Genomic DNA, 113,167 nt, shown 5'->3' on the forward strand with positions numbered 1-113,167 from the left:
TGTTGGTCGGGGGTTCAACAAAATTGTCTTGAACAATTTTGAACGCACTTTAGTGCGGGTCCGAAGGACCGAGGGCAGGACTGCCCGAGTAATCCCTCTGTGGAAAGCTCAAGTAGTCAAAGTTTTGCGCCTATAGCTCACCGGAACGCCGGCCGGCTGGATAAAGTAGCAGAACCCGCCCCTGTTGGTCAGGGGTTCAATAAAGTTTAAGCGCCCGTAGCTCAGCTGGATAGAGTAGCAGGTTCCGATCCTGTTGGTCGGGGGTTCGAATCCCTCCGGGCGCGCCATATAAACCAAAAGGCCCCGCATTCTTTGCGGGGCCTTTTGGTTTTTGCCTGTTAGATGTGAACCAACGAAGGGGGTTCGAAAAAATCGTCTGGAACGATTTTTAACAGCCTTTAGGCTGGGCCTGAAAGGCCGAGGGCATGGATAGCCCGAGTAATTCCTTCTAGGCGAAGCTAAGCCTCACCTTCTCTTACCACGCCCACCCGCACTCTTTGCAGGTTTACCGCCCTGTCCTGCTGCAGCGCCGCGTCTGGCACCGCGATCTGGGTGTTTGGTGGTTGGCTTTCTGACGATAGGTTTACCTGCTGCGTTGAGTTTCGGGCCCTTAGCAGCTGGTTTCCTGCCATCTGCTGAAGAGGTTCGCTTGCGACTACTCTCACCTTTGTTCTGGCTACTATTTCTCGGCAAGCTTTTGTTTGTTTTTTTAGGTCCACTAGATCGGGTACCGGGTTTTGCTTCGGATGAGGAGTGCTCTACCGATTTTAGGAGAGTCGTCAGCTCTTTATCTGTTAAATCGCGCCAATCCCCTATCGCCAACCCTTTCAGATCCACATTCATAATACGGGTACGTTCTAATTTAACGACTTCGTAGCCGAAGTGTTCACACATACGACGGATTTGGCGATTCAATCCCTGCACGAGGGTAATATTAAAGACACGCGCATCAACCCTTTTAACCGGGCACTTTTTGGTCATGGTTCCCAAAATAGGCACGCCGCCACTCATGCCATCGATAAAGGTCTGGGTGATCGGCTTGTTAACAGTTACGAGGTACTCTTTCTCGTGATTGTTACCAGCGCGGAGGACCTTATTTACCAGGTCACCGTTATTGGTCATGAAGATCAGACCCTGAGAGTCTTTATCTAAACGACCAATTGGGAAAATACGAACGCCGTGGTTTACAAAATCTACGATGTTATTGGGACGTGAGCTTTCGGTTGTAGATTCGATACCCACCGGCTTGTTGACTGCTATAAAGACGAAATCATCTGGCTCAGGCGGATCGATTAACTGGCCATTCACTTTGACATTGTCACCTGGGTGAACCTGATCGCCTATTTGCGCGCGTTTACCATTGATGTAGACATTACCCTGCTCGATAAAACGGTCTGCTTCTCGTCGAGAACATATACCGCTCTCGCTGATGAATTTATTGAGTCGCTTTGCTGAACCGCTAAACATGGCTTAGAGTAATCCTAGTTAAGTAGGGCACCATTGTACCGATCGATCTGCCCAACCAACAACCTAATAGACAAAGATACGTTTTGAGGTAGCCACATGAGATTCACAACATCCCTGCGCTCTATACTCCCCATCCTGGCTACACTCTCTATATTCGTCACTCCATCCGCGAGCGCTGAGAAAACGAATTACACCTTTATCTCTGGCCAAGAGGTGTTTGATGCACTCTCGCAGGAGTCGTGGATAGTACAGGGCTATCTTCTGGGTGTGACTGATGCGCTCAAACATAACGAAGATCCAACCCTATGTTTTGAGATCCCTCTGCAGCCTGATGCCGATAGAGTTATGCAGAGTGCATTTCTCGATTATTGGGCCTCTGAAGAGATTCCTAATTCTGGTGTAGAGGCGATTACAACCATGATGCTATCGAAGTTCCCTTGTACGTCTAAAGTCGAAAATAACTAAATTAAATATTAATCAATGAGTTATAAAAAATTAATCTAGGTATATTCTGACTAAAATTTGCGAATTGATATTTATCAATCTATTGTTACTTTTTAGGAGGGACGAAAAATGACACTAAAACAGATTTCCGCTCTTCTCACAGTGTTGATGCTTGCTCTTGGAAGCGTGACAACATCGGTCTACGCTGCTGAAGAGGGCACTAAGTCGATGTACTGTGATGATGGTTCACTTTGTGTACCTGAAGGCGATCCAGAGCCTGAGTGTGATTAACCTTAAAGTTAACAGACTCAGAATAACAATAAACGAGGGAACAATATGATGCGTAAAGCAATCGTAGCCGGCCTAGTCGGCGCACTTGCAACTGGTGTAGCAACTTTCGCTGCAGCAGAAGACAAACCAGTAGGAATTACTGGCAGCCTAATGAGCATCGAAGTGATGCACAACGGCCAGAAAGTAGAAATTTCACGTAATGCTGATAACCAAAACCAGGTTAACCCAAGCTTTGCGTTAACATCTCGCCCATGTCCGCCATTCTGTATCCAGCCTATGTCTCTAGCACCAGGTGTTGAGACCATCGGTGAAGTTGAGATGCTTGGCTACTTGGATGCGATGTCGAAAGGTGACGATTCAATTCTGGTTATCGACTCGCGTACTCCTGACTGGGCTGCTCGCGGCATGATTCCAGGCGCTGTTAACCTACCATGGACCAAACTAAACACCGGTAAGGGCGCGGATCCAATCTCTATCAGTGAGATCTTCACAGAACAGTTCGGTGCAACTGAATTTGACGGACTTTGGAAGTTTGGTAACGCGAAAACACTGGTTATGTACTGTAACGGTATGTGGTGTGGCCAGTCGCCAACAAACATCAAATCACTGCTTGATTTCGGCTACCCAGCTGACAAGATCAAGTGGTACCGCGGTGGTATGCAGAATTGGGAAAACCTTGGTCTAACCACTGTTAAACCTTAAGACGACGGATTAAGCACCTGTTCGTTGAGCGGCGACCCCTAGGTCGCCGTTTCTTTTTCCAGCTGCCGTTTCTTTATCTATCTTTTAAACGCTCTTTAGCAACTAAAGTCATCAGCAGACGATATAGCTTAGCTCTCACCCCAACAATAATGGCCACGACGACGATCGTGCCAACCACATCGCCAATCAAAAAGTGCATCCAAGCATCTGGATGAGAAGCTGATCCGTGAACTAAGACTGAGAAGAAACTATTTAAAAGTGATGCAAGAACAGCAATAACAACCGTTTTTCTAAAGAGTGTCAGCGGTGCCCGCTTCGCCCACTCGTCAGCCAGTTCACCACTATCTTTGTCTAAAAAGTTCACAAGCAACACGGGAATGTAGAGGGCAATCGTTGATACAAACGCGAACTGCGCACTAAATCCTAGGGCTTCGGTGTGCAACCACATGCCAAATAGAGTCGCTAAGAAAACAGCCGGTAGAGATCGCAATCCAAGGATAGTACCAAAAAGCACCTTAAACCCTGCTGGAATAAAGATCACACTCGCAACTTTTACTAGCTCTGGGTTGAAGATGAGCTGTTCAAAGGGATAGACCAGATTAATTTGAAGCAACCAAGCTAGCGCCATCAGCACAAAAAGTAGCAGGTTAAGGGAGAGAAGTTTCTTCAAAATAGTGCACTTTTTAGTAAATATTTCGTAATTTGAAATATTACCCAGTCACAATTGTCATGTCAGCTTAAACCTAAGAATAATAAGATCCGTAATAAGCGTTATTTCGCATATCTTAAATAGTCGTTATAATGCGCGCAGTTTTTAGAAGCGTTGCGCAGTAGCCAAAAGCTCCAAATGCGCAATTTGACGAATCTTAATTGAATGAGGTCAGGCCCGTGAAAGCACTAATTTCAAAAGCGGCATCAGCACTTGTAACAGTGGGTTTCACTGTAGCAGTTTCTCTAACAGCTCAGGCAGCAACTTCTGACGAAGCGATTGCAGCGCGCATCGCACCAGTTGGCAAAGTATGTCTTCAGGGCGACGCTAGTTGTGGTACTGCATCAGCTGCAAGCAGCGGCGGTACTCGTTCAGGTGCAGACGTTGTCGCGGCTGCTTGTAACGCATGTCATGGCACTGGCGTACTTGGTGCACCTAAAAATGGCTCTGGTGACTGGGCCGCTCGCGCTGACAAGGGTATCGACACCCTACTCAAAAATGCGATCAACGGTATCAATGCAATGCCACCACGTGGTACCTGTGCTGACTGTTCTGATGATGAGATCAAAGCAGCAATCGAGCACATGATCTCACTATAAAGATCCAAACGAATAACAGCGCCTAAGGGCGCTGTTTTTGTTAGTGTCGAATTCAAACTAATTAAAAATCGTCGAGAAGATTCTTAAGACCTGCCAAGGTCTGTTTGCCACGCGCCTTATTACGCTCCGGATCCATCTCGCCCTGCCCTTCACGCTCGATATCCTCTTCAGGCAGCTCATCTAGGAAACGGCTTGGTTCACAGCTCTGCCACTCACCAAATTGACGCCGTTTCTTTGCCAAGGTCATCGCTAGGGTGCGCTGTGCTCGGGTAATACCCACATAGGCAAGACGACGCTCCTCTTCGATGGTGTCAGATTCGATGCTGTTTCTATGCGGCAGCAACTCCTCTTCCATTCCCATTAGGTAGACGTGTGGAAACTCCAACCCTTTCGAGGCGTGCAGGGTCATCAACTGCACACGATCGGAGTCATCCTCCTCCTCTTGACGCTCAAGAAGGTCGAGCAGAACCAAACGGCTTATCGCATCCTCGATGCCGGCATCGGGATCATCTTCCTGAATACGCTCAAGTGAAGCGCGCAGCGAATCAACAAGGAACCAGACGTTTTGTATGCGCTTCTCGGCAATCACATCACTAGAAGCGTTCGCTTTAATCCAATCTTCGTAGCCGATCTCGGTAATCAGGTCACGCACTGCAGAGATAGGATCGCTCCCTAAACACATAGCGTGCAGGTGCTCAATCATGGCGCTGAATTCACGCAAGCGATTCAGTGCGGCCGATTTGAGGTGATGCTCTACCCCCAACTCGTCAATCGCTGCAAAGAGGCTTATGTGGCGTTCTGTCGCATATTCCCCAAGTGCTTGCAGAGTTGCAGGACCAATCTCGCGACGTGGCACGTTGATGATACGCAGGAAAGCGTTGTCATCATCACGGTTGATAAGCACTTTGAAATAGCTCATCAAATCTTTGATCTCTGCGCGAGCAAAGAAGCTGGTCCCGCCACTCAATTTGTAGGGCACTTTGAAGTTCTGCATCTTGATCTCAAGCAGACGCGCTTGGAAGTTACCTCGATAGAGAACAGCGAAATCTTTAAACGGAGCTCGCTCTCGCAAATGTCGCTCGAGTATTTCTGTCGCAATGCGCTCACACTCTGCCTCTTCATTCGGCAGGTGTATTAAGCGTATTGGATCGCCCATACCCATCTCGCTCCAGAGCGTCTTTTCAAAAACGTGCGGATTATTGGCAATGAGAGTGTTGGCCGCTTTAAGAATACGACTCGTTGAGCGGTAGTTCTGCTCAAGTTTGACTAGTTTTAAACTCGGAAAATCTTTTGCAAGCTGGACCAGGTTTTCAGGCCGCGCGCCACGCCAAGCATAGATAGATTGATCATCATCACCCACGACCGTTAAACCGGTACGGTGTCCAACCAGCTGACGCACCAAACGGTACTGCGACAAGTTAGTATCTTGATACTCATCCACCAACAGATAACGAATGCGATTTTGCCAACGTTGTAATACTTCAGGATGCTGATCAAAGAGACGCACAGGCACTAAAATCAGGTCATCAAAATCGACTGCATTGTATGCCCGCAAGTGGCGCTCATAGGCTTCATAAGCGCGGGCACATAAGATATCTAAGGGCTCAGTCGATGCTGCAATCGCCTGCTGCGGCGTCATCATCTCGTTTTTCCAATTCGAGATCTGACTCTGTACCACATTGATCTTATCGCTATCCTCTTTCTGATCGAGCAGAAGATCGCGCAGCAGAATACGAGAATCCTGATCATCGAATAGCGAGAAGCCTGGCTTCATTCCAAGGGTTTTATGTTCACGGCGAAGTATGGTGAGACCGAGGTTGTGAAACGTGGAGACGATCAATCCACGCGCTGCTTTACCACTCACAAGCGTATTTACACGCTCCTTCATTTCGCGCGATGCTTTATTAGTAAAGGTGACCGCTGCGATGTGACGCGCTTCGATACCACAGGTCTCAATCAAGTAGGCGATTTTACGAGTAATTACACTCGTTTTGCCTGAACCTGCACCCGCAAGAACCAGCAGCGGACCGCTAATATACTCAACTGCTTCTTGTTGACGGGGATTAAGACGAGACATCGACCTTGGACTGTAAATTGGAATGGGCGCACAGTTTACACTGTGTTACCCAACAGCCCAAGATCACTTAGCGACGATAACTCAACGCCTCCATCAGATGCGACACCTCAACTTGCTCAGCACCGATTAAATCGGCCAATGTAATCGCAACTCGCAAGGCCCTATGACAGGCACGAGCCGAAAGCTGCAGGCGCTCTGCCATTGTCATGAAGGGTTGTGTCAGGTGTGAATTTTCTTTCAGAAATTGCTGAAGTTCACCTGCAGATAAAGCTGAGTTCAATTTCCCCTGCCTCTGCAGTTGTCGCTGCTGTGCTGCCGCTACACGCGCTCGAACTGTCGCGCTCGACTCTTCATTTGAATCGCCCAGCAAGAGATCCCCTGTGGGAACGGCTGAAAGACCCAGTCGCATATCAAATCGATCCAAAAGCGGCCCAGAGACACGTCCCTGATATCTATCAATAGCAGACTGCGAACAGTGACATCGCTCTGTGCCGTCCTCGTAATAGCCACAAGGACAGGGATTCATAGCTGCAATAAGGGCAAAACGAGCAGGATAGCGAACGGTACCTGCCACTCTTGAGATTAGTATCTCACCTGTCTCAAGTGGCTCACGCAGCACCTCAAGAACAGATCGCGGAAACTCAGGCAGCTCATCTAAAAAGAGCACACCTTGATGTGCTAGCGAGATCTCGCCGGGTCTGGGTGAAGAACCGCCCCCCACCATTGCTGTCGAAGATGCACTGTGATGAGGTGAACGAAAGGGACGCACCCCTGCAAAAATACGCTCGATCTCCAGCCCAGCAACAGAGTGGATACTGGCTGCCTCAACACAGGCGGTAAGCTCAAGCGGAGGTAAAATCGTTGGCAGACAGGATGCGAGAAGACTTTTCCGCTTCCAGGCGGCCCGGAAAATAGTAGATTGTGCATTCCCGCCGCTGCCACTTCCAAGGCTCTTCTTGCCAAGGGTTGGCCCCGCACATCACGCAAATCTACAGAGAAGCGCTGTCTACTTGTTTGTCGTTTTTGAGGTTCGGTCTCTAAAAGCTTTGGCTGACTCAACAACTCACACATCTCATAGAGGGTATTGGCTGCTACCACTCGAGTTGCACCCGCAAGCTCAGCTTCCTGAGCATTTAAAGGTGAAATAACTATCCGTCGGCCAAGTTTTTCGCAGGCAAAAGCAGCAGGAAATAGCCCTTTTACCGGGTGAAGCTTGCCATCCAACCCAAGCTCTGCAAACAGCTCTGCTTCATCCAAATGAGTGGTACTGAGTTGGTTTGATGCGATCAAGATGCCTAATGCGATCGCGAGATCGTAGCGCCCTCCCTCTTTAGGTAGGTCGGCGGGTGATAGATTGACGGTTATGCGTCGATGCGGGTAGTCAAAGCCTGCGTTTAAAAGTGCGCTGCGAACACGTTCGCGACTTTCACGAACAGCAGTTTCAGCCATACCGACGATGGCAAAAGAGGGGAGTCCTCCTGAGAGGTGCACCTCTACTCGAACGAGAGGTGCATCAATACCGAGCTGCGCCCGGCTATAAAGTGTAGCCAATGACATGACACCATCCTTGTGTCTATGCAGTTAGGCTTATGTTCGGTTATTTAGCCGATTCTAGCTCCGCCACCTTGGCTTCTAACTGCTCTAATTTTTCACGAGTTCGCTGCAGTACAGCTGACTGAGCATCAAACTCTTCACGTGTTACAAGATCCAGTTTAGCAAAACTTGTCTGAAGCATAGTTTTAATCTGCTGCTGCACCATATCCTGGCCCGGCAGTTCCGCCTTACCTTGCATCAACTGTGTCATTGTTTGGCTAATGGATTCGAATACTTTTGGATCAATCATCTCTCTACTCCAACAATTTTAGACACTATACCAGAGCCCCTTTCTGAAGCTGTAGAGATGCCCCAGAAAAAAGCACCAAGCGACCGCACCAAATTAGTGCGCGCACCATTTTGGTGCTTGGTTTACGCACCAAGTTATGGATTTCCCAATTCACCCTAAGCACAAATAATAACATAAGCTATTGATTTATATATAAATGTAAAAAGTTGGCACGTTAATCGCTAGTAGAGATTCAACGGGAACAAATTTTAGCTCCCCGAAAATATCAGGGTTATCAAGGAGAAATACTGATGAAACTAGTGTCAGCCGTAATTAAGCCTTTCAAGCTTGACGACGTGCGCGAAGCGCTATCTGAGATCGGTGTACAGGGCATCACAGTCACAGAAGTTAAAGGCTTCGGTCGCCAGAAAGGTCACACTGAACTCTACCGCGGTGCAGAGTACGTGGTCGATTTCCTACCTAAAGTTCGACTAGACGCAGCTGTCGCTGACGAGATCGTTGATCAAGTTATCGAGGCAATCACTAATGCAGCACAAACTGGCAAGATCGGCGACGGCAAAATTTTTGTCTCATCCCTTGAACAGGTTGTTCGAATTCGTACCGGCGAAACCGGTAACGACGCACTTTAATTTTTGATTACTGAGCCTGTTTGGAGGGCATAGTTATGGAAGAACTACTCAATACAACAGCTGGAGATGTTACTCAGCTGAAGTACGCACTAGATACTTTCTACTTCCTAGTATGTGGTGCATTGGTTATGTGGATGGCCGGCGGCTTTGCAATGCTGGAAGCGGGTCTTGTTCGTTCAAAGAACACCACTGAAATTCTAACTAAGAACATCGCGCTATACGCTATCGCTTGTATCATGTACTTCGTAAGTGGTTACGCGATCATGTACGGCGGTGAATACTTCCTAAGCGGTATCACTGGCGATGGTTTCACTGGCGCAGAAGAGCCTGCTACTTACGCACCATCTGCTGACTTCTTCTTCCAGGTAGTATTCGTTGCAACTGCAATGTCTATCGTATCTGGTGCTGTTGCAGAGCGCATGAAGCTTTGGTCTTTCCTAGTTTTTGCTGTGGTAATGACTGGTTTCATCTACCCAATGGAAGGTTCTTGGACTTGGGGCGGCAACGCAGTATTCGGCATGTACACACTGGGCGACCTAGGTTTCTCTGACTTTGCAGGTTCTGGCATCGTACACATGGCTGGTGCAGCTGCTGCGCTTGCTGGTGTTCTTCTGCTAGGTGCTCGTAAAGGCAAATACGGTAAGAACGGCGAAATCAACGCGATCCCTGGTGCTAACCTACCAATGGCAACTCTAGGTACATTCATCCTATGGTTGGGTTGGTTCGGCTTCAACGGCGGTTCAGTACTAGCAACTTCTGATGTATCAAACGCTAACTCTGTAGCCGTGGTGTTCATGAACACTAACGCAGCAGCAGCGGGTGGTGCAGTTGCAGCACTAGTCCTAGCTCGGATCCTGTTCGGTAAAGCAGACCTTACAATGGCACTTAACGGTGCGCTTGCAGGTCTTGTAGCAATCACTGCTGAACCTTCAACTCCAACTGCGCTTGAAGCACACATCTTCGGTGCACTAGGTGGTCTTCTGGTTGTCTTCTCTATCCTAACGCTGGATAAGATGAAAATTGACGATCCTGTCGGTGCTATCTCTGTACACGGTGTTGTTGGCTTCCTAGGTCTAATGCTTGTACCAGTAACTAACGACGGTGCTAGCTTCTCTGGTCAGCTTATCGGCGCGGCAACTATCTTTGGTTGGGTGTTTGTATGTAGCTTGATCGTATGGGGCATCATCAAAGCAGTGATGGGTGTACGCGTAAGCGAAGAGGAAGAGTACGAAGGTGTCGATATCTCTGAATGTGGTATGGAAGCGTACCCAGAGTTCGTAACCTCACGTAAGTAAATGCTCATTCTCAATATTTAGGTTGTTGAAACCACGGGCTCAGGGATGGGCCCATTCTCCACCCCTACCTCCAAGGTAGGGGCTTTTTTCGTTTTACGACCTAGGACTCCTTGAGCCTTTTGAGAACAGAGTACATAATGCATAGCAGACAAAGTATTGAGACAAACTACCCGCAAGGCTAGTCTCACCCAACTATAGGAGAAACAGATGAAACTGGTCTCAGCTGTAATTAAGCCGTTTAAACTGGATGACGTGCGTGAAGCACTTTCAGACATCGGCATTCAGGGCGTAACCGTTACCGAAGTTAAAGGTTTTGGTCGTCAGAAAGGTCACACCGAGTTGTACCGTGGTGCTGAGTACGTAGTGGACTTCCTTCCTAAGGTAAAAATTGAAGTCGCTATCGACGACGAGATGCTTGAAAAAGTAATTGAAGCGATCAGCTCTACTGCTAACACCGGCAAGATCGGTGACGGTAAGATCTTCGTTACTCCGCTTGAGCAGGTTGTACGTATTCGTACAGGCGAAACAGGCTCAGACGCACTGTAAACCGAACAGACTAAACTGCCGTTCCCTACTTAGTAGCGAGCGGCAGTTTTATTTCTACCCTAAGGCCAGTGCCTTCTGGCGAAGTAAATATCACCGATCCGCCGACACGCTCCGCAGCACGCGCTACGATACTTAGCCCTAAACCATACCCTTTAGAACTTTTACCCCGTCGGAATGGTTCGGCCAAAGATGCCAATAGTTCAGGTGCGACACCATCACCTGTATCAGATACAACCAGCTTGAGCGTGTGTGCAGAGGATGAAGCCGACACTGTGACAGCCGTCCCCTCGGATGTGTGATTGATCGCATTATTAAGAAGATTGGAGAGGATTCTCTGCAGCGGCTCTCTCGAGATATTCGCATCAGCTCGCAACTCTGAAGTAACCAGTGAGAACGAATGATTCGGACCCAATATCTGGGCCTCTTCTATACTCTGTTCCAGCAGTTCAGTGACCGACTCTTGAGGAGAATCAGCCATCTCCTGCGCCTCTCTAGCGAGAGAGAGAATTTCAGAAATGAGCGCATCCAGGTTGCCACACTCACGCAGGATTCGCTGAAGTGACTTATCATCGACACCCCAGCGCTGTTCTGCGAGCCCAGCTGCCGCTTGCAGGCGCGCTAACGGTGCTCGCAGTTCATGTGAAACGTCTTGTAGTAGACGCTGCTGCGTATCTAGCGTCTGCTCTACATAGTCCGCCATGGAGTTAAACTCACGCGCCAGCTCACCCAGCTCATCACGACGCTCAACCACCTTACCTTCGGCTCGGGTAGAGAGATTTCGTTTAAGGTAGAGGTGTCGAACAAAGCTTCGCAAAATGTTGATTGGCCGCACCACGATCCAGGTAACCAACATACTGCTCAGGAAGGAGACCGCTAGCACCCACAGAACTTGGAAGGAGAGGACAAAGCCGACTAAGCGATCGACCAGTCGGGCCGTACGGGTTTTTGGATAGAATACTTTGTAGCGGTCACCATCGTAGGCGGTAACATCAAACTCAGCCAATTCACGATCTTGGGTGCGCTTCTCGCCATAGATAAAGTCATTATCTTTAACGCTATAGATCCAGATAGGCAGACGGTGCCCGCCCAAACGCTCTCTTGGTGTACCGTGTTCATAGTCGTTAATTAGCTCACGAGCTGTGGACTGGGCGCGCTCTTGGGTAATCGCATTCTCTTGATAGAGATCGGAAAAGGCTAGAAACAGTACCAAACTAACCAGGATGCCGAACATACTGACCAGCCAAACCGCACCGAAGATGCGCCAAAATAGGTGCTGATACCAACGCATCGATTACTGCCCCTGCGGCAGGATTAACTGGTAACCCTCACCACGCACTGTCTTAATCAAATCCGCCAATCCCGCTTCAACTTGATCCAATTTAGCTCTGACACGACTAACATGGACATCGATCGAGCGGTCGTAAGCCGTCAATTTGCGATGGAGTACCTGCTCGGTCAACCACTCCTTAGTCACGACCGTACCTGCCTTCTCCATCAACAGGTGGAGTACATTGAACTCTGCACTGGTCAGCGCTAGGGGCTGATCTTTAGCCATTACAATGCGCGTTTGTGTGTTAAGTAGAATTCCCGCTATCGAGAACTCTTCCGCCTGCTTAGGCGCTACCATCGCTGCAGAGCGACGTAAAACCGCTTTAATGCGTGCTAGAAGCTCTCGCGGGTTTGCAGGCTTAGGCATATAGTCATCCGCTCCCATCTCCAATCCCAATATGCGGTCTATATCATCGCCACGACCAGTCAGCATAATTACTGGGGTAGAGATCTTAGGGCGTATCTGCTGCAGCAACTCTAAACCCGAAATGCCTGGCATCATGATGTCGAATACACAGAGATCATATGCTTCCCCCGCATCAAATCGCGCAAGGGCCGCTTCACCTGAGTCTGCATAGGATATTGAATAGCCCTCATTCTCTAGGTACTCACCGAGCATCTCAGTCAGTTCAACATCATCATCAACAAGTAACAGATTAGCAGCCATTGGAGCTCCTTAAGCATTCGATACGAACAGTGTAACGGCTAATGGTTTGAACTCGAAAAACTTTACGCAACTTTACGCTCTCTTAACCCAACTTAGCATTTACATCGCTAATAATGATCTCAACGAAACGAGGAGAGATTCCCATGAAAAAGACACTACTTGCTACATTGACTGCTGTAACTATCGCAACTGCTTCTATCGCTGGTATCGCATACGCTGATGGCGGCAAAGGACCAGAAGGCGCAGTAGAACGACTCACAGAAAAGCTTGGCCTAACGACTGAGCAGCAGGCTGAACTGAAAGTCCTATTCGACCAGCGCATAGCTGACCGCAAAGCGATGCAGGAGAACCTAACTCAGGAGCAACGCGAGAACATGCGTGAAAATGCCCGCGACGGCATGCGCGATCAGATGCACGCTCAGATCAAGTCAGTACTGACAGAAGAGCAGCTAGCGAAGTTTGACCAGATGCACGCTAATGAAGGCAAAGGCAAAGGCAAAGGTGATCGTCATGAGCGCGGCGAAGGTGGCCACGGCGGCAAAGGTGGAAAACACTAAGCAACAATTCTCATCTGAATGAAGTTTTGAAACCACTTCCAAGGGAGCCTGAGGCTCCCTTTTTATGTTCAGGACGAACGGTATTCCGTGCTGCCATAGATGGCATAAAACAGTTATGTTCAGACCCAAAGCGCCAGTAGGGCCGATACTAACCCTATAAACAGAGTTTCGAGGGCAATGAGTATGAGTAACGGTTTACTTATCCCACGCAATTTAGACGGTTGAGTACGCAAACCAATTGCTGCTATTGCAGCTATCAAAAACGAACTTGAGAGAAGCTGAATATTTGACTGCAGCATTGGCGGAATATGACCAAGTGAGTTAACAGTCATTAACACAATGAATATCCAAAGAAAGCCCGGAACAGCAAACCCAGGCTTACCTTTCGTCACCCCTTTACGACTGTAAAATGTACCTAGCGCAAAAACAATTGGGGCTAACATTGCTACACGTATTAACTTGATTAATGTTGCATCATCACCGGTCTCAGGTGACACGCTGTAGCCTGCTCCGACGACTTGGGCAACATCGTGAATAGAAGACCCAAGAAAGAATCCCAGTTGACGATCATCCATTCCGAGCCAGTGACCTAAAAGCGGATAAGCAACCATAGCTATAGCGCTCATTACGGTTATACCAATAATCGTTACAGCAGCGGCACGCTCAGAATTTTCATTTTTCGGGGAAACAGCGGCAATCGCAACTGTCGCCGACGCTCCGCAGATACCTACACCGCACCCCGTTAGAGTTCCTAAATCACGTTCTAGACCTAAAAACCTTGCGATAAAAGTGCCAAACATGATTGTGGCAACAACCATGAGAGCGAGAAGGAAAAGAGTAAATGGACCGAAGTGGAGTAGAGCATCAAAAGATATTCTAGCCCCAAGTAGCGCGACACCTGCACGTAAAAGCGTTGTGGCACTGAAGTCCACACCTAAGGAAACACCTGGTGCTTCATACAAAAAATTGGTCGCCAATCCTAACAGAAGGGACAACAACAAAACGGGAGTACCATAATGTTCTCCTAAAAAGGCAGCGGCTAACGCCACAATACCGACGACCAAAAAACCTGGCAGCCTTCGTTTAAATGCACTCATCGCTTCTGTAATTTATCTATTAATTCTGGTTCATCAAGCAACTTGAGAAACTCAATGATTTGCTCGATCTCGCTCTCGTTCAATCCAAGGGGCTTCAAATCCACTGAACGTTTAATTCGCTCTAACTCCCGTTTATCGTTAAAGCCGATCCAATCAATTACTTCGATATGCGGAGCATTGGGTAAAACCGCCTGCTTACGATCATAATTTTCGAGCGCTTGAATTGGGTTGTTATGATGTTGAATCATCCCTTTTAAACTTGCATAGGCACCGTTATGACCATAAGGCGAGGTAAATGAAAGATTGCGCAGGGTAGGCACACGAAATGCGTATGCGTCATCTGCATTATTCGTCACGCCCATACGTCCCACATCACGAGCCCATGGATCCCATTGACGAGTTCGACCAGGCCCCATGGGAGGCATGGCCAGGGAGTAGAATTTGCCATCACTAAAGAGCGGTCCTGAGTGACACTCTCCACATTGACCCTTGCCATAAAAAAGCTCCATTCCTTGGCGTTGATCACTGGTCAGATCAACGGATTCTCCACGGGAGAGCTTATCAATAGGGGCATTGAAACTACGAAACTCAGAGTTGATGTAGTCTCCAATCGCATTCGTTAGATGTGTAATATGGGTGTCGCGTCTATTCTGAAGCTCGGGATAGGCCGCTTTAATCAAAGCCCAGTAGTTATCTTCTGCAATAACCCGTTCAACAATTACAGGCCAAGCATAATCAATACGCTGCCTCACAGCGCCAATAACTTCATTCTCACCTGTATTACCAGCCATCTCGAACTGGGCAGTCAACGGGAGGGTCGCCTGGACCGCAGACAGACTTTTCAAGCCGTGTGGCAGCCAAGCCTCTGCTGGACTGTTAAATCCAGAGGGTGCGTCAGGATCTATTGAGATACGTCCATCCCAAAACTGTGCTGTTATAGACTTGTGACCGAGATTGAAAAGATGCGGTGAATGGCGAGGAACTCGTTTCTTAATTCCACTATTAGCTATTCGCTCGGTGCCAATGCCCATAGCACCTTCACCTAGCCCTAGCGACAATCCATCACCGGTTCCAAAATCAGGGTGATGGCAGGTCTGACAAGATATATTTTTGTTACCACTAAGTATCTCATCAGCAAAGAGTTTTCGGCCTAACTCGACAGCTTCAGGACGAGTGGTAAGATAGTCATCTATAACTATAGGCGGCCAAGGTAACTGCGCCGATACAGGCAAAGAGAAGAGAATAAAAATGGTAAAGAATTTAGCTTTAACGATCTGCATCGCTATATCAACTCCGGTATTTGCTGTCGATGTTGAAGATGCAAAAAACATGATGGAACGTGGCGAATACAAACGTGCCTATGATGTTCTTTACCCAATGGCTCAAACCGGCAATGCCGATGCGGAGGAACTCATTGGCAGTATGTATGCGTTGGGTACAGGCGTGGAGCGCGATGACATTAGAGCCTTTGAATGGTATCTGCGTGCCAGTTTGCGTGGTCACCCAGGTGCCCAGTCGGGTATTGGCTGGTATTACGAAGTCGGCCGCGGAATGCCCGCTCCTGACCTTGTACGCGGGTACGCTTGGTATACGCTCTCGGCTATCGGCGGCGATCCGGACGCTGCAATCAGTCTGGAGGAGATCGTCAAAAAAATGACTCCCGAACAGATTCAACAGAGCCTTATCATAGTTAAAGACTACCGAGCACATATTTACCCATTCCAATAAAAGCGGGGGACCCGAAAGCCCCCTTATCTAGTCAACACAATTTACTTAAGGTCTTTTTCGTACTCTGCAGCAAACTTAGCTTCTGCTTCTTTAGACGCGGCTTGGAATGCTTTAAAGAAACGGTCGCCTTCGCGAACATTTGACTGGAACCAGCTGTAAACTGGCTTAGCTGCTTGTGCAAGAGCGGCTTTCTGATCTGGAGTCGGAACGTAAAGCTCTCCACCGATCTTCTTGAACTCCTGGTAAGCCTGAATAGATTTACGTTTTGGACTTGCAAATGTTGCCTGCTGAAGTGCAGCGAAACCATCAACAACGACCTTACGCATCTCTTCTGGCATTGATTTGAACACTTCGTTGTTCATCATCCACAGTGCCGCCATATAAGCGTGACCGTCTAGAGTTACATATTTAAGGCCAGCTTCTGGGAACTTCATACCCATGATGTCAGTAATACCGTTTTTAGAACCATCAACAACACCGGTCTGGAAGCTAGAGAATAGCTCTGGCCATGGGATTGGAGTTGGACTAGCGCCAAGCGCTTTTACCAGCTCCTGCGGCAGATCAGCAACAACTGTTCGAATTTTCAGACCTTTAAAATCTGCTGGCGTACGAAGGGTTCGCTTGGTGTTAGCGAAGTTACGCCAGCCACCAGTGTTACCAATCGTCATTAGGCGAACAACACCGTCTGAATCTTTCAAGATTTGGTCACGTAGATCACGAACGAAAGGACCCTGTAAAACCTCTTCCGCAACACGGTCGTTCGCCATTACGTATGGAAGGTCAAACATCTGAACATACGGGAAGGTACTAGCAACGCCGCCAGATGTTGATACATATATATCAACACTACCGTCTTCAATTGCCTGTAGACACTCTGTACCGTTAGCACATAGCTGAGTACCAATGTATAGATCAACTTTAATTGCACCATTACTAGCCGCTTCTACATAATCTTTGAAGACAACAAGACCATCATAGTCCTCGTCATTCTCATTTGAGTTTGCGACTGCTCGAAGGTTGAAATCAGCAGCGGCAGCAGCGCCAGATAAGGCAATGCTCGAGCCGATTAGGGCTGCACTCAACAATTTTTTTGTTTTATTAAACATGTTGTTTCCTCTTGCTTGCTTTGTGAGGTCTTGCCTCGGTTTTAATCAGGGTTAGTTTGCTAGCCCTAATAATCTTGGAATTGTCATCGATATCGCAGGGATGTACGTGATCAGGAATATCACCAATACCTCCACTGCTAAAAACGGCAAAATAGCGCGACTAATCGTCTCAACTTTTTCTCCTGAGACCGAGCTCGCCACAAAAAGCACCAACCCCATGGGTGGTGTCGCCAATCCTACCGTTAGGTTTACGCTCATGATTATCGCGAAGTGAATAGGATCAACTCCCATGCTAATAAACACGGGGCCAAGAATAGGACCAAGAATAATGATTGCTGGACCTGCATCTAGGAACATCCCAACCACGAAGAGCAGTAAGTTGATCATAAACAGAAGCATGTAGACCGAATCACTCAAACTCAGCACGTACTGAGCAAGGTCCTCAGCAATATGGGACAAACTTACAACGGTCTTGAATGCAATTGCAGCTCCTACAAGTAGGAGCACTACGGCACTCGATATCGCAGCTTTATTAAATATTTCAGGCAGCTCACGGGCTTTAAGCGTTCGCGTAATGAACAGGCTTAGTATCAGAGCATAGGCAACAGCAATTGCGCTGGCTTCCGTAGGGGTAAAAATACCCCCCAAAATACCGCCTAGAATAATCACAGGAGTGAGCAGAGGGAGGAATGCTCCTCGGGCAGCCTCACCACGCTCGCGCCAGGTAGCTTTCTTGCTAGCCACTGGGAAGTCATATTTGCGAGCCATCACTGAGGTAATTGCCATCAAAGCTAAGCCGACCAAAATCCCCGGCACAAGACCAGCAGCAAAAAGAGCAGCCACAGAAACTTCCATGGTGTAGGCATATATGATCATAATTCCGCTGGGCGGAATAATAGGCCCAATCACTGAGCTAGCAGCTGTTATAGCAGCAGCGAACTTTCGCTTATACCCATTTTTTTCCATGGCCGGAATCAACATCGAACCAAGCGCGCTTGTATCAGCTACAGCACTGCCCGAAAGACCAGCAAAAAGCATGGAACTAAATATATTCACATGCGCTAAACCGCCACGGATATGCCCCAAGAGCGATTGGCTAAAATGAACTAGAGATAGCGTTATGCCACCGCGATTCATCAGTTCGCCTGCCAACATAAAGAAGGGGATCGCCATGAGTGGAAAGCTATCTATACCGTTATAGATATTGCGGAACAGAAGCGGGATATCACGTTCCATATCCAGCAACATTAACATGGATCCAGGTGCAGCCAGCATCGCAAAGAAAACAGGCATTCCAATCAGAATAAGTATCAGAAAGAGAGGCAAAAATAGGGTCAAACTCATGACTCAACCTCCGGGCTAACGAGAGCTTTCAGATGCTTCAAAGCCATCTCTATGGTCACGAAGAGCATTGTGAAGTAGCAAACCGCCATGGCCAGATAGACCCAAGCACGAGCAAGATTAAAGCTCGCTGCACGAGTACGGAAGCCTCGTTGGAAAAAGTCTATTGAGATATCACTCAGAATCCACAAAATAGCGATAGCAAAACAGGTCAGAACCAATCTCAAAAGGCCACTGATAAAACGAGGTAGAGAATCTGGTAGAAGAGTAATAGCTACAAAATCACCCCGACGCAAAGCGGGCGCAGCAACGAGTGCCATCATCCAAATCATCAGAGCGCGAGCGACCTCTTCAGGCCATGGAAGGGCGTTATTCAAAACATAACGCATAAATACCTGCAGCAAGATGGTTGCAACCATTACGGCCACCAGAATCCAGGCTATACCTAAACCCAACTTGCTTAAACGATCATTGACCCACCCCAAGAGGAGCAACGCCTTATTCACGACTATCATCGACTGCCCTTGTTTATATTTATTATTAAACGCTGTTTTGATAACACCAGAGTGGCTTATTCAGTCTGAAATGAGACACTCAATCTATTCTTTACGGCACCTCTTGCCCTGCAGCAGCAGTCCACAACTCATACCAGGTTTCACGATCTAACTTGATGTCTAAAGCCTTAGATACACTTTTAATACGATCTAAGTTGTTAGTACCGATCACAGGTAATATTTTTGCTGGATGGGCCAGCAACCATGCCAGAGCAATTAGGTCAGTGGTACAACCCTGCTCCGCCTGAATGCGAGAAAAAATGGGCTGCAAACGTATCGCAGCGTCTGTACCACCAAACAAGGAACCACCACCCAATGGCGACCAAGCCATCGCACTCATTGCGTCTGACTGCATTGCCGAAAGCGTGCCATCGGTAAACACACGACGCTCCAACAGGCTCATCTCTATTTGATTAACCACCAAACGGTTACTCATATTCTGCTGAAGCAACTTCCAGTCCCAGACCTGAAAATTGGAAACACCAACTTGCTTAACTTTTCCGCTATCAATTAATTTATCGAGCGCAGCACCTGTTTCAACTGCGTCCATAAATGGATCTGGGCGATGGATAAGCAACAGATCCAGATAGTCTGTATGTAAATGCTGCAGACTATTTTCCACGCTTGTGTTGATGTACGTCTCGCTAGTGTCATAGTACTTCACACGTCGAGATGGGTACTTTTCAGAAATGAGGGCAATGTCGCACTTGCTCACCAACTCCATTGAGTCGCGAAGGCTCGGCTGCTCTTTCAACGCCTCACCAAAAAGGCGTTCGCATTCATAGTCCCCGTATATGTCAGCATGATCAAAGCTAGTAATGCCCTGACTCAAGCATGCATCAATTTTTGCACGCACCGTAGCAGGAGATTGATCCTTACCATCAGCCAATCGCCATACGCCGTATACAAGACGGCTAAGCGAAAGATCTGAATTACCAAGTGTGACACGCTGCATTTTTTACCCTCAGACTAAAAACTAAAACAGATTGATGTGCGAAAAACTGTGTTCTAATTTCGCTTGATCCTAACAACGACCTGAAATAATGTAAATGAATTATGAATGTATTTTCGTTATACTTTCGAAATTGTTCGAAATCAACTAAGAATTGATCATATGTCGTTATCAAATACAAAACAGACGAAGAAGCTCCCAATCTACCAGCAGATCACAGAGTATCTCAGCAGGGAGATTAGCTCAGGGCGCTGGCTTGCTGGTGATCGCTTACCCATAGAAGCCGAACTTGCCGCCAATCTCGGTGTAGCGATCGGCACGCTTCGCAAGGCTCTAGCGAAACTTGAAGAGGATGGGCTAATCGAGCGCCGCCAAGGGTCAGGCACCTATGTCTCACGTGCCCCGGATGGAAAACCAGTGTATGGATTCTTCCATCTAGAGTTGCTTGAGGGGGGCGGAGCACCCTCAGCCAATACGCTGATTGCAGAACAACGAGACGTCACTTTTCTTGCTTCTACTTTCCCAGGCGGATCTGTTTGGAGCATCCGCCGAGAGCGTATGCTTAACCGCCGACTAGTAGCCATGGAAGAGATCTTTTTCAACGCTGCCCATGTCAGATCCCTGAAGGTTGATGATCTGCACGAATCCCTATACCTACACTACGAAACCCAGTTCGGCTTCTGGATCAGTAAGGTTGAAGACCAGATCGACTGCGCGAAAGCGCCCACATGGGTCTGTGAGGCTCTGGGGTTTCCTGCTGGAACAGTCCTTCCTCGAGTGCAACGCTGGAGCTGGTCCAATGAGGACAAAGTAGAAGAGTTCTCATACACCTGGTTCGATCCCAACAAAGCGCGCTACATAGCCCGCTGGCGCTAATAACTACCTCTTTTCGGAGCATAAAACTCATGAGCAAGCTAGTAAGATACGGATTACTTGGTTCAGGAATGATGGGCCAAGAACACATCCGCAATTTAGCATTAATCGATGGTGCGCAGGTCGTGGCAATAATCGAACCCAACCCACAGATGCGCGAGCGCAGTCTAGCCCTTGCCCCCGGTGCAGCTACCTTTGACTCTTTAGAAGAGATGCTGCAGAGCGATATCAAAATTGACGCACTCGTTATTGTTACCCCCAACTACCAACACGCCGACCAACTGCTGACACTATTTGAACGTACTGAACTACCTATACTGGTCGAGAAGCCGGTGGTTACTTCTCTCGAACAAGCCGTCAAAGTGCATGCTGCAGCCAGCAAACATCCCGCCCCAGTTTGGGTAGCGATGGAGTATCGGTATATGCCGCCAGTAGCCAAATTCCGTCAACAAATTAGTAGCGGGGACCTTGGCGATATGAAGATGCTATCCATCCGCGAACATCGCTTCCCGTTCCTTGAAAAGGTAAACGACTGGAACCGTTTTAATCGTCAAACCGGCGGAACACTCGTTGAAAAGTGCTGCCACTTTTTTGACTTGATGCGTCTTATTGTGGAGTCGGAAGCGGTTCGTGTGTACGCATCCACAGGGCAAGATGCGAACCATCTAAATGAGAGCTACTCAGGAGAAATGCCCGATATCATCGACAACGCATACGTCATTGTCGATTTTGCTAATGGCAAGCGCGCTTCCCTCGACCTGAACATGTTTGCCGAGGGATCACGCTACCAAGAGGAGATCTGTGCGATTGGCCCCAAAGCGAAGCTAGAATGCTTTGTCCCTGGCCCAGGTCGATTCTGGCCTACAGATACACTTGGACCAGCACCTATACCCAAGGTTGTCATCAGTCCGCGGAATCCAAAAGGACCAATTGAACTGGATATTCCTGTGGATGAAACCCTTCTTGAAGCAGGTGATCACAACGGATCAACCTTCTATCAGCACCTTGGCTTCTACAAGGCGATCACAGAAGGCAACAAAGTTGATGTAACAATCGAAGATGGTTTAAAGGCGGTTGTTCTTGGTCTTGCAGCCCAAGAATCGGCACGGACCGGCCGTGCTATAGAGATCATTGAAAACGGATTAAGTTATCAATAGCGAAAATTCATTCACTAATCATTTACAAAAACGAACATATTATGTACTGTGCGTAAATTCATTCACTATTGATATATAAAATAATAGAGGTAAGTGGTCATGAGTATTCAAATTTCGAAACTAGCAGAACAGAAACAAGTCGACGGACTCGACTTCCCTCTGCTAATTACACCGCCAAATGCTGATGTAAGTAATAGCGAAGAGGCTACTCTGAAATGGATAAAAGAAAATAAAGCGGATCTTCACAAGCTTTTGATAAAACACGGAGCCCTGTTGCTACGCGGGTTTCCTGTTTCTAGTTCGGACGCCTTTGAGCGTATGCTAGACAACACCGATTACGAAAACATGCCGTATATCGGCGGTGCCGCTCCTCGCACACAGGTAACGGCCTCGCGCATTGTGACGGCGAATGAATCTCCAGCCAGTGAGAAAATTCCGTTTCATCATGAGATGGCTCAAGTTCCAACCCCTCCGGGATATATCTTTTTCTACTGCGATATACCTTCGCCTGTGGGTGGAGCAACTTCCATTCTGCACTCAGCTGAAATCTGTGACACTTTCTTCGAGATAAATCCTGAATTCGCAAACAAGGTTGCCGAACAGGGTGTACGTTACATTCGAGTGATGCCAGAAATTACTGACACTAGTTCAGCTATTGGACGCTCTTGGAAAGACACCTTCCAGGTTCAAACCCGTGAAGAAGCGGAGCGAGTGATGCGTGAAGCGGGTATGGATTGGGAGTGGATGGACAATGGTGATTGTAAAACTTATACCAATGTACTCCCAGCTATACGCGAAGACTCTGAGACCGGCCGCAAGGTGTTCTTCAACTCTTTAGCGGCTGTCTACACAGGCTGGAACGATAGTCGTAACAAGGGCGAAACCGCAGTACTTACTGCGAATGGGGACACTTTAGACGCAGAGGCTATGGCTCAATTGGTTAACGCCATGGACGAGAAGTGTGTCAACTTCAAATGGGAAAAAGGCGACGTCATGTGGATCAACAACCACACCGTACTGCACGCACGCCAACCATTTGAAGGAGATCGCCGCATTCTTGCTTCGATCGCTTTTAAAGAGAGCGCCTAACGCACATTGTGGGAAATACCGAGTAGCGGTATTTCCCACCTCAACTTTAAACCTTGGTTAAAACCCGCCCAACCGCGTCCAACCATCCAGCATAACGTTCGTCAGCATCCTGCGAACTCATTAGCGGTTCGAAATGCCGCTCTAGAGCCCAGATTTGTGAAAACTGCTGTTGCGCAGGATAAATTCCTGCTCTGTAACCCGCTAACCAAGCAACACCTACTGCTGTGGTCTCGATAACCTGAGGGCGGTCAACCGGGGCTTGGAGAATGTCGGCTAAGGATTGTGCCATCCAATCATTGGCAACCATACCACCATCAATACGCATCACTGCATTGGCAGATTCGCCACTACTCTCCTCCCAGTCAGAACGCATTGCTTCATAGAGATCACGAGTTTGATAGCCAACTGATCGCAGCGCCGCACGAGCTAAATCAGCAAAGCCAGTATCACGAGTTAATCCAAAAATAGCGCCACGACACTCACTATCCCAATAAGGCGCTCCCAAACCTGTAAACGCAGGCACAAGGTAAACGCGATTCTCGGGATTTGCTCTGCTCGCCAGTGCTTCAGTCTCACTGGCACTTCGAATTATCTGCAAACCATCACGCAACCATTGGACAACCGCACCGGCAATAAAAATGGAACCTTCAAGTGCATAGGTAGGCTTGCCATCCAGCTGGTAAGCAATGGTAGATAAGAGCCTATTACGCGATCGCACACATTGATCACCGGTATTTAATAGAGCGAAACAGCCTGTGCCATAGGTAGATTTGAACATACCGGGTTCAAAGCAGGCCTGCCCGACTGTTGCAGCCTGTTGATCCCCGGCAACACCGTATATTGGTAATGCATGCCCATCGAATAACTCTTTACGAGTAACACCAAAGTCAGCAGCACAGTCTTTGACCTCTGGCAGCATAGACATAGGTACACCGAGCAGATCAAGCAACTCCTGATCCCAGCGACCCTCGCGAATGTTGTACATCAGAGTGCGCGACGCGTTAGTGGCATCTGTTACAAAGGAATCCCCGCCCGTAAGCATCCATATCAGATAGGTATCCACTGTACCGAACAGCAGCTCTCCACGCTCAGCCCGCTCACGAGCGCCGTCTACATTGCTGAGGATCCAGTTTACTTTTGTGCCAGAGAAATATGGATCTAGTAATAAACCAGTTCGCTCCGTAAAGAGAGGTTCATGCCCCTCTATTTTAAGCGATTCACAGAAATCTGCTGTTCGTCGATCTTGCCAGACGATCGCGTTATAGACGGGTTCTCCAGTGTTTTTATCCCAAACCAGGGTTGTTTCGCGCTGGTTTGTAATACCTATAGCTGTTATTTGCGACGGGTTAATCCCAGCCTTATTAATAGCAGACCCACATACCGCAAGAGTAGATGACCAAATCTCCTCAGGTTTGTGCTCTACCCACCCCGACTTAGGAAAGATCTGCTCAAACTCCTGCTGCCCTGTTGCTACAGGTTTTAACATTGAGTCGAAAACAATTGCTCGACTTGAAGTCGTACCCTGATCAATCGCCAATATGTAATCTGCCACGGAACGCCTCCACTCTTATTCGATTTATCTCCTGATATTCTCAAAGCTCCACATACGATTCAATAGAAAATAAACGAACAATTTAAATCTATTTATTTTTGAATTATTTAAAATACGAACACAAGAGCGGGAATCTAGGCTGAATTCGAACAGAAATTCGAGTATTCTGGGCAAAGTGTGAAAAAATGAGACAGAGCATATGCGCCAACACCAGCGTCACGACCACATTATTGAGCTCGTAGAGAACCAAGGTTTTGTAAGCATCGACGAACTCGTAGAGACCTTAGACGTCACCCCACAAACTATTCGCCGCGATCTAAATCAGATGGCAGAACGGAACCTAATCTCTCGCCACCATGGTGGTGCAGGCCCATTGGAGTCTTCCACTGAGAACACTTCGTACTCCACACGCGTGAATTATGGTTCGAAAGCTAAAGAGCGCATTGCGGCTCGCTTAATACAAGATATTCCTGACGGCGCGTCTATCTTCATCAATATCGGCACTACTACAGAAGCGGTAGCACGCGAACTCCTACAGCGTAAAAACCTCAGCGTGATCACAAACAACCTCCACGTAGCAGCAACTTTGTCTGAACGAGACGACTACCGAATTATAGTTGCAGGCGGCGAGGTACGCGCACGCGATGGGGGAATCATTGGTGAGGCTACAGTAGATCTTATCCGCCAGTTCCAGACCGATTATGCGATTATCGGAGTCAGTGGCATTCAAGAGGATGGCACCCTACTAGACTTCGACTACCGCGAAGTACGAGTCTCTCAGGCGATCATGGAGAATGCTCGCAAGGTTATTCTTTGTGCTGATATCAGCAAGTTCGGACGCAATGCCATGGTGCGACTAGGACACGTTAGTAGCCTAGATGCACTTTACACCGACACACGTCCCTCAGAAGAGTTCGCCGAACTACTGGAATCAAATGGTGTTGAATTAATTACGGCGTAATTTTTCACTTTATTTGATCAATAATATTCGTTAATGTTCGTTTTATATTAAAACTTACATTAGCGAAGCTATGAATCTATCCTCAAAGTCCCCAGAATATTATGACGTCGCAGTTATTGGCGCAGGCGTGAACGGCGCAGGCATTGCAATGGACGCAGCCGGCCGTGGATTAAAAGTCGCACTAATCGACATGGATGATCTAGGCGCGGCAACGTCATCCAACTCAAGCAAGCTTATACACGGCGGCTTGCGCTACCTGGAGCACTATGAATTCCGATTAGTCAAAGAGGCACTAGCAGAGCGGGAGTCCTTACTCCGCAACTCTCCGCATATTATGTGGCCTTTGCGCTTTATACTGCCGCACCGACCACATCTAAGGCCTGCGTGGATGATACGAATCGGACTCTTTCTGTATGACAACCTCGCTAAACGCGAGACTTTACGAGCTTCAGAGGGTTTTCGGTTTGACCAAGACTCGGATCTCAAATCTGAAATTACGAGGGGCTTCAAATACTCTGATGGCTGGGTCGACGATGCGCGACTAGTAATTCTCTGCGCCCAAGCCGCTCAACAGCATGGGGCAGCCGTTCTACCTCGCACCAAGGTGATCAACGCGAAGCGAGCCGACGGGCTCTGGGAAGTCGAGCTACTCGACCAAATCAACGGCACCACACGAACACTTTTCGCCAAAGCAATGGTCAACGCAGCTGGTCCTTGGGTTAGCAGCCTATTTAATAATGCCATGCAATCCCAGGCACCGCGTGAAATCAGAATGGTCAAAGGAAGTCATATTGTTGTACCCAAAATTTTTGACCACGATAACGCCTACATTCTCCAGAACGAAGATAACCGTATTGTATTTGTGATCCCATACGAAGAGGACTACTCACTTATTGGTACAACGGATGTGGACTACCAAGGCGACCCCAAGGCCGCGAAAATTTCCAAAGATGAGATTGATTACCTTATAGGCGTCGTAAATACCCACTTCAAAAAACAATTAAGCGAAGAAGATATGGTCTGGAGCTATTCTGGTGTCCGCCCGCTTATGGATGAAGAGGGTGGTTCGGCACAAAAAGCCTCAAGAGATTATAGTTTTGAATTAGATGCTTCCGACGGAGCAGCACCACTACTATCGATCTTTGGCGGCAAAATTACTACTTACCGCAAGCTGGCCGAAGCAGCAACAAATTCTATCTGCAAGCATTTTTCTGGAGCTGGCTCTGCGTGGACTAAATCTGCAACGTTACCAGGAGGAAACTTTAAGGATCATCAGTCACTAAACAGTGATCTTGAGCGCTTATATCCTTGGCTACCGAAAGAGGTACGCAAAAGATATGTCCGCACATACGGTACACTTTCACACCAAATTCTGATGGGAATACAAACAATAGAACAAATGGGACTTCACTTTGGCGGCACCCTTTATGCCTGCGAAGTGGACTATCTAATTAAGTATGAATGGGCCTATAAAGCTGAGGATGTATTGTGGCGAAGAACTAAGCAAGGCCTTCGGTTAGATGACCATCAGCAAGCTACACTAGAAGAGTACATAAGAAACTGTTGACCCATTCAGATGCGCGTAGTTAAGTAACAACATCACTATTGGAGGTATTTATGCGCTTGCTTCGAGTTGGTCCGCGAGGTTCCGAGAAACCTGCAGCTTTGGATTCAAATAGAAAGATACGAGATCTCTCTTCCATCATTAACGATGTTGATGGGGTAGCGCTCGCTCCTGATTCGCTGGCTATACTGGCCGCAACGGATTTAACCTCACTCCCCGAATTAGATGCAAAGTCCCGAATCGGCGCTTGCGTTGCAAAACCTGGCAAGGTTATCTGCATCGGCCTTAATTACTCGGATCACGCTGCAGAAGCGGGTATGGATTTGCCGACCGAACCAGTTGTGTTTATGAAGGCGACCAGCGCGGTCTGTGGTCCAAACGACTCTATAGAGATTCCCCGAACATCAGAAAAGTGTGACTGGGAAGTTGAGCTTGGCGTGGTGATTGGATCACGTGCCAAATATATCTCGGAAGATGAGGTCGACTCTGTGATTGCTGGCTACTGCACCGGCAATGATCTTTCCGAGCGTGCTTTCCAACTTGAACGACTTGGTACTTGGGATAAGGGCAAGTCACACGACTCGTTTGCACCACTTGGTCCGTACCTCGTCACCAAAGATGAGATACCAGATCCACAAAACCTAAAGCTCTGGACGCGCATCAATGGCGAAACCTTACAGAACGGAAATACCAGCACGATGGTGTTCAATGTCCGCCAAATCGTTGCATATCTTAGCAACTTCATGACATTAGAGCCTGGCGATGTGATTCTAACGGGCACTCCACCTGGTGTTGGTATGGGACAGAAACCACCCAGCTACCTGAAGGCAGGGGATCGAGTAGAGATTGGTATTGAAGGGCTAGGCGAGCAAGATCAGACCTGTATTCAGGCCTAAACTGTAGTACAGCTATCGTTAAAAACCGAGGTGGACGACAGACTCCCCTAAGTTTGTCACAGCCATAACAGGGAAGCGCTCCGGATGCGTTGTCGCTTCCCGCAACTCCGCTTCGCTGGTTGGCAAAAGGTTAGCTTGCAAGAAGTAACCTACGAGCGCCTTTCGTATCTCAAACGCCGCAAGTTGCACCAGATCGAAATCTTCACGCACCAACTGCTGCTGTGCGTCACTCAAGGCATCGTTTACAACCAAACGGATATAGACGCTCTCTTCCCATGCACTGTCAGCTGGGAGCTCTTCACCGCCACCACCTTGCAGCGTCAAGGTGCCTCGGAAGCGACTTAGAACGAAATCGCGATAAGCTTTGCGGTCCCAGCAGTATGCACGCACATGAAGACGGTTGCTGGCACTGATAATAGCGCAAGGGGTAATGGTACGCGTTGCACCTGTTGGGTTCTGCATAGAGACATAGACCGCCTCTATACGACTACGGTTCTCAATCGCAGAAAGAATCGTAGCCAAAGCACCCGGCGCCGTTGAACGACTCAACACTGGCACTGAATGGAAGTCAGGGTTTACCGGTGTCGAAAGGCGCGCAATGGTAATCAAGGAATCAGCAGAATCAGGAATTAAGCGCGGTTTAAAGACAGGACTTGGCTTATAGGAGCGGTCATTTGCAGCGTAAGGTCGAAGATTCTCAGGAGCAAACTCACGGTAGGTGTAGATCGCATCTTGCGCTTCGGGGCGCGTAATACCAAAGGCTCCAACCAGCATGGCAGCTGTCACCTCACGCTCCCAGAGCAACTGACGCTCTATAAAGCGCAAGCGTTGCAGTTGTGGCCATGAGGTTTCGTTAATGGTGACTGCCATCTATCTCTTCCCGTTCTCTTCTGTTTGTAGCTACTTATCTCGAAACTATTTATCAGTAAGGCGCTTTTTCGCAAACGCTGCCGAGATGTAATAGATCAACAACAGAAAGGCGCCAATTCCATACTGCAGCAGGGAGACATCAAAGCGAGGCACGCCCGATGTTGCATTCATATAGCCGCCGGCGATCGATGCAACCATCCAAGCTAAAGGCAGGGCAAAGAGCTCCCGTTTGGGTGACTCTTTTTTCTTAAACAACAAGTTACTGAATAGGAATACGAGAAACCAAACACTAATTAGCGAAGTAAATACTGCGATTAAAAGGGTCGTCATTGTCTCTCCTATTCTTTTAGTAACTTGAGTTTAGCTCGGCTTATCTTCAGCCTTTTTAACACGGATGTTGTTACGACCTACTAGCGTGTCGTTAAGGCTCTTCATGGCTGCTTTAGCTTCGCCCGACTTTGGCATTTCAACAAAACCAAAACCTTTCGAACCGCCGGTCACTGCATCCATCACCAAAGTACAAGACTGAACCATGCCATAGCCTTGGAATAGCTCTAATAGTTCAGCTTCGGTGGTGTTGCGATCAAGGTTACGCACTAATAATTTCATACTTTCCCCTTAGGAATTAATTACAAAAGGTGTCGATATAGAGTTGCTCTACCTTATCGCGCGCCCACTGTTGTTTTCGTAAAAATTTGAGCGACGACTTAACCGATGGATCAATCTGAAAACAGTTGATATCGATTCGATCGCCAAGTTCATCCCAACCATAGTGCTCGACTAGCTTCTCAACAACATCTGCAAGCTTCACGCCGTGCAGCGGATTGTTTGGCTGGTTATCCATTTTAGCTTACTCGCTCAAACATCAGATCCCAAACACCATGACCAAGGTTCTCACCGCGTTTCTGGAATTTGGTGACTGGTCGGAAGTCTGGCTGTGGTGAGAACTGTCCCTCGCCCGCTTGGTTCTTGTAACCCTCTGCGGCAGACATAACCTCCATCATATGTTCTGAGTAGGGTTCCCAATCAGTTGCCATATGGAAGACGCCGCCAATTGCCAACTTCTGACGAATGGTCTGGGCAAACTCTGGCTGAACGATACGACGCTTATTGTGCTTTTTCTTATGCCAAGGGTCTGGGAAGAAGAGCTGTACACCAGCAAGCGAACTATCCGGCACACACTGCGCAAGTACCTCAATCGCATCTTCACAGTAGACGCGGATGTTTTCGATACCATCTGCTCGGGCATCAGCCAACAGGCGACCTACGCCCGGTGGATGTACCTCGATACCAACAAATCCTTTCTCTGGAGCGCGACGAGCCATCTCAACCAGTGACGCCCCCATACCAAAACCGATCTCCAAAACAACTGGGCGGTCATCGCCAAACAGGGTTTTGAAGTCCACCATGCCATCTGCAAGCTCCAGGCCATAGATAGGCCAGTTCTCTTTCATGGCACGCTCTTGGCCTTCGGTCATCCTTCCTGCACGCACAACAAAACTACGAATGGTGCGACGAGGACGGTTATCTTGGGTTTCACTCATGTTCTATTTCCTAAAGCAGTCACTATTTAAAGTGACGAAGCGACCAGGCAAAAAGCGCCCAGCCAATAATCATTAATGTTCCGCCAATTGGGGTAACTGCACCCAACCAACTAATACCTGTGTATACCAACAGGTATAAACTACCACTGAAGATCAGTGTGCCGATAAAGAGGAGTAGCCCTGCCAAATACCAGCGACCCTTCTCCATCCTGCTACCCGCCAGTGCAACAGCTAGCAGACCAAGTGCATGCCAAAACTGGTATTCAACAGCGGTTTGATAGGTAGAGAAGCGATCTGCTGTGACGACATCTTTAATGATATGGGCGCCAAATGCGCCAAAAATCACCGAAAACATCGCTAAAATAGCACCTAACTGCAAAAGTAATCTGCTATGCATTTTTATCTCTAATTCGAAACAGACCCTATTATGGCTCTATCCATAAAAAAAAGCCGCAAAAGCGGCTTTTTTCAGGTCTTAAATGCACTAGATAACCATGAGTGCATTTTTAATCTTTTTCATCGCGTTCTTTTCAAGCTGACGAATACGCTCTGCAGAGACCTCATATTTTGCTGCAAGTTCGTGCAGGGTCGCTTTCTCATCAACAAGCCAGCGCTGTGCAAGGATATCGCGGCTACGCTCATCTAACTCGCTCATCGCATCAGCCAATTGACGCTGTGAGTTATCTTCCCAATCTGCATTCTCTAGCATCAATGCTGGGTCTGCAGAGTGGTCTTCAAGATACAGCGATGGCGCAACGATAGACGACTCTTCACCATCGTCATCTGCTGGGGCATCAAATGCGAGATCAGTTGCCGCCATACGGCCTTCCATCTGACGAACAACCGCAGCATCAACACCAAGATCAGAAGCGATCGCCTCGACCTCATCATTGTTCATCCACCCTAGGCTCTTCTTCTGCGAGCGCAGGTTAAAGAACAACTTACGCTGCGCCTTAGTGGTAGCCACTTTAACGATACGCCAGTTACGCAGAATGAACTCATGCATCTCAGCTTTGATCCAATGCACTGCGAAACTCACCAGACGGACACCCATGGTAGGATCAAAACGTTTAACCGCTTTCATCAAACCAACGTTACCCTCTTGGATTAGATCGCCCAGTGGCAGACCGTAACCCTTGTAGCTACGTGCAATGTGAACAACAAAGCGCAGATGCGACATGACAAGTAGACGTGCCGCCTCAAGGTCCTGCTCAAAATGCAGACGCTCTGCTAGCTCCCTCTCTTCCTCTGGAGTGAGGATAGGGATAGTACTCACATTCTGCACGTAAGCGTCGAGATCACGCCCCGGTGTCAGATGTTCAACTATTTGCAAGCTAGTGCCCATATCTCGTTTTAAACCTCAAATTCAACTTAACGATTTCTACTTCGTTAGACCCAATATAGACCAAAAAGTTCATTAGAAAATACTAATATAGATCAATATCGGATCAAAAAAGATACCAGACTCGCCAATAAACGCAACTCCTTGCGCTTTGGATCATCAGGTATCGCTGTGCAATTGCCCCATTTGGCGTGACACTGCGATATATGCACCGATCCAGCCTAAAGCTGAACCGCCACCAATCAACAATCCCAACAACCCTAATTCCGGGCCTTTGAGATCAAATCGCCCTACATAGAGTGCTGTTAGATCGCTCAAGGGCGACTCGACAAGCGCCAACGAGAAGTAGACCAAACACAACCCCAACAGGGCGCCAAAAAATCCGTAGAGCAGGCCTGTATATAGAAACGGGCGCCTTACCCAAGCGTGCGTTGCACCGATTAAAAGACTGACCTCAATCTCCTCTTGGCGGGCACTGATTAGGGTTCTAATCGTATTTGTCACAACCAACAGGACAGTTAGCGCCAGCAACAATGCAAGCACCAAACTGATATTGGCAAAGGAGTTGATGATCGTGCCCAAACGCTCGAGCCACTCAATATCTAATTCTGCCACCTCAACCTCAGGCAACTGAGCAAGCTCAGACTGCAGAGCTTTCATCGACTCAGGTGACTGATCACGTGGTATTGCAAAGATAACCGCCGGGAGCGGATTATCTTTCAACAGTGAGATCAACTCACCCAGATCAGAGAAGGCCTTAAACTCAGCAGCACCCGTTTCACTACTTATGAGTTCAACAGATACCAAATCATCTCTAAGCAATAGTGTACGACTGAACCTGTCAACCGACTGAACATCTAGAGCAGGATCTAAGTAGAGGGCTAACTGGGGTTCAAACTCAGCACCCGGGGTAAGCTGCTGCAGATTACCTAGAAGCGAATACATGAAGGTTGGCACAGCAAGCACTACCGCAAGTAAGAATAAAGTTACTAAGGTTGAAACCGGGGCTAATAGCAGTCGTCTCAGCGCCTCTCGACTCTCTAGTTGATGCTGCTTGAACCAGTGCCCCAAACGCTGTCCTGGGGTAACAACGATGCCACTTGCGCCGCGAGAGCGCTGTTCACTCTTAGACATTACGCAAGCGCCCCTTATCTAAAATCAGCACACGGTGACGCATACGCTTAATCAGCGCGACATCATGCGTTGCGATTAGGACCGTGGTTCCAATGCGATTGAACTGCTCAAAAAGATGCATGATATCGAGCGATAGACGCGGATCTAAGTTACCTGTCGGCTCATCGGCAATCAGTACCCGCGGCTTGTGAACTATTGCACGGGCGATACCAATACGTTGCTGCTCACCACTAGAAAGCGCTTGTGGATTTTTATCCTCAGCCTCCAAAAGCCCAACACGATCTAACGCAGCTCTAACACGGCGCGCTATATCATCCTCGTTGTAGCCTGCAATACGCAGTGGCAACGCGATGTTTTGAAAAACTGAGCGATCTTCCAGTAGGCGATGGTTCTGATAGACCACACCCAGGGTACGACGATAGTGCGGAATTTGACGGCGGCTCAACTCAGATAGATTCTGATCACCAACCAACACCTCACCCCGACTCGGCTGCTCTACACGGGTCAAAAGTTTCAACAGAGTACTTTTACCTGCACCAGAGTGGCCTGTTAGGAATGCCATCTCACCCGATTCCAATTCAAAATCGACACCACGCAACGCCTCCTGACCGGAGTCATAGCGCTTGCTTACATTGTTGAATTGGATGGCTGCCATGATCTGCGTCTCAATTAATCAAAAAGCGCATCAACGAAGGCTTTTGCCTCGAATGGACGTAGGTCATCCGCTTGCTCGCCAACACCAATAAAGCGAATTGGCAAACCGAACTGCTTAGCGATAGCAAAGATGATGCCGCCTTTCGCTGTGCCATCAAGCTTAGTTAATGTGATACCTGTTACACCAACAGCATCTTTAAACTCTTTAGCTTGGCTAATCGCATTTTGGCCGGTACCGGCATCAAGAACCAACATCACCTCATGCGGTGCTGATGGATCGATCTTCTGCATAACACGAACCACCTTCTGCAGTTCCTGCATCAAGTTGTCTTTATTCTGTAGTCGACCTGCGGTATCGGAGATCAGAACATCAATCCCTTTAGCCTTAGCAGACTCAAGCGCATCGTACAGCACTGACGCTGAGTCAGCCCCGGTATGCTGTGCAACAACCGGTACGTTATTGCGCTCACCCCACACTTGAAGCTGCTCAACTGCCGCCGCACGGAAAGTATCACCCGCGGCCAACATAACCGACTTACCTTCACTCTGGTAACGCTTGGCAAGCTTACCGATGGTAGTTGTCTTACCCACACCATTTACGCCAACCATCAGAATTACGGTAGGTGACTTATCAGCTGGAATCTCAAGTGGTTGGTCAACAGCCTCTAACAACTCAGCAAGCTCAGCTTTGAGGGCTGCCTGAAGTGCTGCGCCATCGTTCAGCTGTTTGCGCTCAACTCGATCTGTTAGACGCTTAATAATTTCAGAGGTCGCTTCAACACCGATATCTGCCATAAGAAGCAGCGTTTCGATCTCTTCAAGTAGATCATCATCGATCTCGGGGTTACCTAAGAAGAGCGATGAGATCTGCTCAGTTAGGCCAGACTTCGTACGGCCCAACCCTTCACGCATACGTTCGAAAAAGCTTTTAGCGGGAGCCTGCGGTGCTGGCTCTGGCTCTGGCTCTGGCTCTGGCTCTGGCTCTGGCTCTGGCTCTGGCTCTGGCTCTGGCTCTGGCTCTGGCTCTGGCTCTGGCTCTGGCTCTGGCTCTGGCTCTACAGGAGCATTTTCAACAACTGGCGCAACTGCAACAGGCTCTACAACCTCAGGCGCTTCCGATACTGCTGTTTCTACCGGATCAGCAACTTTAACTGTAGAGGCAACTTCAACGGCAGGGGCACCTGGCTGCTCTTTAGCTAACTGCTCTTTAACCAACCCATCGTCAGATGCATCTTTAAGCTCTTCAAATTTAGACTCTTCAATCTTACTTTCAGTAACCTGAGGCTCAGTTTTATCCCCTTTGAGGTAAAACATAATCGCCAAGAGTATAAAAAATGCGATCGCTGCAAAGATGTAGGGAAGTGTTGCTGGGTCATATCCATTTGCCAGCATCCAGTTGTAGAGTGATTCCATTAGATTCGGTATCCAAAGCCCCGCAAAAACAGATATTGACGGAGCAAAAATAAGATTTGATACGCTCAAACATGAGCACTTAAATTTGTGGGGCCTATCTTACCATAGGGTGCGCCAAGGTTAACCTGCCAAGATAGTCAGGATTAGGCTAAACTCTCACCAAATTTTGAAGAACAGACACTATGGCTCCAAGACATAACCATCCAGCGAAGCAGCAGCGCAAGTCACAGACAGAGATAGACTCATTTGTTCGTATCATTGGCGGTGAGTGGCGCTCGCGAAAACTCGCTTTTCCTGAAAGCGAAGGTCTGCGCCCAACTCCCGACAGAGTCCGTGAAACTCTCTTCAATTGGCTGCAGGGCTATACTGCAGGCGCGCGCTGTCTGGACCTATTCAGCGGCAGTGGCGCCCTATCCTTTGAGGCTCTATCACGAGGCGCCGCTCATGCCACGCTAATCGATGCGTCAGGTAAGGTTTGTCAGTTTCTTAAACAGAATCTACACACCCTAAAAGCACAGAACGCTGAAGTTCTTCAGCTCGATGCTGCACAGTGGTTGAGCCAAAAAGCACTCACGGGCACGACCCCTTTTGACTTAGTTTTTCTAGATCCGCCCTTTAACAAGGGATTTCTAGAGCCTACCTGCCGAATGCTTGAGGAAAATCAAATCCTTGCCGACGGAGCAATGGTATATATTGAGTCTGAATCAACCCTAGGTGTGCCGCAGGTACCAGAAAACTGGTCTCTGCACCGGGAGAAGCAGGCGGGACAAGTAAGTTACCGCCTCTATAAAAGAGATCTTTAATACCCAAAAGGAATATAAATAATATTTAATATTCTTTTTTAAATATAAAGAACTTCTCTAAAATTTGTCGCGAACCTGCATTTCAGCTAAGATCCGCGTGTTTAATGCCACTGTCAGGAGAAATTGCGATGAATAGGGTCGCTTACCCAGGCACATTTGACCCGATCACAAATGGTCACATCGATTTAGTTGAGCGTGCTGCAAAGCTGTTCGACACCGTAGTTGTGGCAGTGGCGGAGAGTCCAAAGAAACGCCCGTTACTCCCTTTGGAGCAGCGAGTTGCACTAACTAAAGCATCACTTGCGCATTTGAAGAATGTCGAAGTGGTGGGCTTTAACTGCCTGTTAGTACAACTTCTAAACGAGCAAAACTGTAACGTTATCCTTCGTGGTCTACGTGCAGTTTCGGACTTTGAGTATGAGTTCCAACTTGCGAATATGAATCGCAAGTTAGCGCCAGAGGCAGAGAGCCTATTTTTGACGCCGGCAGAACACCTCTCTTACATCTCGTCGACCCTTATTCGCGAGATTGCATCCCTTGGGGGTGACGTAAGTAAGTTTGTTCATCCGGAAGTCTCTAAAGCGCTAGTAGAGCATTTTTCAAATCAGTAATGGGACGAGAGGTCCCGAAGTGAGGAAGCCAACATGGCATTGATGATCACTGACGAATGCATCAACTGTGATGTATGTGAGCCAGAGTGTCCAAACGAAGCGATCGCTCCAGGCGACGAGATCTATGAGATCGATCCAAAGAAATGTACTGAGTGTGTAGGTCACTACGACACCCCTCAGTGTGTTGAAGTCTGTCCTGTTGACTGTATTCCTAAAGACCCAGACCACGTCGAGTCTAACGATCAGTTGATGGCGAAGTACGAGAAACTTATCGCGCAGGGTTAATCTGCGAGATGATTAAAAAACGCGACCCATGGTCGCGTTTTTTTTATTAAAACTCCAACGCCAGCTCGTTCAACTTAAACTCTGCATCCAGTCTCTCACCAACCACACTTGGCTCAATCAGGTGATACGCATAGTTCATATGCAAACAGCGCACCTTATCCCAGTTAGCGATTCCGCCAATTCCGACTTCGTTAAACATTGCCGTAAAACCAAGCTCATCGATTCGCGCTTTATCGGAAGGATCCATCAACTCCCAACGACGCTCCATGTAGCGGCGCTGTTGACCCATGTAAGTTTCACGTAAGGCAGCATCTTCCTGAAGCTCATCTTCAAAGCGTTTGATCCAGCCAGTCATTTCAATACGGCTAATTTCACGGCTTAAATCACGGCTCGACATCCAGTAGAGCGTAGGGAAAGGCTTATCGTTAACCAAAGAGCGCATTTGAAGAATCAGCGGCACGCCCTTCTCGTTTTGGTAAGCAATCGCAGCTATACCGCGCGGCTCACGGCCAATCTGTTCACGAATAATCTCTAACTGTTGGTAATCTGGCTGCATTCTCTAAACCTGTGCATATTGGTCTGCGTCATTAATCCAACGATCACAAAGCAGACGTGCTGTACCTGAATCCGAATCAAAGCGCTGGGCGCACTCCTGAACATCATCCATAAGATCTGCGTCACGTTGCAGGTCAGCAATTCTAAAACTCATCACTCCAGTCTGGCGGGTACCTAAAACCTCACCGGGACCACGCAACTCAAGGTCACGTTCAGCGATTTTAAATCCATCACTGGTATCACGCATGACACTCAGGCGCTCTCGCCCTTGCTGCGATAGGGGCGCATGATACATCAGAACGCAAAAACTCTCTCGCGAACCTCGACCTACACGGCCACGCAACTGGTGAAGCTGGGAAAGACCTAGGCGTTCTGGGTTCTCAATAATCATTAGACTGGCATTAGGCACATCGACACCCACCTCAATCACGGTAGTTGCGACGAGCAGATCCAGCTCATGGGCTTTGAATTTTGCCATCACTTCGGCCTTGTCGGCGGGCTTAAGGCGCCCATGTACCAAGCCAATACGCAGATCTGGCAGCGCCTCTTGTAGCTCAATCGCAGTCGTTTCAGCAGCCTGACACTGCAGGGCCTCAGACTCCTCTACGAGTGTACATACCCAGTAGGCCTGCAATCCGCCCAAACAGTTCTGCTGAACACGCTCAATCACCTGCTCACGACGACCATCATCCAGCACCACGGTTTGCACTGGGGTGCGCCCCGGCGGAAGCTCATCAATAATTGAGCAGTCGAGATCAGCATAAGCGCTCATCGCCAATGTACGAGGAATCGGTGTGGCCGTCATTATCAACTGATGAGGCAACTTACCATCTTTTCGCCCCTTTTCGCGTAACGTTAGACGCTGATCGACACCAAATCGATGCTGTTCATCTATCACCACCATCGCCAACTCTTTAAACTCGACCTCGTCCTGGAAAAGCGCGTGGGTACCAACAACAATCTGCCCCTCCCCTGATGCGATCTCCTCAAGCACCGCTTGGCGCGCTTTACCCTTTACCTTGCCCGCTAACCAAGAGACCTTAATACCCAACGGCTCTAACCAACCACTAAAGTTGATAAAGTGCTGCTCTGCTAGGATCTCAGTCGGCGCCATCACTGCTGCTTGATAGCCATTCTCAACAGCTTGCAGGGCCGAGAGTACAGCGATCATTGTCTTACCAGAGCCCACATCACCTTGTACTAACCGCAACATAGGAATAGGGCGTGACATATCTCGCGCCACCTCTCTAGCCACACGAAGCTGCGCGTCGGTGAGTGAGAATGGCAGCTGATCTAAAAAGGGGCGACTCAAGCGACCAGAGGGTTTCAGTTGCGGCGCCCCTAATATCTGCAGGTTTTGCCGAACGGTTCGCAAAGAGAGGTTGTGCGCCAGCAGCTCCTCAAACGCGAGTCGACGCTGCGCCGGATGCATACCTTCCATCAATGCAGTTTGATCTGCCCCGACTGGCGGCTGGTGAATATAACGAATCGCATCCGTTAATGGTGGGTAGTTAAAACGCTCTAACTCAGAGTGAGGCAATAGTTCATCAAGCGGTTCTGACCCCAAAGCTTGTAAAACCTGACTAACCAGACTGCGCATCCGCGGTTGCGTTAATCCCTCGGTCGCGGGGTAGATTGGCGTTAGGGTCTGTTCTAAAGCCCCCTGCTCACCCTCTTTAAGCACCTTGTACTCTGGGTGAACAATCTCAAGACCTGAAGGACCGGGCCTCACTTCACCAAAGCAGCGAATGCGTGAATGGTTAAGCCCACTTTTTTGCGCAGCACTGAAATGGAAAAAACGAAGTGTCAGCGTGCCCGTGCCATCTTGTATGCGACAAAGAAGACTTCGGCGCCTTCCCATCACGATATCCGCGGCAACTACATCCGCTTCAATCACCACCTCATCACCAGGACGCAGAGCACCAATCGCAGTGATTCGGGTTCGATCTTGGTAACGCATTGGCAAATGAAAAAGGAGATCTTGGTAGTTCTCTATACCCAACTTCGCAAGCTTATTCACCAGCGCAGCACCAACTCCCTTAAGGTCAGCAACAGAGCGCGCAGCGATGGATGAGGTTGAGCGATTAATGGTCTATCACTCCGTCTCTTTGTGACAGCTAGCGATAGCTTCAACTAGAACATCAATCGCTTGTGGACGCGGGAAACTTGCGCGCCAAGCTACAGCCACAGTCCGGGATGGCTTGGGATCAACGAACGGAACCACTTCAACCAGGGTGTTTGATGGGTGGTTTTTAATAGCCGACTCAGGGAGCACGCTGGTACCAAGCCCCGATGCTACCATCATGCGTATCGTCTCTAGTGAGCTACCCTCAGTGACACGGTGCTGATCATGGAAAGATTGATTGAGGCTTGGGCAAGACTCCAATACCTGGTCACGAAAACAGTGCCCCTCACCCAACAACAACATATCCAACTCGTTCAACTGTTGTGAAGAGACAGAGCCGGCTTTTGCGAGCGGGTGTGCTTTAGGGGTGATGAGGCTGAAGGTCTCATCGTAAAGCGGACGTGTCAGCACATCAGGCTCATGGAAAGGGAGCGCAATAATTATTGCGTCTAACTCGCCGGTACGTATTTTCGAACGGAGCGTTTCGGTGAAATTCTCTTCGATATAGAGCGGCATCTGCGGCGCAATTTTCTGCACCTCAGGAATCAATTTTGGAAACAGGTAAGGTCCAATCGTATAGATAGCGCCAACTCGCAACGGACTTGCCAACTGATCTTTGCCTTCGCGTGATAACTCCTTTATCGCTTCAGCCTGCTCCAACACCCGCTGCGCTTGGCGAACAATTTTCTCTCCGATAGGCGTGACACGCACGGCATTCTTGCTGCGTTCGAAAAGCGCCACACCCAACTCATCCTCTAATTTTTTCACGGCAATTGAGAGTGTTGGCTGACTGACAAAACAGCGTTCTGCTGCGTGACCAAAATGCTGTTCACGCGCGAGAGTAACGATATAGCGAAGTTCGGTGAGCGTCATGATAGAACCTCTGATAATCTTAGCCCTACAAAGAGGGAGCTAAATTGACCGTGCAAAAAACCATTCTCATCGCAGGCTGTGGCGACTTAGGTAATGCGATCGGCACACGCCTAATCGAGTTAGGCCACCGTGTGTATGGCCTTAGACGTAATATAGACCAGCTATCAGAAAGCATACAACCAATAGCTTTCGACCTGTTATCAAATAATCCACTTCCTGCCCTTCCGGCGATCGATTTTCTAATTTACACCGCCGCCGCTAAGAGTCGTGACGAGGCCACTTACAGGCAAATCTACTTGGAAGCACCACGTCAGTTAGCAGATGCCTTAGTGGGTCAGAGCTACCAGGCGATTTTAGTCAGTTCCACAGGTGTCTACAGCCAGGATGATGGCAATTGGATTGATGAAAGCTCCCCGGCCGAACCTAACAACCCTTTTGGCGCCCTAATGCTAGAGGGAGAACTCGCACTCGCAGCCCAAACACCGGAATGCTCTGTCGTTCGAAGCTCAGGTATCTACGGTCCCGGGCGCAATCACCTTATAAAGCGCGTCCTCAGCGGCACCCTTGCACCTGAGGCGCCCATTCACTTCAGTAACCGCATTCATCGTGATGACCTGGCAAGTTTCATCGTCCATCTAGTTTCAAAGCGGGCATCAGGCGAAACCTTGCAGCCACTCTACCTAGCCTCAGATGGCGAACCAGCGCCCATTCACGAAGTGACCTCATGGCTTGCAGAGCAATTAGAAGTTACGCCACAACAGTACGAGATGATTCAACGTGGCGGAAATAAGAGAGTTGCGAATAGAGCGATGAGGGAGAGTGGATTTGTCTGCCGCTACCCCAACTACCAGTCGGGATTTGCGGCAAACATTGAAGAGTTTAAATCACGCTAAGAAGCTAAGCCTGCTCTTTAAGTAGACGGGCAGCTTTAACTGCAAAGTAGGTCAAGATGCCATCGGCGCCAGCACGTTTAAACGCGAGCAGAGATTCCATCATGACAGAGTTCTCATCCAACCATCCGTTCTGAAACGCTGCCATATGCATCGCATACTCGCCACTAACTTGGTAAGCGTAGGTAGGAACCTGCAACTCAGATTTAACTCTGCGCACAATATCAAGATACGGCATGCCCGGCTTAACCATCACCATATCTGCCCCTTCAGCTAGATCCAGCGCCACCTCATGAAGTGCTTCATCACTGTTTGCTGGGTCCATCTGGTAGCTGTACTTATTACCTTTACCCAGGTTTCCTGCTGATCCAACAGCATCACGGAATGGGCCATAGTAAGCACTTGCATACTTGGCAGAGTAGGCCAGGATTAGAGTATTAACATACCCATGCGCTTCTAAAGCTTCACGAATTGCTGAGATTCGACCATCCATCATGTCACTCGGCGCGACAACATCAGCACCTGCTTCTGCATGCGACAGCGCCTGCTTTACCAACACATCAACGGTAATGTCGTTCAATACATAGCCTGTCTCATCGATGATGCCATCCTGACCATGTGTGGTGAATGGATCCAACGCAACATCAGTAATGACACCAAGCTCTGGCAGTTTAGCTTTGATAGCGCGAACTGCACGCTGAGCCAAACCCTCTGGGTTGTATGCCTCTTCAGCCATCTCTGATTTTGCTGAAGCGGGCGTCACAGGAAAGAGTGCGACAGCAGGAATACCCAATGAGTAGGCCTCTTCACACTGCTCAACCAACAGATCGATACTGTAGCGAGTTACTCCCGGCATTGATGCAACCTGCTCAGTCTTCTGCTCACCCTCAATAACAAACATCGGGTAGATAAGATCCTGGGCGGTCAAATTGTTCTCGCGCATCAGATCACGTGAAAATGCATTGGCACGCATACGACGCATACGCGTTAAAGGGAAAATACGCTGGCTTGGATCGAATGCCACAGTGACACCTCATAAACTTAAATTACTGGGCCAAGTATACCCTGTCTCAAGGTTAAGTTGCGACGCTGCAATCAGGCCGCACTGAACAGCGTAATTAAGATATTCTAAAACGGTATTAAAATTTAATGTTTTTAATACATTGAGCTCTATGAAACTTTCGTCGAAATCATTAAAATACACGCCATGGACTGAGCGGGACCGAGGGATCGGAAACGCGAAATCACGGAATTGATTTCACTGAGGTTTGTAGCAACACAGGGACATCGCAGGAGCGACTTGGTTGCAGGGAATTCAAATCTCGAGAGGCGAGCTACGGATTGGCTCGCCTTTCTTTTTTTTATAGGTTGTCTTTAGACAACCTATTCATGGTTCAGCGTGACATACGCTAGTTTCAAGATAATCTTACGAACAAAACTCTCACTTCGAAAACAGTTTTCAATTGTCACGCCCTTCGGCGTCTTCCAGACTGCCTTATCAACTTCGTTGGGTCTTTTTGACTTAGCTCCACTAAGCCTGCAAATCCCCGCCTAGCTGACAAACCAATCTGAAAGCCTGAGACATAAATAGGCCATCTAAAAACGCCCTGGGGCTATCGTTTACCGAAGCACAACAGCTACTTTGTTAGCTAGAAGCGCAGGGTCATCCCAAGGCAGCATGTGGCCTGCGCCGGGAATTACTTCAACATGTATTGGTTGTTTTACGTAGTTCGCGACTCGGTATGCGTATTCAAGTGATAGCACTTCATCTTGGTCGCCCTGGAGTATGGTGAGTTCGAAGGGGTAGGAATGGGTCGCTATGCCAGCGCGATGAGTAAAGAGTGACGAGAGCGTTCCGAGTGGGTAGTCGAAAATAATCTTGGGATCTTGGTTTATGTAGGGGCCTGCTGGGTGATCACCCAAAAGAGATTCCCAATCGATAAAACTCTTCAATGGCACTCGAGACGCCGGGAACCACAGGGCGCCAAAGCTTGTCCATGACCAACCCAAAGCGTGCATAAAGTCGGGTGGCACCTCAGTTAGCAAAAGAGTATCGCACACCACTTTTTTAATTCGCGGATCATGTTCAGCAAGCGATACAGCATGGAGAGAGCCAATTGAGTAACCAAATACTGACCAATCACCTATGAATCTATCACTCACACGATCAATCACATGAGTGAGCTGATGTCTGAACTGTTCAACGCTATAGCGTCCTTTATCCCCAGCACTGTAGCCATGCCCAGGTGGATCGACAGCGATGACGTTAAAGCCCTGCTCAACCAGTTTCACTGCCAGCTCTGCATAGAGCTCAACATAAGTTCCTATGCCTGCTAGAAACAGCAAGTTAGGTGCATCGTCAGAACAGCGATAGATTTCGACATTTACTGCAGCATCGTAGCGCCACACTTCACGCCGTTTAAGATCTTCACGGATTCCAAGCCCATCACGTAAAGCTCGCTGCTCGGGGGTTTCAGATAGAACAACCTGCTTCCAACTCATTAACGCTGACACCCACTACAGAAAACGGTTGTGCGCTGCCCCATTCGTATCTCTTTAAGTGGTTTTTCACACTGCTTACAGGGCTCGCCACCGCGTCCGTAGACAGAGAGTTCTTGGGCAAAATAACCAGGTTTACCATCACTCGATAGGAAGTCGCGCAGGGTTGTTCCACCGCGCGTGATGGCATAGTCCAGTACAGTTTTTATCTCATCTACCAGGCGAGCATAGCGCTGCTTGGTGATTTTGCCTGCCGGTTTTCTAGGATCGATACCTGCCTTAAATAGCGATTCGTTTGCGTAGATATTACCAACACCCACCACCACCTCTGAGGTCATGATGAACTGTTTCACAGGCAGTGAACGGTTACGCGAAGCCTTGAAAAGGTAATCGACATCAAAGGCTTCAGAGAGAGGTTCCGGTCCCAATTTTGAAAGCAGCGGATGTGCGGATTCTTTGCCTTGCCAGAGGACTGAACCGAAGCGGCGAGGATCCGTAAGTCGCACCAACTTGCCATTATCAAACTCAATATCAACATGGTCATGCTTAGCTGGCGGCGTACCTGTAGGTAAAACACGAAGACTGCCAGACATGCCAAGGTGAATCATTAGATCCCCTTCATCAAAGCGAATCAGCAGATATTTGCCACGACGCGCCACTGAGCGAACCTGCTGATCCAGAATATATTGAGGGATCTCTGCAGGTACGGGCCAACGCAGACGAGGCTCTCTGACAACAAAGGCAGTCACGGACTGTTGGTCGACGTGAGGCTCTATGCCGCGTCGCGTGGTCTCAACTTCTGGTAATTCTGGCACCTAATTTCCTAATTAAAACTGCTCGATCTATAGCAAATTATTCTCGAGCTTAGACCTATTTAGAGATGAACCTTAACCTACTAGACGGTACAGTATCACTATCTGCAATTCATCAAGAAAGAGAAATCTATGAAAAAAGTGATGCTACTCGGTTCTGGCGAACTCGGGAAAGAGGTTGTTATTGCTCTGCAGCGCCTTGGCCATACCGTAATTGCTTGTGACTCTTACGAAAATGCCCCAGCGATGCAGGTTGCTGATGGCTTTGAGGTCTTCTCAATGCTGGATGGCGATGCGCTAGACGCCGCTGTCGCTAAACATGCGCCCGACATCATCGTGCCAGAAGTTGAGAGTATCCGTACCGACCGTTTCTACGACTATGAAGCGCAGGGTATTCAAGTGACGCCTAGCGCCAAAGCGGCCAATTTCACAATGAACCGCAAATTGATTCGTGATCTTGCGGCTAAAGACCTTGGGCTGCGCACCGCTCCTTACGACTACGCGACCAACTTTGAAGAGTTCAAAGCAGCCGTAGCAAAAGTAGGAATCCCGTGTGTCGTTAAGCCGCTTATGTCGAGCTCTGGCAAAGGGCAATCTGTAGTGAAGAGCGAAGCGGATATGCAGTTCGCGTTTGACTATGCTCTTGAGGGTTCGCGCGGCGATATCAAAGAGATGATTGTTGAGGGCTTTATCGACTTTGATTTCGAAATCACCCTTCTGACAGTGACTCAAAAAAGTGGCGATACGCTCTTCTGTGCGCCTATCGGCCACCGCCAAGAGCGAGGTGATTACCAAGAGAGCTGGCAGCCATGTTATGTAGATCCGGCGCAGCTTGAAGAGTGTAAAGAGATGGCCGCCAAAGTGACTCAAGCCTTGGGCGGCGCTGGCATCTGGGGTATCGAATTCTTTATCTCTAGTGATGCAGTCTACTTCTCTGAGCTAAGTCCACGTCCACACGATACAGGCATGGTTACGCTTGCGGGCACACAGAACTTCAACGAGTTTGAACTTCATGCGCGCGCTCTGCTTGGCCTGCCTATCCCTGAGATCGAACAACGTTACCCAGGTGTAAGTGCTGTCATTCTTGCAGCTCAAGATGGTGTACCCAACTTCTCTGGGATCGAAGAGGCATGCAGCTACCCACAGGCAGACCTTAAAATCTTCGGCAAACCAACAACACGTCCATACCGTCGTATGGGTGTAGCTCTCGCCTACGACCGAACTGGTGATGAGAGTATGGATGCACTGCGTGCCCGTGCTGCAGAGATCGCCTCTAAAGTGAAAGTGCACTAAGTCTGATTCAGACTGCAAAATAGCATTAAAAAGGGGAGCGTCAGCTCCCCTTTCTTTTACAATTTGTAGATCACGCCTGTTTAGTTGACGCCTTTTGTGTCAGATAGACACCCAATACGGTGACCACCACGCCTAGAAGAGTAAGAGCGGATAAACGCTCATCAAAGAGATACCAAGCCTCCAACGCTGTAGCAGGTGGCACAAGGTAGAAGTAACTCGCGACCTTAGCGGACTCACCCTCGCGGATCATCAGCAGTAGAAGCAAGATTGCAGAGACTGACAGACCAAATACCAACCAGATCAGGCCGCCAATAAGCTCTGGATCCCACACAACTTCACGGGTCTCAAAAGTGAATGTCAGCACACCCATCCAGACAGCTGTGGCGACATACTGGATAAACGAACCCGTCAGAAGATCTGCTCCAGTACCGAAACGCTTCTGGTAGAGCGTACCAATCGATATAGCAAAGAGCGCGACAATTGCGGCAACCACAGCGCCTGCATTAAGTGTAAAGTTGTGATCAACCAGTCCAGATCCCAACACAATCACTACACCGAGCAGACCTAACCAAAGACCAAACCAGGCTAAACGGTTTAAGCGAGCGCCTAACCAGTACTTCGATAGAAAGGCGGTTAGAAGAGGCTGAAGACCGACGACAATGGCTGTTACACCAGCCGGCATGTCCATCTTAATAGCGGCAAAAACACCGCCAAGGTAACCAGCGTGGATCAGCGAGCCTGTGACCAATTGATGTTTAGCGACATCCCACGATGGCCACTTAGCTCGAAATATCTGAATAAGAATAAAGAACGCGCCCAAGGTAAGAAGCATTCTGATGAAGAGATAGTTGAACGGCTCAATATAGGGCAGGCCAAAACGTGCCCCGATAAAACCGGTACTCCAGAGCAGCACAAAAGCAAAAGGTACAACACTCATCCATGATTTTGTCATCTGTTAATCCCAATCAAAAACCGCAGGCAAAAAAATACCCGCGTTAGCTTAACTAAACGCGGGTATTTTCAGAAGATAAAAATCTTATTTGATTTTAGCTTCTTTGTAGACAACGTGCTTACGTACTACTGGATCGTATTTCTTGAATTCGAATTTATCCGGAGTGTTACGCTTGTTCTTGTCAGTTGTGTAAAAGTGACCTGTACCAGCAGAAGAAACCAAACGGATCTTTTCGCGTGCGCCTTTAGCCATGATCTAGCTCCTTTGCTTAAACTTTGATGCCACGTGAACGAACATCAGCAAGAACTGTATCGATACCGTTCTTGTCGATGATACGCATACCTTTAGAAGATACACGTAGACGTACGAATTTGTTTTCGCTTTCTACCCAAAAACGGTGCCAGTGCAGGTTTGGTAGGAAACGGCGGCGTGTTTTACGTTGTGAGTGAGAAACGTTGTTTCCCGTTACTGGTGCTTTACCAGTAACCATACATACTCGAGACATTTTTAAACCTCATCTATTAACTCTGTCAGATGTTTATTGATATCTGCTAAGCAGATCTCTCAGGCGGAGCGTCCAATCAAAGGACAAAAACCCATACCGGTGAGACAGAGGCGCACAATAATACAGAAGATCCGCCATATGCGCTACCCTTTTGTTGGTTTTTTGAACAAAGAACTAGGTCGCGGTTTTTCGCTTTGCTCAAATTAACTCCTACAACATCGCCCTGTAGGAACGAATTGCGCAGGCAAACCGTGACAGTTACAAAAACCCCCGCTCGGCAAAGCTGAGCGTTTGGTTACCAGCAATAATAAGGTGATCCAGAACTCTAATATCCACTAGATCAAGCGCTGCGATAATGCGATCGGTGATTTGCTGATCGGCAAGTGATGGCTCTGACACACCTGATGGGTGGTTGTGCGCCAGGATTATCGCGCTGCAATTAAGCTCCAGCGCCTCTTGCACAATCACTCTGGGATAGACCGCAGCCGCATTAATTGTGCCGGAGAAGAGCACGCGCCACTCGATAACACGGTGCTGAGCATCTAGAAATAGACAACCAAAATGTTCACGCACTTGCCCTGCCAGCTGGGTTTGTAGATAACGTTTCACATCATCAGGATTGTTCAAAGCAGCCCCAACTGCCAGCTGCTCTGCAAGGTAGCGCCGTCCGAGCTCTAATGCAGCTTGAAGTAGCACATAACGTGCATCACCGGCACCCGCTAGCTGCTTAAACTGCTTACGATCCCTGTTTAACAACGATCGTAAACTGCCTGAATCTTTCAACCAGTTACGCGCTAACTCAACCGCATTACAGCCCGGCAACCCCTGCCCGACAAACAGGGCAACAAGCTCTGCATCACTCAAAACTGATGCATCTTGGTTCAAAAGACGCTCACGGGGCCGTTCATTAGCGGGCCAATCAAGTATTTTCATAACACCTCCCTGTGTTTTTCACTACTCTGCAATCAGTATAGGTGATAATCTAGCAACCAGTTTCAACTCAGGTTTCATAGGGCTCCCGGGGTATGCATAGACTTACTAACCGCCACATTCTTATTGGTATTACTGGTGGTATCGCAGCGTATAAAGCAGCGGAATTGACCCGCCTATTCAAAGGTGTGGGCGCTGAGGTGCGCGTTGTTCTTACTGATGCAGGTGCTGAATTCATCACGCCACTGACCCTACAAGCGCTCTCTGGCAACCCTGTGCACCAATCGTTACTGGATCCAGAAGCCGAACAAGGGATGGGCCATATTGAGCTCGCGCGCTGGGCAGATCTGATTATTGTGGCGCCAGCGACCGCTGATTTTATGGCGCGTCTCTCCTCTGGAATGGCGAACGATCTTCTGACGACACTCTGTCTCGCAACTGATGCGCCCATCGCATTGGCACCTGCGATGAATCAAGCGATGTGGCGTGACCCACGTACCCAGCAAAATCTTGAAGCACTGCTTTCACAAGGTGTAAACATCTTTGGCCCAGGCAGTGGTGAACAGGCATGTGGCGATACAGGTCCAGGCCGAATGTTAGAGCCAACGCAGATAATGCAAGCCTGTGCAAATCTTATTGCGGCAGGTCCTCTAGAGGGAAAACGAGTTGTTATCACTGCCGGTCCTACGCGTGAAGCGCTCGATCCGGTGCGTTTTATTTCAAACCACAGCTCCGGCAAGATGGGTTATGCCCTAGCAGAAGCTGCGGCTAAAGCTGGCGCAGCTGTCACGCTAATAAGCGGCCCTGTTGCTCTTGCCACCCCTAAGGGTGTGCAACGAGTAGGTGTTGAGTCTGCGCAAGAGATGTTAGATGCATCACTTATCGCTGCATCAGCTGCTGACATCTTTATTGGTGCAGCAGCCGTCGCTGACTACCGTCCAGTGATGGTCGCTGATCAGAAGATTAAGAAAGGCGCAGAAGAGGTGATGGAGATTCTGCTAACCAAAAACCCTGACATCATTGCGACTATAGCCACACTAGAACCACGACCATTTATGGTCGGCTTCGCTGCCGAGACAGAGAATGTGATCGCCTATGCTCGTTCAAAACTGGAGCGTAAGGGGCTAGACCTAGTCATCGCCAATGATGTGTCACAAAGCGATATAGGTTTTAACTCAGATGACAACGAGGTGGTGGTTGTCGGTGCAGGCGGAGAGATTGCCATGCCTCGCGCCTCGAAAGCTGCACTGGCTGAAAATTTAATCGCTCTAATTGCTGAACAGATAAATTGATATGAAAAAGCTACAAGTTAAGATTTTAGATAGCCGCCTAGGCAACAGCATTCCAATGCCGACCTACGCTACCGAGGGCTCTGCTGGTTTGGATCTGCGTGCTTGTGTAGAAGTACCAATGACTTTAGAGCCTGGCCAGACCGAACTTATCCCAACGGGCATGGCGATCTATATTGAAGACCCTTCACTTTGCGCAATGATCTTGCCACGTTCTGGTTTGGGGCATAAGCACGGTATCGTACTGGGCAACCTAGTGGGACTCATCGACTCCGATTATCAGGGCCAGCTATTTGTCTCTTGTTGGAATCGCGGCGATACAACCTTCACCATCGAACCTGGCGAGCGTATTGCACAGCTGGTTCTTGTGCCGGTAGTACAGGGCGATTTTGAGATTGTTGATGAGTTTACCGCGACTGACCGCGGCGAAGGCGGCTTCGGCTCTTCAGGTCGTCACTGATTAAGCACACCTTTGGCAATTAACTCTTGATGAACAACTTTCGCGCACCGTTGACAGAATTCGATCCCTCAATATTTAGGGCATACGATATTCGTGGCCGCGTCCCAGAGCAGCTTAATGCGCAGACTCTCTATTGGCTCGGACGCATCATCGGCCATGTTGTTGGTTTAGATAACAGCGCACCTGTCGTTGTCGGATGTGACGGTCGAGTATCCAGCCCGGATCTTAAAAAAGCGCTGGTCTGCGGCTTTCGCGAATCGGGACGCGATGTGATCGATATCGGTTTTGCACCAACGCCGCTGATCAACTACACCGCTGCTAATCTCGCTCACAACAATGCAATTGCGGTGACTGCCAGTCACAATCCAGCCGATCAGAACGGGCTGAAGATCACAATCGGCGGTAAAGCGTTGATGGATGATGAGATTGCGCAGTTAGCATCCCTGCTAGACCAGCCCTTAACGACTGGCGCGGGTCGATTAACTGAGCAGTCTCAAATTGCCAATTACAGTTACCAGCTGTGCCGCAAAATTCCACTTATGCGCCGCTGGAAGCTGGTGGTCGACTCAGGTAATGGCATTGCAGGGCCGCTTGCGAAAGCCGTATTTGAACGCCAGGGTTTAATTGTCATTCCCCTGTTTGATACTGTGGATGGCAGCTTCCCGAATCACTCACCGGACCCCTGTGTCGAAGCTAATTTAGAGCAACTGAAAAAGCGTGTCGTTTCCCATAGCGCCGACCTTGGCATCGCATTTGATGGCGATGGTGATCGTGTCGTTATCGTCGACGAGAATGGTGAAGTACTAGCAGCGGACCATCTTTTGGTGATTCTTTCCCAAGCGGCACTCGAGCGCACACCTGAGGGTACCGTTCTTTTCGATGCTAAGTGCTCCTCTGTTGTCGAGGAATTGATTCAAACTGCAGGTGGCAATCCACTCATGGGACGCACCGGACACTCGCCGATGAAGCGTCTGATGAAAACGAGCAGCGCAATTTTTGGCGGTGAACTTAGCGCCCACTACTACGACGCCGACTGGTATGGTTTTGATGACGCCATCTACACAGCCTGCCGCCTAATGGAGCGGCTTGAGCAGCTACAAACCACTGCTGCCCTGATCAAACTCGGCATCCCAAAACGCGATGCCACTCCAGAGTACCGAATTGAACTCACAGCGCAACAACATCAGCAACTCGATAGCCAACTTGGCAGTTTTGCATTTGCTTGTGACGCTATAGATCATACCGACGGCGTCAGACTCAGTTATCCGGATGGTTGGGCACTTGCTCGATTATCAAACACCGAACTTGCCCTCGTACTCCGCTACGAAGGGCACAACCGTTTAGCGCTCGAGCGGATTATCGAGCACACTAATAACCAACTCCGACACATTGACGCATCCCTCACACTTCCGGATGCATTATCGCTTAACACTTTATGAGGTCTACACTATGCCTTTAACACGCGAACAAGCCATCTCAACTGCCAACGTACTCTCTGAAGCGCTGCCATATATTCAGCGTTTTGTGGGTAAAACTCTAGTCATCAAATACGGTGGCAATGCGATGACTGATGAGTCACTGCAGGCAAGCTTCGCTCGTGACATCGTCATGCTAAAACTGATCGGCCTTAACCCTATTGTTGTTCACGGTGGCGGCCCACAGATCGGCGATCTGCTTGAAAAACTGAATATCGAATCGCACTTTGTAAACGGCATGCGCGTAACAGACTCAAAAACGATGGACGTTGTAGAGATGGTACTCGGCGGCATGGTTAACAAGGATATCGTTGGCCTAATCAACTCAGCAGGCGGTAAAGCGATCGGCCTAACTGGTAAAGATGGCGACCTACTGCGTGCGCGTAAACTGACGGTTAAACACAAGACGCCAGAGATGGAAGCGCCTGAGATCATCGATATCGGCCACGTCGGCGAAGTTGAGCGTGTTAACGTTGGCGTACTTGAGATGCTTGTTAACTCTGACTTTATCCCTGTCATCGCGCCTATCGGTGTGGGTGAAGATGGAGCCTCTTACAACATCAACGCTGACCTGGTTGCCGGCAAAGTCGCTGAGGTTCTTCAAGCGGAGAAACTTATTCTTCTAACTAACATCGCAGGCCTCCTAGACAAAGAGGGCAACATCCTGACCGGTCTCTCAACCAAGCAGGTTGATGCGCTGATCGAGGACGGCACTATCTACGGCGGTATGCTGCCTAAGATCGACTGCGCACTCAGCGCTGTTAAGTCGGGTGTTACCTCAGCACACATTATTGATGGCCGTGTAGAACACTCATGCATGCTTGAGATCTTCACCGATGAAGGTATGGGCACACTGATCACCAACAAATCATTAAAGGTTGAATGATGAGCGAGATCAAAATCTCACGTCGCGACCAGATCTTACAGTCTCTAGCTCAAATGCTAGAGACTAACCCTGGCCAGCGAATCACGACTGCAGAGTTGGCGAAGACCGTTGGTGTATCTGAAGCGGCTCTCTATCGCCACTTTCCAAGCAAGGCTCGCATGTTCGAAGGCCTAATTGAGTTCATCGAACAGACACTTTTTTCACGAATCAAGACGATTACCCAATCAGATGTTGGTTCGATTCGCCAGGTCGAGCAGATCATCACTTTGCTGCTGGCATTTTCTGAAAAGAACCCGGGAATGTCTCGCATATTAGGTGGCGATGCCTTAGCTGGGGAAAATGACCGTTTGCGCCAACAGATCAACCAGCTATTTGAACGTATTGAAACCCAGATTAAACAGATTCTGCGTGAAGCGGAGTTAAAAGAGGGTATTCGCACTGAGTTGCCTGCCGGCTCTACAGCGGGTCTCATCACCGCGACCGCAGAGGGCAGAATTCGCCAGTACGTTCGCACCGAGTTTAAGAAGCGTCCAACAGAGCTTTGGCCTGAACAGTGGAGTCGCCTATCGGTGGGTCTGTTTCGCAAGGTGAATTGATAATGCAGAAGGGGCATTTCGAGTCACACTCGCTGAAGTTTTTCTTAGCCATCTTTGCTCTGATGCTCGCCGCTGCGAACCTGCGCGGAGGGCTCGTAGTCATCGGTCCGCTTGTTGCTGATATTCGGGCATCGCTTGATATCTCTGCAGCGGCTTTTGGCTTCCTAATGACTCTGCCTCTGCTCTGTTTTGCAGGCTTCTCGTTGATTGTCCCTTGGGTCGCGAATCGATTGGCACCGATGCAGGTGGTTGCGATATCACTGCTTGTTCTCGCTATAGGTGCAATAGCGAGGGTCTTTGGCGATTACAGCATGATGGTTGCTGGCACTCTTGTGTTGGGGGCTGGCATCGCAGTTTTGAACGTACTCATCCCATCTCTCGTGAAAGGGCTATTTCCGGGGCAAGCGAGCTGGTTAACCGGTGTTTATACGCTCGTCCTGACCACCTGTGCAGCGTTTAGCTTCTACTCGGCCATACCTTTGCGAGACTACTTTGGCGATTGGCACGCGCCTATGTATATCTGGGCAGCACTCCCGCTTTTAGCATTAGTGGTATGGCTACCGATGCTTAAAGTGAGCTTCAAACCAGCCGCCCCAACCAACGTCAGTAGCAGCGTTTGGCGCCTGCCGAGGGCCTGGTCACTCGCCTTCTTTATGGGGCTACAGTCGGTGCAATTCTATGTATTGGCGACCTGGTTACCGCGCATATTCATGGATGCTGGTTTGAGCGATAGTGAATCGGGACTTATGACCGCGGTCTTTACCGTAATTGGGGTTCCGGCTGCACTCATGACACCGGTCATTGCCGCTAAATTACGCACCCAGCACCCTATTATTTTTATCATTACCCTGTTCGGTTTGATCGGTGTTGGCGGGCTGTGGGTTGCTCCCGCTGAGGGTCGCTATCTATGGGTTGTCTGCCTTGGTCTTTATGGCGGCTCTTCGCTTTCTCTTGCGTTGGCTTTAATTGCAATGAAGTCACACGACATGCGCCAAGCGACTGCGCTATCAGCAATGGTTCAGGGATTTGGTTATTTCCTAGCGAGCTTCGCACCGAGTCTGTTTGGTGCACTCTATGACTGGCAGCAAGATTGGTTACTGCCCATTGCAGTTCTTATCGCCCTACTCTTTGCTCAGGCAATTGCGGGCTGGCCTATTGCCAGCGCCGGTAAAGTAGATGAGCTAGCGTAGCCAAAGTGAAAGAAACTGCAGTTTAGCGTTTCAATACATTAAGGGCTTTTAGCATGGTGTATGCTTGATATAGCTGAAAGTCCTCAACCGCAAGACGATCGTCATCGATCACCTCAGCAACTTTTGCATCAGTTGGGTTATCTAAATGCCCCTCTAGGTCCGCTTCGCGAATCTGACCTACCGGCGCATTCACCACATCAAGCTTATGCTCTTTAACGACGATGTCAGGCGTAATGCCCTGGGCTTGGATTGAGCGTCCATTTGGAGTGAAGTAGCGAGCAGTTGTGATCTTCACCGCACGCGAATCAGATAGTGGCAACACAGACTGTACAGAGCCCTTACCGAAACTCTGAGTACCCATCACAACTGCACGACCCTGATCCTGAAGAGCTCCCGCGACGATCTCTGAAGCTGAAGCGGATCCGCCGTTGATCAGAACCACCATTGGGATATCTGGAACGGCCGTTTCTGCCGTGGCATTAAACTCCATCGCAGCACGCTCTACTCGGCCCTCTGTGTAGACCACAAGTCCTTCACTTAAGAAGGCATCGGATACCTCAACCGCCGCCTGCAAGACACCACCTGGGTTGTTACGCAAGTCGAGAACCAAGGCTTTCAGTTCGTTTTTTTCGTTCAGTTTTGTGATGGCGCTCTTTAGATCAGCACCCGTATTGGCTTGGAATTCACTGATGCGGATAACGCCGTATCCAGGTGCCAGTTCACGAGTACGCACACTGCGGATTTTGATTGCCGCGCGAACCACCTCAAACTGCAAAGGGGCATCTTCACCTTCGCGCATGATGGTGATTGCGATGGGCTCACCTATCTTACCGCGCATAAGGTCAACCGCTTCGCTGAGACTCATCCCCTGAATTGAGATCTCACCTAGCTTGATAATCAGGTCGCCCGACTTAATACCTGCCTCTTTTGCTGGCGTATCGTCGAGTGGGGTGATGACGTGGACAAAACCATCCTTCATACCCACTTCGATGCCGATGCCGCCAAACTCACCGTTGGTGTGTTCCTGAAGATTTGAAAAATCGTTATCGGCCAGGTAATCAGAGTGAGGATCAAGCCCAGAAACCATGCCTCGAATAGCGTCTTCGAGAAGTTGCTTATCAGTCACTGGCTCGACATAAGAGGCTTTAATGCGGCTAAAGACCTCCGCGAACATACGAAGCTCCTCTAACGGAAGTTCCGTGCTCTCACTCATAGGGAGTGCGGTATGTGGCACTGGCTCAGCAGCAACGACCGAAAACGATAGGAGTGTCGCAAAAATTGCTGCCAAAGGTTTCATCTGTGCCATGTTCAAATCCTACTTCTGTTTAGCCAACCAAGGGATAGGGTTGAAGCTTTTACCATCTCGTCGAAGCGAGAAGTAGAGGCCGCTTTTATCGTAACCGCCGCTATCGCCTGTCAGTGCTATCGGATCGCCTGCAATCACCCAATCACCGGTATTACGTAACAAACTCTGATTGTGACCATAGAGTGAGAGGTAACCACCACCATGATCAACAATAATCAACAAGCCGTAACCACGCAGCCATTCAGCGAAAACCACGCGGCCTGGATGAACTACTTTAACGCTCTTACCTGAATCTGCGCTGATAAAGATACCATCTTTAGAGAGGGCGCTCTTTTGGCTACCGTAATTCAACTCAAGACGCCCCTTAATAGGCCAGCTAAGCTTGCCTTTACGCGTCGCAATATCAGGCGCATCAACATCGATTAGATTATTTGCTAGCGACGCCTCCAGCTCGACAATCAGTTGCTCTAACTGCTTCTGATCCTGCTGTAATTTATCGATTTTGCTCTTTTCGGAACCGATTGATTGGTCAATTGAATCAAGTGTCGCCAGACGCTTTTTATACGCCTCTCTAAGCTGCTCTTCACGCTTCTGAAGAGCCGACATCTCCTCCTGAAGCTGCGACTCAGACTGGGTAAGCTCAGCCTGGTTTGAATCAAAACGTGCCAGAAGTTGCTGATAATCCTTGAGCCTGCTCGCAAGAACCCCACTAAAGTGGTCGTAGTAGCGAAGCATACGGTCTGTAGCAAGCGGATCTTCACTGGAGAGCAGCATCTTCAACCTTGGTTGCCGACCCTGTTGGTACTCTTCTCGAACCAGTTTAATCAGCAGTGTTTTTTCCCGGGCTAAGGACTTTTGAAGTTGCTTCTGCTCGCCATTTAACGAGCCCACTCGTGAATTGAGATTGGCAATTTTGGCTTCGATTTCGCGTTTCTGCGCAGCGATGTCGGCGATCTGCTTCTCATCATCTCGAAGATCTCGCTGCAATAGCTTCTTATCGCCTAAGCGATCTTCCACTTTTGATGCGAGCTGCGAGATATCTCTCTTGAGTCGCTCAAGGCGCTGGCTCGCCTCTTCCGGTGTCTCAGCGAAGGCTGATTGAACTAGAAGAAGCGAACAGCAGATTGCGAGGAGCTGCTTGTGCAAAGCTAGACCTTAAGACCTAAAACTTAGCCAGATTGTGACCGGTCATCTCTGCAGGTGGCTGAATGTCCATCAGCGCGAGCAGTGTTGGTGCTAGGTCACATAGCGCACCATCTTCAAGTTTGAGCGCAGCTTTGCGAGGACCGTCGTAGATCAGCGCCACTGGCCAAGTTGTGTGTGATGTGTGTGGCTGGCCTGATTTAGGATCCACCATCAACTCAACGTTACCGTGGTCGGCCGTTATAAGGGTTTCGCCGCCCACTTCAGCCATGGCTGCAAGCACCTTTGCTAGTGCTGCATCGACTGCTTCACAAGCTTTAACTGCTGCATCAAATTTACCGGTGTGGCCCACCATGTCACCATTGGCGAAGTTACAGATGATCAGATCATATTTGCGAGCACGAATCGCTTCACATAGCTTCTCTGATACCTCTGGCAGACTCATCTCTGGTTTTAGATCGTAAGTTGCCACATCAGGAGATGGCACGAGGATACGATCTTCACCCGGGTAGACCTCTTCCTGACCGCCGTTAAAGAAGAAGGTCACGTGCGCATACTTCTCAGTTTCAGAGATGCGTAGCTGGGTTTTACCCATGCCCGATAGGAACTCACCGATATCATTCGAAAGCTTCTCTGGAGGGTAGGCACAAGAGGCCGGTATATCGGCAGCGTACTCAGTTAGCATTACGAAATCAGCAAGTGCTGGGCGCTTAGTACGGACGAAACCATCAAAGCTGTCGTCTGCAACAAACGCACGTGTAATCTCACGTGAACGGTCTGGGCGGAAGTTGGCACAGATCACAGCATCGCCATCATTCACAGTTCCAACAGCTGTTCCATCTGCATTAACAACTACTGTAGCCGCAACAAACTCATCGTTCTCATCGCGGGCATAGGCTGCAGCAAGAGCTTCTTGTGCTGAAGCGGCACTCTGCACACCCTGACCGAGAGTCATCGCATCGTAGGCTTGCTGGACACGGTCCCAACGGTTATCGCGGTCCATTGCATAGTAACGACCAACAACCGTTGCGATTGCACCGATACCCAGTTCGGCAAGCTTCGCTTCAGTCGCAGCGATTGACGGCTCTGCAGAGCGAGGCGGCATATCGCGACCATCCAAAATCGCGTGCAGGTAGATTGCTTTAGCGCCACGCTTAGCGGCTAATTCCGCCAAAGCTAAAATGTGATCTTCATGGCTGTGGACACCGCCCGGTGATAGAAGACCGGTAATGTGCACCGCACCGCCATTAGCAACAGCCTTATCGATAGCGCTACAGAGCACGCTATTCTCGAAGAAATCACCATCGCTAATCGCTTTAGTGATACGCGTAAGATTCTGATAAACCACACGGCCAGCACCAATGTTCATGTGGCCAACTTCCGAGTTGCCCATCTGGCCATCTGGAAGACCAACCGCCATTCCAGAGGTTTGAATACGAGCATTTGGATTATCTTTTAAAAGAGCATCCCAAACAGGGGTATTGGCCGCCGCAATCGCTGATGATTCAGTCGCCTCTACTCCATAACCATCAAGGATAAGGAGTGCTCTTGGGGTACGCATATCACTCATGAGTATAAAAAATTCCGTTCTAATACTTTAGGATGAGTCGATTCTACCGAACACTGGGGGGTAAAACCATTAAACCTTGGTGAATTTTGCCCTAAGCACTTATCGATAAAGCCCGCGCAGGGTATACTCTCGCGCTAGAAAAATTTGTAGGAAATCCTTACATGGAACAGCTAATCGATTTTATTGGTAACCACACGATGATGGTTGTTGCCTGGGTTATGACTCTAGGCATGCTGCTTTTCACCGAAAATCTTAAATCTGGCAAGTCGGTTTCGGCTGCAGAGGCGACTCGAATGATCAACAAAGAGAACGCTGTTGTTCTCGATATTCGTGCCACTAAAGATTTCAGTGCAGGTCACGTAGCCAACTCGATTAACATTCCTCTTGCCGATTTTGATCGCCGCATGAGTGAGCTAAATCAGTACAAGGATAAGCCTGTTATCGTAGTGTGTAACATGGGTCAAACGGCAGGCACTGCATGCCGTAAGATGAAGAAAGCTGGCTTCAGTCAGGCGGTTCGTCTATCAGGCGGTATCACTGACTGGCGCCACCAGAACATGCCTGTGGTAGCTAAATGACAATTGAAATTTACAGCTCTGCTCTATGCGGTTTTTGCATGCGCGCCAAGATGTTGCTTGAACATAAGGGTGTTGAATACAACGAAATCAGTGTAGATCACGATCCAACAAAACGCGCTGAAATGATGGAGCGCAGTGGCCGTAGAACCGTGCCACAAATCTTCATCGGCGAGCACCATGTTGGCGGATGCGACGATCTGTTCGCACTTGAGCGTGCTGGTGAACTGGACGGTCTGCTCGCAAACGCGGGCCAATAATTAGAAGTAGTAAAAATAATAGGGAGCAACGATGTCTGAAGAGAATCAACAGGCACAACCACAGTTCGGCATGAAGCGCGTTTACCTTAAAGACGCTTCACTTGAGACGCCGGCTGCGCCAGCAGTATTTAACCAGCCATGGGCACCACAGGTTAACCTAGACGTTAATTCACAGGCTAACCAGCTTGATGAAGAGCACTACGAAGTAAACCTTACGCTAACAGTGACTGTTGTTAACCAGGAGCAGACTGCATTCCTGATTGAAATCCAACAGGCTGCGATCTTCATGATCTCTGGTTTCGAACCTGCTCAGCTACACCACACACTAGGTGCATACTGCCCTAACCTACTATTCCCATATGCTCGTGAAGCAGTGGATAACCTGGCAACCAAAGCGAGCTTCCCAGCTCTTATGCTTGCCCAGGTAAACTTCGACGCTCTATACGCTGCAAAAATGCAGGAAGTGATGGAAGCGCAGAAAGCTGAAGGTGAAGCAGCAGAGTAATCTGCACTTTGCTTTGCAGAAGGAGGCCTCGGCCTCCTTTTTTGTTGGCAGTAAATTGACCTATCTCCTATCAACTCAAGCCAATCATTGTTAAGCTGTTTCTAATATATGCATTTAACAGGAGATAAGCATGGCAATTGTTGAATTAAACGAAGCGAATTTTGAAGAGGTTGTATCGGGTAACGACTTTGTGATCGTTGATTACTGGGCGCCTTGGTGTGGACCATGTAAATCTTTTGCACCAACTTTTGAAGCAGTATCTGAAGAGTTCCCGAATATTGTATTTGCAAAAGTGAACACTGAAGCAGAACAGGGTATCGCAGGCCACTTCCAGATCCGCTCTATCCCAACCCTGATGATCTTCCGCGACAACATCATCATCTACAGCGAAGGCGGTGCCCTTCCAGCCGGTCAACTACGTGAGCTACTCACCAAAGCAAGCGAGTTGGATATGGATGAAGTGCGTAAGCAGATTGCGGAGTCTCAAGAGAGCGGAGAGTAATCACATCGCGGCTTGCCTCTTCGAGGCAATGCGCTCCTACTCAAAGCTTCGAACAGAGCACCGTAGGAGCGCATTACCCGAAGGGGAAGCCGCGAAAATATTGAAAGCTACACCAGCTCCCCAGTCTCTCTATCCCGCTTCGCTAGCCGTCCACGGCTCGCTACGTAGTGTTTATTGAATCGATCGAAATAGGCTGCGAGATGATCTGCTGCAGACTGATCTTCCATCTGCTCTAACAGGGCAACAGCCACCTCAGCGGTACAGAGCTGCCCTTCATGGATCGCTTTGCGCAAACCATAGTTTGACACTCTCATCTCATCAAGACTGATCACAGGCAGGTTCTGAAGGTAATCTGAGTGCCTAAACATTCTTCGCGCTTGGCGCCAGGTGCCATCAAGAAGAATAAATAGCGGCTTACGTCCGTCGGCCAATACCGCAGCCGAACTTGTCATTCTATCGAGGTAATCCTCAGAGGGTGGGAATACGATAATCGGCTGATAACTAGGATCATTAAGCAGTGATTGCAAAACCTCACCCGGCTCTTTACGCCCCTGCCACTCGATAGTACGCGTATTGGCGATGGAGTCTGCGATAAGTCGACCTGTATTGGTGGGTTTATAGGTTTCATAGCGATGCATCAGAAGAACAAACTCAACGGATGCTTCTACTTCAGATCGATATTCACAGATACAGGTACTGATTGCCAAACGACACTGTTCGCAGCGGCGCACATTAGCGCCGCGCGTAACAAAGGGTTTACGAGGAGGGTTTTCGACCTGTGCCATTGCTATTAGAGTTTAGCTTTTAGCAGACTCATCATCCGACGCAGAGTCGCGATTGGCGTTATCTTCAGCTTCAGCCGCTTCAAACTCGTCATCAAACTCTTTATCGCGATCTTTGATGAAGATACGACCGAGTACCAGACCTAGCTCAAAGAGAAGCCACATCGGGATCGCAAGCAACGACTGTGAAATGATATCTGGCGGCGTTAGCAGCATACCAATAACAAAACAGCCAACAATAACGTATGAGCGCTTCGCACCCAGATCTTTCGGAGTAGTAACGCCGGTCCAAAGAATAAGTAGAGTCGCGATTGGAATCTCAAACACCACACCGAAGGCGAAAAATAGCTTCAGCACGAAGTTGAGGTAGCTACTAATATCGGTCATTACCGCAACGTTTTCAGGCCCTACACTGGTGAAGAAGCCAAACACCAACGGGAACACAACGTAGTAGGCAAAAGCGATGCCGCAATAGAAGAGAACGATAGATGAGAGTAGCAACGGAACCGCTAGGTGCTTCTCATTCTCATAGAGACCCGGCGCGATGAAGCCCCACACCTGATGCAATATAAATGGGATACCAATGAAGATCGCCAAGACAAGTGCCAGCTTAAACGGAGCGAAGAATGGCGAGGTGACATCCGTCGCAATCATGCTTGTACCTGGCGGCAACAACGCGGTTAACGGTGCCGATAGGTAGTCGTAGAGATCATTGGCGAAATAGAAGAGACCCGCAAAGATCACCAACACAAATAGAACAATGCGCATTAAGCGCTGACGAAGTTCTATAAGGTGAGCGATGAGGGGCTGCTCGTTATCCGATGTTTTTGTGTTGCTCATTTGGCTCGCTGTTATCCGCTAGCTGCTCTGATGGCTGATCACTTGATGAGGTTTGGTTACCCGCATCAGCAATCTCTGCAGCGCTCTCTGTTTGAGCATTATCTGTAGTCTGTTCATCCTGCTTAGGTGCATATGCTTCTTGATACGCTGCCACTACATCAGGATCGTTTGTCCAAGCTGCTGGATTGAATTCCGGCTTAGGTGCATCTTCAGCGGTTTTGCTGACGGCAGAGTCATCACCAAACGAGGGGCGCTTAAACTGATCAGTTACATCACCTAACTCTTCGGCAAGTCTCTCTTTAGTCATAGCCGTTTTACGCTGAAGCTCTTCAACTTTAAGCTCTTCAGAGATTTCACGCTGAATTGAAGTCACCGATCGGCGAATACGCCCAACCCACATACCAATAGTACGTGCGGTGCCAGGAAGTTTGTCGGGTCCAATGACAATTAGCCCGACAAGTCCGACCATTAACAGCTCGGAAAAACCGATATCAAACATCTTAGATTAAGACTTAGATTCAGTTTTTTCTTCAGTCTTTGCAGCGTCTGCAGCTTTGAATTCTGCGTCTTTCTGCTCCTGTTCGATCTGTTTCTTAGGCTCTTCAGCTGAAGCGTCATCGCTCATCGCTTTTTTGAAGCCTTTGACAGCAGAACCTACGTCACCACCTAGGTTACGAAGTTTTTTAGTGCCGAATAGCAGAATGATAATGCCAAGTACAATTACCAACTGCCAAATGCTAATACCACCAAAACCCATTACATTTCTCCTAACGCGTTGTTGTTCTTAATTGTTCTACACCTATTATTTGGTGCGGTTTGCTTTTTCTTCAAGGCCTGACAGACCAAAACGGCGTGCCAGCTCCTCTAAAACTTGTTCTGCAGGTACGCCCAGATGCGCCAAAGCGACCATCGAGTGAAACCAAAGATCAGCAGTTTCGTAGATTAGATCCGAATTGTCACCACTCTTTTCAGCATCTTTTGCAGCAAGAATGGTTTCGGTCGCCTCTTCACCAACCTTCTCCAGTATTTTGTTGAGTCCCTTACTGTAAAGACTAGCAACATAACTAGAGTCTGCTGAAGCGCCTTTGCGAGACTCAAGAATAACCGAGAGTTCACTAATAACGTTATTCACCTTTTGTCCCCTTGTTTCCATAAAGCTCTTCTGGATCTTGGATCACATCTGCATCAATCACCCACTCACCAGAAGTGACATCTAACTTGCGGTAGAAGCAACTGCGACGGCCTGTATGACAAGCAACGCCACCGATTTGCTCTACTTCAAGAAGCAGTACATCGGCATCACAATCTAGGCGTAACTGATGTAGACGCTGAACATTACCCGACTCTTCGCCCTTGCGCCAAAGCTTTTGCCGTGAACGCGACCAATAGATAGCGCGCTGCTCTTGAATACTCAACTCAATAGATTCACGGTTCATCCAAGCGACCATAAGAATTTCGCCTGTTTTGTGATCCTGAGCGATAGCAGGGATCAAACCACGATCATCCCACTTAATTTCATCTAACCAAGACATCTCTATTTCCTATGCTCGCCAGATCAATAGCCAAGCGGCTGCAGCCGCGGCCCAACCGAACCAGGGCATCTGCTGCGCCCACTGGTTGATAGCTGGATCTGTTGAAACTGCCAGCAAGCCCAGTGAAGATGCTAATAACATCATTCTACGGGTTCTCTGAGCCTGCTTCTGTTTAAGACTCTGTTCATGCTGAATACGTTGCAGCTTTTGTTCATGCGACTGGCGGCTCTGTTGTAGAGAGTCGAAAACCAACTGCGGAAGCTGAGGTAACTTCTCAATCCAATCAGGGGCCTGCTGCTTAATGTTTTTCAACATCGCTTTGACGCCCATTCGCTCACGCATCCAATTTTCTAGGAACGGCTTACCCGTTTTCCAAAGATCGAGATCCGGATAGAGCTGACGACCAAGGCCTTCAATGTTCAGCAGGGTCTTTTGAAGCAGAATAAGCTGAGGTTGCACCACCATGTTAAAGCGTCGTGCTGTCTGGAATAGGCCCAAGAGCACCATACCAAACGAGATATCTTTGAGCGGCTTCTCAAAAATCGGTTCACAGACACTACGAATCGCAGTCTCAAAGGCGTGCACATTGGTATTTGCTGGCACCCAGCCTGAATCGATATGCAGTTGTGCCACTAACCGGTAATCACGCTGGAAGAATGCGAGAATATTTCGAGCAAGGTAACTCTGATCTTCAGCTGACAATGACCCAACGATACCGAAGTCGACCGCAATATATTGTGGCTCACTCGGATTTTCACGAGAGACAAAGATGTTGCCTGGGTGCATATCCGCATGGAAGAAGCTGTCTCTGAACACCTGGGTAAAGAAGATCTCCACTCCGCGTTCCGCCAGTTTCTCCATATCCGTCCCTTGCGCATGCAGGGCTTCAATATCGGCCACCGGAATACCTGATATGCGCTCCATTACCATCACGCGCTGGCGTGTCAGATCCCAATAGATCTCTGGCACATAGAGAATAGATGAGTTCTCAAAGTTACGACGCAGCTGAGTTGCGTTGGCCGCCTCTTTGCGAAGATCCAGCTCATCAAAGATGGTCTGTTCATACTCTTCAACCACCTCAACCGGACGCAAGCGCTTACCCTCTGACCAGAGATTTTGAACCATGCGAGCCATGACATAGAGAAGGCCGACATCCTGACGAATAACACGCTCTATACCTGGGCGAATAACCTTAACAACAACCGATTTACCATCTTTAAGGCGTGCCGGGTGAACCTGAGCGACAGACGCCGATGCAAGCGGCTCTGGATCAAACTCTGCAAACAACTCATCAACAGTTGCACCCAATTGCGACTCAATAAGCGCGCGTGCTTTTACACCACTGAAAGGGGGCACTCGATCCTGCAGCTGCGCCAGCTCAATTGCCAAATCGGGCGGTAGCAGGTCACGGCGGGTCGATAGGGTTTGTCCAAACTTGATGAATACTGGACCCAGTGCGATCAACGCAAGGCGCAGACGAGACTCTGAAGATCCCTTAGCACGGAAGAAAATTCGCCAAGGCAATAAAGCGACGATAACTCGTACATACCAAGGCAGGCGCGCGCCAATCAGAAAGGTATCGAGACGAAAACGGGCGATGACCCAGTAAATTTTTAAAAGTCGGAAAAAGCTTTGCACGCAGAGCCCGCCAGCGTCGAAGGGTTAATTAACTCGGCTATTATGCCAGCTAAAGCGCAGACAAAAAACAACCGTGCAAACTGCAAAGCAGCGGCACGGTTGAATCAGTGCTTCGTTTGGAGAACAAACAATGAGAAGTTACTTAGCTGAACGCTCTTTTTCGATCAGATAGTCGGCAACTTTCAACATATTTTCGTGTGAACCCACCATATCTGAACTGATCAGGTATTTACCGTTCACAATTAAGCTTGGTACACCTTGAACCTGGTAACCACGCATACGTGCATCACCCTGTTTCAACTGCATACCAACAGCGAAAGAGTTGTACTGTTTCATGAAGGTCGCTTCATCAACACCATAGTTAGCAAAGATTTTTGCTAGATCTTCTGGGCCGCGGATACGCTCACGCTGAAGGTGGATTGCATCAAACAGAGCCTGGTGGGTCTTCTCTTTAACGCCAAGCAACTTAGAAACGTAATAAGCGCGCGCTAGAGGTTCCCAGCTACGACCAAATACAACAGGCATGTTTTCAAACGTTACATCAGACGCCAGATTCTCGCTCCAGCTGTGTAGCATCGGTTCGAATGCATTACAGTGCGGGCAAAGGTAACCAAAGGCTTCAACCACCTCTACCTTAGATGCGTCAGCTGTCGGTACAGGCTGTGGCAAAACTTTGTAGTGCTCATTAGCCTTCCAGTCCGCTGCAACTGCAACAGTTGACCCCAGCGCTAACAGGGCAGCTGCAAATAAATTGAATGTACGTCTTAACATGACCTGGTTCCTTGAAGTGGATCTTTAAAAGCTAAGGTAAAGAACTTGGCTGAATTGAAGCTGAAATCAAAAAAGGCAGCCGAAGCTGCCTCTATTTTAACTGTTACGATTACTCGTAAAGACCCTGAATGTAAGCAGATACCGCTTTCATTTCAGACTCTTTCATCGCTGCAGCGACTGTGCGCATCATAGCGTTAGGGTCGTTAGCGCGCTGTCCTTTAGAGAACTTAACTAACGAGCTCTCAACGTAAGCAGCGTGTTGACCAGCGAGTGCAGGGAATGCTGCAGAATCTACGCCTTTACCTGCCGGGCCGTGACATGCAGTACATGCAGAGACACCTGATTTCTCGTTACCGGCACGGTAGATCTTCTGACCAAGCTCAACAAGGGCTGGATCAGCCTGGCCGCCCTGCATCTTCTTACCAGCATAGTGAGCTGAAATTGCAGCAAGATCGTCTGCACTCATTTTGTCTAGAAGACCTGTCATTTCAGGAATTGCACGCGCACCTGATTTAATGTCATTTAGCTGTTTAAGAAGGTAACGCTCACCTTGACCTGCCAGCTTTGGAAAAGTTGGCACCATGCTGTTACCGTCTGGACCGTGACAGCCAGCACATACAGCAGTTAGTTGAGCTACATCTGCAGCCTGAACACCGCTAACCAAACCAAGGCTGATTAGCATTCCGAGCAGTACTTTTTTCATAACAATCTACCCAATCTCATCATTGAAGAGGTATACGAGCCCAGTTTTGCTGAACTCACTGAATCCGTTCGACTGTTTTTAACGATCACTTTTGGTGACGCAAGACAGGTAACAGCACTAAATTTGGGCGGCATTATAAACCGAATCCGCTATAACGAAAACCGACCTTGGTCAAAGAACTTCAATACCTTTTCGCTATAAAGTTATTACTTCGCAACCAGTAATGCGCTTGGAACAACTCCTGAGAACGGCTAGTACCAAAACTCGGAGTAATACATAATAGGCACTTAGCTAATCTAAACCGAGTTTTTCATGACCCAAGAGTTGCCAAAAATACACTACAACACTGCACGCTTTCTAATCAGTGCAGCCAAACTCAACCAGTGTCCTGAAGATATCGGTTCTGAAGTTGCCTTTGCAGGCCGTTCAAATGCTGGCAAATCCAGTGCAATTAACTCGCTAACTCAACAGACACGCCTTGCTCGTACCTCTAAAACACCGGGCCGAACGCAGCTGATCAACTTTTTCGACCTGAACTTGGATGGTTGTCGCATCGTCGACCTACCTGGCTACGGCTACGCGAAGGTACCCATCGCGATGAAAGAGCATTGGCAGCAGCACCTCGATGAGTACCTACAAAAGCGCGCATGCCTAAAAGGTGTAGTGCTGGTGATGGATATTCGCCATCCGATGAAAGAGTTCGATGAGATGATGGTGCAGTGGTGTGAAGCGACCGGCATTCCTCTTCACATTCTGCTTACAAAGTCAGACAAACTGAAACGTGGCCCTGCCCAAGCAACCATGCTATCAGTGAAGAAAGAGCTGAAAGCACGTCTTGCAGATAAGGTGAGCGTACAGACCTTCTCGGCACTTAAAAACGATGGTGTCGAGGCATTACGCGCCCGCTTAGATACCTGGATGCTCGCTGACCTAATTGAAGAGTTAGAGCAGGAAGAGGGCTAACCCTTTTCGCGCAGCTCATCACATCATTAAATAGTGCAGGCTAAAGTAGATAACTAGGCCTGCCGCAATCGATTTCAGCATATTCTGCGTCCAAATCCCTATCCCAAGAATTACGAGTGCTGAGATTATCCTCGCCGGTTCAATCCCTATTCCAGGCGCCTGCAAAACCACCGGTGCGGCAAGTCCGGGCAATACCGCGACTGCCGTGTAATTGAGCATCTGTTTGAAGTAGGTCGGTAGCGGTTTATCGCCTATCAGCCCAAGAAACGAGAAGCGAATTAGCCAGGTACCAAGACCAAGCAACACAATTACTGTCCAGAGATACGCTTTATCTTCCATCTCATACGCCTCCCTTTTTCGGAAGGCGACGCTCTATCTCAGACCCCACTAGCATCGCAGCAAGAGCCGCAATCAATAGCCCAGTGTTAAACGGCAGAGATTGCAGTAGCAACGTCCCTAAAACAGAGACGAAAGCGGCAGCCAAGTGGGCAGGAGAACGCAGCAAGGGGGCAATTAGCGACAGAAAGGTTGCAGCAATTGCAAAGTCCAAACCGATATTGGTTGGGAAAAACTCGCCCAAATAGGCGCCAATAAAGGTAGCGCTGTACCAGAAGATCGAGAGCGGAATCCCAACCCCAAAAAAGAATCCCAATCTCTCATCGACAGAGCGGTTTGGATTTTTCTTTAAATCTAGGGAGGTAAGAGCGAATGGCTGATCAAACAACCAATAACAGGCCAGACTTCGCTTCCATAGCGGCAACTTACCAAAGGTGGGAACAAGGGCGGCTGAGTAGAGCCCCATTCGAAGATTAACGGCAAGAGAGATAGCTAGAACAATTAGGACTGGGGCATTTTCGCTCATTAAGCTGACAGCAGATAGCTGCGCAGCGCCTGCGATGACCAATACCGAAAACGCCATCACCTCATAAATATTGAGGCCCGCTTCAGTCGCTACAACTCCAAACAGCATGCCAAAAGGCACCAGCACGAGCGAGAATGGCAAACCACTAAAGACACCGTCACGAAAACCGCGATAGAACAAACCTGATGTTGCCACTAGCACCCCAGCAAAGATCGCCTAAAATAGCGTAAAAAGAAATTAGTGAGCCTGTTCCCAATTTTCACCGACACCCACTTCGACAACCAAAGGCACATCAAGCTTAGCAGCGCCCTCCATCAATCGAATGATCTCTAGCTTAAACTGCTCAACCTGCCCTTCTGCCACCTCAAATACCAACTCATCGTGCACCTGCATAATCATGCGTGCATCGAAACCGCTCTCATTGAGCCATTGATCAACGGCCAGCATGGCCAACTTGATAATGTCTGCAGCCGTCCCCTGCATCGGGGCGTTAATAGCGGTACGTTCGGCCGCTTGGCGTAACATTGGATTACGCGCTTCGATATCTGGAAGGTACAAACGACGGCCAAACACAGTCTCTACAAAACCTGCATCACGAGCTTGCTCGCGCGTGCGTTCCATATAGTTTTGCACGCCGGGATAGGTCGCAAAGTAGTGTTCGATGTAGCTAGCAGCTTCACCACGTGTTGTCCCAAGTTGTTTCGCCAAACCAAAGGCAGACATGCCGTAGATGAGACCGAAGTTGATCGCCTTTGCACTGCGACGCTGATCATTTGTAACCTCCAGAGGGGTCACTTTGAAAACCTCTGCGGCCGTTGCGCGGTGAATATCGTCACCCGCTGCAAAAGCGTTCACTAAACCGGCATCGCCTGATAGATGCGCCATAATGCGAAGTTCAATTTGCGAGTAGTCGGCTGCCACCACTTTGTAGCCCTGAGGTGCAACAAACGCATGGCGAATCCGGCGCCCTTCCGCGGTACGCACTGGAATATTCTGCAAGTTAGGGTCGGTAGAGGATAGACGACCCGTCGCGGTCACTGCCTGATGGTATGAGGTGTGAATGCGGCCCGTGCCCTTATCAATCATCAACGGTAACTTGTCGGTGTAGGTCGACTTTAGCTTCGTCAGACCACGGTGTTCCATAATCAACTTTGGAAGTGGGTACTCAAGCGCCAGCTCCTGCAGAACCTCTTCAGCTGTTGAAGGGGCCCCTTTCGGTGTCTTCTTGATCACGGGCAGGCCCTGTTTCTCAAACAGAATCGCCTGAAGCTGTTTCGGAGATGCGAGGTTAAACGGCTCACCCGCCGCTTCAAACGCCTCTGCCTCCAGCACTTTAAGACGAGCTTCTAACTCAAGACTCTGCTGCCCTAGCATTGCCGCATCCACCAAAGCACCGTTGCGCTCGATTCGTGACAAGACAGGAATCAGTGGAATTTCAATCTCGTTTAACACCTTAGCAAGCGGTGCGACATCTTTCAGATTCGCTTGTAGCAGCTCGTGCAAACGCCAAGTAATATCGGCATCTTCTGCAGCATACTCGCCAGCAGGTTCAATCTCGATCTGATTGAAAGTGAGCTGGTTTTTACCCTTGCCCGCTAGAGACTCAAAGCTAGTGGTTGACTCACCTAGATAGAAATTCGCAAGGCTATCCATATCATGACGCGTCGCCGTGCTGTTGAGTACATAAGACTCCAGCATGGTGTCACTACCTATGCCTTTAACGTCGATTCCGTAACGCGCCAAAACATTCATGTCGTACTTAAGATGCTGTCCCACTTTCTTCAGTGACGCATCTTCAAGCAGTGATTTTAATTGATCCAACGCCCAACCGAAGTCGACCTGGGCTGGGGCACCTACATAGTCATGTCCAAGCGGAAGGTAAGCGGCCACGCCCGCTTCACAACAAAAAGAAACACCGACCAACTGAGCTTCCATGTAGTTCAGACTGGTTGTCTCAGTATCAAACGCAAAAGTCCCCGCAGCACGCAGCGTATTAAACCAACGCTCCGCATCCGCTTGAGTAAGAATCGTCTCGTAACGACGCTCAACCACCACTTTAGTTGTTGCTGGTGCTGCTGATTCGACTACTGCAGTTTCAGACGAGCCCTCAGGAGCACCCTCTAAAAGAGTCGCCCATGAGCGGAATTCGAAGCTTTTGAAGAGTTCAATCAACGCAGTATTATCTGGTGCAGGTTTGGTGATGTCGTTCAGTGAAATATGCAGTTCGACATCGGTTTTGATCGTTGCCAATAAGTAAGAGAGCTCCGCTGCTTCACGGTGCTCTTCAAGTTTAGCCGCCATCGTTTTGGCGCCACGAAACTCGAGCGTCGCAACCTTATCCAAATTCTCATAGATCGACTTAATGCTACCGATACCCTGCAGCAGACCCAGAGCAGTCTTTTCACCAACGCCAGGCACTCCGGGAATGTTATCGACCTTATCACCCATCAGCGCTAGGAAATCGATGATGAGTTCTGGTGGGATACCGAATTTATCGACAACACCCTGAGGGTCCATGGTTGTTTCAGTCATGGTGTTGATGAGCGTCACCTTATCATCCACCAACTGCGCCATATCTTTGTCACCGGTAGAGATAACTACATTGAGGTTATGCTGTTCAGCCTGACGCGCTAGAGTACCGATAACATCATCAGCTTCAACGCCCTCCTCAACAAAAAGAGGAATACCCATAGCTTTAATGATGTCATGTACTGGCTCCACCTGTAGTCTAAGATCGTCAGGCATAGGTGGGCGCTGTGCTTTGTACTCTGGATAGATCTCATCACGGAAGGTTTTACCCTTGGCATCGAAGATGACCGCAACTGGAGAGTCAGGATAGCTCTTTAATAAGCTTCGCATCATCGAGGTTAGAAGACGGATAGCACCCGTAGGTCGGCCATCAGAGGTACGCAAATTTGCACGCTCTGAAGCGAAGTAAGCACGGTAAAGATATGAAGAGCCGTCAACGAGGACTACAGGAGCAGATGCATCAGCCATAAGTAACTATCTATTGTATTTTTTAACAAGGCACACAATCATAGACAAAACCCCGTCAGCACCCAAGTGATTGGCTGACATTTAATCGCGATTAGAGAAAAGCATGGCTGTTTACACCCAAGTAACTGACGAACAACTTCATCAACTGCTAGCAGACTTTGATTTGGGTGAGGCGATCGCTTTGAAAGGGATCGACGGTGGCATCGAAAATACCAACTACTTCCTCACCACGTCACTCAACGGCCAGCAGCATGAATATGTGCTCACCCTTTTTGAGGAGCTAAACCGAGATGAGGTGCCATTCTTCGTTGAACTTGGTAGCTGGTTGGGCAAACGCAATGTTCCGGTTTCTCACGCGCTTGAAGATAGAAATGGGATCGGCTTAAAAACTGTAGCTAAACGACCTGCGATTATTCAGCCACGTTATCCTGGTGCACACCTCAACCGCACCGAGCTGACAGCCAACCACTGTGCACAGATAGGTACTGCACTTGCGCACTATCATCAGGGGGGCAGCGACTTCTACCTAAAACGCCAAGCACATCGTGGCGTATTCTGGTGGCGCCGTGAAAGTGAGCGCCTTGCACCACAAATCGCTAAAGCTGATGCAGAGCTGCTAACCGAAGAGGTCCGCCGTTTTGATGAGCTGCGCGATCAATTTGGCGAGCAACTTCCCAGCGGCATCATTCATGGCGATCTGTTCCATGACAACGCTCTCTTTCATGAAGACCGTCTCACAGCCATTTTAGATATCTACAATGCAGCAAGCGCATACTACCTATTCGACCTTGCCATCGTTGCCAATGACTGGTGTATCGATAGCAATCTACAAATCGACCCGCTCAAAGAGCAGGCACTGCTGAAAGCCTACGCAGCGATTCGCCCATTCAGTGATGACGAATACAAGGTCTGGCCACAACTGACTCGCACTGCAGCGATGCGCTTTTGGCTATCTCGTTTAGAACCATGGGTTGAGGCTCACCAAGGAAAAGGCAGCGGCAAAACGCTTAAAGATCCGGATGAGTTTAAGCAGGTGCTTTTGCATAGGATTGCGAAGCCGAGTTCAATATAAAATGGTCGGGGCTTGCTGCGCAATTCCCTCCTACAACACCCTGTAGGAACGAATTGCCGCAGGCAAACCGTGACCGCTCTTACTTTGGAAGGTGACGCTGCATACTCCTTCTCGTATACTGTACGCCCATTCAGTAGAACCCGAAGATTGAGCCATGGACGTTACCCATATCATCGACTCCCTCAACGACGCACAACGTGATGCTGTGACGGCGGATATCAGTAACCTCTTGGTGCTGGCGGGAGCGGGTTCCGGTAAAACACGTGTGCTTGTTCACCGTATTGCATGGCTTATCGAAGCCGAGCAGATCTCGCCCTACTCCATCCTTGCCGTAACCTTTACTAACAAGGCCGCTAAAGAGATGCGAGGCCGTATCGAAAGCCTACTTAACATCAACGTCCAAGGAATGTGGGTAGGCACCTTCCACGGTTTGGCGCACCGCTTACTTCGTTCTCACTGGCAGGATGCTGGGCTGCGAGAAAACTTCCAGATCATGGATAGCGATGACCAACTGCGGTTGGTTAAGCGACTCTGTAAAGAGATGGGTTTAGATGATTCACGCTGGCCTCCAAAGCAGATTCAATGGTTTATTAATGCTCAAAAAGATGAGGGGCTTCGCAGCCATCACTTAGAGCGCACCGGCGACCTAGTTCAAGACACGCTGATCCGTGTCTATGAAGCGTATGAGCAGGCATGTGACCGAGGCGGCATGATCGATTTCGGTGAACTACTGCTGCGCTGTTTAGAGTTACTTCGCGATAAAAATCCACAGCTACTCGCCCACTATCGTGACCGTTTCCGATACGTGCTTGTCGACGAGTTTCAGGATACCAACGCCATTCAGTACGCCTGGCTACGACTTCTTTGTCAGGGTGAACACAAGCTGATGGCGGTGGGTGATGATGACCAATCAATCTACGGCTGGCGTGGCGCGCGCATTGAGAATATCCAAAACCTAGAGACTCACTTTAGCAACCTGCGCACCATTAAGCTGGAGCAGAACTACCGCTCAACCAGTAATATTTTGACGGCTGCCAATGGTGTCATCAGCAATAACTTCGGCCGCTTGGGTAAAGAGCTCTGGACCGATGGCAATCAAGGTGAACCGATTAGCCTCTATGCCGCCTTTAACGAGCAAGATGAGGCGCGTTTTATAGTCGATCGCATCGCTGCTTGGATAGACGAAGGCAATCGCAGAGACGAGAGTGCCATTCTCTACCGCTCCAACGCCCAGTCACGCGTGCTCGAGGAGATGCTGATTCGGGCGGGTATCCCATACCGCATCTATGGTGGCCAACGCTTCTATGATCGTTTGGAGATCAAAAACGCGCTGGCATACCTGCGCCTAGTCTCTAACCGAGATGATGACACCGCAATGGAGCGTGTCATCAATGTTCCAGTGCGCGGCATTGGCACCAGTACTATCGAGAAGATTCGCGACTATGCGCGTGAACAGGGTATCTCGATGTGGCGCGCGAGTAATGAGATCGTCGAGCACAATGCACTTCCCGCAAGAGCCAATAATGCTCTGCAGGGTTTTTTAGATCTCGTTAATCGACTCGATACAGACACCGAAGAGACATCTCTTCAAGAGCAGACCGACCACGCGATTAAACTCTCTGGCCTTATCGCTCACCACGAAAAGGAGAAGGGAGAGAAAGCGCAATCACGTATAGAGAACTTAGAAGAGCTTGTGACAGCTGCCCGCCAGTTTGAGCAACAGTGGTCTCTGGAAGAGAATCCAGAGTTCCCATCAGTCCTATCTGCATTCTTAGACCAAGCCGCTTTGGATGCTGGCGAAGCACAGGCGGATCAGTTCACCGATTCGGTACAGTTGATGACTCTGCACTCCGCCAAAGGCTTGGAATTCCCACTAGTATTTCTTGCAGGCATGGAAGAGGGTCTGTTCCCGCACAGCATGTCTGCAGAGGAGCCTGGTCGTCTCGAAGAGGAGCGCCGCCTCTGTTATGTAGGCATCACACGCGCCATGCAGAAACTCTTCCTAACCTACGCTGAGAGTCGTCGCCTGCACGGACAAGATAACTACAACCGCCCTTCTCGCTTTATCCAAGAGATTCCAATGGAGACGATAGAAGAGGTGCGTTTGAATGCCACCGTTCGCCGCCCCTACTCAAGCGGCTCCGATGTGGAGTTCACCCCATCTAAAGCCTTTGCCAGCGAAGTACCCGACACCCAGCTCAGTTTAGGCCAACGCGTTAACCACCCTAAATTTGGTGAGGGCATGGTCATCAATTTTGAAGGCTCGGGTCCTAAAGCACGCGTACAGGTTAACTTCGATTACGAAGGGACCAAGTGGCTGGTTGTTGGGTTTGCAAATCTAACCGCGCTTTAATGCATTTGGACTATATTGCAGATTGTTTAAAGAAAAATGACACTCGTGTAACAATCGTGTAACAAAAGTGTTTTTAAATAGTCCGTAATTGAGTGATACGTCACCCGAAACGTTTAAACGCAAACCTAACAAGAGGAGATACTCTTGGACATTAAACAGATGAACAAGCTTGAAAAAGCGACGGCTTCAAATCAATCAGATGTGATGCGTATCGGATACGCTCTACTATTCATGGTTGGTATCATTCTATATATCGGCGCACAGGCTGCAGACATCCCAGGTGGCTTCACGCTCATCGTCGCTGCTGTAGTTGGCGGCTACATGGCAATGAACATTGGTGCCAACGACGTTGCGAACAACGTGGGTCCAGCAGTAGGCTCTAAAGCTCTTTCGATGACTGGCGCTATTATCATCGCGGCTATTTTCGAAGCGAGCGGTGCCCTCATTGCGGGTGGTGACGTAGTTAGTACAATCAGTAAAGGGATTATCAACCCTGCTGCGATTGGTGATGCTGATACCTTCATCTGGTTAATGCTTGCAGCACTTTTAGCAGGCGCGCTTTGGCTGAACCTTGCAACTGCTGTCGGTGCTCCAGTTTCGACAACGCACTCTATTGTGGGTGGTGTACTAGGTGCTGGTATTGCCGCTGGCGGATTTGGAATCGCAAACTGGGACCAGATGAGCGCCATTGCGGCAAGCTGGGTAATCTCCCCTGTCCTTGGCGGTTTAATCGCAGCGGGTTTCTTGTACCTGATCAAACGCACCATTACCTATAAGTCAGACATGCGTGTCGCGGCTAAGAAGATGGTTCCTGTTCTTATTATGATCATGGCTTGGGCGTTCTCTACTTATCTAGCGCTTAAAGGCCTAAAGAAGATCGTCAAATTGGATTTCATGACTGCTCTAGGTGTTGGTCTTGCGATCGCGGTTGTTGTTTACGTTATCGTTAAAGGTTTGGTTAGCAAGGCCGCTGACAAGCTCGATAACGACAAAGCAGGTGTAAACAAACTATTCACTATCCCACTAATCTTCGCTGCTGCACTGCTAAGTTTTGCTCACGGTGCTAACGATGTTGCGAACGCTGTAGGTCCTCTAGCTGCTATCACAGATGCAATCATGAGCCACGGGGTTTCAACTAAAGCGAGCATTCCTCTTTGGGTTATGATGATTGGTGCTATCGGTATCGCCTTGGGTCTTGCCCTATTCGGTCCTAAACTGATCAAGACTGTTGGCTCTGAGATCACTGAGCTTGATCAGATGCGTGCTTTCTCGATTGCGATGGCTGCTGCGATCACCGTTATTGTTGCATCACAGCTCGGTCTTCCAGTGTCATCTACTCACATCGCTGTGGGTGGTGTATTCGGCGTTGGCTTCCTACGTGAGTTCCTAAAGTCTAGCCATGCTCGCATGATCAATGAAATCAAAGATCATCACCAGGGTGCAGACCAGGAAGAGGTAGAAGAGTTCCTAGCTAAGTTTGAGAATGCATCGATCGATGAGAAAGGTGCAATGCTTAAGCAACTGAAGAAGAAAACAGCTTCTGCAGAACTGAGCAAAAAAGAGCGCAAACAGCTTAAGAAAGCTTACAAGCAAGAACTAGTGAAACGTTCTGCAGTCTACAAAATTGCTGCAGCATGGATCATCACTGTACCTGCTTCAGGCGGCCTAGCAGCGATCCTATTCTTCGTAATTCGTGGTGTAATGGTCTAAAACCATTCATCTTCTAAAAGCCCCTTCTGGGGCTTTTTTTATTTTTATATCATCATGAAATTGTCATAAACGCTTCACAGAGTTGTAACAGAGAAAACTTCTAATAGACATCAGACAGGTTGTGATTGAAACAACCTTCAGATTTCTAAAACAAGGAGTTGGATATGATTCTACGTGTTGCAACCGCAGCGGCTACAGTAGCTGCTCTAATGAGTACTCCAGCAATGGCTCGTGACAATGTGAGCATCGCTGGTTCTTCAACAGTTCTTCCTTTCGCAACGATCGTTGCAGAGCGTCTAGGTCGTAACCCAGCATTCAACACTCCAGTAGTTGAATCAGGTGGTTCTTCTGTTGGTAAAAAAGGTGTTTGTGACGGTATCGGTACTGAGTTCATCGATATCGGTAACGCCTCTTCACGCATGAAAACTAAAGAGCTCGAGTACTGTGATACCAACGGCGTAAAACTTACTGAGATTAAAGTAGGTTACGACGGGATCGTTGTTGCTAACTCTAAATCAGCGCCACAGCTAAAAGTTTCACTATCAGATCTTGGTAAAGCTCTAACTGCCAAAGTGGCTATCGACGGCAAGATGGTCGATAACCCATACAAAACTTGGAACGATGTGAACCCAGCGCTGCCAAATATCGCTATTCGCGTATATGGCCCACCAACAACTTCAGGTACTCGCGCATCTTTCGCAGAGATCGTGAACGAGAAAGCATACTGTGGCAAAGATGCAGATGCTAAAGCAGCTCTAAAAGCGGCAGGCCTAAAATCTAAACAGTGTCGTGCGATGCGTACTGATGGCGCGTACATCGAAGCTGGCGAGCAGGACAACCTAATCGTACAGAAACTACAGGAAGATAAAGATGCTTTCGGTATCTTCGGTTTCTCTTACCTAGACCAGAACTCAGACAGCATCCAGGGCTCTGAGCTAAGCGGCGTTGCTCCAACGTTTGAAGCCATTGCAGACGGCTCTTACAAAGCTTCACGTGCACTCTACTTCTATGTTAAGCACCAACACATTGGTGTAGTGCCAGGTATCGAAGAGTACATGGCTGAATGGACTAAGTACTGGGATGAGGACGGTATCCTTGCTGATGCAGGCATGATTCCAATGCCAACAACTGAACGCGAAGAGATGGCTGCACGCATGAAATCTCTACCTGTTCTTAAGGCAAGTGATCTTAAGTAAATCAGACTCTGGTTTATCGATATCCGACCTGTGATTCAGGTCGGATTTTTCTACGTCTGGATAACCAAATGACACTCACATCAATACTGCTCACTCTTGTTGTAATTGCTATTGGCTTCTACGTTGCTGGCAACAAGTCTGTGAAGTCAGAGCTTGTTCAAGGGATTAAGTTCCACTCCTTAACCAACTACTATGGTTTATGGAATGCAGCGCTTGCATTTTTCCCAGCCACTATCGTTTTAATTCTTTGGTCAACGATAGATCTTCAACTATTCAAAATTTGGATTAGAGATTTTTATCCAGTCAGCACTCTTGAAGCGGGTGGATCAAAGGAGATTGTGGCACTTGCCATGATTGAGAACCTTATCGCCGGTATTCAATTCGGTGAGCCCGAACTCTGGGTCAAACAGGCCGCCGAAGCTTGGAGTCAATGGGCATCTATCTCTACTACCCTAAAGACGATTGTAGTTCTAGCCCTTGCAGTTATTGGGGGGGTGTATGGATACCGACAAATAGATCCCAGCTTCCGCGCCCGCAATAACGTTGAAAAACTGATTTCGTTTGGTCTTATAGCCGCTTCGACTATTGCGATTTTGACCACTGTAGGCATTGTTCTATCAGTTATTTTTGAAACAATCCGATTCTTTCAGTTAGTCCCACCTACAGATTTTATATTTGGCACTGAGTGGAATCCCCAGTTTGAAGGCGCTGAACGCGCGGGATCTGGTGGCGGAACGGCAACCTACGGCATGCTGCCAATGTTTGTAGGCACTCTTTTAATATCCTCGATTGCTCTTTTCGTCGCAGTTCCGGTTGGACTGGCTAGTGCTATCTACTTAGCAGAGTACGCATCACCTAAGGTGCGATCTACAGTGAAACCGCTTCTAGAAATTTTGGCTGGCGTACCCACTGTTGTGTATGGATTTTTCGCAGCACTTACCGTCGCGCCAGCACTTAAAACTTGGGGAGACTCTCTAGGGGTAAACGTCTCCTCAGAATCTGCATTAGCTGCTGGTTTAGTCATGGGGGTAATGATCATCCCATTTGTCTCTTCACTCTCAGATGATGTAATAAACGCAGTGCCTCAATCACTTCGCGATGCTGCATATGGTCTTGGTTCTACTAAAAGTGAAACCACTCTGCAGGTCGTTATCCCTGCAGCGCTTCCTGGCATTGTCGCAGCGGTTATTTTGGCTGTGTCACGTGCAGTAGGTGAAACCATGATCGTCGTCATGGCTGCAGGTTTGGCTGCAAATTTATCATTCAATCCACTGGACGCTGTAACAACAGTGACATCTCAGATCGTTACTATTCTTGTAGGCGATCAAGAGTTTGAGTCTGCCAAAACTCTTTCTGCTTTCGCGCTCGCCACAATGCTGATCATTTTGACCTTAGGTCTAAACTTTTTCGCACTGCAGATTGTTAAGAAGTACAGGGAACAATATGACTAAAAGTTCGTTTACAAGCCTCTCTCCTCAGGAGGCTAGCGCACTGGTCGAAGCATCACTGGTGCAACGCCGGAAAAAAGAGAAGCGATTCCGCCTTCTAGGCTTATCTGCTGTCGCCATCTCGCTCGCGTTCCTGGTCATTCTATTTTCTGGGATTCTAAGTAAGGGTCTGCCAGGAATGTTTCAGTACTATGTTGAGCTGGAAGTTAACCTCGATAGGACTCGCTTGGATCCGCAGGGGGACCTATCAGATGTCTCAATGTTTGCAGGTGAAGCAGACCAGGTCATTCTAGAAGCCGCTCTTAAATCAATTGGCGAAGAGGGCGGGCGTAAAACCAAAAAAGCACTAAGAAAAATGCTGTCATCTGGCTCTTCACTGCGCCTTATTGAGTACGTTCAACAACATCCTGAACAATTTGGCACCAACCAATCCCTTAAGTTTGCGCTAGATGATGATATCGACTCACTGCTACGTGGTTTCATAAAGAGAGAGACTCCAGAAGCGGACCGCCGCATTAATGACTTCACCATCTCAATCGTCGATAAGTGGAGTGATTCTGGACTGATTAGCTATGAGTTAAGCGACTATCTATTTTTTGGTTCTGCATCCCGAGACGCCGAAATGGCGGGCATTAAAGGCGCACTCATTGGTTCACTTCTGACCCTAGTTATCTGTGTCAGTATCGCCTTTCCTCTAGGGGTCGCTGCGGCTGTATATCTCGAAGAGATTGCGCCAAAAAATCGTTTTACTGAGATCATCGAGATCAACATTAACAATTTGGCAGCTGTACCATCTGTGGTGTTTGGCATCATGGGGCTGGCGATCTTTATCGTTACCTTCGGTATGCCTCGTTCGGTACCCTTGGTGGGGGGCATAGTGTTAGCTTTGATGACACTGCCAACTATCATCATCTCGTCGCGTGCAGCTATTCGTGCAGTTCCACCGAGTATTCGCGACGCAGCGCTGGGAATTGGTGCATCGAAGATGCAGACCATTTTCCACCATGTTATCCCGCTGGCCATGCCTGGCATGCTGACAGGTACGATAATTGGCATGGCACAAGCGTTGGGTGAAACGGCACCACTTCTAATGATTGGCATGGTTGCCTTTATCGTGGATATTCCGGGTGCTGTCACTGATCCTGCAACGGTACTTCCTGTTCAAATTTTCATGTGGGCTGACTTTCCAGAGCGAATGTTCGTTCAGAAAACCAGCGCTGCAATTATTGTTCTACTGGCATTTCTTATCACGATGAACGCATCGGCTATAGCGCTGCGCAAAAAACTCGAAAGACGTTGGTAAGGACTACAAGATGACCAGTTTTACACAGATAAACTATTCGGCGGACAAAATGATGGAAACACTTAAAACCAAAACGACCGGCAATGTATTTGTTGATACGCCTAGAATTACCGCGCGAGATGTGAACATTTATTACGGCGACAAACATGCAATCAAAAATGTAACGATTGATATTGGTGAACAAGAGGTGATTGCATTTATCGGCCCATCAGGTTGCGGTAAGTCGACCTTCCTTAGATCTCTTAACCGCATGAATGACACCATTGATATCTGCCGAGTTGAGGGTGTGATTAAACTTGATGGCAAAGATATCTATGCCCCATCTGTTGATGTCGTTCCACTTCGTGCTCGTGTTGGCATGGTTTTTCAGAAGCCAAATCCGTTCCCAAAATCGATCTATGACAACATTGCTTATGGCCCACGCATTCATGGCCTAACTCGTAACAAGAGTGAGCTGGATGACATAGTCGAATCGGCACTTGAGAAAGCCGGTTTATGGAGTGAAGTTAAGGACCGATTAGACTCACCTGGAACGGGGCTCTCAGGAGGACAGCAGCAGCGCCTATGTATAGCTCGCGCTATAGCGGTCAGCCCAGAGGTAATTTTGATGGATGAACCTTGCTCTGCGCTCGATCCAATCGCCACAGCTAAGGTAGAGGAGTTAATCGAAGAGCTTAAGACTCAGTACACGATTGTTATCGTGACCCACTCAATGCAGCAGGCTGCTCGAGTGTCCGATCGTACCGCCTATTTCCACCTTGGTGATTTAGTTGAAGTTGGCAAAACTGAGCAGATATTCACCAACCCAGCTCACCAGTTAACCCAAGATTACATCACCGGTCGTTTCGGATAAGGTCAGAGCTGAAACTCTATGCGCATCTCAATACCAAACTGCTTCAAGTATGACTCTTCGCGCTCAAGGTCAGCTATGAGGAGTGGGTATTCATCCCCTATCGATGCATTGATGGAGAGCGTCAAAAGCTCACCATTAAATTCGACTGAGGGGAGCTCCGGAAATTCAGCACTTCGACTTAGATGCCAAAGCACCGAGAGGCGCAGCAAGATGATTAAGGCAACGGCGTGCTTTTTCGACAGCATGCCGAGATTAGTCACCAAAGAGCGTTTGATTCTCTTACGATGCAATCGAACCATCAGCGCGACAAGCTTCTGCTGGTCGAAGCTAAAGCCCGCCAAGTTGGAGTGTTCTAGGATATATGCTGAGTGTTTCTGCAAACCGCTTGAGTTGATATTTAAACCGATCTCATGGGTCAGCGCTGCGTATTGAAGGTAACGCCGCGTAAACACAGGCAAGCGCAAATCAGGGGCAAGCTGGCGCCAGAGTTTAATCGCCGTGTCGGAGACTCGCTCGGCCTGTGCTACATCAACATGATAACGCGCCATTAGGGAGCGGATCGCGCGTGAACGTGTATCCAGTTGGTCGCTTGCTGCAGAGTTAAATTCAGCTAGCAGGCCTTCGCGCAACGCACCAGAAGAGAACTTCGCCTCCTCTATACCTAAGCTTGAAAATACTGCATCAAGAATCGCTAAGCCGCCTACGAACAGCTGCATGCGTTGTGAGCTAATCCCCTTAGTCGCCTTGCTTGATAACTCATTTTTAACGGCTAATTTACGCAGCTCTTTGATCGATTCGGGAGTGATTTTCCCCGCTTCAAAACCGATATTTTCGCTGGCCAACGCAATTGCTTGGGCTGTACCAGAAGTACAACGGACCTGATTCCAACCGATAGCAGAAAAATGTGCGGAAAAACGCTCTAACTGCTGTTGTGCATAAAGTTTAGCGCGCTTGTAGGATGCCTTATCGACACCCTTCTTGAAGAAGGCCTCAGTAAAACTAACTGACCCCATGGTATGAGAACGACCTAGCTCAATTGAGCTCTCGCGACCCAAAGCAACCTCTGTTGAGCCGCCGCCTATATCAATCACCAAGGTATCGCCGACAAGATGTTCAGAGCTAGATACACCAAGGTGAACTAGGCGCGCCTCCTCCTGACCACTAATAATTTCAATATCGTAGGGAAAGACCTGGCGAGCTAACGCAAGAAACTCACTGCGATTTTTGGCGACGCGAAGAGTGTGGGTTCCGACTACGCGCACCGTGCAATTGGGAAAGGAGGTGAGCTGCTCTGCAAAAGTTTTCAGGACAGCAACGCCGCGCTCAATCGCCTCATCTGAGAGGTTATTTTTGGCATCCAAACCCTGAGCAAGGCGAACACGCTCTTTGTGTTTAAAGAGATGCTGGACATCATCGTGCAGTTTACGCACAACAAGCATGTGAAAGCTGTTGGATCCTAGATCAATAGCAGCAAAATGACGATTTTCGGACTCAACCTTGTCGTTCACGCGAGCGCTCCAACTGTTTTAAATAATCATAAATTGCCATTTGTGAACGCACTCGCTTACGGTTGCCACGCTTAACATAACCATTGCTTTGATCTGCATCCAAAACACGGGCTTTAATATTATCGCGCCACTGCAAGTCCATCTGATCTTTGATAATTTTGCGCAGGTTCTTATCTAAAATTGGACAACCGACCTCGATACGATGGTCAATATTTCGTGTCATCCAATCGGCAGAGGAGACGATCATCTTACGCTCACCGCCAGCATAAAACAGAGCGACACGCGAATGCTCTAGATATCGATCAACAATACTGATGATTTTTATATTTTCACTCTGGCCTTTAATGCCCGCCTGAATGTTACACATACCTCGAACGATAAGACGGATTTTCACACCCGCTTCACTGGCCTCATAAAGTTTATTAGACAACCCCTCATCGACCAGGTTATTTACCTTGAGGAATATCTCTGCCCTATTACCGTTACGCGCGGCTTCGATCTCATCATCGATAAGCGCATAGATTGGCTCACGGCTATAGTTTGGACTGACCTGAAGGTGTTTAAACTTAAAGTTCTTGTAAGGGTTGATAATAAAATCAAAGACTTTCGCTAGCTCTGAGGTAATTTCTGGGTTTTTAGTGAAAAGACCAAAGTCGGTGTACACGCGGGCCGTCTTCTCGTTCAAGTTACCGGTACTGATGTATCCATAGGAGACCTCTTCACCCTCCTCTTCGCGAATAACATGAATAATTTTGGCATGACATTTCAAAGAGGAGACGCCAAATTCAACGACTACGCCTGCTTCCGTTAATTCACGTGCCCACTCAATATTTGCCTCTTCATCGAATCGAGCACTCAGCTCAACGATGACAATAACCTTCTTGCCGTTCTTAACCGCCTCAATTAACGATTTAAGAATTTGGCTATTGTTCGCAACACGATAGACGGTAACTTGAATCTGCTTAACTGCCGGATCGAAGGATGCCGCTCGCACAAAATCGGTTAGATAACGAAATTTGTAGTAGGGATAGTGAAGTAAAATATCCTCTTTACTAATCGCATCGAACACATTGATTGCACTATCGAATTGGGAGCTGTTGAGTGCTGAGAGTTTCTCATTTTCCAAATAACGCGGGCCCATATTTGGAAATTTAATGAAGTCTTTAAAGTTACGGTAACGACCACTTGCCGTAGTCTCTACCCCAGGCTCCAGCCCCAAGTTTTCACACATGTAGTTGAACATGTAGTCTGGCATCATTTCATCGTGAACCAGACGGACTGGACGGTTTGTATCGCGCTGTTTAATACCCTGAGACATCTTCTCGAGAAGCGACAGCTCAACGTCACGTTCAAGGTCGTAATCCGCATCACGGGTCACTTTTACGGCAAACATCTCTGCAGATTCAAACTCGATAAAGCCGTCGAAAATGTCATTCACACAGTAACGAATCGCGTTATCAAGAACGATAATGGGTTTGCGGCGCTGACCCTTAATGCGTGGCAACTGAATGAAACGGCTAGTTTGATCCGATGGGATATCTAACAGCACGTACTGTGTCTTATCGCCGTTATGAAGTGCACACATTAAATATGCATCTTCATCGTTCATGACATTAGCAAGCTTTGTGTTGTCGCCAATCAGGATCGGAGTTATATGGTGTAGCACCTCATCGCGAAAGTACTTACGAAGCCACTCCCCCTCTTTCTCATTCAACTGATCGTTGTTAATCAGGAAGATATTGCGTCTTACCAGCCCTTTAATGACCTCAACATGTATCTCATTGAATCTAACCGCGAGTGACTGAACCTTGTTGTTAACACGTTCAAGTAGCTCTTCTGCTGGCATACCCTGCGGCTGCACTTTGCCTGCTTGTTCTAAACGTAAACGGCGATGCAGATCAGCAACACGTACCCGAAAGAATTCGTCTAGGTTGCTTGAGTAGATACCAAGGAAACGAACCCTCTCTATAATAGGGACGCTCGTATCGGCAGCCTCTTGGAGCACACGCTCATTAAAGGACAACCAACTTAACTCTTTCTCAAATAGATGCATTACACCTTCCGGGTTTAGTTAGACTCAATGCGATAGATAAGTCTGTTCGGTATTAATCATCATAAGTTTTCTGAGGAGCTAAGCCTACCCTTTGAGGATAAATTTTCCCTTTAAATCAAATGCAAACGCACTGTCATAAATCTCTAACATTTCTCTGCAATACTGCTTCGTCAACGATATTAAAACGCCTTTAGAAGAGGGTTAGAAATGAACGAGAGTAACAATATTTACTCACAACACACCTCGCATAAGTTTAATGAAGAGCTAGAAAAACTCCGCTCGGATTTCTTAGAGATGGGAATGCTTGTTAAGCAGCAAGTTAAAGACTCTCTGCATGCGCTTTTAAATCGAGATGTCGCCCTTGCTGAGTTAACCGAGCAGCTTGACCACAAGACTAATAAGTTTGAGAACTCAATCGATCGTGACTGTGAACATATCATCGCTCTGCGTCAGCCAGCGGCTGTTGATCTTCGCTTGGTGCTATCGATCAACAGAGCAGTTGTGGATCTGGAGCGCATTGGCGATGAAGCTTCACGCGTCGCTAAGCAAGCCATCGACCTGACCAAAAATGATGGGCGCACCAATAGCCTCCATGAGGTGAGCCACATAGGGGAGCTTGTCACTGAGATGCTTAACAGCGTTCTCGTCGCATTTGAGACTGGTGATGTTGAACTTGCCTACAAGGTCGTTAAAAGCGACCACGATGTAGACCGCGAATATCAATCTGCAATGCGCTCTTTGATTACCTTCATGATGGAGGATTCACGTGCAATTAGCAGCGTCCTCAATATCATCTGGATTCTCCGATCTTTGGAACGTATTGGCGATCATGCTTGTAACCTTGCAGAACAGGTTATCTATCAGGTCAGTGGCACCGATGTTCGTCACATGGATACAGGTGAGATCAAAAAGGTGGTGAGGGAATAACTGTACGACCGCAGAGGCCACCTCAGGGTGGCTTTGTTGTTTTCATCTCTTTCGCGCTTCATACTATCTCGCATGAGATACGAATTAGAGCGCTCCCGTGATTACTGCCGATAAACTTCATGCCGCCTGGCAGCTTATGCGTGCTGATAAACCGATAGGCACCTATTTGCTCCTCTGGCCAACGCTATGGGCGCTCTGGATCGCTGCTGAGGGCTTTCCACGACTCGATCTTCTCTTCATTTTTGTTGTAGGTGTGTGGGTTACACGCTCTGCTGGATGCGTTATTAATGACTTTGCTGATCGTAAAGTAGATGGCCACGTTAAACGCACTAAAGACCGGCCTTTACCAGCAGGCAGAATCACCAGCAAAGAGGCAATTACGCTTTTTGTAAGCTTGATGCTGGTCGCTTTTGTTCTGGTTCTATTTACCAATACTGCAGCCATCATGCTCTCCCCCATCGCGCTGTTGCTCGCTTTTAGCTACCCCTTTATGAAACGCTACACCCACTTCCCACAGGTGGTGTTGGGCATGGCCTTTGGCTGGGGAATACCAATGGCTTTTGCTGCGACCACAGGTGAAGTTGGGCTAATTGGCTGGCTAGTCTTCTTAGCAAAGATACTCTGGACCGTTGCTTACGATACGCAATATGCCATGGTTGACCGTGATGATGACCTGAAAATTGGCATTAAATCGACTGCCGTCTTCTTTGGCCAATACGACAAGATAGCAATTGCGGGCCTGCATGCTGCATCAATTCTCGTACTGATTTATATAGGCCAGCTCGCGGGGCTGGGATTCTGGTTTCATGCTGGACTTGTAGGTGCAGTAGTGTTCTTTATTTACCAACAGTGGCTGATTCGAGACCGTGATCGAATGCGCTGTTTTCAAGCTTTTTTAAATAATCATTATGCAGAACTGGTGGTCCTCATCGGTCTTGCGATTGATTACGCCATATAACTGATTATTGTCATCTTTTTGTCATGAAAGCATCATTTAATGAAGTCATCGAAAACAGTGAGAGAGTGACGATGAGTCGAGCTAGACGCATACTAATTGTCGATGATGAATCAGCGATTCGTGAAATGATAGTCATGGCCCTAGAGTTAGCTGGGTATGAAACGCTAGAGGCAGGCGACGCTAAAACGGCACATGCTATGGTCGTTGATGAGCAGCCTGACATGATGCTATTGGATTGGATGATGCCTGGAACAAGCGGTATTGAACTGGCTAAGCGCTTACGTTCAGATCCAACCACTAAAGACCTCCCTATCATCATGCTGACCGCAAAAGCAGATGAGGATAATAAGGTTCAAGGTCTTGAAGCCGGCATAGATGACTACATCACCAAACCTTTTTCACCCAAAGAGCTTATTGCTCGGCTCAAAGCGGTTTTAAGACGAAGCTTACCTGAAGAGGATGAGGGCTCAATCTCTGTTGGCGGAATTATTTTAGATCCTGTTTCACACCGCGTATCCGATGCTGCTGGAAATTCACTAAGCCTTGGCCCAACAGAATTTAAACTTCTACATATGTTTATGACCCACCAAGATAGGGCATACTCACGTGGCCAGCTTCTCGATATGGTTTGGGGTGGTAATGTCTACGTGGAAGAGCGAACCGTTGATGTTCATATCAGACGGCTTCGCAAAGCACTTGGGCCAGACCTGGGCAACTTAATTCAGACAGTCCGCGGAACAGGCTATCGCTTCTCGACCAAACTTTAGGATCCAATAGTGACAAGATCGATCATACGCCAACTGTTCACTTTACTGAGTTTCTTACTCTTAGGTGTATTGATCGGTTTTATCTTTGAGCTAGATCTTGCCATTTCGACTCTGGCTTCCCTCACTATCTGGGCAATCACATACATCCTATTAATCGCAAAGCTCGTTGCTTGGAGCGATCGTGGCTTCAACTCCGAAGAGCCAACTTCGTTGTTTGAGTTCCAAAAACTGAGTACCGCATTCAAACACTATCGTGATCAAACAGAGGCTGAGTTTGACGAGATACACGAGGATATAGACCAGTTTCAAGCGGCAACTGCAGCGATGGAAGATGCCATCGTAATCATCAATAAAGATGGCACGATTGAGTGGTGGAATAACTCGGCTGAAGAGTCCTTAGAACTCACGATCGAGCAGAAGCACAAAACTGTTCCAGAGATTTTTTCTGATCCTGAATTTCTTAATTTCTACGAAAATAGCGACGAGAAGGGCTCATTTAAGAGCGAATCGGGCACTCATCAGCGCATTTTAGAGTTCAGGGTACATCCGTTTGGTGCTGGCGACAGAGTACTTGTTGCCCGCGATATTACAGAGAACGAAAAGTTCGAGCAGATGCGTCACACCTTCCTAGCTAACGCATCTCATGAGCTAAGAACGCCAATTACAGTTATTCACGGTTATCTAGAAACGCTGCAGGATCAGGAGCTTGCTCTGCCAGTAAAACGTGCGATTCAATCTATGCAGTCACAGAGTAATCGCATGGTCGCACTCATCTCCGATCTACTTACGCTATCCCGTCTCGAGACCAGTGCTGAGAATAGAAGCCGCCAGCCGATTCACGTGCATCAAATGCTTAAGTCGATTGCAGATGAGGCGCGCGAGGTCTCTGGTGATAATCAACACCAGATATCCCTCTCAATGGACGATGGATTTGATATCTTAGGTAATGAAGGTGAGTTACGCAGCGCACTCTCAAACCTCGTCTTCAATGCGGTGCGCTACACTCCAGCGCATGGCTCAATCGAAGTTAAACTGGAAACAGTGGATAAAGGGGTCCTCTTCTCCGTCACTGATTCAGGTGTGGGAATTGCAGCAGAGCACATTCCGCGTATTACTGAGCGTTTCTACCGCGTTGATGAGGGGCGTTCTAGAGATAACGGTGGTACAGGGCTTGGATTGGCGATCGTTAAGCATGTTCTTGTAAGACATAACTCGAAACTGGGGGTTTCAAGTAAACTTGGTGAGGGCAGCCGTTTCAGCTGCATCTTCCCAGCAGAGCGTGTTACTCAGAACAGCAATCTTTCTGAAGCTTAAGCCCAGCCATCTCTGGCTCATACTCCTCCACCCAAAACAGGGTCGCGCCAATAACGGCCGCTGGCATAAGGATGAGATTTAAAAGCGGCACTAGCATTCCCAACTGAACAACCGATCCAAACCCCAGCGCAGACCAACGACGCTGGCCTAACAGACCCTTCATCTGCTTGAAACTCACACCGTTGTTATCCATCGGATAGTCGATGTACTGAATCGCCATCATCCAGGCTGAAAAGATAAACCATAGCACCGGAGTAACTAGGTTAATCAGCGGAATAAACCCTATGATAAAAAGAAGCACGAGACGCGGGATAAAGTAGGCCAATTTTGCCAACTCACGCACGATAGCGCGTGGCACCATGCGCCATAAACTTGGAGGTTCACTGAGTATCGCACCACGCGCACGCTGCTCTACTCGCTCAGCCAAGATGCCGTTAAAAGGCGCTGCAATGATGTTGGCTATTACTGAAAATCCGTAATAGACCAAAAGCACTAAAAGCACCGCAAAGAGAGGCCAAAGTAGAAATACTAGGTACTCCAACCACCCCCAATCCGGTAGCCATAATTTAATTAGGGCATCGACCCAAGCCGAAAAGTTACTGACTAGAGCAAAGATGGCGAAGGCGAAGATAAAGGTGTTAATTAAAAGCGGAACAAGTACAAACGCTCGCAAGCCAGGCTCAGCAAGCATTTTCAGGCCTCGCGCTAGATAGGCGGGGCCGGATAGAGGATTATTCACTCTCATTAAGCGAAGAAGTTCAAATAGACACGAATCACAACCGCTAGGATCATCAAGCTAAGACCACTGCGATTAATTTTGAACTCAGTCGCTGAGTAGTTAATCAGCGGTTCCCAGAATCGAACGATTGCGCTCCACTCACCTGTCCGTTTGCCATACATAACTAACGAGGTTGCAAACACGGCAAGGCCAACCCAGAACAGGAATGGTTCAATCGTTGCGAGTAGTTGATTCATTAGGATCCCCCTTCTAATTATTGTTTACAGAATAGCTGCTTCTGGCGCATCAGCAGACGACAGCCATCACTGCGTGCATTCAAATCGTAACAAGCGAAGCGCGCCCACTCTTTCTCATCATTGGTCGCCTCTTCGTTATAGGCGGGTACGTCTGCACAAAATCCCTCTGAGGCAGTCGCTGCACTCCAGCACCCTCTTAGGTAATGACCTGCATCGATCGCTGTTGTTGCCTCTAGGTCCTGGGCGATCTGCTTTACCGCGTCATCCATACAAGCCTGCTGGTTTTGCACTTTGCCCTGCTCTAACCCCTTTTCGTAGAAGGCAGTGGCCGCTGCGGTACGTTCAGCATTGAAATCTGCTAACCACTGGTCACCAGACACCTGTGCCCAGATAAAGAAAGCAACAACCGCAGCGAAGATAGAGCCCCAAATCAACTTTTTCATTCTGTTCTGTTAACTCTTGATGGCTTGTATAAGCCGATAATTGTCATGAATAGGCCGACAACACTCAACAACATGCCGCCATTGACCAATATTGGGTAGCGCACCATAAAGGGTATAAATGGGTGTTTTGCTTCTAGATCACAGAGCGACTCTTGGTAGTTCCAGGAACCACCGCTAGCCAAGCAGGCTTGAATATCACTCTGCTCCATCATAAAACCGGCCATCAATGCGACAGCCGGAATGCAGAGAAGAAGGAGACCGATGCGCAGCATTAATCGTCGTCGCTGATACCGATGTTAGAGATGCCCTGGTTTTTGCCCAGTTCGCGCAGCGCTTTGATTGTGCTTGGCGATTGCTTAGCGCCCTTGATGAGCTCTAGCACCTCTTCTTGGAAAGCATCTTCGTCTTGCGTCAGGTCGTGGGTATTGATGAGACGCACAACCTCTTCATCCGACATCTGATCATTCGCTTCAGCAAACTCGATGTAGGCCGAGATAGTTTCGTATGACAGGTTAGAGACAGCTACCGCCTCACCTGGCTCTTTCTCGATCTTACACACCAATGTAGCAAAGAGCGCCAGCATCGCATCACGCGCTGGAATGGCACCAAACATGTCGTACTCATCCAGATCGACAATGTTATCTTCAACATGATCGATTTGAACTTCGTAGTTCATCTTGCTGCCGGTTAGAGCCAGCTCATCCCACACACCATCTAGGACTGTTCGCATCTTCTTCAGATCACCGAAGTCGATTAAGCGGGCAAAGAGAGCAAAGTTTAGGAACATTCGCTCAGTGAGGGCCGCACAGAAAGCGACCTGTTGCCAGGGCTCTAAGTCACGGATTTCGTTTTCTAGCTCGTTGGGGTCTAGCATCGCTTCGCTCTCTTGCTCGTTCGTAGTTGAGGTTTAAAGACGTACTTCTATGCCACGCTCACGCATGTAGGCTTTCGCTTCTGGCACAGTGTATTCATTAAAGTGGAAGATCGATGCGGCTAAAACAGCATCTGCTTTACCCTCGATACAACCTTCAACTAGGTGATCTAGATTACCCACGCCACCTGAGGCAATCACTGGAATGTTGACCGCTTCTGAAACAGCGCGTGTAACACCCAAGTCATAGCCATTTTTAACGCCATCTTGGTCCATTGAGGTAAGAAGAATCTCACCTGCACCAAGCTCTTCCATCTTTTTCGCCCACTCGACAGCATCTAAACCTGTTGGCTTACGACCACCGTGAGTGAAGATCTCCCAGCGACCCTCTTCATCAGGTGCTGAGACACGTTTAGCATCAATCGCTACAACGATACATTGGCTACCAAAACGATCGGCTGCCTCTTTCACAAACTCTGGATTGAATACGGCAGCAGTATTAATTGAGACCTTGTCAGCGCCAGCATTAAGTAGCGTACGAATATCTTCACAGGTACGCACACCACCACCTACAGTCAGTGGAATGAAAACCTGCGAGGCCATGCGCTCAACGGTATGCACCATTGTGTCGCGGCCCTCATGGCTTGCTGTTATATCTAAGAAGGTTATCTCATCTGCACCCTGCTCATCGTAACGACGGGCCACTTCAACTGGGTCACCTGCATCACGGATATCGAGGAACTTCACGCCTTTAACAACGCGCCCGTTCTCTACATCAAGACAAGGAATAATTCGCTTAGCCAGAGCCATTCAATAATCCTCAGTTACCCGTTAGCGAATCGCTAAGAGTCTGTGCTTCTGCAACATCGAGTGTGCCTTCGTAGATAGCACGGCCGGTGATAGCACCAAGAATGCCCTGATCTGCCACTTCAGCCAGTGCACGAATATCATCTATGTTCGTTACTCCGCCAGAGGCGATCACTGGAATGCCGCCCTGCACTGCAAGGTCGACTGTCGCTTCCACATTCACGCCCTGCATCATGCCGTCACGTGCAATGTCGGTGTAGACGATTGAAGAGACGCCGTCATCGCGGAAACGCTTCGCAAGATCAACCGCCATTACATCAGTCACCTCTGCCCAACCATCAATCGCAACTCGACCATCCTGTGCATCTAGGCCAACAATGATATTGCCCGGAAAGGCTTTACACATATCAGTGACAAACTGTGGCTCTTTAACCGCTTTAGTACCGATGATGACATAGCTAACACCTGCATTAAGGTAGGCTTCAATCGTCTCTGCAGAGCGGATACCACCACCGATCTGAATGGGCAGATTTGGGTAGGCTTTAGCGATTTCACGAACAATCTCACCATTGACTGGCTCACCCGCGAATGCGCCATTGAGGTCAACCAAGTGAAGGCGACGGCAACCAGCATCCACCCACTTAGCCGCCATATCGACTGGGTCATCAGAGAATACAGTCGAGTCGTCCATACGGCCTTGGCGAAGGCGCACACACTTACCATCTTTAAGATCAATCGCAGGGATAATCAGCATCGAAATCAATTTCCTTTGGAGCGTTAAACGGGATTAAGGCTGCCCGTTCCAGTTAACAAAATTCTTAAGTAGAGCAAGGCCCGCTTTAGAGCTCTTCTCTGGGTGGAACTGCGTTGCAAAGACATTATCTTTAGCCAGCGCAACATCAAATGGCACACCGTATTCACAGGTGCCTGCCACTAGCGTTTTGTCCGCCAAGTGTACGTGGTAGCTGTGAACGAAATAGAAGCGCGTATCATCTTCGATACCTGCCCATAGAGGGTGATCCATCGTCTGCTTAACTTGGTTCCAACCCATGTGCGGCACTTTCAGTTTTTCACCGTCGGCGTCCTTTAGGTCTTTACCAAAAAAGTTCACACGACCGTCAAACTCACCGAGACACTCAACACCGTCATTCTCCTCAGAGAAGTTGGTAAGCGCTTGATAGCCAACACAGATACCGAGGAATGGCTTGCCAGACTCAATCGCTTCGTGAACCTCTTTGTCCACACCAAGGCGACGCATCTCAGCCATACAGTCACGAATAGCGCCAACACCTGGTAACAACACACGATCAGCATTGCGCACTTTGACTGGGTCTGCTGTCAGAATCACTTCAGTGCCATCGTTGGAAACCAACTCGAGTGCCTTAGCAACCGAGTGAAGGTTTCCCATACCGTAGTCGATAACGGCAATTGTGCTCATAACTTATAGACACCCTTTGGTCGATGGCATCATGCCAGCAGCACGCTCATCAACTTCCAGCGCCATACGAAGTGCACGGCCAAATGCTTTGAAGATTGTCTCAGCCTGGTGGTGCGCATTCTTACCGCGAAGATTGTCGATGTGCAGCGTTACGCCCGCGTGGTTCACAAAACCGTGGAAGAACTCACCGAATAGATCGACATCGAATTTGCCGATTGAACCGCGCACGAAATCAACATGCATCTCCAAACCCGGACGGCCAGAGAAGTCGATAACAACGCGTGAAAGAGCCTCATCGAGTGGCACATAGGCATGGCCATAACGACGAATACCCTTCTTATCACCCACTGCCTGCTTGAAAGCCTGGCCAAGAGTGATACCTATATCTTCCACTGTGTGGTGATCATCAATGTGTAGATCACCCTTCGCTTTCACGTCGATATCGATAAGGCCGTGACGTGAAATCTGGTCCATCATGTGCTCTAAAAACGGTACGCCTGTGTCCGCTTTAAATTCACCGGTACCATCTAAATTGATCGCAACGCTGATCTGAGTTTCCAACGTATCACGTGATACGTTTGCTGTGCGTTCGGTCATTCCTAACTCCGCTACTGATGCGCAAAGCGCAAGTATACCGTGAAGCTGCGGATCCTGCGAACAAGAAGCGTGATTTTATGGCGCACACAACGAGAAAACTTAAGCACATCTCGCTAGGTTTTTTTGAAGTTTGAACTACACTTTAGTGAGTCATCCTATTTTTGGAGTTTTTATGAAAGCGCTCGTCAAAGTTTTAGCCGGCATCGTTGCTCTTTTTGTTATCGCTATTGCAGGTCTCGCGGCCTACATGACCTATCTATTTGATCCCAACGAATACCGTTCTCAAATAGAACAACAAGCTAAAGAAGAGGCTGGTATTGAACTGAAAATCAACGGCGATATTGGCTGGTCGATCTACCCTTGGCTGGCGATCGATGTTGCTGAAATTAGTGTTCGATACCCTAACCAACCCGAGCTGGCAAAACTGACCTCAGCGAGTGCAGCGCTTAATATCCCATCACTCCTGAGTGGTTCAGTTGAAGTTGATCGCGTTTTGGTAGATGGCCTAACCCTCAACTTGGTATCCGACAAAAAGGGGATGACCAACTGGGATAATGGCCAAAAAGCTAAGTCTAAAAACACCCAAGAGCGCTCCGATACTGAGACCGTTGATACTCCAACGATGGCACTGGCAATCGCTGGAGTTGAGCTTCGTAACGCGAAAATTGCTTATGTAGATCAAGCCGCTAACCAAACCGTTCAGCTAAACGAGCTCAATCTGATCGTAAGTCAGTTAGAGCTTGGCAAGGCAGTACCAATTCAATTTAAGACACGCCTATCTGTTTCAGCAGATGGCAAAGAGAGTCTTAACATCCCAATTGATATGAATACTAAGCTGACACTCAACTTAGAGGCGCAGACGCTTCAAGTGAGTGACCTAACACTCAAGCTGGATGAGACTACCCTGCAAGGCCGTGGCCTCTACAATCTGGTCAAACCTCAAGTATCTCTGAATCTGCAGGGCGATATTCTTAACGTAGACAAGTACCTGGTTAATTCTGAAGCAGCAGCTAAAGGACAATCCGGCTCAGCAATGCCAAGCTCAAAAGGCTGGTCGAAGGATCCTATTCTGCCGCCGCTACCTATAGGTGCCATCGATGCTGATATCGCATTGAGCTTTGATAAAGTGATCGTGCAGTCTCAAGAGATCACCGACATCACCCTGAATGCCACCACAAAAGGGGGTGTACTCACGGTTTCAAAACTGGATGCAAAAGCATTTGGCGGAGCGCTGACCTCAACAGCCAAAGTGGATGGGCGCAAAAATACCCCTGTGATGAGCTTCTCGCCTAAGCTCACGAACATCAAAGCAGAGCAACTCATGGCATTAGCAATGGAAGATCCAGCGCTCTCTGCGAATATAAACCTGACAGCTGATCTAACTACTTCGGGGGTATCGCTCTACGACTTTGTAAATGGCCTCAACGGTAGCGTCAACATCAATGCTGAAGAGGGGGTGATTAAAGGGATCGATATGGCGCAACAGTTGTGTCAGAAAATTGAGAACATTACAGCCCTTGGCTACAACCCAGATCAGGTTGATATGACCACGCCAATAGCAGGACTCAATAGTGACTACACAATCAAAAACGGTGTCGTAAGCAACTCTGCACTAAATGCTTCAGTCGATGCGGCTAATTTGGATGCCAAAGGAATCATCGATATTCCAAAACAGGCCTTCGATTACAATCTAGGCCTCACAATCACCGAAGATCTTTTCAAAAAGAGCTGTGGCATTAATCCAGCACTTCGCGGTACGCGTATCCCTGTGGATTGTAAGGGTAACTTTGACACAGACCCTGTTAAACTCTGCAAACTTGATACACGTTTCGTAGGAGAGTTGATCAAAAAGGCGGCGGGCAAAAAAGTCCAAGCCGGGATCGACAAGAAAAAAGCCGAGCTCGAACAGCAAGCAACAGAGAAACTTCAAGACACCCTAAAAGATCAACTGGGTGACAAGCTGAAGGGGCTGTTCGGCAAATAATTAGCCGAGATTGAATGTCCGAAAAGCAATTCGCTGCGACCGTACTTAGTTGGTTTGACCAACACGGTCGCAAGCATCTTCCCTGGCAACAAGAGAAGAGCGCATACAACACCTGGATATCGGAGATCATGCTGCAGCAGACTCAAGTTGCAGCAGTGATCCCCTATTACCAACGCTTTATGGCGCGCTTTCCGACCGTAAATTCGCTAGCAGAAGCGCCAATCGATGAAGTTCTCCATCACTGGACAGGCCTAGGTTACTACGCTCGCGCGCGCAATCTTCATAAAGCGGCACAGATGGTGGTTCGCGAATTTAATGGCCAGTTTCCTCAAGACCCTCAACTCCTAGAGCAACTTCCTGGAGTAGGCCGTTCAACCGCTGCAGCAATCAGCTCAATCGCATTTGGCACCCAGGCAGCCATACTCGATGGCAACGTAAAACGAGTGTTGGCACGCTACCTAGCTATCGAAGGGTGGACAGGCTCGACCTCGGTACAAAATCAGCTTTGGCTTGCTGCCGAATCACTCACCCCAACATCAAGAAATGGGGACTACACCCAAGCGATGATGGATCTGGGAGCGACCCTATGCACACGCTCAAAACCTAAATGCAGCCAGTGCCCTCTCGTTGAGAGCTGCAAAGCCTATGCAGAGGATAGAGTCACCGAACTACCAACCCCTCGTCCTAAAAAAACACAGCCCGTTAAACAGACACACATGCTTGTTATTCGGGATGGGGATAGCTTCCTACTACAGCAACGCCCACCCACAGGCATTTGGGGCGGCCTCTGGTCATTCCCAGAAACACCAGATTTACGAGACCTAGAACCAGAATGGCAGTTTGATAGCTCAAAGGCACAAGTCCTTGCGCCATTCAGGCACACCTTCTCGCACTATCACCTCGACATAACACCCGTGATAGTCGAGAAAAACCAATTAGATCTCAGCCACGTAATGGAAGCACGCGCCACACTCTGGTATAACACCGAGCAACCACAAGAGATTGGATTGGCGGCTCCGGTAAAGGCACTTTTAAATACCCTCGGATCCGCACTATAGGGAGATAGCTATGTCACGCACCGTATTCTGTCGTAAATTCAAAGAGGAACTAGAGGGCCTAGAGCGCGCCCCATACCCAGGCCCACTTGGCCAAGAGATTTTCGACAACGTCTCTAAAAAAGCCTGGGAAGAGTGGACTAACCACCAGACCATGCTAATTAACGAAAAACACCTCAATATGATGGATGCCGCAAGCCGCAAATTCCTTCAAGAAGAGATGAAAAAGTTCCTCGACGGTGAAGATTACGCACAAGCCGAAGGCTACGTAGCACCAAAAGCATAATTTTTCACTGGAGGCTGTTGACACCCAAACCCAAACTCGGTTTAATACGCGCCTCCAATGAGTTGCCTCGATAGCTCAGTTGGTAGAGCAGAGGATTGAAAATCCTCGTGTCGGTGGTTCGATTCCGCCTCGAGGCACCATACAAAATAGCCGCGCTAATCAGTGCGGCTTTTTTGTATGTGCCGTTTGGCGGATGAGGCCGCCGACCGGTGGTTCGACAAAATTGTATGGAACAATTTTGGACGTCCAAAGGACGGGCTCGAAGAGCCGAGGGCAGGAAAGCCCGAGCATTCCTAGCCTCGAGGCACCATCCCATTTTAATTAAGCCATGTAAATCAAATGATTACGTGGCTTTTTTGTTTCTGATACCGTAAATAATACCGTTTTTAAGATTGGTTTTTAGAGGTCATTCTTAGACTTCTGAAGACTTTATCCTGCCCTACTCCTCTGCACTCATAGGAAACTATGTGCGCAAAACATAGACAGCCCTAAAATTTTTTGGAGCTAAGTGCGCAATTCTGCATACCCTTAAGTGCTCAATATTGCGCACCCTAAATCTCTAATAACTGTCTAATCAATTGCTCAATGACTCCTATCCGGTATATTCAAATAACTAGATGGAGAGATTAGATGTGCGGTAGATACAACCTAGAAGATAATGACGATACCCAGGCTCTGATGGATGACCTGCGTGTTTCGTTTGGTCGCACTAACATCCCTAGCTTCTTTAACTTGGCTCCAACCGAACAGATACCAGTCGTATCTGAAGAGGAAGGTATTAGAGCTTTAAGACCTATGAGATGGTGGTTAACGCCTGTTTGGGCTAAGGAGATAACTACACAGTACTCTATGTTTAATGCGCGTGCTGAGACTCTAGATAAAAGCAAAGCATTCCAGGGTAGCTTTAGGCATCACCGCATCATAATCCCAATGACGTCGTTTATTGAATGGCGTAAGGAGGGGGCTATCAGACAGCCTTATCTAGTTAAGTATGAACACGATTGTATGGTTGCAGCAGGGGTATGGTCTCAATGGACTGATGGCGAGATTGTTCTAGATACATGTGCGATGGTAACTACAAACGCTTGTAAGGACTTTAAAGCATTCCACTCTCGTCAGCCCTTGTTGCTGGATTCGGAACAGGCAAATGCTTGGTTAGAAGAGAGAGCTGATTTAAAGGATCTACGAGAGCTCCTGAAAGCTCCTCTACCGCAAAATATGCTCATTAGAGCAATAGATCCTTCAATTAATAATAGTCGGCTAAAAGAGGCTCCTAGTGTCCTGAACGGTAGACAAGAGATTGTAGTATCCAGCTGACTGTTGAACGGCGGTTCACGACCCAAAGCAGACTCTGATAACGTATTATTTTTAGAATTTTATGAGTTTTGGATCTTAATAATGATGTATGTAGATTTTGAAAAAACTTGCTTCAGACAGGTGATTTCTCTTTTTAACGAGACGTTTACTGCATCTGAAGGCGAGACTGAAGGTAAAGTGGTAGCTGATTTGGTTGAGCAACTCTTGAGTCTTCCTGTGGATGAAAAAGTCATTTGCTTCTGCGCTAAAGAAGATGAATCTATATTGGCAGCTGTACTTTTCACGCAATTAACCTATTCAGATGACTTGGTGGGTTGGCTCCTTTCACCTTTGGCGGTGACACCGAGCAGGCAGGGTGAAGGTATTGGTCAACAACTCCTTAGGCATGCCATCAGTAAACTATCAGATCGACATGAATCATTTTTGGTCACTTATGGTGATCCCAGCTTTTATTCCAAGGTGGGATTTCGGGCTGTCGAAGAGACTCGGCTTCCAGCTCCCTACAAGTTATCTATGCCTATCGGATGGCTAGCGCTGCCGCTCTCAGATTCTGAAATACCCACTTCCCAAGAGGTCCCTAGTTGCGTTGCTCCATTTCGTAACCCAGAGATTTGGTAGGTTTCACAGAGCCTAAATACCCACGAGATTTATTGGAAGTCGCCTTTGTGCCGGTAACAGCCCCTCATTGTTACTGGTACATAAACCAAAACTAGTCCTCCTGAATTACCTACACGACCATACACCTAGTTCTCAAATTCTTATCCAAGAACCTTTACATACAAGCCTCTACACAGAACAGGTTTTGACGTACACGAACGTACAGAAAATGGGGACTAATTCGCAATTTCCTTAGGTTTTTTTAAGGTGAATGTAACCAGCCACCTATTAACAAAAATAAACAGCTTAGAAATCCTAATATAGGGAAAACAAGCGATACTTGGATCGTTCCTAACTTTGCTTTTTCCCCTCTTAATTTAATGATCACCAACCCTAAATTTACCAGCGTAAAGACAAAGAGTATCAATTGCGTTGTGAGGGTGGCTAATGTATCGATCGGGAAGAAAAGCGCCGATATTAGGGTCAGTACTGTAATCAACAGCGTTGCAGCAATTGGAGTTTGAGTTTTGGGACTAACCCTACCCAAAAAAGTGGGTGCTCGGCCTTGATGCGCCATTCCATAAAGTACACGTGCACCGGTAATAATTTGAATCACCACACCATTAAGCGTTGCCACTATAGCTACCAAGGTAATCACAAAGGACGGTAGGCCTGTCAGTTTGTTGAACATCAAGCTGATAGGCGCCTTACTCTCAATTAATTCTTGATTTGGAATAACTAGTACAGCTATAGCGACCACTAAGAAATAAAGTACTGTTACAACTACTAATGTAACGACTATCCCGATCGGCATCACTTTGGTGGGATTACGAACCTCTTCTACCAAATTGACCACATCATCAAAGCCTATAAAGGCAAAAAATGCGATTAATACCGTAGAAAATATGGCGATCATCGCGGAATTATCATTAAAGCTCGGAATAACGTCTGGTAATTGCTCCAATACTTCCGGGTGTACCCATAGCCCAATCCCAATAATCGCTAATAAGCCGGACAATTCAATTGCTGTTAAGATACCCGCAAATACAACTGATTCTAAAATGCCATAAACGGCCAGCAAGCCCATCAGAAGAATTAGAGCTGAGACAATTAGTGGTTCTGGTAGATCAATCAGATGCTGAATATAACCCGCGCTTCCGACTGAAATTGCAGCAGCCGCTACAATCGCAGCCACTGAAATTGATCCACCTGTTAATATCGTCAGCCAAGACCAGCCAAAACTCTTCTCCACATAGATAGCCTCAGCTGCACTATGTGGATAACGACCAGAAAGCTCTATAAAGCTTGCAGCGGTAAAGCCCATCACAATAGCAGATACAATAAAGGCTGTTGGCGCATATATCCCCGCTTCTTCTATAGTCAGGCCTATCAGTACGTATATACCGGCACCAATCGTCACGCCAAGACCATAAAGTACTAATAGCGGAAGAGTAATTCTGCGAGCTAGTTGAGTTGGCTGAATTGATGACATGAAGCCTCATAAGTCTTGGATTGCAAGTGAAGTATGTTCCCACACGCAATTCTATAAATATAAATAGCTTAACAAGCTTATTTTTGACGTACACGGAAGTACGGACAAGTTAATGTATAGGAACTCTGACACCTAGAGTACACATCAGCATGTGCGATAATTTCTTAGTAATTAACATATAAACTCGTTTATAGCGAACTGTTGTCATGGATTTGTTCTATGTTTCCAACTGAACGAATTACACGGTACTACGAGATCTGTGAGGAGCTTCTAGACTTTCAAGGGCTGTCTTGGTGGCTCATCGACTTGGAAGATGATCCGGGTGACGGTCTCCCGCCTTTTTGGTCCATAATAAATGAGAGTTTTGGGCATGCAAATGGCTCAATTTTGCCGTCAACAGGGCAACTTTTGAGCCACTTTAAAACTTTTAAAAGCTAGCTCATGGGTTAATTAACTTGCTATCTGTGTCTGTAAAGAAGGATACTTCTGTAAGTTGAACCCTAGCTATTTTAGTGAGTTGTCTTTGTCTATAGTTTCGTTACCACTGATGGTAGTACAGACAATGCTGCTATTGGCAGCCTTCCTAATTCAATACCAAGTCATGTTTCCGATTGAGTCTCTATTCATTGATCTCGCGAGCAGTTCAATCGTAAGTTTTGTATTTCTTCCCCACGGTGTAAAAACAATTTTGTTAGCGCTTACGGGTCCAGCTGCAATTATTCCTGTCTTTCTTTCACAGCTTATTTCAGATTTAGTGCTTGGACATACACTCAACTACAGCGTTATATCCTCATTTGAATCTGTGATTGCCTTGATAATCCCACTCATGCTGCTGAACTATATGACGAATAATAGAACGCTAGCTTCGCTTCGCTTGGATATGGATTACAACTTAAGCTTGATACGGATAGTTTTGGCATTAGCTGTCATGCAAGGCCTGATAAACTCATTGATTCGAAGTGTAATTCACGAACAATCCGGACTGTCACTGCTTTCATTCCGTTACCTATCAGGAGACATAGTAGGTACTATTCTGGTCTTGGGTCTGGTGATACTTTTAAGAAGACACATAATCATGGGGCTTAGAAAGCTTATCTAAGCAAGGCGTACCGCGAGCCTCTACCATAAACGAAACCCTTTTATCCCCCTCGCACTTCCACCCATTTGACTCGAATCCCTTCAACATAGAAACTTAATCAACGTTGAAGAGGTACTCATGCGATTCATTCCCTTAATTCTGATCTCTGCCATTATCTCAGGCTGTGCCACATCTCCGCCCCGCAGTGTCGAGAACGCTTGCAGCATCTTTCGTGAGAAGCCGGATTGGTTTAAGGCGTCGCTTAAGACTGAGAAGAAGTGGGGTCTTCCTATGCAGGTTCAGTTGGCGATCATGCGGCAGGAGTCTAGTTTTAGGCACGATGCTGCACCTCCGCTTGATACTTTCCTTGGCATTCCTATGTGGTGGCGTGTCTCTTCCGCTTATGGGTATGCACAGGTCAAGGATGGTACTTGGAAATGGTACAAGGATAAGACCGGTAACTGGATGGCGAGCCGCGAAGACTATGGGGATGCGGTCGACTTTATGGGTTGGTACACCGACATTTCTCAAAAGAGCTTGGGAATTTCAAAGTGGGATGCGTATAACCAATACCTGGCATATCACGAAGGGCATGGTGGCTGGAAACGTAAAACCTACGAGAAGAAAGCCTGGCTAATGGGGGTTGCGAAAAAGGTTGATGCCAATGCCAGAAACTACGGCGCCCAACTTAAAGAGTGTAAAGAGAAGTTAGACAACACTTGGTGGTAGCAGTTATGCCCTACCCCTGCTCTGCTTTAGACTGAAGCGCGCCCTGAATATGGCTGGAGTTAAATACTGAAGTCAGTATCTGTAGATACTCATCACCAATTTCAGAATAGCTACCTAGTGTGGGAATAAGATCGACAGTTAAAAGCGGACGATTACTGTTTCGTATCGACAAGCGCTGCTCTCGTAATGGTAGGTATGCGCTGTGGGTATTAATGTTTTGGTAATACTCAGCAACAGCATCACCAATGGTGTCAAAACTTCTCACCTCTAGTGATGGGTTTGAACTCGACTTGGGCTTAATGCCACACCCCTCTGAATAGCACTGAATCCCAAAGTAGTTGTTACCTTGAACAGCAAAGCGTGACTTACCCCAGCCCGATTCGATAGCGGCTTGAGTTGCGACTAGCGCTGGCGAAAGTCCGTCCACGCGAAGGTAGAGCTTCTCCTCTATCTCTTCGAGCGGGAGTGCAGGATCGATTTCGAAGTGTTTTAGCAGTAGATCCAAAGCTGGATCGATCTCTTTCTGCTCTTCTTGGCGCTCTACAATTCTTGGGATAAAAGCACGCGCTAGCGATAGACGTTCATTTTCATGCTCGGCGTAATCCATGATTAATCTTGCGAACTGTTGCTTAGGTTCGGTCAGCGTAGTGTTTGGCTTAAGCGATGGGCGCGGCGACTCAATCAAAGTCTCAAGCGCTTTGCGATCGGTTTCAGCGGCACCTGGATCTACTATCGATACATTGTAGAAAATAGTCGCTGCACTGAGGGTCACAGCAAAAATCGAACGTTTAATCATGCGCGGATTTTAAAGTATTTTCTGATGGCTTACATAAACTTCGATCGAAAAATAAAGAATACTGCGCCTAATAGGCATAGTCCTGCCCAAAGGTAGTCGAGTTTTAGGGGCTCTTTCAGGTAGATAACAGCGAATGGAACAAACACAGTGAGGGTAATTACCTCTTGTAGGATTTTGAGTTGGCCGACATTCATTGCTGTGTAGCCAATTCTATTTGCTGGGACCTGTAGAAGGTATTCAAATAGCGCGATCCCCCAACTGACCAGAGCTGCAATAATCCAGGGCTTGTGATTCAGCTCTTTAAGGTGGGCATACCAAGCAAATGTCATAAAGACATTACTGCACAACAGTAATCCTATGCTGACGATTATTGGATTCACTTATCACCTCAACATGAGCATCTATCCATTTGCGGCGAGTATGCATCCAAGCTGAAATAACTCGCAATAAAAATTCACTTCGAATACGAAATGTAGAATTACCCTTTGACCTGTGAGCTACACCTAGGTTTATAGTAGGCACTTAATTGAGTCCTTTACGAAAGAGCATGCGTAATTTGAAGAACATCTTAGTTGGCACAGCTTTAATTGCCTTAACTGGCATAGCGATCTACTTCAACTTCTATTCGGCCAGCAACCCAACTATGTTTCCTTACCTAGATCCGAAGGCTGTTGCTGAAGGGAAAAAGATCTACCTTGCCGAGTGTGCAAGCTGTCACGGGGTCAATCTTGAAGGGCAGGCCAATTGGAAGATTCGGGATGCTGAAGGTTATCTACCTGCCCCACCCCATGATCAAACTGGTCACACTTGGCATCATGACGAAGCTCTGCTTTTCAAACTTACAAAACACGGCATTCAGGCGATCGCTGGCGCTGATTACAAATCTCGTATGCCTGCATTCAAAGATAAGCTTTCAGATGAGCAGATTCTTAGGGTACTTGCGTATATCAAATCAACTTGGCCTGCTGAAGTTGCCAGGGAACCTGCGAATTAGTCCATGGCATCTCAGCGAGACCTGAAATGTCTAAGAACAAATAGAGGAATTAAAGATGAGCACTAATTACAGACTACATATTGAAGATATGAACTGCGGCGGCTGTGTATCTTCCATTCAAGAAGCACTAGAGGGCATTGCGGGAGTATCGAATATCAATATCGAGCTAGCTTCCAAAACGGCGGCATTTGAGACAAGCGTTGCTTTAGATTCAGTCCTAGCAACCCTAAAGGATGCAGGATACGAAGGAACCCTGGTATCTAACTAAGAATTGAGTATTTATTCTCCTGACCTAAAGACCGAAAAAATTCGTAACTCCACAAAAATGAGGAGTTACGATGTCTACAAATACCCAATCAACAGATAACCGCCCACTGCCATGTCGCGGCTGTACCGCTAGTTGTCCAAACCGAGATAAATGTCAGGGCAAGCCTTGGCGTAAAGCGTAAGATTTTCGAACCAATCGGAGACGAACTTTAATATTGTCGTATACTGCATAAGAATCAGACTCATCACTATAGAGCCCTAACCATGCCAGATATTTCGACAATCTCTACGTTCTACTACGAGAATCAACTGATCATAGATATTAGCGGTGTTTTAATTGCCAGTATCTGCGGAATGTTGTTTATCTGGTTTCTGTTTGCTGCTCTCCCCTCTCACTGGAGTGCTAAACAGACTCGCTTCAAGACATCCCACCTAGTTCGAATTGCGCGACTTCCTGCCGTCTATTCAATAGGTATGATCGGAATCGGTCAGCTTCTGACCTTTACGCCAGATGGGCTCAAAAGCACACTGAACTCTGTCGTTCTTACCTTAGCGGTTATTTTGTGGGGACAGTACATCTACAGGGCATCTCAGTTTCTATTAAAGAACATTAGCTCTCAGAGCCCTGAAGAGGGAATTATTCGCCCTCATACACTGCCATTGCTTGAAAATCTCGCGGCTGTTATTAACGTCCTATTAGCTGTCTACCTCATCTTTTTGGTGTGGCACATAGATATGACAGCCTGGTTAGCCTCAGCAGGTATCGTGGGTATTGCAGTTGGTTTCGCCGCAAAAGACACCCTGGCAAACTTGCTTTCAGGTGTCTTTATCTTGGCAGACTCGCCCTACAAAATTGGTGATTACATCGTTATTGATACTGGCGAACGCGGCAAAGTGACCCATATTGGTTTGCGATCTACTCGACTACTCACTCGCGATGATCTAGAGATTAATATCCCGAACGCGATCATTGCGAACGGAAAAATCATTAACGAATCGAGTGGGCGACATGTTAAATCTCGTGTCAGAGTTCCTGTATCCGTCGCTTATGGTTCTGATCTTGAGCAGGTCAAAGCACTACTGCTAGAAGTTGCTGAGCAGGAGTCTCAGATCTGTATAGATCCAGAGCCACGCATTAGATTTAGAGTGTTTGGCGCTTCAAGTCTAGATCTTGAACTACTGGTATGGATCGACGACCCCGAGATTCGTGGACGAGTTGTAGATGCATTAAATACTGCGATCTATAACAGCTTTAATGCCAATCATATTGAGATCCCGTATTCCAAACAGGACGTCTACATCAAGTCTCTACCGGAACAAAAATAGAGCCCACAAATCTATCCAAACTATCGCAGCGTAAACGAGTTATATGCTCTAGGAATCACACAATGAAAAGGTTAACTCTAATTATCCTGACTGCGATTGTTTTATCGGGCTGCTCAACTAACGATTGGCGCACCGCTAAACGAGACTCGGCTGGTATTGCGCCTCTGCCAAATGAGCATTCTGATGCTGTCATTCAAGCTTATGCTGCTGATCTATTTGGTTTTAGGGGCTACTTTGCTGTGCACACTTGGATATCGGCTAAAGCAAAAGGAGCTGACAGTTATACTGTCTATGACGTGGTTGGCTGGCGAACAAGCCGCGGGCTGCCAGCCCTCAAGATTGCTGACGACATTCCAGATCGCTACTGGTACAACTCGAAGCCTGAGGTACTACTCGATATTCGCGGTGAAGCAGCAGAGAGGCTCATTCCAAAAATTGATGCAGCCGCTAAACGCTACCCTTGGGCGGATGAGTACCGTTTAGTCCCAGGACCTAACAGCAATACCTTCCCTGCGTGGATAGCCAAAGAGGTACCAGAGCTTGGGCTGGAGTTGCCTTTCAAAGCGTTTGGTTCTGGTTACGCAAGCAAATAAAAAAACCGGGCTCAAGTAACCTTGGCCCGGTTTCATGCTTAGAACCGATCTTAGTCGCGAGCAACCCAGATCATGTTGTTCTCATGTTTAGATGTATCTTCACCAATCAGCACAACACCGTTACCAAGAGGCCATAGGTTGTCAGGGTTTGAGATACCTTCCGTAGAACACACTTTTCCTTCTGGCTTTCCAACAACCCAAGGGGTCATCTTAGATACGTTGAAGTTAGCATCTAGACCCATGTGGTAAACGATGCCACATTTGTTCTCGGTAACCTGGACGTCGCCTTTACCATCGCTCATACCTTTAGCAACTTCAGACATAGCCATGTAGAGATTTTTGCCTGCAGCATCTGCGCGCACGACTTCCATCTTACGGAATTCGTTTGATGCACCTTTAGCTGCAGCTGCTTTACGAGACTCGAGGAAGGCTACGCGATCATCTTTTGCATTACCTGCAGCCCAATCTGCGATCTCTTCATCAGAAATGAAACCACCCTTATCGTACTCAGCTACCCAAGTATCGATCTGAGCTTTTGTACCATGAGCCAGTTTAACCCACTCAATATTCAGTGATTCATCTTTGTTGGTTGAAGCTTTAGCAGCGTAAAGCGTACCTGCAGTTAGGTCTGCAGCTTTGTCAGCAACAAACTTAAAGAATACGGTATTGGTGCCATCATCAGACTGGTAAACCGTTTTCTGATCATTCATTACAGAAACGTTTTCGTGAGAGAAACGACCAAGTGTGGTCAACTTACGAGGTGTTGCTTTGCCTTTTGGATCAGTGATCTCAACGTTCCAACCTACACGGTATGGGTTAGTCTGAGTACCTGCATATTTATTGTAGGAAGCAACGCCATCCCACTCTTCAGCCTTAGGGTTAAACCAGTCTGCAGTGTTATCCCAGTAAAGCTCTTCAGATGAAATTGGTGTTCCCCATGGGCTTACAGAACCTGCACAGTTGATCCAAGTACCACCCACAGACGTGAAATCTAGCATCTCAACTTTCTTAGCGACCCAAGCGTTACCTTCACGCTTGATGAACATGCGGCTCATACCACCCGGTGTGTTTTCCCAGTTAGTGAATAGGTAGCCTTCAGTTTGAGCATCATTTGTTGGGATGAAACCGTTGAAGTCTGGATCATCAGAAGCTTCGTACTGTGAGCCATCTTTACGCTTAAGTAGGCCTAGACCATTCACACCTGACTGACCGATGATTCCGTAGTTACCACCAGCAACAGTTACAGTCTCTTTTGCCAAGCCCTGAGGTAGTTCAAGTTTCTGGCTGAAATCTGCGTTAGCAACGTAGCCTACAGTAGCAAGATTAATCGTCTTGTTATCGATCTCTGGGTGCTGCACGTTAAAGAATAGATCATCTTTAACCATCGCCATACCAGTTACTTCTGCACCAAGCGGCACAGTTGCGTAACGGTGAATTTCAACAGCGTTTGCAGTTGCGCTTGCTACAGCAAGAGCTAGAAGTGAATAACGAACAGATTTCATGGTTTTCTCCATTAGCCATTAATGTTGTCTGTTATGGAGAATTTAAGACGTGATTAGTTACAACTCCGTTACGGTAAAACGAAGAAATAATTAAAGCTCTGTTTCACTTTTGTGATCTGCTGACTTACCTAAATATTAGGGAGCCAAGCAGCTATCAAACTGATCAACCAATCCTGCGATGAAGGCCACATAGCCACCCGCTTGAACGTTTATACCTGATGCTAGCGGATCTAACTTACCTTCATTGATGTTCAAACCACGGGTAATTGCTTCAATTACTGCTGGGCTAAATTGAGGCTCTACAAATACACAGCTGATCTTATTCTCTTCTAATTGAGAACGAAGTTCGCTGAGGTGTTTTGCACCCGGTTTACGAGATGGGTCTAAGGTGAAGTAACCGACCTGGTTTAATCCAAAGTGGCTAACCAAGCCTTGATAAGCATCGTGGAAAACGAAAAACCCTATGGTTTTCTTGTCCGCTAGCTTCGCCTCGGACTCATTGTTTAACAATTCGACACTTTCAAGAAACTTAGCAAGGTTTTCTTCGATTTTATCAGCATCTTCTGGATATTTAGAAACCAATAACTCTGTAATTTGTTCAGCAAAATGCTCTGCACTTTCGGGACTTAACCAGGGGTGCATCGCTTCGTGATCGTCATGCTGGTCCTCTTTATGAGGCTGTGACTGATCTTGGCCAGGTTCATGTCCACCCTGAGGTTCGTCAGCATGCTCCTCCCCCTCTTCTTGCCAGGCCAACGCGTCGATATCTGAAGCCGCAATAATCTTCTCTAAATAGGGCTCAGTTTGCGGTCCCACCCAAATTAATAGATCAGCTTCTGCTATACGACGGCGATCTGAAGGGCGAAGTGCATAGTCGTGCGGGGATGCACCCTCCGGTAATAAGGTATCTACCTCTGCAACTCCCTGCAGTAGATCGGCTGCTATTAGGGAGATCGGTTTAATACTGCCCATCACAGTGGCAGCGCTGGCGGCTGATGAGAGTAGAGCAGAAAAAACCAGAGCAATTGGTAGAGAGAGTTTCATTCACAACAACCTATCAAAGAGGATTAATGCACTGTTATAATATAACACTTACTGGAGGCGCATTATGCTCGAAGCGATTAACGCATTCAACAGCCAACACAATCATCAGCACTGTATAAGCTCTGCTTTAAAGAGCGCTAAGCAGCTATGTAAAGCGCGTGGACAACGGTTAACGCCTATCCGTGAGTTAGTGCTGCGCTTAGTTTGGCAAAGCCACAAACCGCTTGGTGCGTATGAGCTACTCCCCAGTCTTGCTGAAGCGGGTTTTAACTCAGCGCCACCTACCATCTACCGCGCATTGGATTTTCTTCAAGAGCTAGGGCTCATTCACCGTATTGCTTCTATGAACGCCTTTATCGGTTGTACCAATCCCGATCATCCGCACCCGAGTGGCTTTATGATCTGTAAAGTATGTAAAACAGCAGCAGAGCTTGATACATCTGAGCTTAATAGCGCATTTGAATCAGTCGCAAAACGTATTGGATTTGCCATTCAGGATGAGACTGTCGAACTGGTCGGACTTTGTCAGCAGTGCCAGGAGTTAGAAGCATGAGCCATCCAGATCTAGCTCGTCTAGAGAACGTCACATTTCGGGTGGGTAATAAAGAGATACTGCACAATGTCACTTTGCCGCTGCACAATGACTGTATCACAACACTCATCGGGCCTAATGGCGCTGGAAAATCGACCCTCGTTAAAATTTTGCTAGGCCTGGTTAAACCCAGCGACGGAAAAGTTTGGTTAAAGCCCAATATCAAAATTGGCTACATGCCACAGAAGATTCAAATCGACCGAACCCTGCCTTTAACAGTGCGTCGTTTTTTGGAAATTCCCTTTCAGCCCTCTATCTCTTCGATTAAAGAGGCACTTGCCGATGTTGGGGCTCCGCACTTGCTGGACTACTCTATTCATGACCTTTCCGGCGGGGAGATGCAGCGCACTCTTTTGGCGCGAGCGCTGCTCAGAAATCCGGATCTTCTAGTGCTTGATGAACCTGTGCAAGGCGTTGATATCAATGGACAAACTGAGCTTTATCGACTCATCACGGAGATTCGTAAGAAGCGCCGTTGTGGTGTCCTAATGATCTCTCACGATCTCCACTTGGTAATGGCCTCAACAGACCATGTCATCTGTTTAAATACGCATGTCTGCTGTACTGGACACCCAGAGGCGGTCAGCATGGATCCGGCCTACATTGAACTGTTTGGCGCATCGCACGCTGCTACCTTGGCGCTGTATAACCACCACCATAACCATAGTCACGATATGCATGGCGATGTGGTTGAAGGTGCGTGTTGTGGAGATCATCACCATGGCTGATTTTCTAATCTATGCGTTAATCGCTGGGGTGGCTGTGGCACTGGTCTCCGGTCCATTGGGGGCTTTTGTTGTTTGGCGTCGCATGGCCTATTTTGGCGATACCTTAGCCCACTCAGCACTTATGGGTATCTCGTTAGGCATTCTGCTAGACATCAACCTCAGTCTCGCTGTGATTCTCTGCTGTGTTCTTTTAGCTTTGGTTTTAGTTGCGATGCAGCGCCAGCATTGGGTTGCCACTGATACGTTACTGGGCATTATGGCGCACAGCTCTCTCTCGGTTGGCTTAGTCGCTGTATCACTTCTGGATAACGTTCGGGTTGATCTACAAGCCTACCTCTTTGGTGACCTACTGGCGATTACACCTGATGATCTCATATGGATATTACTAGGCGGCGCTTTAGTTTTAGCCGCTATCTATCTGCTTTGGCGGCCGCTTTTGGCTATCACCATCAATGAAGAGTTGGCGCAAGTTGAAGGGCTTCCAGTCGCTCGTTATCGCTTGGCGTTGATGCTTCTGATCGCGATGGTAATCGCTGGCGCTATGAAGCTGGTGGGTGTGCTACTGATCACCTCTTTGATGATTATGCCTGCAGCAGCGGCACGTCGTATTGCCAATACACCAGAGCAGATGGCACTTGCGGCAAGTCTATTAGGTTCGCTGGCAGTGGTGGGTGGTATTTCACTATCATGGTTTATAGATACCCCTGCAGGGCCATCTGTCGTGGTATGTGCACTATCAATATTCTTACTTATCTTCCTAGCGCCTAAAGCTTCAAGATGAGCCCCTCAGCCACATCAATGAATCGGCAAGTCTGGGCACTTGCCTGGCCGATGCTGCTATCAAACATCACCGTGCCACTAGTGGGATTAGTTGATAGCGCAGTTGTTGGCCACCTTGATGACCCTAAACACTTAGGGGCCGTTGCAGTCGGCGCGATGCTATTCACAACGATCTATTGGGCATTTGGATTTCTGCGCATGGGCACAACGGGCTTAGTGGCTAAAGCCTATGGCCGCGATAACGATGCTCAAAACAAAACCCTGTTTGCACAAGCCGGAGTTCTCGCTTTAATACTTGGACTCGGGATGTGGTTACTGCAACAGCCATTGCTGACCCTAGGCCTTAATTGGATGGGACCGGAAGCGAGCGTCCACAGCACCGCCAGAGAGTATTCCGATATTCGTATCTTTGGCGCACCTGCTGCCCTGTTCAACTATGTTCTCATTGGCTGGTTTGTGGGAAACCAAAACACCCGCGTTCCTTTGATACTGCTGACAGTTATCAACCTCATTAACTTAGTTTTAGATCTTATCTTCGTGATGGGTTTTGGCTGGGGAGCTGGTGGGGTTGCAGCAGCGACTATCTGCGCCGAGTACTCGGGCTCTATCCTAGGCCTTTATCTAGCGTTACGAATGGTTAAACAGCTCGAAGGAGATCTGAATCGAGAAGCACTGACTCATCTCAAAGGTTATTCGGATCTCTTTCAGGTTAATAAGTACCTATTTGTTCGCACGGCCTCACTGCTTTTTATGTTCGCTTTCTTTACTGCACAGGGCGCTCGACTTGGGACCGATACACTATCGGCTAACGCGCTGCTTCTGAATTTCTTAATGCTGATCTCCCATGCGCTAGATGGCTTTGCACACGCCGCAGAAGCTGTTTGTGGACGCTACGCAGGTGCAGGGCAACGCGATAAGTTTTACGAAGCGGTGAAGGCATGTACCCGATGGTCAATCGTATTTTCCCTGCTTCTATCTCTCATTTTCGTGATTGGCGGCCAACAGATTTTGAGACTGATGACCGATATCGAATCGGTACTGGCAGTTGCTGATGAGTACCTTCCGTTTATCTGGCTACTGCCGTTAATTGCTGTATGGAGCTACCTTCAAGATGGCATTTTAGTCGGGACAACCCAGTCCAAAGCGATGCTCAAGATCATGTTGATTACCGTGTTCGTCACCTTCCTTCCGGTATGGTGGTTCACTACTGACCTGGGGAACACCGGGCTTTGGATCGCCTTTCTAGCAGCCTTTGTTGCACGAGCAGCAACGGGGTTTGTGATCTTTAAACGATTTGATCGTGATGGGGTTTGGTTTAGAGCCTAAGACCGGTCGGGGCCTTCCCCTTTGGGGCAGGTCCCTCGTACAGGGTGCTTTCGTAGGAGTGACCTGCTCTCGAAGAAAGAAAGCCCCGATATTTTTGTTATTGAGAAGTAATTTAGATATGAATGAAGAAGATATTAACAAAGAGATAAACGAGGCCTTTTCACGTTTTGATAAAGGCCAAGCTCGCTTTCTAGAAAGCAATGCCGCTGAAGTTGAAATGGAGAGGCGTAAAGCTTTGATTCGTGCTGAGAATCGTAGAAATAGAGTAGAAGCGCCTTAATCGGTCACGGTTTGCCTTTGGCAATTCGTTCCTACAGTCAGGGTCTTCGGCTGCGCCGCAGATCCCTCGTACAAGGTGCTTTCGTAGGAGTGACCTACTCTCGAAGAGAGAAGGCCGCGACATCTATCAGTTTTGGGTGCAGGATTCGAACTGTGGGCAGGTGATTAGGTGATCGTTTACGAAACCGGTGGCTTGCAGGTAGGCGTAGACTATTGTTGAGCCGAAGAAACGAATTCCGCGTTTTTTGAGATCTTTAGCGATCTGTTTTGAAAGTTCTGTCTCTGCTGGGATATCTGCCATTGTTTTGGGGTTAGTTACGATCGTTTTAGTGTCCATAAAGGACCAGATGTAGTTCGCAAAACCACTAAACTCCGCTGAAATTTCTAAAAATATACGCGAATTGTTTATAGATGCTTCGATCTTGGCACGATTTCGAATAACTCCTGCATCTGCTAGCATCGCCTCAATCTCTTTCTCACCAAATTGAGCTACTTTGTGCGGATCGAAGTTGCAGTAGTGATGGCGATACCCTTCTCGCTTATTCAGCACTGTTCTCCAGCTTAAACCTGCTTGGGCAGACTCTAGGATCAAAAACTCAAAAAGGGTGTGGTCATCTGTTCTAAGCCTACCCCACTCATCATCATGGTACTGATGCTCAATCTCTGAGTGGCGGGCCCACCCGCAGATTTCACTGTCAGCCATCTTAGTGGTCTTTTGCCTGTGGGTTTGGATAGAACTGCAGCGGTTGCGCAGTCACTTCGGTTTCTAGTGTCTTAGTCAGCGGATCGGCGGCGCCTTCATGATTAACCCGCGTCTCTAGCTCTTCGGCTTCGGGGCGACCATCTAGG

The 113,167-nt window shown here is 48.2% G+C and carries 125 protein-coding genes, 2 tRNA genes and 1 pseudogene (1 of these 128 cut by a window edge); 60 read left to right on the forward strand and 68 right to left on the reverse strand.

Going from position 1 to position 113,167, the window contains the following annotated elements; all coding sequences use genetic code 11:
- Positions 1-210: 210 nt before the first annotated feature.
- Positions 211-287 (forward strand) — tRNA-Arg (locus HH196_RS08445).
- A 178-nt stretch (positions 288-465) separates the two neighbouring features.
- On the opposite strand, the gene rluF is transcribed toward HH196_RS08445, so the two are convergent.
- On the reverse strand, positions 466-1,467 hold the full coding sequence (rluF, locus tag HH196_RS08450) for a 23S rRNA pseudouridine(2604) synthase RluF (protein WP_169451687.1): 1,002 nt from the start codon (positions 1,465-1,467) through the stop codon (positions 466-468).
- 96 nt (positions 1,468-1,563) lie between these two features.
- Between rluF and HH196_RS08455 the strand changes: the two genes are divergently transcribed.
- The 3 genes from HH196_RS08455 (at position 1,564) to HH196_RS08465 (ending at position 2,904) form a co-directional block, all read left to right on the forward strand.
- Positions 1,564-1,932 carry a hypothetical protein gene (locus HH196_RS08455; RefSeq protein ID WP_169451688.1) on the forward strand — a complete coding sequence of 123 codons (369 nt, stop codon included), beginning with the start codon at positions 1,564-1,566 and terminating at the stop codon, positions 1,930-1,932.
- 108 nt (positions 1,933-2,040) lie between these two features.
- A complete protein-coding gene (locus HH196_RS08460; RefSeq protein WP_169451689.1) occupies positions 2,041-2,202 on the forward strand; it encodes a hypothetical protein in 162 nt (53 codons plus the stop codon).
- 45 nt (positions 2,203-2,247) lie between these two features.
- Positions 2,248-2,904 carry a rhodanese-like domain-containing protein gene (locus HH196_RS08465; RefSeq protein ID WP_169451690.1) on the forward strand — a complete coding sequence of 219 codons (657 nt, stop codon included), beginning with the start codon at positions 2,248-2,250 and terminating at the stop codon, positions 2,902-2,904.
- Positions 2,905-2,977: 73 nt separating this feature from the next.
- On the opposite strand, the gene HH196_RS08470 is transcribed toward HH196_RS08465, so the two are convergent.
- The gene (locus tag HH196_RS08470; RefSeq protein WP_169451691.1) at positions 2,978-3,574 is read right to left on the reverse strand and encodes a hypothetical protein; all 597 of its coding nucleotides are present in this window, start codon (positions 3,572-3,574) and stop codon (positions 2,978-2,980) included.
- 218 nt (positions 3,575-3,792) lie between these two features.
- Here HH196_RS08470 and HH196_RS08475 point away from each other — a divergent pair, with 218 nt between their 5' ends.
- A complete protein-coding gene (locus HH196_RS08475; protein WP_248276841.1) occupies positions 3,793-4,212 on the forward strand; it encodes a cytochrome c5 family protein in 420 nt (139 codons plus the stop codon).
- A 61-nt stretch (positions 4,213-4,273) separates the two neighbouring features.
- On the opposite strand, the gene rep is transcribed toward HH196_RS08475, so the two are convergent.
- The 4 genes and pseudogenes from rep to HH196_RS08490 all read right to left on the reverse strand — a co-directional run bounded on the left by rep (position 4,274) and on the right by HH196_RS08490 (position 8,081).
- Positions 4,274-6,289, reverse strand: coding sequence for a DNA helicase Rep (gene rep, locus HH196_RS08480; protein WP_169451692.1), 2,016 nt, complete (start codon positions 6,287-6,289; stop codon positions 4,274-4,276).
- Between the two features lie 67 nt (positions 6,290-6,356).
- Positions 6,357-6,698: a hypothetical protein gene (locus tag HH196_RS11630; protein WP_371807854.1), complete on the reverse strand. Its 342-nt coding sequence runs from the start codon at positions 6,696-6,698 to the stop codon at positions 6,357-6,359.
- A gap of 33 nt (positions 6,699-6,731) precedes the next feature.
- Positions 6,732-7,846, reverse strand: a pseudogene (locus HH196_RS08485) (YifB family Mg chelatase-like AAA ATPase); the annotation flags it as partial.
- 40 nt (positions 7,847-7,886) lie between these two features.
- Positions 7,887-8,081: an accessory factor UbiK family protein gene (locus HH196_RS08490; RefSeq protein ID WP_371807855.1), complete on the reverse strand. Its 195-nt coding sequence runs from the start codon at positions 8,079-8,081 to the stop codon at positions 7,887-7,889.
- A 341-nt stretch (positions 8,082-8,422) separates the two neighbouring features.
- Between HH196_RS08490 and glnK (HH196_RS08495) the strand changes: the two genes are divergently transcribed.
- The 3 genes from glnK (HH196_RS08495) (at position 8,423) to glnK (HH196_RS08505) (ending at position 10,602) form a co-directional block, all read left to right on the forward strand.
- Positions 8,423-8,761 (forward strand): P-II family nitrogen regulator, encoded by a 339-nt coding sequence (gene glnK, locus HH196_RS08495; RefSeq protein WP_169451694.1) that lies wholly within the window; start codon positions 8,423-8,425, stop codon positions 8,759-8,761.
- 35 nt (positions 8,762-8,796) lie between these two features.
- Positions 8,797-10,056 (forward strand): ammonium transporter, encoded by a 1,260-nt coding sequence (locus tag HH196_RS08500; protein WP_169451695.1) that lies wholly within the window; start codon positions 8,797-8,799, stop codon positions 10,054-10,056.
- Between the two features lie 207 nt (positions 10,057-10,263).
- Positions 10,264-10,602, forward strand: a complete 339-nt coding sequence (gene glnK / locus HH196_RS08505) for a P-II family nitrogen regulator (RefSeq protein WP_169451696.1) — start codon at positions 10,264-10,266, stop codon at positions 10,600-10,602.
- A gap of 25 nt (positions 10,603-10,627) precedes the next feature.
- On the opposite strand, the gene HH196_RS08510 is transcribed toward glnK (HH196_RS08505), so the two are convergent.
- Positions 10,628-11,890 carry a HAMP domain-containing sensor histidine kinase gene (locus HH196_RS08510; protein ID WP_169451697.1) on the reverse strand — a complete coding sequence of 421 codons (1,263 nt, stop codon included), beginning with the start codon at positions 11,888-11,890 and terminating at the stop codon, positions 10,628-10,630.
- A gap of 3 nt (positions 11,891-11,893) precedes the next feature.
- Positions 11,894-12,598: a response regulator transcription factor gene (locus tag HH196_RS08515; RefSeq protein WP_169451698.1), complete on the reverse strand. Its 705-nt coding sequence runs from the start codon at positions 12,596-12,598 to the stop codon at positions 11,894-11,896.
- A 143-nt stretch (positions 12,599-12,741) separates the two neighbouring features.
- Between HH196_RS08515 and HH196_RS08520 the strand changes: the two genes are divergently transcribed.
- Entirely contained in the window at positions 12,742-13,155 is a 414-nt protein-coding gene (locus HH196_RS08520) for a Spy/CpxP family protein refolding chaperone (RefSeq protein ID WP_169451699.1), read from the forward strand.
- A gap of 119 nt (positions 13,156-13,274) precedes the next feature.
- On the opposite strand, the gene HH196_RS08525 is transcribed toward HH196_RS08520, so the two are convergent.
- Entirely contained in the window at positions 13,275-14,252 is a 978-nt protein-coding gene (locus HH196_RS08525; RefSeq protein ID WP_169451700.1) for a YeiH family protein, read from the reverse strand.
- Positions 14,249-15,532, reverse strand: a complete 1,284-nt coding sequence (locus HH196_RS08530) for a cytochrome-c peroxidase (RefSeq protein ID WP_169451701.1) — start codon at positions 15,530-15,532, stop codon at positions 14,249-14,251. Before HH196_RS08530 ends, HH196_RS08525 begins: the two co-directional genes overlap by 4 nt.
- Here HH196_RS08530 and HH196_RS08535 point away from each other — a divergent pair.
- Positions 15,501-15,980, forward strand: a complete 480-nt coding sequence (locus HH196_RS08535) for a tetratricopeptide repeat protein (RefSeq protein ID WP_169451702.1) — start codon at positions 15,501-15,503, stop codon at positions 15,978-15,980. The genes HH196_RS08530 and HH196_RS08535 overlap by 32 nt on opposite strands.
- A 41-nt stretch (positions 15,981-16,021) precedes the next feature.
- Here HH196_RS08535 and dctP read toward each other — a convergent pair whose 3' ends face one another.
- The 4 genes from dctP to HH196_RS08555 form a co-directional block, all read right to left on the reverse strand.
- On the reverse strand, positions 16,022-17,086 hold the full coding sequence (gene dctP, locus HH196_RS08540) for a TRAP transporter substrate-binding protein DctP (RefSeq protein WP_169451703.1): 1,065 nt from the start codon (positions 17,084-17,086) through the stop codon (positions 16,022-16,024).
- Positions 17,087-17,137: 51 nt separating this feature from the next.
- Positions 17,138-18,430 (reverse strand): TRAP transporter large permease, encoded by a 1,293-nt coding sequence (locus HH196_RS08545; protein ID WP_169451704.1) that lies wholly within the window; start codon positions 18,428-18,430, stop codon positions 17,138-17,140.
- Entirely contained in the window at positions 18,427-18,942 is a 516-nt protein-coding gene (locus HH196_RS08550; protein ID WP_169451705.1) for a TRAP transporter small permease, read from the reverse strand. Before HH196_RS08550 ends, HH196_RS08545 begins: the two co-directional genes overlap by 4 nt.
- Before the next feature lie 91 nt (positions 18,943-19,033).
- The gene (locus HH196_RS08555; protein ID WP_169451706.1) at positions 19,034-19,936 is read right to left on the reverse strand and encodes an aldo/keto reductase family oxidoreductase; all 903 of its coding nucleotides are present in this window, start codon (positions 19,934-19,936) and stop codon (positions 19,034-19,036) included.
- Between the two features lie 159 nt (positions 19,937-20,095).
- On the opposite strand from HH196_RS08555, the gene HH196_RS08560 reads away from it, so the two are divergent.
- The 3 genes from HH196_RS08560 (at position 20,096) to HH196_RS08570 (ending at position 23,052) form a co-directional block, all read left to right on the forward strand.
- Complete coding sequence (locus HH196_RS08560; RefSeq protein WP_169451707.1) at positions 20,096-20,809, forward strand: GntR family transcriptional regulator; 714 nt, start codon at positions 20,096-20,098, stop codon at positions 20,807-20,809.
- A 29-nt stretch (positions 20,810-20,838) separates the two neighbouring features.
- Positions 20,839-21,963, forward strand: coding sequence for a Gfo/Idh/MocA family protein (locus tag HH196_RS08565; protein ID WP_169451708.1), 1,125 nt, complete (start codon positions 20,839-20,841; stop codon positions 21,961-21,963).
- A gap of 99 nt (positions 21,964-22,062) precedes the next feature.
- Positions 22,063-23,052, forward strand: coding sequence for a TauD/TfdA family dioxygenase (locus HH196_RS08570; protein WP_169451709.1), 990 nt, complete (start codon positions 22,063-22,065; stop codon positions 23,050-23,052).
- Positions 23,053-23,098: 46 nt separating this feature from the next.
- Here the strand turns inward: HH196_RS08570 and glpK are convergent, their stop codons facing one another.
- Positions 23,099-24,604: a glycerol kinase GlpK gene (glpK, locus tag HH196_RS08575; protein ID WP_169451710.1), complete on the reverse strand. Its 1,506-nt coding sequence runs from the start codon at positions 24,602-24,604 to the stop codon at positions 23,099-23,101.
- Between the two features lie 199 nt (positions 24,605-24,803).
- On the opposite strand from glpK, the gene HH196_RS08580 reads away from it, so the two are divergent.
- The 3 genes from HH196_RS08580 to HH196_RS08590 all read left to right on the forward strand — a co-directional run bounded on the left by HH196_RS08580 (position 24,804) and on the right by HH196_RS08590 (position 28,025).
- Positions 24,804-25,565, forward strand: a complete 762-nt coding sequence (locus HH196_RS08580; protein ID WP_169451711.1) for a DeoR/GlpR family transcriptional regulator — start codon at positions 24,804-24,806, stop codon at positions 25,563-25,565.
- Positions 25,566-25,635: 70 nt separating this feature from the next.
- A complete protein-coding gene (gene glpD / locus HH196_RS08585; protein WP_169451712.1) occupies positions 25,636-27,132 on the forward strand; it encodes a glycerol-3-phosphate dehydrogenase in 1,497 nt (498 codons plus the stop codon).
- A 50-nt stretch (positions 27,133-27,182) separates the two neighbouring features.
- Entirely contained in the window at positions 27,183-28,025 is an 843-nt protein-coding gene (locus HH196_RS08590; RefSeq protein ID WP_169451713.1) for a fumarylacetoacetate hydrolase family protein, read from the forward strand.
- An 18-nt stretch (positions 28,026-28,043) separates the two neighbouring features.
- On the opposite strand, the gene HH196_RS08595 is transcribed toward HH196_RS08590, so the two are convergent.
- The 10 genes from HH196_RS08595 to ftsY form a co-directional block, all read right to left on the reverse strand.
- Positions 28,044-28,895, reverse strand: coding sequence for a WYL domain-containing protein (locus HH196_RS08595; protein WP_169451714.1), 852 nt, complete (start codon positions 28,893-28,895; stop codon positions 28,044-28,046).
- 45 nt (positions 28,896-28,940) lie between these two features.
- Complete coding sequence (locus tag HH196_RS08600; RefSeq protein WP_169451715.1) at positions 28,941-29,225, reverse strand: hypothetical protein; 285 nt, start codon at positions 29,223-29,225, stop codon at positions 28,941-28,943.
- Positions 29,226-29,255: 30 nt separating this feature from the next.
- Positions 29,256-29,504: an RNA-binding protein gene (locus HH196_RS08605; protein ID WP_169451716.1), complete on the reverse strand. Its 249-nt coding sequence runs from the start codon at positions 29,502-29,504 to the stop codon at positions 29,256-29,258.
- 16 nt (positions 29,505-29,520) lie between these two features.
- Complete coding sequence (locus HH196_RS08610; protein WP_169451717.1) at positions 29,521-29,739, reverse strand: VF530 family DNA-binding protein; 219 nt, start codon at positions 29,737-29,739, stop codon at positions 29,521-29,523.
- Position 29,740: 1 nt separating this feature from the next.
- The gene (gene trmB / locus HH196_RS08615; protein WP_169451718.1) at positions 29,741-30,439 is read right to left on the reverse strand and encodes a tRNA (guanosine(46)-N7)-methyltransferase TrmB; all 699 of its coding nucleotides are present in this window, start codon (positions 30,437-30,439) and stop codon (positions 29,741-29,743) included.
- Between the two features lie 22 nt (positions 30,440-30,461).
- Entirely contained in the window at positions 30,462-30,836 is a 375-nt protein-coding gene (locus tag HH196_RS08620) for a DUF423 domain-containing protein (RefSeq protein ID WP_211160774.1), read from the reverse strand.
- Between the two features lie 87 nt (positions 30,837-30,923).
- Positions 30,924-31,784 carry an RNA polymerase sigma factor RpoH gene (rpoH, locus tag HH196_RS08625; protein ID WP_169451719.1) on the reverse strand — a complete coding sequence of 287 codons (861 nt, stop codon included), beginning with the start codon at positions 31,782-31,784 and terminating at the stop codon, positions 30,924-30,926.
- A 156-nt stretch (positions 31,785-31,940) separates the two neighbouring features.
- Entirely contained in the window at positions 31,941-32,915 is a 975-nt protein-coding gene (gene ftsX / locus HH196_RS08630; RefSeq protein WP_169451720.1) for a permease-like cell division protein FtsX, read from the reverse strand.
- Positions 32,908-33,570, reverse strand: a complete 663-nt coding sequence (ftsE, locus tag HH196_RS08635; RefSeq protein ID WP_169451721.1) for a cell division ATP-binding protein FtsE — start codon at positions 33,568-33,570, stop codon at positions 32,908-32,910. Before ftsE ends, ftsX begins: the two co-directional genes overlap by 8 nt.
- Before the next feature lie 14 nt (positions 33,571-33,584).
- Positions 33,585-34,883 (reverse strand): signal recognition particle-docking protein FtsY, encoded by a 1,299-nt coding sequence (gene ftsY / locus HH196_RS08640; protein ID WP_169452365.1) that lies wholly within the window; start codon positions 34,881-34,883, stop codon positions 33,585-33,587.
- A 281-nt stretch (positions 34,884-35,164) separates the two neighbouring features.
- On the opposite strand from ftsY, the gene rsmD reads away from it, so the two are divergent.
- From rsmD to HH196_RS08655, 3 genes are all read left to right on the forward strand, one after another.
- On the forward strand, positions 35,165-35,785 hold the full coding sequence (gene rsmD / locus HH196_RS08645; RefSeq protein WP_169451722.1) for a 16S rRNA (guanine(966)-N(2))-methyltransferase RsmD: 621 nt from the start codon (positions 35,165-35,167) through the stop codon (positions 35,783-35,785).
- A gap of 128 nt (positions 35,786-35,913) precedes the next feature.
- Positions 35,914-36,396, forward strand: a complete 483-nt coding sequence (gene coaD, locus HH196_RS08650) for a pantetheine-phosphate adenylyltransferase (RefSeq protein WP_169451723.1) — start codon at positions 35,914-35,916, stop codon at positions 36,394-36,396.
- Between the two features lie 33 nt (positions 36,397-36,429).
- Entirely contained in the window at positions 36,430-36,681 is a 252-nt protein-coding gene (locus HH196_RS08655) for a YfhL family 4Fe-4S dicluster ferredoxin (RefSeq protein ID WP_169451724.1), read from the forward strand.
- 46 nt (positions 36,682-36,727) lie between these two features.
- On the opposite strand, the gene HH196_RS08660 is transcribed toward HH196_RS08655, so the two are convergent.
- The 3 genes from HH196_RS08660 to HH196_RS08670 form a co-directional block, all read right to left on the reverse strand.
- Positions 36,728-37,237: a DUF501 domain-containing protein gene (locus HH196_RS08660; protein WP_169451725.1), complete on the reverse strand. Its 510-nt coding sequence runs from the start codon at positions 37,235-37,237 to the stop codon at positions 36,728-36,730.
- 3 nt (positions 37,238-37,240) lie between these two features.
- Positions 37,241-39,256 (reverse strand): ATP-dependent DNA helicase RecG, encoded by a 2,016-nt coding sequence (gene recG, locus HH196_RS08665; RefSeq protein ID WP_248276843.1) that lies wholly within the window; start codon positions 39,254-39,256, stop codon positions 37,241-37,243.
- 75 nt (positions 39,257-39,331) lie between these two features.
- Positions 39,332-40,234: a hydrogen peroxide-inducible genes activator gene (locus HH196_RS08670; protein WP_169451726.1), complete on the reverse strand. Its 903-nt coding sequence runs from the start codon at positions 40,232-40,234 to the stop codon at positions 39,332-39,334.
- 50 nt (positions 40,235-40,284) lie between these two features.
- On the opposite strand from HH196_RS08670, the gene HH196_RS08675 reads away from it, so the two are divergent.
- The gene (locus HH196_RS08675; RefSeq protein WP_248276923.1) at positions 40,285-41,127 is read left to right on the forward strand and encodes an SDR family oxidoreductase; all 843 of its coding nucleotides are present in this window, start codon (positions 40,285-40,287) and stop codon (positions 41,125-41,127) included.
- A gap of 4 nt (positions 41,128-41,131) precedes the next feature.
- Here HH196_RS08675 and hemB read toward each other — a convergent pair whose 3' ends face one another.
- The 3 genes from hemB to mutM form a co-directional block, all read right to left on the reverse strand.
- The gene (hemB, locus tag HH196_RS08680; protein WP_169451728.1) at positions 41,132-42,148 is read right to left on the reverse strand and encodes a porphobilinogen synthase; all 1,017 of its coding nucleotides are present in this window, start codon (positions 42,146-42,148) and stop codon (positions 41,132-41,134) included.
- 596 nt (positions 42,149-42,744) lie between these two features.
- Positions 42,745-43,626, reverse strand: coding sequence for an alpha/beta fold hydrolase (locus tag HH196_RS08685; protein ID WP_169451729.1), 882 nt, complete (start codon positions 43,624-43,626; stop codon positions 42,745-42,747).
- Positions 43,626-44,438, reverse strand: a complete 813-nt coding sequence (gene mutM, locus HH196_RS08690) for a bifunctional DNA-formamidopyrimidine glycosylase/DNA-(apurinic or apyrimidinic site) lyase (RefSeq protein ID WP_169451730.1) — start codon at positions 44,436-44,438, stop codon at positions 43,626-43,628. Before mutM ends, HH196_RS08685 begins: the two co-directional genes overlap by 1 nt.
- Positions 44,439-44,567: 129 nt before the next feature.
- On the opposite strand from mutM, the gene purT reads away from it, so the two are divergent.
- On the forward strand, positions 44,568-45,728 hold the full coding sequence (purT, locus tag HH196_RS08695; RefSeq protein ID WP_169451731.1) for a formate-dependent phosphoribosylglycinamide formyltransferase: 1,161 nt from the start codon (positions 44,568-44,570) through the stop codon (positions 45,726-45,728).
- Between the two features lie 70 nt (positions 45,729-45,798).
- On the opposite strand, the gene HH196_RS08700 is transcribed toward purT, so the two are convergent.
- From HH196_RS08700 to radC, 4 genes are all read right to left on the reverse strand, one after another.
- On the reverse strand, positions 45,799-46,680 hold the full coding sequence (locus HH196_RS08700; protein WP_169451732.1) for a DMT family transporter: 882 nt from the start codon (positions 46,678-46,680) through the stop codon (positions 45,799-45,801).
- 84 nt (positions 46,681-46,764) lie between these two features.
- Positions 46,765-46,932 carry a 50S ribosomal protein L33 gene (gene rpmG / locus HH196_RS08705; protein ID WP_169451733.1) on the reverse strand — a complete coding sequence of 56 codons (168 nt, stop codon included), beginning with the start codon at positions 46,930-46,932 and terminating at the stop codon, positions 46,765-46,767.
- A gap of 16 nt (positions 46,933-46,948) precedes the next feature.
- Positions 46,949-47,185, reverse strand: coding sequence for a 50S ribosomal protein L28 (gene rpmB / locus HH196_RS08710; protein ID WP_169451734.1), 237 nt, complete (start codon positions 47,183-47,185; stop codon positions 46,949-46,951).
- Between the two features lie 258 nt (positions 47,186-47,443).
- Positions 47,444-48,118, reverse strand: a complete 675-nt coding sequence (gene radC / locus HH196_RS08715; protein ID WP_169451735.1) for a DNA repair protein RadC — start codon at positions 48,116-48,118, stop codon at positions 47,444-47,446.
- 92 nt (positions 48,119-48,210) lie between these two features.
- Here radC and coaBC point away from each other — a divergent pair, with 92 nt between their 5' ends.
- The 6 genes from coaBC to HH196_RS08745 are packed head-to-tail and all read left to right on the forward strand — an operon-like array spanning position 48,211 to position 54,011.
- Entirely contained in the window at positions 48,211-49,407 is a 1,197-nt protein-coding gene (coaBC, locus tag HH196_RS08720; protein ID WP_169451736.1) for a bifunctional phosphopantothenoylcysteine decarboxylase/phosphopantothenate--cysteine ligase CoaBC, read from the forward strand.
- 1 nt (position 49,408) lies between these two features.
- The gene (dut, locus tag HH196_RS08725; RefSeq protein ID WP_169451737.1) at positions 49,409-49,864 is read left to right on the forward strand and encodes a dUTP diphosphatase; all 456 of its coding nucleotides are present in this window, start codon (positions 49,409-49,411) and stop codon (positions 49,862-49,864) included.
- Between the two features lie 29 nt (positions 49,865-49,893).
- Entirely contained in the window at positions 49,894-51,303 is a 1,410-nt protein-coding gene (locus tag HH196_RS08730) for a phosphomannomutase/phosphoglucomutase (protein WP_169451738.1), read from the forward strand.
- Positions 51,304-51,313: 10 nt separating this feature from the next.
- On the forward strand, positions 51,314-52,225 hold the full coding sequence (gene argB / locus HH196_RS08735; RefSeq protein WP_169451739.1) for an acetylglutamate kinase: 912 nt from the start codon (positions 51,314-51,316) through the stop codon (positions 52,223-52,225).
- The gene (slmA, locus tag HH196_RS08740; protein WP_371807838.1) at positions 52,222-52,821 is read left to right on the forward strand and encodes a nucleoid occlusion factor SlmA; all 600 of its coding nucleotides are present in this window, start codon (positions 52,222-52,224) and stop codon (positions 52,819-52,821) included. The genes argB and slmA overlap by 4 nt, the downstream gene beginning before the upstream one ends.
- A 2-nt stretch (positions 52,822-52,823) precedes the next feature.
- A complete protein-coding gene (locus HH196_RS08745) occupies positions 52,824-54,011 on the forward strand; it encodes an MFS transporter (protein ID WP_169451741.1) in 1,188 nt (395 codons plus the stop codon).
- Positions 54,012-54,033: 22 nt separating this feature from the next.
- Here HH196_RS08745 and HH196_RS08750 read toward each other — a convergent pair whose 3' ends face one another.
- The 3 genes from HH196_RS08750 to gpmI are packed head-to-tail and all read right to left on the reverse strand — an operon-like array spanning position 54,034 to position 58,030.
- Complete coding sequence (locus tag HH196_RS08750; protein WP_169451742.1) at positions 54,034-55,317, reverse strand: S41 family peptidase; 1,284 nt, start codon at positions 55,315-55,317, stop codon at positions 54,034-54,036.
- A 9-nt stretch (positions 55,318-55,326) separates the two neighbouring features.
- Positions 55,327-56,463, reverse strand: coding sequence for a murein hydrolase activator EnvC (locus HH196_RS08755; RefSeq protein ID WP_169451743.1), 1,137 nt, complete (start codon positions 56,461-56,463; stop codon positions 55,327-55,329).
- A 16-nt stretch (positions 56,464-56,479) separates the two neighbouring features.
- Positions 56,480-58,030, reverse strand: coding sequence for a 2,3-bisphosphoglycerate-independent phosphoglycerate mutase (gene gpmI, locus HH196_RS08760; RefSeq protein ID WP_169451744.1), 1,551 nt, complete (start codon positions 58,028-58,030; stop codon positions 56,480-56,482).
- A 161-nt stretch (positions 58,031-58,191) separates the two neighbouring features.
- On the opposite strand from gpmI, the gene HH196_RS08765 reads away from it, so the two are divergent.
- From HH196_RS08765 to trxA, 4 genes are all read left to right on the forward strand, one after another.
- Complete coding sequence (locus HH196_RS08765) at positions 58,192-58,608, forward strand: rhodanese-like domain-containing protein (protein ID WP_169451745.1); 417 nt, start codon at positions 58,192-58,194, stop codon at positions 58,606-58,608.
- Entirely contained in the window at positions 58,605-58,865 is a 261-nt protein-coding gene (grxC, locus tag HH196_RS08770; protein WP_169451746.1) for a glutaredoxin 3, read from the forward strand. Before HH196_RS08765 ends, grxC begins: the two co-directional genes overlap by 4 nt.
- A gap of 31 nt (positions 58,866-58,896) precedes the next feature.
- The gene (gene secB / locus HH196_RS08775) at positions 58,897-59,370 is read left to right on the forward strand and encodes a protein-export chaperone SecB (protein ID WP_169451747.1); all 474 of its coding nucleotides are present in this window, start codon (positions 58,897-58,899) and stop codon (positions 59,368-59,370) included.
- Between the two features lie 130 nt (positions 59,371-59,500).
- Positions 59,501-59,872, forward strand: a complete 372-nt coding sequence (trxA, locus tag HH196_RS08780; protein WP_169451748.1) for a thioredoxin — start codon at positions 59,501-59,503, stop codon at positions 59,870-59,872.
- 107 nt (positions 59,873-59,979) lie between these two features.
- Here the strand turns inward: trxA and HH196_RS08785 are convergent, their stop codons facing one another.
- The 9 genes from HH196_RS08785 to HH196_RS08825 all read right to left on the reverse strand — a co-directional run bounded on the left by HH196_RS08785 (position 59,980) and on the right by HH196_RS08825 (position 66,138).
- Positions 59,980-60,657 (reverse strand): tRNA-uridine aminocarboxypropyltransferase, encoded by a 678-nt coding sequence (locus HH196_RS08785; protein WP_169451749.1) that lies wholly within the window; start codon positions 60,655-60,657, stop codon positions 59,980-59,982.
- A 12-nt stretch (positions 60,658-60,669) separates the two neighbouring features.
- A complete protein-coding gene (gene tatC, locus HH196_RS08790; RefSeq protein WP_169451750.1) occupies positions 60,670-61,494 on the reverse strand; it encodes a twin-arginine translocase subunit TatC in 825 nt (274 codons plus the stop codon).
- A complete protein-coding gene (locus HH196_RS08795; protein WP_248276844.1) occupies positions 61,469-61,963 on the reverse strand; it encodes a hypothetical protein in 495 nt (164 codons plus the stop codon). Before HH196_RS08795 ends, tatC begins: the two co-directional genes overlap by 26 nt.
- 36 nt (positions 61,964-61,999) lie before the next feature.
- The gene (gene tatA / locus HH196_RS08800; RefSeq protein ID WP_169451752.1) at positions 62,000-62,251 is read right to left on the reverse strand and encodes a twin-arginine translocase TatA/TatE family subunit; all 252 of its coding nucleotides are present in this window, start codon (positions 62,249-62,251) and stop codon (positions 62,000-62,002) included.
- A gap of 45 nt (positions 62,252-62,296) precedes the next feature.
- Complete coding sequence (locus tag HH196_RS08805; protein ID WP_169451753.1) at positions 62,297-62,626, reverse strand: phosphoribosyl-ATP diphosphatase; 330 nt, start codon at positions 62,624-62,626, stop codon at positions 62,297-62,299.
- On the reverse strand, positions 62,619-63,026 hold the full coding sequence (gene hisI / locus HH196_RS08810) for a phosphoribosyl-AMP cyclohydrolase (RefSeq protein ID WP_169451754.1): 408 nt from the start codon (positions 63,024-63,026) through the stop codon (positions 62,619-62,621). Before hisI ends, HH196_RS08805 begins: the two co-directional genes overlap by 8 nt.
- Before the next feature lie 9 nt (positions 63,027-63,035).
- Positions 63,036-64,664, reverse strand: coding sequence for a ubiquinone biosynthesis regulatory protein kinase UbiB (ubiB, locus tag HH196_RS08815; RefSeq protein WP_169451755.1), 1,629 nt, complete (start codon positions 64,662-64,664; stop codon positions 63,036-63,038).
- A 138-nt stretch (positions 64,665-64,802) separates the two neighbouring features.
- Complete coding sequence (locus tag HH196_RS08820; RefSeq protein WP_169451756.1) at positions 64,803-65,435, reverse strand: thiol:disulfide interchange protein DsbA/DsbL; 633 nt, start codon at positions 65,433-65,435, stop codon at positions 64,803-64,805.
- A gap of 109 nt (positions 65,436-65,544) precedes the next feature.
- Complete coding sequence (locus HH196_RS08825) at positions 65,545-66,138, reverse strand: cytochrome c (RefSeq protein ID WP_169451757.1); 594 nt, start codon at positions 66,136-66,138, stop codon at positions 65,545-65,547.
- A 312-nt stretch (positions 66,139-66,450) separates the two neighbouring features.
- On the opposite strand from HH196_RS08825, the gene yihA reads away from it, so the two are divergent.
- Positions 66,451-67,101, forward strand: coding sequence for a ribosome biogenesis GTP-binding protein YihA/YsxC (gene yihA, locus HH196_RS08830; protein ID WP_169451758.1), 651 nt, complete (start codon positions 66,451-66,453; stop codon positions 67,099-67,101).
- Between the two features lie 18 nt (positions 67,102-67,119).
- Here yihA and HH196_RS08835 read toward each other — a convergent pair whose 3' ends face one another.
- Genes HH196_RS08835 through polA form a run of 3 tightly spaced genes read right to left on the reverse strand, consistent with a single transcriptional unit; the run spans position 67,120 to position 70,960 of the window.
- Positions 67,120-67,440 carry an AzlD domain-containing protein gene (locus HH196_RS08835; RefSeq protein WP_169451759.1) on the reverse strand — a complete coding sequence of 107 codons (321 nt, stop codon included), beginning with the start codon at positions 67,438-67,440 and terminating at the stop codon, positions 67,120-67,122.
- Between the two features lies 1 nt (position 67,441).
- Complete coding sequence (locus HH196_RS08840; RefSeq protein WP_211160775.1) at positions 67,442-68,158, reverse strand: AzlC family ABC transporter permease; 717 nt, start codon at positions 68,156-68,158, stop codon at positions 67,442-67,444.
- A 42-nt stretch (positions 68,159-68,200) separates the two neighbouring features.
- On the reverse strand, positions 68,201-70,960 hold the full coding sequence (polA, locus tag HH196_RS08845; protein WP_169451760.1) for a DNA polymerase I: 2,760 nt from the start codon (positions 70,958-70,960) through the stop codon (positions 68,201-68,203).
- 103 nt (positions 70,961-71,063) lie between these two features.
- Here polA and HH196_RS08850 point away from each other — a divergent pair, with 103 nt between their 5' ends.
- From HH196_RS08850 to pstB, 7 genes are all read left to right on the forward strand, one after another.
- A complete protein-coding gene (locus HH196_RS08850) occupies positions 71,064-72,032 on the forward strand; it encodes a homoserine kinase (protein WP_169451761.1) in 969 nt (322 codons plus the stop codon).
- A gap of 154 nt (positions 72,033-72,186) precedes the next feature.
- The gene (uvrD, locus tag HH196_RS08855; RefSeq protein ID WP_169451762.1) at positions 72,187-74,385 is read left to right on the forward strand and encodes a DNA helicase II; all 2,199 of its coding nucleotides are present in this window, start codon (positions 72,187-72,189) and stop codon (positions 74,383-74,385) included.
- 159 nt (positions 74,386-74,544) lie between these two features.
- The gene (locus HH196_RS08860) at positions 74,545-76,095 is read left to right on the forward strand and encodes an inorganic phosphate transporter (RefSeq protein ID WP_211160776.1); all 1,551 of its coding nucleotides are present in this window, start codon (positions 74,545-74,547) and stop codon (positions 76,093-76,095) included.
- A 164-nt stretch (positions 76,096-76,259) separates the two neighbouring features.
- Entirely contained in the window at positions 76,260-77,291 is a 1,032-nt protein-coding gene (locus HH196_RS08865; protein WP_169451764.1) for a substrate-binding domain-containing protein, read from the forward strand.
- A 68-nt stretch (positions 77,292-77,359) separates the two neighbouring features.
- Complete coding sequence (gene pstC / locus HH196_RS08870; RefSeq protein ID WP_169451765.1) at positions 77,360-78,742, forward strand: phosphate ABC transporter permease subunit PstC; 1,383 nt, start codon at positions 77,360-77,362, stop codon at positions 78,740-78,742.
- A complete protein-coding gene (gene pstA / locus HH196_RS08875; protein ID WP_169451766.1) occupies positions 78,735-80,042 on the forward strand; it encodes a phosphate ABC transporter permease PstA in 1,308 nt (435 codons plus the stop codon). Before pstC ends, pstA begins: the two co-directional genes overlap by 8 nt.
- Before the next feature lie 10 nt (positions 80,043-80,052).
- Entirely contained in the window at positions 80,053-80,895 is an 843-nt protein-coding gene (pstB, locus tag HH196_RS08880) for a phosphate ABC transporter ATP-binding protein PstB (protein ID WP_169451767.1), read from the forward strand.
- 2 nt (positions 80,896-80,897) lie between these two features.
- On the opposite strand, the gene HH196_RS08885 is transcribed toward pstB, so the two are convergent.
- Positions 80,898-82,403: an exopolyphosphatase gene (locus tag HH196_RS08885; RefSeq protein ID WP_169451768.1), complete on the reverse strand. Its 1,506-nt coding sequence runs from the start codon at positions 82,401-82,403 to the stop codon at positions 80,898-80,900.
- Positions 82,387-84,456, reverse strand: a complete 2,070-nt coding sequence (ppk1, locus tag HH196_RS08890) for a polyphosphate kinase 1 (protein ID WP_169451769.1) — start codon at positions 84,454-84,456, stop codon at positions 82,387-82,389. The genes HH196_RS08885 and ppk1 overlap by 17 nt, the downstream gene beginning before the upstream one ends.
- Before the next feature lie 207 nt (positions 84,457-84,663).
- Here ppk1 and phoU point away from each other — a divergent pair, with 207 nt between their 5' ends.
- The 4 genes from phoU (at position 84,664) to phoR (ending at position 88,422) form a co-directional block, all read left to right on the forward strand.
- Entirely contained in the window at positions 84,664-85,383 is a 720-nt protein-coding gene (gene phoU, locus HH196_RS08895; protein ID WP_169451770.1) for a phosphate signaling complex protein PhoU, read from the forward strand.
- Positions 85,384-85,519: 136 nt separating this feature from the next.
- On the forward strand, positions 85,520-86,341 hold the full coding sequence (gene ubiA / locus HH196_RS08900) for a 4-hydroxybenzoate octaprenyltransferase (RefSeq protein WP_169452368.1): 822 nt from the start codon (positions 85,520-85,522) through the stop codon (positions 86,339-86,341).
- Between the two features lie 71 nt (positions 86,342-86,412).
- Positions 86,413-87,108 carry a phosphate regulon transcriptional regulator PhoB gene (gene phoB / locus HH196_RS08905; protein WP_169451771.1) on the forward strand — a complete coding sequence of 232 codons (696 nt, stop codon included), beginning with the start codon at positions 86,413-86,415 and terminating at the stop codon, positions 87,106-87,108.
- Positions 87,109-87,117: 9 nt separating this feature from the next.
- Positions 87,118-88,422, forward strand: coding sequence for a phosphate regulon sensor histidine kinase PhoR (gene phoR / locus HH196_RS08910; RefSeq protein WP_169451772.1), 1,305 nt, complete (start codon positions 87,118-87,120; stop codon positions 88,420-88,422).
- On the opposite strand, the gene cysZ is transcribed toward phoR, so the two are convergent.
- From cysZ to hisB, 9 genes are read right to left on the reverse strand one after another with little or no spacing between them, the layout of a single operon-like run.
- Positions 88,391-89,167, reverse strand: coding sequence for a sulfate transporter CysZ (gene cysZ, locus HH196_RS08915; protein WP_211160778.1), 777 nt, complete (start codon positions 89,165-89,167; stop codon positions 88,391-88,393). The genes phoR and cysZ overlap by 32 nt on opposite strands.
- On the reverse strand, positions 89,167-89,397 hold the full coding sequence (locus tag HH196_RS08920; RefSeq protein ID WP_169451774.1) for a hypothetical protein: 231 nt from the start codon (positions 89,395-89,397) through the stop codon (positions 89,167-89,169). Before HH196_RS08920 ends, cysZ begins: the two co-directional genes overlap by 1 nt.
- Before the next feature lie 17 nt (positions 89,398-89,414).
- Positions 89,415-89,840, reverse strand: a complete 426-nt coding sequence (locus tag HH196_RS08925) for a hypothetical protein (RefSeq protein WP_169451775.1) — start codon at positions 89,838-89,840, stop codon at positions 89,415-89,417.
- Positions 89,837-90,112, reverse strand: coding sequence for a hypothetical protein (locus tag HH196_RS08930; RefSeq protein ID WP_169451776.1), 276 nt, complete (start codon positions 90,110-90,112; stop codon positions 89,837-89,839). The genes HH196_RS08925 and HH196_RS08930 overlap by 4 nt, the downstream gene beginning before the upstream one ends.
- The gene (locus HH196_RS08935; RefSeq protein WP_169451777.1) at positions 90,112-90,714 is read right to left on the reverse strand and encodes a YjaG family protein; all 603 of its coding nucleotides are present in this window, start codon (positions 90,712-90,714) and stop codon (positions 90,112-90,114) included. Before HH196_RS08935 ends, HH196_RS08930 begins: the two co-directional genes overlap by 1 nt.
- 33 nt (positions 90,715-90,747) lie before the next feature.
- Entirely contained in the window at positions 90,748-91,521 is a 774-nt protein-coding gene (hisF, locus tag HH196_RS08940; protein WP_169451778.1) for an imidazole glycerol phosphate synthase subunit HisF, read from the reverse strand.
- A 10-nt stretch (positions 91,522-91,531) separates the two neighbouring features.
- Positions 91,532-92,272, reverse strand: a complete 741-nt coding sequence (hisA, locus tag HH196_RS08945) for a 1-(5-phosphoribosyl)-5-[(5-phosphoribosylamino)methylideneamino]imidazole-4-carboxamide isomerase (protein ID WP_169451779.1) — start codon at positions 92,270-92,272, stop codon at positions 91,532-91,534.
- Between the two features lie 33 nt (positions 92,273-92,305).
- A complete protein-coding gene (hisH, locus tag HH196_RS08950; protein ID WP_169451780.1) occupies positions 92,306-92,956 on the reverse strand; it encodes an imidazole glycerol phosphate synthase subunit HisH in 651 nt (216 codons plus the stop codon).
- A 3-nt stretch (positions 92,957-92,959) separates the two neighbouring features.
- The gene (gene hisB, locus HH196_RS08955; protein ID WP_169451781.1) at positions 92,960-93,553 is read right to left on the reverse strand and encodes an imidazoleglycerol-phosphate dehydratase HisB; all 594 of its coding nucleotides are present in this window, start codon (positions 93,551-93,553) and stop codon (positions 92,960-92,962) included.
- 172 nt (positions 93,554-93,725) lie between these two features.
- Here hisB and HH196_RS08960 point away from each other — a divergent pair, with 172 nt between their 5' ends.
- From HH196_RS08960 to HH196_RS08985, 6 genes are all read left to right on the forward strand, one after another.
- The gene (locus tag HH196_RS08960; RefSeq protein ID WP_169451782.1) at positions 93,726-95,537 is read left to right on the forward strand and encodes an AsmA family protein; all 1,812 of its coding nucleotides are present in this window, start codon (positions 93,726-93,728) and stop codon (positions 95,535-95,537) included.
- A gap of 14 nt (positions 95,538-95,551) precedes the next feature.
- On the forward strand, positions 95,552-96,595 hold the full coding sequence (mutY, locus tag HH196_RS08965; RefSeq protein ID WP_169451783.1) for an A/G-specific adenine glycosylase: 1,044 nt from the start codon (positions 95,552-95,554) through the stop codon (positions 96,593-96,595).
- Between the two features lie 10 nt (positions 96,596-96,605).
- A complete protein-coding gene (locus tag HH196_RS08970) occupies positions 96,606-96,878 on the forward strand; it encodes an oxidative damage protection protein (RefSeq protein ID WP_169451784.1) in 273 nt (90 codons plus the stop codon).
- A gap of 64 nt (positions 96,879-96,942) precedes the next feature.
- Positions 96,943-97,018, forward strand: a tRNA-Phe gene (locus HH196_RS08975).
- 490 nt (positions 97,019-97,508) lie between these two features.
- Positions 97,509-98,195: an SOS response-associated peptidase gene (locus HH196_RS08980; protein ID WP_169451785.1), complete on the forward strand. Its 687-nt coding sequence runs from the start codon at positions 97,509-97,511 to the stop codon at positions 98,193-98,195.
- A gap of 81 nt (positions 98,196-98,276) precedes the next feature.
- The gene (locus HH196_RS08985) at positions 98,277-98,813 is read left to right on the forward strand and encodes a GNAT family N-acetyltransferase (RefSeq protein ID WP_169451786.1); all 537 of its coding nucleotides are present in this window, start codon (positions 98,277-98,279) and stop codon (positions 98,811-98,813) included.
- Between the two features lie 241 nt (positions 98,814-99,054).
- On the opposite strand, the gene HH196_RS08990 is transcribed toward HH196_RS08985, so the two are convergent.
- Positions 99,055-100,284, reverse strand: coding sequence for an APC family permease (locus tag HH196_RS08990; protein ID WP_169451787.1), 1,230 nt, complete (start codon positions 100,282-100,284; stop codon positions 99,055-99,057).
- A 523-nt stretch (positions 100,285-100,807) separates the two neighbouring features.
- Here HH196_RS08990 and HH196_RS08995 point away from each other — a divergent pair.
- Positions 100,808-101,383 carry a hypothetical protein gene (locus HH196_RS08995; RefSeq protein WP_211160779.1) on the forward strand — a complete coding sequence of 192 codons (576 nt, stop codon included), beginning with the start codon at positions 100,808-100,810 and terminating at the stop codon, positions 101,381-101,383.
- Positions 101,384-101,500: 117 nt separating this feature from the next.
- Positions 101,501-102,091: a transglycosylase SLT domain-containing protein gene (locus HH196_RS09000; protein WP_169451789.1), complete on the forward strand. Its 591-nt coding sequence runs from the start codon at positions 101,501-101,503 to the stop codon at positions 102,089-102,091.
- A 10-nt stretch (positions 102,092-102,101) separates the two neighbouring features.
- Here HH196_RS09000 and HH196_RS09005 read toward each other — a convergent pair whose 3' ends face one another.
- Both HH196_RS09005 and HH196_RS09010 read right to left on the reverse strand, forming a co-directional pair.
- A complete protein-coding gene (locus HH196_RS09005) occupies positions 102,102-102,887 on the reverse strand; it encodes a glucosaminidase domain-containing protein (protein ID WP_169451790.1) in 786 nt (261 codons plus the stop codon).
- A 29-nt stretch (positions 102,888-102,916) separates the two neighbouring features.
- Entirely contained in the window at positions 102,917-103,234 is a 318-nt protein-coding gene (locus HH196_RS09010) for a DMT family protein (RefSeq protein WP_371807839.1), read from the reverse strand.
- A gap of 200 nt (positions 103,235-103,434) precedes the next feature.
- Here HH196_RS09010 and HH196_RS09015 point away from each other — a divergent pair, with 200 nt between their 5' ends.
- From HH196_RS09015 to HH196_RS09030, 4 genes are all read left to right on the forward strand, one after another.
- A complete protein-coding gene (locus HH196_RS09015) occupies positions 103,435-103,881 on the forward strand; it encodes a cytochrome c (protein WP_169451792.1) in 447 nt (148 codons plus the stop codon).
- A 55-nt stretch (positions 103,882-103,936) separates the two neighbouring features.
- Complete coding sequence (locus HH196_RS09020) at positions 103,937-104,149, forward strand: heavy-metal-associated domain-containing protein (protein ID WP_169451793.1); 213 nt, start codon at positions 103,937-103,939, stop codon at positions 104,147-104,149.
- Positions 104,150-104,412: 263 nt separating this feature from the next.
- Entirely contained in the window at positions 104,413-105,474 is a 1,062-nt protein-coding gene (locus HH196_RS09025; RefSeq protein ID WP_169451794.1) for a mechanosensitive ion channel family protein, read from the forward strand.
- A 62-nt stretch (positions 105,475-105,536) separates the two neighbouring features.
- Positions 105,537-106,067: a DUF3750 domain-containing protein gene (locus HH196_RS09030; RefSeq protein ID WP_169451795.1), complete on the forward strand. Its 531-nt coding sequence runs from the start codon at positions 105,537-105,539 to the stop codon at positions 106,065-106,067.
- Positions 106,068-106,117: 50 nt separating this feature from the next.
- On the opposite strand, the gene HH196_RS09035 is transcribed toward HH196_RS09030, so the two are convergent.
- Together HH196_RS09035 and znuA are read right to left on the reverse strand one after the other, a co-directional pair.
- Entirely contained in the window at positions 106,118-107,569 is a 1,452-nt protein-coding gene (locus tag HH196_RS09035; protein WP_169451796.1) for an alkaline phosphatase PhoX, read from the reverse strand.
- A 135-nt stretch (positions 107,570-107,704) separates the two neighbouring features.
- Complete coding sequence (gene znuA, locus HH196_RS09040; RefSeq protein ID WP_169451797.1) at positions 107,705-108,613, reverse strand: zinc ABC transporter substrate-binding protein ZnuA; 909 nt, start codon at positions 108,611-108,613, stop codon at positions 107,705-107,707.
- Between the two features lie 64 nt (positions 108,614-108,677).
- On the opposite strand from znuA, the gene HH196_RS09045 reads away from it, so the two are divergent.
- The 5 genes from HH196_RS09045 to HH196_RS09065 all read left to right on the forward strand — a co-directional run bounded on the left by HH196_RS09045 (position 108,678) and on the right by HH196_RS09065 (position 112,319).
- Positions 108,678-109,166, forward strand: a complete 489-nt coding sequence (locus tag HH196_RS09045; protein WP_169451798.1) for a Fur family transcriptional regulator — start codon at positions 108,678-108,680, stop codon at positions 109,164-109,166.
- Positions 109,163-109,933, forward strand: coding sequence for a zinc ABC transporter ATP-binding protein ZnuC (gene znuC, locus HH196_RS09050; protein WP_169451799.1), 771 nt, complete (start codon positions 109,163-109,165; stop codon positions 109,931-109,933). Before HH196_RS09045 ends, znuC begins: the two co-directional genes overlap by 4 nt.
- Positions 109,926-110,714, forward strand: a complete 789-nt coding sequence (znuB, locus tag HH196_RS09055; RefSeq protein WP_169451800.1) for a zinc ABC transporter permease subunit ZnuB — start codon at positions 109,926-109,928, stop codon at positions 110,712-110,714. Before znuC ends, znuB begins: the two co-directional genes overlap by 8 nt.
- Positions 110,711-112,039 (forward strand): MATE family efflux transporter, encoded by a 1,329-nt coding sequence (locus HH196_RS09060; RefSeq protein ID WP_169451801.1) that lies wholly within the window; start codon positions 110,711-110,713, stop codon positions 112,037-112,039. Before znuB ends, HH196_RS09060 begins: the two co-directional genes overlap by 4 nt.
- 118 nt (positions 112,040-112,157) lie before the next feature.
- The gene (locus HH196_RS09065; protein WP_169451802.1) at positions 112,158-112,319 is read left to right on the forward strand and encodes a hypothetical protein; all 162 of its coding nucleotides are present in this window, start codon (positions 112,158-112,160) and stop codon (positions 112,317-112,319) included.
- Between the two features lie 126 nt (positions 112,320-112,445).
- On the opposite strand, the gene HH196_RS09070 is transcribed toward HH196_RS09065, so the two are convergent.
- Both HH196_RS09070 and HH196_RS09075 read right to left on the reverse strand, forming a co-directional pair.
- Entirely contained in the window at positions 112,446-113,021 is a 576-nt protein-coding gene (locus HH196_RS09070; protein ID WP_169451803.1) for a DNA-3-methyladenine glycosylase I, read from the reverse strand.
- Position 113,022: 1 nt separating this feature from the next.
- A protein-coding gene (locus HH196_RS09075; protein ID WP_169451804.1) for a YheV family putative zinc ribbon protein crosses the window boundary here: on the reverse strand, positions 113,023-113,167 show its 3' portion. Its footprint extends 134 nt past the window's final position; the window shows 145 of its 279 coding nt (coding positions 135-279); the start codon falls outside the window, past its right edge; its stop codon occupies positions 113,023-113,025.

It is taken from the genome of Marinobacterium sp. LSUCC0821, assembly GCF_012848475.1.
In the GTDB taxonomy this organism is placed as follows: domain Bacteria; phylum Pseudomonadota; class Gammaproteobacteria; order Pseudomonadales; family Balneatricaceae; genus Marinobacterium_E.

Bases quoted from the DNA above. Each gene is read 5' to 3' on its own strand.
- rluF (WP_169451687.1), bottom strand. From the start codon at position 1,467: ATGTTTAGCGGTTCAGCAAAGCGACTCAATAAATTCATCAGCGAGAGC.
- HH196_RS08455 (WP_169451688.1), top strand. From the start codon at position 1,564: ATGAGATTCACAACATCCCTGCGCTCTATACTCCCCATCCTGGCTACA.
- HH196_RS08460 (WP_169451689.1), top strand. From the start codon at position 2,041: ATGACACTAAAACAGATTTCCGCTCTTCTCACAGTGTTGATGCTTGCT.
- HH196_RS08465 (WP_169451690.1), top strand. From the start codon at position 2,248: ATGATGCGTAAAGCAATCGTAGCCGGCCTAGTCGGCGCACTTGCAACT.
- rep (WP_169451692.1), bottom strand. From the start codon at position 6,289: ATGTCTCGTCTTAATCCCCGTCAACAAGAAGCAGTTGAGTATATTAGC.
- HH196_RS11630 (WP_371807854.1), bottom strand. From the start codon at position 6,698: ATGCGACTGGGTCTTTCAGCCGTTCCCACAGGGGATCTCTTGCTGGGC.
- HH196_RS08490 (WP_371807855.1), bottom strand. From the start codon at position 8,081: ATGCAAGGTAAGGCGGAACTGCCGGGCCAGGATATGGTGCAGCAGCAG.
- glnK (WP_169451694.1), top strand. From the start codon at position 8,423: ATGAAACTAGTGTCAGCCGTAATTAAGCCTTTCAAGCTTGACGACGTG.
- HH196_RS08500 (WP_169451695.1), top strand. From the start codon at position 8,797: ATGGAAGAACTACTCAATACAACAGCTGGAGATGTTACTCAGCTGAAG.
- glnK (WP_169451696.1), top strand. From the start codon at position 10,264: ATGAAACTGGTCTCAGCTGTAATTAAGCCGTTTAAACTGGATGACGTG.
- HH196_RS08510 (WP_169451697.1), bottom strand. From the start codon at position 11,890: ATGCGTTGGTATCAGCACCTATTTTGGCGCATCTTCGGTGCGGTTTGG.
- HH196_RS08515 (WP_169451698.1), bottom strand. From the start codon at position 12,598: ATGGCTGCTAATCTGTTACTTGTTGATGATGATGTTGAACTGACTGAG.
- HH196_RS08520 (WP_169451699.1), top strand. From the start codon at position 12,742: ATGAAAAAGACACTACTTGCTACATTGACTGCTGTAACTATCGCAACT.
- HH196_RS08525 (WP_169451700.1), bottom strand. From the start codon at position 14,252: ATGAGTGCATTTAAACGAAGGCTGCCAGGTTTTTTGGTCGTCGGTATT.
- HH196_RS08535 (WP_169451702.1), top strand. From the start codon at position 15,501: ATGGTAAAGAATTTAGCTTTAACGATCTGCATCGCTATATCAACTCCG.
- HH196_RS08530 (WP_169451701.1), bottom strand. From the start codon at position 15,532: ATGCAGATCGTTAAAGCTAAATTCTTTACCATTTTTATTCTCTTCTCT.
- dctP (WP_169451703.1), bottom strand. From the start codon at position 17,086: ATGTTTAATAAAACAAAAAAATTGTTGAGTGCAGCCCTAATCGGCTCG.
- HH196_RS08545 (WP_169451704.1), bottom strand. From the start codon at position 18,430: ATGAGTTTGACCCTATTTTTGCCTCTCTTTCTGATACTTATTCTGATT.
- HH196_RS08550 (WP_169451705.1), bottom strand. From the start codon at position 18,942: ATGATAGTCGTGAATAAGGCGTTGCTCCTCTTGGGGTGGGTCAATGAT.
- HH196_RS08555 (WP_169451706.1), bottom strand. From the start codon at position 19,936: ATGCAGCGTGTCACACTTGGTAATTCAGATCTTTCGCTTAGCCGTCTT.
- HH196_RS08560 (WP_169451707.1), top strand. From the start codon at position 20,096: ATGTCGTTATCAAATACAAAACAGACGAAGAAGCTCCCAATCTACCAG.
- HH196_RS08565 (WP_169451708.1), top strand. From the start codon at position 20,839: ATGAGCAAGCTAGTAAGATACGGATTACTTGGTTCAGGAATGATGGGC.
- HH196_RS08570 (WP_169451709.1), top strand. From the start codon at position 22,063: ATGAGTATTCAAATTTCGAAACTAGCAGAACAGAAACAAGTCGACGGA.
- HH196_RS08580 (WP_169451711.1), top strand. From the start codon at position 24,804: ATGCGCCAACACCAGCGTCACGACCACATTATTGAGCTCGTAGAGAAC.
- glpD (WP_169451712.1), top strand. From the start codon at position 25,636: ATGAATCTATCCTCAAAGTCCCCAGAATATTATGACGTCGCAGTTATT.
- HH196_RS08590 (WP_169451713.1), top strand. From the start codon at position 27,183: ATGCGCTTGCTTCGAGTTGGTCCGCGAGGTTCCGAGAAACCTGCAGCT.
- HH196_RS08595 (WP_169451714.1), bottom strand. From the start codon at position 28,895: ATGGCAGTCACCATTAACGAAACCTCATGGCCACAACTGCAACGCTTG.
- HH196_RS08600 (WP_169451715.1), bottom strand. From the start codon at position 29,225: ATGACGACCCTTTTAATCGCAGTATTTACTTCGCTAATTAGTGTTTGG.
- HH196_RS08605 (WP_169451716.1), bottom strand. From the start codon at position 29,504: ATGAAATTATTAGTGCGTAACCTTGATCGCAACACCACCGAAGCTGAA.
- HH196_RS08610 (WP_169451717.1), bottom strand. From the start codon at position 29,739: ATGGATAACCAGCCAAACAATCCGCTGCACGGCGTGAAGCTTGCAGAT.
- trmB (WP_169451718.1), bottom strand. From the start codon at position 30,439: ATGAGTGAAACCCAAGATAACCGTCCTCGTCGCACCATTCGTAGTTTT.
- HH196_RS08620 (WP_211160774.1), bottom strand. From the start codon at position 30,836: ATGCATAGCAGATTACTTTTGCAGTTAGGTGCTATTTTAGCGATGTTT.
- rpoH (WP_169451719.1), bottom strand. From the start codon at position 31,784: ATGGGCACTAGCTTGCAAATAGTTGAACATCTGACACCGGGGCGTGAT.
- ftsX (WP_169451720.1), bottom strand. From the start codon at position 32,915: ATGTCTAAGAGTGAACAGCGCTCTCGCGGCGCAAGTGGCATCGTTGTT.
- ftsE (WP_169451721.1), bottom strand. From the start codon at position 33,570: ATGGCAGCCATCCAATTCAACAATGTAAGCAAGCGCTATGACTCCGGT.
- ftsY (WP_169452365.1), bottom strand. From the start codon at position 34,883: ATGTTTTACCTCAAAGGGGATAAAACTGAGCCTCAGGTTACTGAAAGT.
- rsmD (WP_169451722.1), top strand. From the start codon at position 35,165: ATGGCTCCAAGACATAACCATCCAGCGAAGCAGCAGCGCAAGTCACAG.
- coaD (WP_169451723.1), top strand. From the start codon at position 35,914: ATGAATAGGGTCGCTTACCCAGGCACATTTGACCCGATCACAAATGGT.
- HH196_RS08655 (WP_169451724.1), top strand. From the start codon at position 36,430: ATGGCATTGATGATCACTGACGAATGCATCAACTGTGATGTATGTGAG.
- HH196_RS08660 (WP_169451725.1), bottom strand. From the start codon at position 37,237: ATGCAGCCAGATTACCAACAGTTAGAGATTATTCGTGAACAGATTGGC.
- HH196_RS08670 (WP_169451726.1), bottom strand. From the start codon at position 40,234: ATGACGCTCACCGAACTTCGCTATATCGTTACTCTCGCGCGTGAACAG.
- HH196_RS08685 (WP_169451729.1), bottom strand. From the start codon at position 43,626: ATGAGTTGGAAGCAGGTTGTTCTATCTGAAACCCCCGAGCAGCGAGCT.
- purT (WP_169451731.1), top strand. From the start codon at position 44,568: ATGAAAAAAGTGATGCTACTCGGTTCTGGCGAACTCGGGAAAGAGGTT.
- HH196_RS08700 (WP_169451732.1), bottom strand. From the start codon at position 46,680: ATGACAAAATCATGGATGAGTGTTGTACCTTTTGCTTTTGTGCTGCTC.
- rpmG (WP_169451733.1), bottom strand. From the start codon at position 46,932: ATGGCTAAAGGCGCACGCGAAAAGATCCGTTTGGTTTCTTCTGCTGGT.
- rpmB (WP_169451734.1), bottom strand. From the start codon at position 47,185: ATGTCTCGAGTATGTATGGTTACTGGTAAAGCACCAGTAACGGGAAAC.
- radC (WP_169451735.1), bottom strand. From the start codon at position 48,118: ATGAAAATACTTGATTGGCCCGCTAATGAACGGCCCCGTGAGCGTCTT.
- coaBC (WP_169451736.1), top strand. From the start codon at position 48,211: ATGCATAGACTTACTAACCGCCACATTCTTATTGGTATTACTGGTGGT.
- dut (WP_169451737.1), top strand. From the start codon at position 49,409: ATGAAAAAGCTACAAGTTAAGATTTTAGATAGCCGCCTAGGCAACAGC.
- HH196_RS08730 (WP_169451738.1), top strand. From the start codon at position 49,894: ATGAACAACTTTCGCGCACCGTTGACAGAATTCGATCCCTCAATATTT.
- argB (WP_169451739.1), top strand. From the start codon at position 51,314: ATGCCTTTAACACGCGAACAAGCCATCTCAACTGCCAACGTACTCTCT.
- slmA (WP_371807838.1), top strand. From the start codon at position 52,222: ATGATGAGCGAGATCAAAATCTCACGTCGCGACCAGATCTTACAGTCT.
- HH196_RS08745 (WP_169451741.1), top strand. From the start codon at position 52,824: ATGCAGAAGGGGCATTTCGAGTCACACTCGCTGAAGTTTTTCTTAGCC.
- HH196_RS08750 (WP_169451742.1), bottom strand. From the start codon at position 55,317: ATGGCACAGATGAAACCTTTGGCAGCAATTTTTGCGACACTCCTATCG.
- gpmI (WP_169451744.1), bottom strand. From the start codon at position 58,030: ATGAGTGATATGCGTACCCCAAGAGCACTCCTTATCCTTGATGGTTAT.
- HH196_RS08765 (WP_169451745.1), top strand. From the start codon at position 58,192: ATGGAACAGCTAATCGATTTTATTGGTAACCACACGATGATGGTTGTT.
- grxC (WP_169451746.1), top strand. From the start codon at position 58,605: ATGACAATTGAAATTTACAGCTCTGCTCTATGCGGTTTTTGCATGCGC.
- secB (WP_169451747.1), top strand. From the start codon at position 58,897: ATGTCTGAAGAGAATCAACAGGCACAACCACAGTTCGGCATGAAGCGC.
- trxA (WP_169451748.1), top strand. From the start codon at position 59,501: ATGGCAATTGTTGAATTAAACGAAGCGAATTTTGAAGAGGTTGTATCG.
- HH196_RS08785 (WP_169451749.1), bottom strand. From the start codon at position 60,657: ATGGCACAGGTCGAAAACCCTCCTCGTAAACCCTTTGTTACGCGCGGC.
- tatC (WP_169451750.1), bottom strand. From the start codon at position 61,494: ATGAGCAACACAAAAACATCGGATAACGAGCAGCCCCTCATCGCTCAC.
- HH196_RS08795 (WP_248276844.1), bottom strand. From the start codon at position 61,963: ATGGTCGGACTTGTCGGGCTAATTGTCATTGGACCCGACAAACTTCCT.
- tatA (WP_169451752.1), bottom strand. From the start codon at position 62,251: ATGGGTTTTGGTGGTATTAGCATTTGGCAGTTGGTAATTGTACTTGGC.
- hisI (WP_169451754.1), bottom strand. From the start codon at position 63,026: ATGTCTTGGTTAGATGAAATTAAGTGGGATGATCGTGGTTTGATCCCT.
- HH196_RS08820 (WP_169451756.1), bottom strand. From the start codon at position 65,435: ATGTTAAGACGTACATTCAATTTATTTGCAGCTGCCCTGTTAGCGCTG.
- HH196_RS08825 (WP_169451757.1), bottom strand. From the start codon at position 66,138: ATGAAAAAAGTACTGCTCGGAATGCTAATCAGCCTTGGTTTGGTTAGC.
- yihA (WP_169451758.1), top strand. From the start codon at position 66,451: ATGACCCAAGAGTTGCCAAAAATACACTACAACACTGCACGCTTTCTA.
- HH196_RS08835 (WP_169451759.1), bottom strand. From the start codon at position 67,440: ATGGAAGATAAAGCGTATCTCTGGACAGTAATTGTGTTGCTTGGTCTT.
- polA (WP_169451760.1), bottom strand. From the start codon at position 70,960: ATGGCTGATGCATCTGCTCCTGTAGTCCTCGTTGACGGCTCTTCATAT.
- HH196_RS08850 (WP_169451761.1), top strand. From the start codon at position 71,064: ATGGCTGTTTACACCCAAGTAACTGACGAACAACTTCATCAACTGCTA.
- uvrD (WP_169451762.1), top strand. From the start codon at position 72,187: ATGGACGTTACCCATATCATCGACTCCCTCAACGACGCACAACGTGAT.
- HH196_RS08860 (WP_211160776.1), top strand. From the start codon at position 74,545: ATGAACAAGCTTGAAAAAGCGACGGCTTCAAATCAATCAGATGTGATG.
- HH196_RS08865 (WP_169451764.1), top strand. From the start codon at position 76,260: ATGATTCTACGTGTTGCAACCGCAGCGGCTACAGTAGCTGCTCTAATG.
- pstC (WP_169451765.1), top strand. From the start codon at position 77,360: ATGACACTCACATCAATACTGCTCACTCTTGTTGTAATTGCTATTGGC.
- pstA (WP_169451766.1), top strand. From the start codon at position 78,735: ATGACTAAAAGTTCGTTTACAAGCCTCTCTCCTCAGGAGGCTAGCGCA.
- pstB (WP_169451767.1), top strand. From the start codon at position 80,053: ATGACCAGTTTTACACAGATAAACTATTCGGCGGACAAAATGATGGAA.
- ppk1 (WP_169451769.1), bottom strand. From the start codon at position 84,456: ATGCATCTATTTGAGAAAGAGTTAAGTTGGTTGTCCTTTAATGAGCGT.
- phoU (WP_169451770.1), top strand. From the start codon at position 84,664: ATGAACGAGAGTAACAATATTTACTCACAACACACCTCGCATAAGTTT.
- ubiA (WP_169452368.1), top strand. From the start codon at position 85,520: ATGCGTGCTGATAAACCGATAGGCACCTATTTGCTCCTCTGGCCAACG.
- phoB (WP_169451771.1), top strand. From the start codon at position 86,413: ATGAGTCGAGCTAGACGCATACTAATTGTCGATGATGAATCAGCGATT.
- cysZ (WP_211160778.1), bottom strand. From the start codon at position 89,167: ATGAGAGTGAATAATCCTCTATCCGGCCCCGCCTATCTAGCGCGAGGC.
- HH196_RS08920 (WP_169451774.1), bottom strand. From the start codon at position 89,397: ATGAATCAACTACTCGCAACGATTGAACCATTCCTGTTCTGGGTTGGC.
- HH196_RS08925 (WP_169451775.1), bottom strand. From the start codon at position 89,840: ATGAAAAAGTTGATTTGGGGCTCTATCTTCGCTGCGGTTGTTGCTTTC.
- HH196_RS08930 (WP_169451776.1), bottom strand. From the start codon at position 90,112: ATGCTGCGCATCGGTCTCCTTCTTCTCTGCATTCCGGCTGTCGCATTG.
- HH196_RS08935 (WP_169451777.1), bottom strand. From the start codon at position 90,714: ATGCTAGACCCCAACGAGCTAGAAAACGAAATCCGTGACTTAGAGCCC.
- hisF (WP_169451778.1), bottom strand. From the start codon at position 91,521: ATGGCTCTGGCTAAGCGAATTATTCCTTGTCTTGATGTAGAGAACGGG.
- hisA (WP_169451779.1), bottom strand. From the start codon at position 92,272: ATGCTGATTATCCCTGCGATTGATCTTAAAGATGGTAAGTGTGTGCGC.
- hisH (WP_169451780.1), bottom strand. From the start codon at position 92,956: ATGAGCACAATTGCCGTTATCGACTACGGTATGGGAAACCTTCACTCG.
- hisB (WP_169451781.1), bottom strand. From the start codon at position 93,553: ATGACCGAACGCACAGCAAACGTATCACGTGATACGTTGGAAACTCAG.
- HH196_RS08960 (WP_169451782.1), top strand. From the start codon at position 93,726: ATGAAAGCGCTCGTCAAAGTTTTAGCCGGCATCGTTGCTCTTTTTGTT.
- mutY (WP_169451783.1), top strand. From the start codon at position 95,552: ATGTCCGAAAAGCAATTCGCTGCGACCGTACTTAGTTGGTTTGACCAA.
- HH196_RS08970 (WP_169451784.1), top strand. From the start codon at position 96,606: ATGTCACGCACCGTATTCTGTCGTAAATTCAAAGAGGAACTAGAGGGC.
- HH196_RS08980 (WP_169451785.1), top strand. From the start codon at position 97,509: ATGTGCGGTAGATACAACCTAGAAGATAATGACGATACCCAGGCTCTG.
- HH196_RS08985 (WP_169451786.1), top strand. From the start codon at position 98,277: ATGATGTATGTAGATTTTGAAAAAACTTGCTTCAGACAGGTGATTTCT.
- HH196_RS08990 (WP_169451787.1), bottom strand. From the start codon at position 100,284: ATGTCATCAATTCAGCCAACTCAACTAGCTCGCAGAATTACTCTTCCG.
- HH196_RS09000 (WP_169451789.1), top strand. From the start codon at position 101,501: ATGCGATTCATTCCCTTAATTCTGATCTCTGCCATTATCTCAGGCTGT.
- HH196_RS09005 (WP_169451790.1), bottom strand. From the start codon at position 102,887: ATGATTAAACGTTCGATTTTTGCTGTGACCCTCAGTGCAGCGACTATT.
- HH196_RS09015 (WP_169451792.1), top strand. From the start codon at position 103,435: ATGCGTAATTTGAAGAACATCTTAGTTGGCACAGCTTTAATTGCCTTA.
- HH196_RS09020 (WP_169451793.1), top strand. From the start codon at position 103,937: ATGAGCACTAATTACAGACTACATATTGAAGATATGAACTGCGGCGGC.
- HH196_RS09025 (WP_169451794.1), top strand. From the start codon at position 104,413: ATGCCAGATATTTCGACAATCTCTACGTTCTACTACGAGAATCAACTG.
- HH196_RS09030 (WP_169451795.1), top strand. From the start codon at position 105,537: ATGAAAAGGTTAACTCTAATTATCCTGACTGCGATTGTTTTATCGGGC.
- HH196_RS09035 (WP_169451796.1), bottom strand. From the start codon at position 107,569: ATGAAATCTGTTCGTTATTCACTTCTAGCTCTTGCTGTAGCAAGCGCA.
- znuA (WP_169451797.1), bottom strand. From the start codon at position 108,613: ATGAAACTCTCTCTACCAATTGCTCTGGTTTTTTCTGCTCTACTCTCA.
- HH196_RS09045 (WP_169451798.1), top strand. From the start codon at position 108,678: ATGCTCGAAGCGATTAACGCATTCAACAGCCAACACAATCATCAGCAC.
- znuC (WP_169451799.1), top strand. From the start codon at position 109,163: ATGAGCCATCCAGATCTAGCTCGTCTAGAGAACGTCACATTTCGGGTG.
- znuB (WP_169451800.1), top strand. From the start codon at position 109,926: ATGGCTGATTTTCTAATCTATGCGTTAATCGCTGGGGTGGCTGTGGCA.
- HH196_RS09060 (WP_169451801.1), top strand. From the start codon at position 110,711: ATGAGCCCCTCAGCCACATCAATGAATCGGCAAGTCTGGGCACTTGCC.
- HH196_RS09065 (WP_169451802.1), top strand. From the start codon at position 112,158: ATGAATGAAGAAGATATTAACAAAGAGATAAACGAGGCCTTTTCACGT.
- HH196_RS09070 (WP_169451803.1), bottom strand. From the start codon at position 113,021: ATGGCTGACAGTGAAATCTGCGGGTGGGCCCGCCACTCAGAGATTGAG.